General features: G+C 71.1%; 101 protein-coding genes, 4 tRNA genes, 6 pseudogenes and 1 CRISPR repeat array (2 of these 112 only partly in view). Of the genes and pseudogenes, 52 read left to right on the top strand and 59 right to left on the bottom strand.

The window, feature by feature from the left end; all coding sequences use genetic code 11:
• A protein-coding gene (locus MM438_RS01070) for an HAD family hydrolase (protein ID WP_241449689.1) crosses the window boundary here: on the top strand, window positions 1–287 show its final stretch. It extends 547 nt beyond the left edge of the window; only the last 287 of its 834 coding nucleotides appear in the window; the start codon falls outside the window, past its left edge; the stop codon is at window positions 285–287.
• On the opposite strand, the gene MM438_RS01065 is transcribed toward MM438_RS01070, so the two are convergent.
• Window positions 244–1,131 (bottom strand): LysR family transcriptional regulator ArgP, encoded by an 888-nt coding sequence (locus tag MM438_RS01065; protein WP_241449688.1) that lies wholly within the window; start codon window positions 1,129–1,131, stop codon window positions 244–246. The genes MM438_RS01070 and MM438_RS01065 overlap by 44 nt on opposite strands.
• A gap of 52 nt (window positions 1,132–1,183) precedes the next feature.
• Between MM438_RS01065 and MM438_RS01060 the strand changes: the two are divergent.
• Together MM438_RS01060 and MM438_RS01055 are read left to right on the top strand one after the other, a co-directional pair.
• Window positions 1,184–1,782, top strand: a pseudogene (locus MM438_RS01060) (LysE/ArgO family amino acid transporter).
• A gap of 73 nt (window positions 1,783–1,855) precedes the next feature.
• Window positions 1,856–2,941 carry a threonine aldolase family protein gene (locus MM438_RS01055; protein WP_241449687.1) on the top strand — a complete coding sequence of 362 codons (1,086 nt, stop codon included), beginning with the start codon at window positions 1,856–1,858 and terminating at the stop codon, window positions 2,939–2,941.
• Window positions 2,942–3,056: 115 nt separating this feature from the next.
• On the opposite strand, the gene efeB is transcribed toward MM438_RS01055, so the two are convergent.
• The 6 genes and pseudogenes from efeB to ligD (MM438_RS01030) form a co-directional block, all read right to left on the bottom strand.
• A complete protein-coding gene (gene efeB, locus MM438_RS01050) occupies window positions 3,057–4,325 on the bottom strand; it encodes an iron uptake transporter deferrochelatase/peroxidase subunit (protein WP_241449686.1) in 1,269 nt (422 codons plus the stop codon).
• Window positions 4,325–5,500 carry an iron uptake system protein EfeO gene (efeO, locus tag MM438_RS01045; protein ID WP_241449684.1) on the bottom strand — a complete coding sequence of 392 codons (1,176 nt, stop codon included), beginning with the start codon at window positions 5,498–5,500 and terminating at the stop codon, window positions 4,325–4,327. Before efeO ends, efeB begins: the two co-directional genes overlap by 1 nt.
• Window positions 5,497–6,345 (bottom strand): iron uptake transporter permease EfeU, encoded by an 849-nt coding sequence (efeU, locus tag MM438_RS01040; protein WP_241449683.1) that lies wholly within the window; start codon window positions 6,343–6,345, stop codon window positions 5,497–5,499. Before efeU ends, efeO begins: the two co-directional genes overlap by 4 nt.
• A 141-nt stretch (window positions 6,346–6,486) precedes the next feature.
• Window positions 6,487–6,813, bottom strand: a complete 327-nt coding sequence (gene ligD / locus MM438_RS01035) for a non-homologous end-joining DNA ligase LigD (RefSeq protein ID WP_241449681.1) — start codon at window positions 6,811–6,813, stop codon at window positions 6,487–6,489.
• A gap of 73 nt (window positions 6,814–6,886) precedes the next feature.
• Window positions 6,887–7,240: pseudogene (ligD, locus tag MM438_RS16575) on the bottom strand (non-homologous end-joining DNA ligase LigD); the annotation flags it as partial.
• A gap of 124 nt (window positions 7,241–7,364) precedes the next feature.
• Window positions 7,365–8,306 (bottom strand): non-homologous end-joining DNA ligase, encoded by a 942-nt coding sequence (gene ligD / locus MM438_RS01030; RefSeq protein WP_241449676.1) that lies wholly within the window; start codon window positions 8,304–8,306, stop codon window positions 7,365–7,367.
• Window positions 8,307–8,374: 68 nt separating this feature from the next.
• On the opposite strand from ligD (MM438_RS01030), the gene ku reads away from it, so the two are divergent.
• The 3 genes from ku to MM438_RS16895 all read left to right on the top strand — a co-directional run bounded on the left by ku (window position 8,375) and on the right by MM438_RS16895 (window position 11,183).
• A complete protein-coding gene (gene ku, locus MM438_RS01025; protein ID WP_241449663.1) occupies window positions 8,375–9,343 on the top strand; it encodes a non-homologous end joining protein Ku in 969 nt (322 codons plus the stop codon).
• A 1-nt stretch (window position 9,344) separates the two neighbouring features.
• Window positions 9,345–10,208, top strand: a complete 864-nt coding sequence (locus MM438_RS01020) for an Fpg/Nei family DNA glycosylase (protein ID WP_241449648.1) — start codon at window positions 9,345–9,347, stop codon at window positions 10,206–10,208.
• 468 nt (window positions 10,209–10,676) lie between these two features.
• A complete protein-coding gene (locus tag MM438_RS16895) occupies window positions 10,677–11,183 on the top strand; it encodes an alpha/beta hydrolase (protein ID WP_407568237.1) in 507 nt (168 codons plus the stop codon).
• A gap of 12 nt (window positions 11,184–11,195) precedes the next feature.
• On the opposite strand, the gene MM438_RS01010 is transcribed toward MM438_RS16895, so the two are convergent.
• The 10 genes from MM438_RS01010 to MM438_RS00965 all read right to left on the bottom strand — a co-directional run bounded on the left by MM438_RS01010 (window position 11,196) and on the right by MM438_RS00965 (window position 22,610).
• Window positions 11,196–12,020 carry a hypothetical protein gene (locus MM438_RS01010; RefSeq protein ID WP_241449646.1) on the bottom strand — a complete coding sequence of 275 codons (825 nt, stop codon included), beginning with the start codon at window positions 12,018–12,020 and terminating at the stop codon, window positions 11,196–11,198.
• 55 nt (window positions 12,021–12,075) lie between these two features.
• Window positions 12,076–13,518 carry a DUF1501 domain-containing protein gene (locus MM438_RS01005; protein ID WP_241449644.1) on the bottom strand — a complete coding sequence of 481 codons (1,443 nt, stop codon included), beginning with the start codon at window positions 13,516–13,518 and terminating at the stop codon, window positions 12,076–12,078.
• A 9-nt stretch (window positions 13,519–13,527) separates the two neighbouring features.
• Window positions 13,528–15,078: a DUF1800 family protein gene (locus MM438_RS01000; protein ID WP_241453231.1), complete on the bottom strand. Its 1,551-nt coding sequence runs from the start codon at window positions 15,076–15,078 to the stop codon at window positions 13,528–13,530.
• 201 nt (window positions 15,079–15,279) lie between these two features.
• Complete coding sequence (locus MM438_RS00995; protein ID WP_241449637.1) at window positions 15,280–15,780, bottom strand: YdcF family protein; 501 nt, start codon at window positions 15,778–15,780, stop codon at window positions 15,280–15,282.
• 41 nt (window positions 15,781–15,821) lie between these two features.
• Window positions 15,822–17,360 (bottom strand): alpha/beta hydrolase family protein, encoded by a 1,539-nt coding sequence (locus MM438_RS00990; protein ID WP_241449623.1) that lies wholly within the window; start codon window positions 17,358–17,360, stop codon window positions 15,822–15,824.
• Window positions 17,361–17,602: 242 nt separating this feature from the next.
• Window positions 17,603–18,583, bottom strand: a complete 981-nt coding sequence (locus MM438_RS00985; protein WP_241449621.1) for a GDP-L-fucose synthase family protein — start codon at window positions 18,581–18,583, stop codon at window positions 17,603–17,605.
• Window positions 18,583–19,632 (bottom strand): GDP-mannose 4,6-dehydratase, encoded by a 1,050-nt coding sequence (gmd, locus tag MM438_RS00980; protein ID WP_241449615.1) that lies wholly within the window; start codon window positions 19,630–19,632, stop codon window positions 18,583–18,585. The genes MM438_RS00985 and gmd overlap by 1 nt, the downstream gene beginning before the upstream one ends.
• Before the next feature lie 31 nt (window positions 19,633–19,663).
• A complete protein-coding gene (locus tag MM438_RS00975) occupies window positions 19,664–20,935 on the bottom strand; it encodes a glycosyltransferase (protein WP_241449606.1) in 1,272 nt (423 codons plus the stop codon).
• Entirely contained in the window at window positions 20,932–22,080 is a 1,149-nt protein-coding gene (locus MM438_RS00970; protein WP_241449604.1) for a glycosyltransferase, read from the bottom strand. Before MM438_RS00970 ends, MM438_RS00975 begins: the two co-directional genes overlap by 4 nt.
• Window positions 22,077–22,610, bottom strand: a complete 534-nt coding sequence (locus tag MM438_RS00965) for a DapH/DapD/GlmU-related protein (protein ID WP_241449602.1) — start codon at window positions 22,608–22,610, stop codon at window positions 22,077–22,079. The genes MM438_RS00970 and MM438_RS00965 overlap by 4 nt, the downstream gene beginning before the upstream one ends.
• 269 nt (window positions 22,611–22,879) lie before the next feature.
• Here MM438_RS00965 and MM438_RS00960 point away from each other — a divergent pair, with 269 nt between their 5' ends.
• Window positions 22,880–24,403: a hypothetical protein gene (locus MM438_RS00960; protein ID WP_241449600.1), complete on the top strand. Its 1,524-nt coding sequence runs from the start codon at window positions 22,880–22,882 to the stop codon at window positions 24,401–24,403.
• 79 nt (window positions 24,404–24,482) lie between these two features.
• Window positions 24,483–25,631 carry a hypothetical protein gene (locus MM438_RS00955; protein WP_241449598.1) on the top strand — a complete coding sequence of 383 codons (1,149 nt, stop codon included), beginning with the start codon at window positions 24,483–24,485 and terminating at the stop codon, window positions 25,629–25,631.
• A gap of 216 nt (window positions 25,632–25,847) precedes the next feature.
• Here MM438_RS00955 and MM438_RS00950 read toward each other — a convergent pair whose 3' ends face one another.
• The 5 genes from MM438_RS00950 to MM438_RS00930 all read right to left on the bottom strand — a co-directional run bounded on the left by MM438_RS00950 (window position 25,848) and on the right by MM438_RS00930 (window position 31,032).
• On the bottom strand, window positions 25,848–27,155 hold the full coding sequence (locus tag MM438_RS00950) for a hypothetical protein (protein ID WP_241449593.1): 1,308 nt from the start codon (window positions 27,153–27,155) through the stop codon (window positions 25,848–25,850).
• Between the two features lie 61 nt (window positions 27,156–27,216).
• Entirely contained in the window at window positions 27,217–28,686 is a 1,470-nt protein-coding gene (locus MM438_RS00945; RefSeq protein WP_241449585.1) for a sugar transferase, read from the bottom strand.
• A gap of 324 nt (window positions 28,687–29,010) precedes the next feature.
• On the bottom strand, window positions 29,011–29,985 hold the full coding sequence (locus tag MM438_RS00940; RefSeq protein WP_241449583.1) for a WcbI family polysaccharide biosynthesis putative acetyltransferase: 975 nt from the start codon (window positions 29,983–29,985) through the stop codon (window positions 29,011–29,013).
• Window positions 29,986–30,113: 128 nt separating this feature from the next.
• Window positions 30,114–30,186, bottom strand: a tRNA-Arg gene (locus tag MM438_RS00935).
• Between the two features lie 87 nt (window positions 30,187–30,273).
• The gene (locus tag MM438_RS00930) at window positions 30,274–31,032 is read right to left on the bottom strand and encodes a WecB/TagA/CpsF family glycosyltransferase (RefSeq protein ID WP_241449581.1); all 759 of its coding nucleotides are present in this window, start codon (window positions 31,030–31,032) and stop codon (window positions 30,274–30,276) included.
• A 185-nt stretch (window positions 31,033–31,217) separates the two neighbouring features.
• Here MM438_RS00930 and MM438_RS00925 point away from each other — a divergent pair, with 185 nt between their 5' ends.
• A complete protein-coding gene (locus MM438_RS00925; protein ID WP_241449572.1) occupies window positions 31,218–33,014 on the top strand; it encodes a phosphoenolpyruvate carboxykinase (GTP) in 1,797 nt (598 codons plus the stop codon).
• A gap of 69 nt (window positions 33,015–33,083) precedes the next feature.
• Here MM438_RS00925 and MM438_RS00920 read toward each other — a convergent pair whose 3' ends face one another.
• Window positions 33,084–33,716: a hypothetical protein gene (locus MM438_RS00920; protein ID WP_241449556.1), complete on the bottom strand. Its 633-nt coding sequence runs from the start codon at window positions 33,714–33,716 to the stop codon at window positions 33,084–33,086.
• A gap of 34 nt (window positions 33,717–33,750) precedes the next feature.
• On the opposite strand from MM438_RS00920, the gene MM438_RS00915 reads away from it, so the two are divergent.
• The 4 genes from MM438_RS00915 (at window position 33,751) to MM438_RS00900 (ending at window position 36,841) form a co-directional block, all read left to right on the top strand.
• The gene (locus tag MM438_RS00915) at window positions 33,751–33,960 is read left to right on the top strand and encodes a hypothetical protein (protein WP_241449554.1); all 210 of its coding nucleotides are present in this window, start codon (window positions 33,751–33,753) and stop codon (window positions 33,958–33,960) included.
• A 160-nt stretch (window positions 33,961–34,120) separates the two neighbouring features.
• The gene (locus MM438_RS00910; protein ID WP_277627899.1) at window positions 34,121–34,855 is read left to right on the top strand and encodes a response regulator transcription factor; all 735 of its coding nucleotides are present in this window, start codon (window positions 34,121–34,123) and stop codon (window positions 34,853–34,855) included.
• A complete protein-coding gene (locus MM438_RS00905) occupies window positions 34,855–36,294 on the top strand; it encodes a sensor histidine kinase (RefSeq protein WP_241449552.1) in 1,440 nt (479 codons plus the stop codon). The genes MM438_RS00910 and MM438_RS00905 overlap by 1 nt, the downstream gene beginning before the upstream one ends.
• A gap of 70 nt (window positions 36,295–36,364) precedes the next feature.
• Window positions 36,365–36,841 (top strand): cupin domain-containing protein, encoded by a 477-nt coding sequence (locus MM438_RS00900; RefSeq protein WP_241449550.1) that lies wholly within the window; start codon window positions 36,365–36,367, stop codon window positions 36,839–36,841.
• Window positions 36,842–36,963: 122 nt separating this feature from the next.
• On the opposite strand, the gene MM438_RS16570 is transcribed toward MM438_RS00900, so the two are convergent.
• The 6 genes and pseudogenes from MM438_RS16570 to MM438_RS00870 form a co-directional block, all read right to left on the bottom strand.
• A complete protein-coding gene (locus tag MM438_RS16570; protein WP_241449548.1) occupies window positions 36,964–38,187 on the bottom strand; it encodes an acyl-CoA dehydrogenase family protein in 1,224 nt (407 codons plus the stop codon).
• 114 nt (window positions 38,188–38,301) lie between these two features.
• A tRNA-Ser gene (locus MM438_RS00890) sits at window positions 38,302–38,389 on the bottom strand.
• A gap of 115 nt (window positions 38,390–38,504) precedes the next feature.
• Window positions 38,505–39,320 (bottom strand): LCP family protein, encoded by an 816-nt coding sequence (locus tag MM438_RS00885; protein WP_241449546.1) that lies wholly within the window; start codon window positions 39,318–39,320, stop codon window positions 38,505–38,507.
• A 12-nt stretch (window positions 39,321–39,332) separates the two neighbouring features.
• Window positions 39,333–39,802 (bottom strand): annotated as a pseudogene (locus MM438_RS16890) (LCP family protein); the annotation flags it as partial.
• Between the two features lie 548 nt (window positions 39,803–40,350).
• Window positions 40,351–40,554: a cold-shock protein gene (locus MM438_RS00875; protein ID WP_013491183.1), complete on the bottom strand. Its 204-nt coding sequence runs from the start codon at window positions 40,552–40,554 to the stop codon at window positions 40,351–40,353.
• Window positions 40,555–40,841: 287 nt separating this feature from the next.
• Window positions 40,842–40,931: transfer RNA gene (locus tag MM438_RS00870), tRNA-Ser, on the bottom strand.
• A gap of 202 nt (window positions 40,932–41,133) precedes the next feature.
• Here MM438_RS00870 and MM438_RS00865 point away from each other — a divergent pair.
• On the top strand, window positions 41,134–41,529 hold the full coding sequence (locus MM438_RS00865; protein ID WP_241449529.1) for a hypothetical protein: 396 nt from the start codon (window positions 41,134–41,136) through the stop codon (window positions 41,527–41,529).
• A gap of 53 nt (window positions 41,530–41,582) precedes the next feature.
• Window positions 41,583–42,002 carry a YtxH domain-containing protein gene (locus MM438_RS00860; protein WP_241449527.1) on the top strand — a complete coding sequence of 140 codons (420 nt, stop codon included), beginning with the start codon at window positions 41,583–41,585 and terminating at the stop codon, window positions 42,000–42,002.
• 112 nt (window positions 42,003–42,114) lie between these two features.
• On the opposite strand, the gene epsC is transcribed toward MM438_RS00860, so the two are convergent.
• Together epsC and cysK are read right to left on the bottom strand one after the other, a co-directional pair.
• On the bottom strand, window positions 42,115–42,774 hold the full coding sequence (gene epsC, locus MM438_RS00855; protein WP_241449525.1) for a serine O-acetyltransferase EpsC: 660 nt from the start codon (window positions 42,772–42,774) through the stop codon (window positions 42,115–42,117).
• A gap of 3 nt (window positions 42,775–42,777) precedes the next feature.
• Entirely contained in the window at window positions 42,778–43,713 is a 936-nt protein-coding gene (gene cysK / locus MM438_RS00850) for a cysteine synthase A (RefSeq protein WP_241449523.1), read from the bottom strand.
• Window positions 43,714–43,928: 215 nt separating this feature from the next.
• Between cysK and MM438_RS00845 the strand changes: the two are divergent.
• Both MM438_RS00845 and MM438_RS00840 read left to right on the top strand, forming a co-directional pair.
• Window positions 43,929–46,825: pseudogene (locus tag MM438_RS00845) on the top strand ((Fe-S)-binding protein).
• 66 nt (window positions 46,826–46,891) lie between these two features.
• Window positions 46,892–47,299, top strand: a complete 408-nt coding sequence (locus MM438_RS00840; protein WP_241449521.1) for a universal stress protein — start codon at window positions 46,892–46,894, stop codon at window positions 47,297–47,299.
• 49 nt (window positions 47,300–47,348) lie between these two features.
• On the opposite strand, the gene dcd is transcribed toward MM438_RS00840, so the two are convergent.
• A complete protein-coding gene (dcd, locus tag MM438_RS00835) occupies window positions 47,349–47,930 on the bottom strand; it encodes a dCTP deaminase (protein WP_241449513.1) in 582 nt (193 codons plus the stop codon).
• Between the two features lie 95 nt (window positions 47,931–48,025).
• Between dcd and MM438_RS00830 the strand changes: the two genes are divergently transcribed.
• The 3 genes from MM438_RS00830 to MM438_RS00820 all read left to right on the top strand — a co-directional run bounded on the left by MM438_RS00830 (window position 48,026) and on the right by MM438_RS00820 (window position 52,819).
• Window positions 48,026–48,099 (top strand) — tRNA-Gly (locus MM438_RS00830).
• 98 nt (window positions 48,100–48,197) lie between these two features.
• Window positions 48,198–50,801 carry a putative bifunctional diguanylate cyclase/phosphodiesterase gene (locus MM438_RS00825; RefSeq protein ID WP_241449511.1) on the top strand — a complete coding sequence of 868 codons (2,604 nt, stop codon included), beginning with the start codon at window positions 48,198–48,200 and terminating at the stop codon, window positions 50,799–50,801.
• A gap of 152 nt (window positions 50,802–50,953) precedes the next feature.
• Complete coding sequence (locus MM438_RS00820) at window positions 50,954–52,819, top strand: acyl-CoA dehydrogenase (RefSeq protein WP_241449508.1); 1,866 nt, start codon at window positions 50,954–50,956, stop codon at window positions 52,817–52,819.
• A gap of 71 nt (window positions 52,820–52,890) precedes the next feature.
• Here the strand turns inward: MM438_RS00820 and MM438_RS00815 are convergent, their stop codons facing one another.
• A complete protein-coding gene (locus MM438_RS00815) occupies window positions 52,891–53,319 on the bottom strand; it encodes a PH domain-containing protein (protein ID WP_241449506.1) in 429 nt (142 codons plus the stop codon).
• A 70-nt stretch (window positions 53,320–53,389) separates the two neighbouring features.
• Complete coding sequence (locus MM438_RS00810; RefSeq protein ID WP_241449504.1) at window positions 53,390–53,725, bottom strand: ArsR/SmtB family transcription factor; 336 nt, start codon at window positions 53,723–53,725, stop codon at window positions 53,390–53,392.
• A 313-nt stretch (window positions 53,726–54,038) separates the two neighbouring features.
• Here MM438_RS00810 and MM438_RS00805 point away from each other — a divergent pair, with 313 nt between their 5' ends.
• A complete protein-coding gene (locus MM438_RS00805; protein WP_241449490.1) occupies window positions 54,039–54,596 on the top strand; it encodes a DUF2231 domain-containing protein in 558 nt (185 codons plus the stop codon).
• A 109-nt stretch (window positions 54,597–54,705) separates the two neighbouring features.
• Here MM438_RS00805 and MM438_RS00800 read toward each other — a convergent pair whose 3' ends face one another.
• Genes MM438_RS00800 through MM438_RS00785 form a run of 4 tightly spaced genes read right to left on the bottom strand, consistent with a single transcriptional unit; the run spans window position 54,706 to window position 58,182 of the window.
• On the bottom strand, window positions 54,706–55,638 hold the full coding sequence (locus MM438_RS00800; protein ID WP_241449488.1) for an ABC transporter substrate-binding protein: 933 nt from the start codon (window positions 55,636–55,638) through the stop codon (window positions 54,706–54,708).
• Window positions 55,639–55,658: 20 nt separating this feature from the next.
• Complete coding sequence (locus MM438_RS00795; RefSeq protein WP_241449486.1) at window positions 55,659–56,441, bottom strand: ABC transporter permease; 783 nt, start codon at window positions 56,439–56,441, stop codon at window positions 55,659–55,661.
• Entirely contained in the window at window positions 56,438–57,085 is a 648-nt protein-coding gene (locus MM438_RS00790) for an ABC transporter permease (protein ID WP_241449484.1), read from the bottom strand. Before MM438_RS00790 ends, MM438_RS00795 begins: the two co-directional genes overlap by 4 nt.
• Window positions 57,082–58,182: an ABC transporter ATP-binding protein gene (locus tag MM438_RS00785; protein ID WP_241449482.1), complete on the bottom strand. Its 1,101-nt coding sequence runs from the start codon at window positions 58,180–58,182 to the stop codon at window positions 57,082–57,084. The genes MM438_RS00790 and MM438_RS00785 overlap by 4 nt, the downstream gene beginning before the upstream one ends.
• Window positions 58,183–58,377: 195 nt before the next feature.
• On the opposite strand from MM438_RS00785, the gene MM438_RS00780 reads away from it, so the two are divergent.
• Window positions 58,378–58,770 (top strand): hypothetical protein, encoded by a 393-nt coding sequence (locus MM438_RS00780; RefSeq protein WP_241449469.1) that lies wholly within the window; start codon window positions 58,378–58,380, stop codon window positions 58,768–58,770.
• A gap of 250 nt (window positions 58,771–59,020) precedes the next feature.
• On the opposite strand, the gene MM438_RS00775 is transcribed toward MM438_RS00780, so the two are convergent.
• From MM438_RS00775 to MM438_RS00760, 5 genes and pseudogenes are all read right to left on the bottom strand, one after another.
• A complete protein-coding gene (locus MM438_RS00775; RefSeq protein ID WP_241449467.1) occupies window positions 59,021–59,248 on the bottom strand; it encodes a DUF6458 family protein in 228 nt (75 codons plus the stop codon).
• Between the two features lie 110 nt (window positions 59,249–59,358).
• Window positions 59,359–59,831 (bottom strand): annotated as a pseudogene (locus tag MM438_RS16885) (transposase).
• Between the two features lie 28 nt (window positions 59,832–59,859).
• Complete coding sequence (locus MM438_RS16880) at window positions 59,860–60,255, bottom strand: IS5 family transposase (RefSeq protein WP_277627934.1); 396 nt, start codon at window positions 60,253–60,255, stop codon at window positions 59,860–59,862.
• A gap of 47 nt (window positions 60,256–60,302) precedes the next feature.
• Window positions 60,303–62,168, bottom strand: a complete 1,866-nt coding sequence (locus tag MM438_RS00765) for an NHL domain-containing thioredoxin family protein (protein WP_241449458.1) — start codon at window positions 62,166–62,168, stop codon at window positions 60,303–60,305.
• Window positions 62,165–64,165, bottom strand: a complete 2,001-nt coding sequence (locus MM438_RS00760) for a bifunctional copper resistance protein CopD/cytochrome c oxidase assembly protein (protein WP_241449456.1) — start codon at window positions 64,163–64,165, stop codon at window positions 62,165–62,167. Before MM438_RS00760 ends, MM438_RS00765 begins: the two co-directional genes overlap by 4 nt.
• 212 nt (window positions 64,166–64,377) lie before the next feature.
• Between MM438_RS00760 and MM438_RS00755 the strand changes: the two genes are divergently transcribed.
• The 4 genes from MM438_RS00755 (at window position 64,378) to MM438_RS00740 (ending at window position 68,593) form a co-directional block, all read left to right on the top strand.
• The gene (locus MM438_RS00755; RefSeq protein WP_241449450.1) at window positions 64,378–65,280 is read left to right on the top strand and encodes a maleylpyruvate isomerase family mycothiol-dependent enzyme; all 903 of its coding nucleotides are present in this window, start codon (window positions 64,378–64,380) and stop codon (window positions 65,278–65,280) included.
• 162 nt (window positions 65,281–65,442) lie between these two features.
• On the top strand, window positions 65,443–65,922 hold the full coding sequence (locus tag MM438_RS00750) for a MarR family winged helix-turn-helix transcriptional regulator (protein ID WP_241449448.1): 480 nt from the start codon (window positions 65,443–65,445) through the stop codon (window positions 65,920–65,922).
• Window positions 65,922–67,769, top strand: coding sequence for an MDR family MFS transporter (locus MM438_RS00745; RefSeq protein ID WP_241449446.1), 1,848 nt, complete (start codon window positions 65,922–65,924; stop codon window positions 67,767–67,769). Before MM438_RS00750 ends, MM438_RS00745 begins: the two co-directional genes overlap by 1 nt.
• Before the next feature lie 152 nt (window positions 67,770–67,921).
• A complete protein-coding gene (locus MM438_RS00740) occupies window positions 67,922–68,593 on the top strand; it encodes a class I SAM-dependent methyltransferase (protein ID WP_277627998.1) in 672 nt (223 codons plus the stop codon).
• A gap of 110 nt (window positions 68,594–68,703) precedes the next feature.
• Here the strand turns inward: MM438_RS00740 and MM438_RS00735 are convergent, their stop codons facing one another.
• The 5 genes from MM438_RS00735 to hisC form a co-directional block, all read right to left on the bottom strand.
• On the bottom strand, window positions 68,704–70,206 hold the full coding sequence (locus MM438_RS00735; protein ID WP_241449436.1) for a dihydrolipoamide acetyltransferase family protein: 1,503 nt from the start codon (window positions 70,204–70,206) through the stop codon (window positions 68,704–68,706).
• Between the two features lie 21 nt (window positions 70,207–70,227).
• Entirely contained in the window at window positions 70,228–71,208 is a 981-nt protein-coding gene (locus MM438_RS00730) for an alpha-ketoacid dehydrogenase subunit beta (protein WP_241449434.1), read from the bottom strand.
• Window positions 71,209–71,214: 6 nt separating this feature from the next.
• On the bottom strand, window positions 71,215–72,354 hold the full coding sequence (gene pdhA, locus MM438_RS00725) for a pyruvate dehydrogenase (acetyl-transferring) E1 component subunit alpha (RefSeq protein ID WP_241449432.1): 1,140 nt from the start codon (window positions 72,352–72,354) through the stop codon (window positions 71,215–71,217).
• 271 nt (window positions 72,355–72,625) lie between these two features.
• Window positions 72,626–73,762, bottom strand: a complete 1,137-nt coding sequence (locus tag MM438_RS00720; protein WP_241453512.1) for a hypothetical protein — start codon at window positions 73,760–73,762, stop codon at window positions 72,626–72,628.
• Between the two features lie 92 nt (window positions 73,763–73,854).
• On the bottom strand, window positions 73,855–74,982 hold the full coding sequence (gene hisC / locus MM438_RS00715; protein ID WP_241449430.1) for a histidinol-phosphate transaminase: 1,128 nt from the start codon (window positions 74,980–74,982) through the stop codon (window positions 73,855–73,857).
• Between the two features lie 58 nt (window positions 74,983–75,040).
• Between hisC and MM438_RS00710 the strand changes: the two genes are divergently transcribed.
• The gene (locus MM438_RS00710) at window positions 75,041–75,433 is read left to right on the top strand and encodes a phage holin family protein (RefSeq protein WP_241449415.1); all 393 of its coding nucleotides are present in this window, start codon (window positions 75,041–75,043) and stop codon (window positions 75,431–75,433) included.
• Between the two features lie 2 nt (window positions 75,434–75,435).
• Here MM438_RS00710 and MM438_RS00705 read toward each other — a convergent pair whose 3' ends face one another.
• From MM438_RS00705 to MM438_RS00690, 4 genes are read right to left on the bottom strand one after another with little or no spacing between them, the layout of a single operon-like run.
• Window positions 75,436–76,185 (bottom strand): NUDIX domain-containing protein, encoded by a 750-nt coding sequence (locus MM438_RS00705; RefSeq protein ID WP_241449399.1) that lies wholly within the window; start codon window positions 76,183–76,185, stop codon window positions 75,436–75,438.
• Window positions 76,186–76,222: 37 nt separating this feature from the next.
• Complete coding sequence (locus MM438_RS00700) at window positions 76,223–77,284, bottom strand: alpha/beta hydrolase (RefSeq protein WP_241449391.1); 1,062 nt, start codon at window positions 77,282–77,284, stop codon at window positions 76,223–76,225.
• A gap of 7 nt (window positions 77,285–77,291) precedes the next feature.
• Complete coding sequence (locus tag MM438_RS00695) at window positions 77,292–78,353, bottom strand: EamA family transporter (protein WP_241449389.1); 1,062 nt, start codon at window positions 78,351–78,353, stop codon at window positions 77,292–77,294.
• On the bottom strand, window positions 78,350–78,601 hold the full coding sequence (locus MM438_RS00690) for a hypothetical protein (protein ID WP_241449387.1): 252 nt from the start codon (window positions 78,599–78,601) through the stop codon (window positions 78,350–78,352). Before MM438_RS00690 ends, MM438_RS00695 begins: the two co-directional genes overlap by 4 nt.
• Before the next feature lie 115 nt (window positions 78,602–78,716).
• Between MM438_RS00690 and MM438_RS00685 the strand changes: the two genes are divergently transcribed.
• The 6 genes from MM438_RS00685 (at window position 78,717) to MM438_RS00660 (ending at window position 84,481) form a co-directional block, all read left to right on the top strand.
• Window positions 78,717–79,253, top strand: coding sequence for a CGNR zinc finger domain-containing protein (locus MM438_RS00685; RefSeq protein WP_241449386.1), 537 nt, complete (start codon window positions 78,717–78,719; stop codon window positions 79,251–79,253).
• A 728-nt stretch (window positions 79,254–79,981) separates the two neighbouring features.
• Window positions 79,982–81,262 carry an IS256 family transposase gene (locus MM438_RS00680; RefSeq protein WP_241449384.1) on the top strand — a complete coding sequence of 427 codons (1,281 nt, stop codon included), beginning with the start codon at window positions 79,982–79,984 and terminating at the stop codon, window positions 81,260–81,262.
• Between the two features lie 77 nt (window positions 81,263–81,339).
• Window positions 81,340–82,183, top strand: a protein-coding gene (locus MM438_RS00675) for an IS5 family transposase (protein ID WP_407568233.1) whose coding sequence is annotated in 2 segments (ribosomal slippage) — window positions 81,340–81,645 and window positions 81,647–82,183 — 843 coding nt in all. Because the reading frame shifts where the segments join, the coding sequence is not laid out codon by codon here.
• A gap of 315 nt (window positions 82,184–82,498) precedes the next feature.
• The gene (locus MM438_RS00670) at window positions 82,499–82,852 is read left to right on the top strand and encodes a hypothetical protein (RefSeq protein ID WP_241449382.1); all 354 of its coding nucleotides are present in this window, start codon (window positions 82,499–82,501) and stop codon (window positions 82,850–82,852) included.
• A 109-nt stretch (window positions 82,853–82,961) separates the two neighbouring features.
• Window positions 82,962–83,282, top strand: coding sequence for a DUF2853 family protein (locus MM438_RS00665; RefSeq protein ID WP_241449380.1), 321 nt, complete (start codon window positions 82,962–82,964; stop codon window positions 83,280–83,282).
• A 155-nt stretch (window positions 83,283–83,437) separates the two neighbouring features.
• Window positions 83,438–84,481, top strand: a complete 1,044-nt coding sequence (locus tag MM438_RS00660) for a zinc-binding dehydrogenase (protein WP_241449378.1) — start codon at window positions 83,438–83,440, stop codon at window positions 84,479–84,481.
• 152 nt (window positions 84,482–84,633) lie between these two features.
• On the opposite strand, the gene paaN is transcribed toward MM438_RS00660, so the two are convergent.
• Window positions 84,634–86,343, bottom strand: a complete 1,710-nt coding sequence (gene paaN, locus MM438_RS00655) for a phenylacetic acid degradation protein PaaN (protein ID WP_241449369.1) — start codon at window positions 86,341–86,343, stop codon at window positions 84,634–84,636.
• A gap of 73 nt (window positions 86,344–86,416) precedes the next feature.
• Between paaN and MM438_RS00650 the strand changes: the two genes are divergently transcribed.
• The 6 genes from MM438_RS00650 to pabB all read left to right on the top strand — a co-directional run bounded on the left by MM438_RS00650 (window position 86,417) and on the right by pabB (window position 92,169).
• Window positions 86,417–87,619 carry an FAD-dependent oxidoreductase gene (locus MM438_RS00650; protein WP_241449367.1) on the top strand — a complete coding sequence of 401 codons (1,203 nt, stop codon included), beginning with the start codon at window positions 86,417–86,419 and terminating at the stop codon, window positions 87,617–87,619.
• A gap of 77 nt (window positions 87,620–87,696) precedes the next feature.
• Entirely contained in the window at window positions 87,697–88,059 is a 363-nt protein-coding gene (locus MM438_RS00645; protein WP_241449365.1) for a hotdog fold thioesterase, read from the top strand.
• A complete protein-coding gene (locus MM438_RS00640; protein ID WP_241449363.1) occupies window positions 88,056–88,271 on the top strand; it encodes a hypothetical protein in 216 nt (71 codons plus the stop codon). Before MM438_RS00645 ends, MM438_RS00640 begins: the two co-directional genes overlap by 4 nt.
• A 12-nt stretch (window positions 88,272–88,283) precedes the next feature.
• A complete protein-coding gene (paaK, locus tag MM438_RS00635; protein WP_241453227.1) occupies window positions 88,284–89,531 on the top strand; it encodes a phenylacetate--CoA ligase PaaK in 1,248 nt (415 codons plus the stop codon).
• 155 nt (window positions 89,532–89,686) lie between these two features.
• Complete coding sequence (locus tag MM438_RS00630; RefSeq protein WP_241449361.1) at window positions 89,687–90,496, top strand: aminotransferase class IV; 810 nt, start codon at window positions 89,687–89,689, stop codon at window positions 90,494–90,496.
• The gene (gene pabB / locus MM438_RS00625) at window positions 90,493–92,169 is read left to right on the top strand and encodes an aminodeoxychorismate synthase component I (RefSeq protein ID WP_241449359.1); all 1,677 of its coding nucleotides are present in this window, start codon (window positions 90,493–90,495) and stop codon (window positions 92,167–92,169) included. Before MM438_RS00630 ends, pabB begins: the two co-directional genes overlap by 4 nt.
• A gap of 16 nt (window positions 92,170–92,185) precedes the next feature.
• On the opposite strand, the gene MM438_RS00620 is transcribed toward pabB, so the two are convergent.
• A complete protein-coding gene (locus MM438_RS00620; protein WP_241449351.1) occupies window positions 92,186–92,545 on the bottom strand; it encodes an ArsR/SmtB family transcription factor in 360 nt (119 codons plus the stop codon).
• 71 nt (window positions 92,546–92,616) lie between these two features.
• Between MM438_RS00620 and arsB the strand changes: the two genes are divergently transcribed.
• Window positions 92,617–93,669, top strand: coding sequence for an ACR3 family arsenite efflux transporter (gene arsB, locus MM438_RS00615; protein WP_338155485.1), 1,053 nt, complete (start codon window positions 92,617–92,619; stop codon window positions 93,667–93,669).
• Between the two features lie 114 nt (window positions 93,670–93,783).
• Here the strand turns inward: arsB and MM438_RS16565 are convergent, their stop codons facing one another.
• The 5 genes and pseudogenes from MM438_RS16565 to MM438_RS00590 form a co-directional block, all read right to left on the bottom strand.
• Complete coding sequence (locus MM438_RS16565; RefSeq protein WP_241453511.1) at window positions 93,784–94,005, bottom strand: hypothetical protein; 222 nt, start codon at window positions 94,003–94,005, stop codon at window positions 93,784–93,786.
• 190 nt (window positions 94,006–94,195) lie between these two features.
• Window positions 94,196–94,363: pseudogene (locus MM438_RS16560) on the bottom strand (class I SAM-dependent methyltransferase); the annotation flags it as partial.
• Between the two features lie 128 nt (window positions 94,364–94,491).
• On the bottom strand, window positions 94,492–94,776 hold the full coding sequence (locus MM438_RS00600) for a YciI family protein (RefSeq protein WP_241449342.1): 285 nt from the start codon (window positions 94,774–94,776) through the stop codon (window positions 94,492–94,494).
• Window positions 94,777–94,845: 69 nt separating this feature from the next.
• Entirely contained in the window at window positions 94,846–95,466 is a 621-nt protein-coding gene (locus MM438_RS00595) for an MBL fold metallo-hydrolase (protein WP_241449340.1), read from the bottom strand.
• Entirely contained in the window at window positions 95,466–96,551 is a 1,086-nt protein-coding gene (locus MM438_RS00590) for an S-(hydroxymethyl)mycothiol dehydrogenase (protein WP_241449338.1), read from the bottom strand. The genes MM438_RS00595 and MM438_RS00590 overlap by 1 nt, the downstream gene beginning before the upstream one ends.
• Window positions 96,552–96,679: 128 nt before the next feature.
• Between MM438_RS00590 and MM438_RS00585 the strand changes: the two genes are divergently transcribed.
• The 12 genes from MM438_RS00585 (at window position 96,680) to cas2e (ending at window position 111,555) form a co-directional block, all read left to right on the top strand.
• Window positions 96,680–98,599, top strand: coding sequence for a potassium transporter Kup (locus tag MM438_RS00585; RefSeq protein ID WP_241449330.1), 1,920 nt, complete (start codon window positions 96,680–96,682; stop codon window positions 98,597–98,599).
• 176 nt (window positions 98,600–98,775) lie between these two features.
• Window positions 98,776–99,789 (top strand): UDP-glucose 4-epimerase GalE, encoded by a 1,014-nt coding sequence (galE, locus tag MM438_RS00580; RefSeq protein WP_241449327.1) that lies wholly within the window; start codon window positions 98,776–98,778, stop codon window positions 99,787–99,789.
• Between the two features lie 301 nt (window positions 99,790–100,090).
• Window positions 100,091–101,314 (top strand): hypothetical protein, encoded by a 1,224-nt coding sequence (locus MM438_RS00575; protein WP_241449325.1) that lies wholly within the window; start codon window positions 100,091–100,093, stop codon window positions 101,312–101,314.
• A gap of 45 nt (window positions 101,315–101,359) precedes the next feature.
• Complete coding sequence (locus MM438_RS00570; RefSeq protein WP_241449323.1) at window positions 101,360–102,430, top strand: endonuclease NucS domain-containing protein; 1,071 nt, start codon at window positions 101,360–101,362, stop codon at window positions 102,428–102,430.
• 207 nt (window positions 102,431–102,637) lie between these two features.
• Entirely contained in the window at window positions 102,638–105,469 is a 2,832-nt protein-coding gene (gene cas3, locus MM438_RS00565; protein ID WP_338155484.1) for a CRISPR-associated helicase Cas3', read from the top strand.
• Window positions 105,466–107,034 carry a type I-E CRISPR-associated protein Cse1/CasA gene (locus MM438_RS00560; RefSeq protein ID WP_241449319.1) on the top strand — a complete coding sequence of 523 codons (1,569 nt, stop codon included), beginning with the start codon at window positions 105,466–105,468 and terminating at the stop codon, window positions 107,032–107,034. Before cas3 ends, MM438_RS00560 begins: the two co-directional genes overlap by 4 nt.
• Complete coding sequence (gene casB, locus MM438_RS00555) at window positions 107,031–107,636, top strand: type I-E CRISPR-associated protein Cse2/CasB (protein ID WP_241449317.1); 606 nt, start codon at window positions 107,031–107,033, stop codon at window positions 107,634–107,636. The genes MM438_RS00560 and casB overlap by 4 nt, the downstream gene beginning before the upstream one ends.
• Window positions 107,636–108,865 (top strand): type I-E CRISPR-associated protein Cas7/Cse4/CasC, encoded by a 1,230-nt coding sequence (locus tag MM438_RS00550; RefSeq protein WP_241449315.1) that lies wholly within the window; start codon window positions 107,636–107,638, stop codon window positions 108,863–108,865. The genes casB and MM438_RS00550 overlap by 1 nt, the downstream gene beginning before the upstream one ends.
• A complete protein-coding gene (gene cas5, locus MM438_RS00545; protein ID WP_241449307.1) occupies window positions 108,865–109,605 on the top strand; it encodes a CRISPR-associated protein Cas5 in 741 nt (246 codons plus the stop codon). Before MM438_RS00550 ends, cas5 begins: the two co-directional genes overlap by 1 nt.
• Complete coding sequence (gene cas6e / locus MM438_RS00540) at window positions 109,602–110,234, top strand: type I-E CRISPR-associated protein Cas6/Cse3/CasE (RefSeq protein WP_241449299.1); 633 nt, start codon at window positions 109,602–109,604, stop codon at window positions 110,232–110,234. Before cas5 ends, cas6e begins: the two co-directional genes overlap by 4 nt.
• Window positions 110,231–111,220, top strand: a complete 990-nt coding sequence (gene cas1e / locus MM438_RS00535; RefSeq protein ID WP_241449298.1) for a type I-E CRISPR-associated endonuclease Cas1e — start codon at window positions 110,231–110,233, stop codon at window positions 111,218–111,220. Before cas6e ends, cas1e begins: the two co-directional genes overlap by 4 nt.
• Window positions 111,217–111,555 (top strand): type I-E CRISPR-associated endoribonuclease Cas2e, encoded by a 339-nt coding sequence (gene cas2e, locus MM438_RS00530; RefSeq protein WP_241449297.1) that lies wholly within the window; start codon window positions 111,217–111,219, stop codon window positions 111,553–111,555. The genes cas1e and cas2e overlap by 4 nt, the downstream gene beginning before the upstream one ends.
• A 30-nt stretch (window positions 111,556–111,585) precedes the next feature.
• Window positions 111,586–114,535: a CRISPR direct-repeat array (repeat unit 29 nt; unit sequence CTCCGTCCCGCGTCCGCGGGAGTGCTTCC); it runs 620 nt beyond the window's last position.

Raw genomic sequence — 114,535 nt, 5'->3', positions numbered from 1 at the left:
CCGGGGCGCCCGGCCTCGCCGAGATGACCGCCCGCGGGGTCACCAAGGCCGTTGCGCTGCAGCGCTGGTGCGCCGAGCACGGGATCCAGGCCGGGGACGTGTGGGCCTTCGGCGACATGCCCAACGACATCCCCATGCTCGCCTGGGCAGGGCGCGGCTATGCCGTCGGCAACGCCCACCCGCAGGCCGTCGCCGCGGCGTCGCACCGGTGCGGGCGCAACGACGAGGACGGCGTCGCGCAGGTCATCGAGGAGGCGCTGCGGCAGCGGACCGCACCCACCCGCTGAGCCGGTCCAGCACGGGCGAGTCGATCCGCCAGCGCTGCCAGTGCAGGGGCACGCGCACGTCGTGCCCGGGGGCGACGGCGACGAGACCCTGGTCCGCCAGGGCGTCCGGGCCGCGGCCCAGCTGCTGCACCGGGAGGGCGCCCCACCCGAGGCCGAGCCGCACCGCCTGGGCGAAGTCCTCGGTCGACGGGACCTGGTGGACCAGCGGCGGGTCCGCGAGCCCGAGCCGTCGCAGCACGTCGTGCTGCAGCCGGTCCTTGTCGTTGAAGGTGACCATCGGCAGCCCCGACAGGCTGCGGCCGTGGCGCTCCCACAGGCCGATGGCCGCCACGGGGACATAGCGCGCAGCGGGCAGCGGCTCCACCGAGCAGCCCTGCACGGCCACCGGATCCGCGGTCACCGCCGCGAGCACCCGCCCGGCGCGCAACAGCTCGGCGCTGTGCCCCTGGTCCTCGACGCGCAGCTCCAGGGCCACGTCGCCCGCCTCCGCCACCAGCCGCAGCAGGTCACGCCCCCAGGTGGCGAGGGAGTCGGCGTTGATCGCGACCGGCAGGGTGGGCGTCCGGCCGTGGGGCTCCAGGGCGGCGCGGGTCTCGGCCTCGAGCAGCTCCAGCTGTCGGGCGTGCCGCAGCAGGACCTCCCCGGTGGGGGTGGCCCGGCAGGGGCGGGTGCGCTGCACGACCACCTGCCCGATCCGGGACTCCAGCGCCTTGATGCGCTGGCTCACCGCGGACGGCGACACGCCGAGCACGTCCGCGGCGCCCTCGAAGGAGCCCTCGGTCACCACCGCGAGCAGTGCTGACAGCTGGGCCGGATCGCCATACATGAAGGACCCCTTGGTCAACCGAAGAAATCATCGTTGGACTTCATCATGGTGCCTCCCTAGCGTTCTCGTCATGCTCAGCCCCGCGCTCACCGGCCTGCTCACGGGTCTCGGCCTCATCGTCGCCATCGGCGCGCAGAACGCCTTCGTGCTGCGCCAGGGGATCGTCCGGCGGTATGTCGGCGTCGTCGTCACGATCTGCGCGCTGTCCGACGCGGTGCTCATCCTGGCCGGCGTGGCGGGGGTGGGCGCCCTGATCACGGCGCACCCCACATCGTCACGGTGGCGCGATGGGCGGGCGCGATCTACCTGGTGCAGTTCGGGATCCGCACCGCGCTGGCCGCCCGGCACCCGCAGGCGCTGACCGCGGACGAGCGCGGGGTGGGGTCGCTGCGCGCGGCGGTGCTCACGACGCTGGCCTTCACCTGGCTCAACCCGCACGTCTACCTGGACACGGTGGTCATGCTCGGGTCGCTGTCGGCGACGCACGGGGCGCAGGGCCGGTGGTGGTTCGGGCTGGGCGCGACGTGCGCGTCGATCCTGTGGTTCACCGGGCTGGGCCACGGCGCGCGGTGGCTGCGGCCCGTCTTCGCCCGCCCGCGGTCCTGGCAGGTGCTGGACCTGGTCATCGCCGCGGTCATGATCACCCTCGGCCTGTCCCTCCTGCTGTGACCTGCCGCCGGTCGTCGGACCAGCCTGCCCGACCAGGCCCGGCGAGACCGACCGCCGCCGGTAGGTTGGCGGCATGGACAGGCTGCACGACACCGGACGGCGCGGGTTCGCGAGCGACAACTACGCGGGGGTCCACCCCGAGGTGCTCGACGCGCTGGCCACGGTCAACGGCGGGCACGTCGGGGCCTACGGCGCCGACCCCTACACCGCGCACCTGCAGACCGTCGTGCAGCGCCACTTCGGCGAGCAGGCCTCGTGCTGGCCGGTGTTCAACGGCACCGGCGCCAACGTCGTCGCCCTCTCGGCGATGACCGACCGCTGGGACGCGGTCATCGCCACCGGGCACGCCCACATCCACACCGACGAGTGCGGCGCCCCCGAGAAGGTCGCGGGCATCAAGGTCGTCACCGTCCCCACCGCCGACGCGATCATGACGCCGGCGCTGCTGGACCGCGAGGCCTACGGCTTCGGCTTCGAGCACCACGCCCAGCCCCGCGTGGTCAGCCTCACCCAGTCCACCGAGGTCGGCACGGTCCACTCCCCCGACCAGGTCCGGGCGCTCGCCGACCACGCGCACGCGCTCGGGATGCTCGTCCACCTCGACGGCGCCCGGATCGCCAACGCCGCTGCGGCGCTGGGCGTCTCGCTGCGAGAGATGACCACCGACTGCGGCGTCGACGTGCTCTCCCTCGGCGGCACCAAGGCCGGCCTGATGGGCGCCGAGGCGGTCGTCGTGCTCGACCCCGACGCGGTGCGCCGCATGGACTTCGTGCGCAAGCTGTCGATGCAGCTCGGATCCAAGATGAGATTCCTGTCCGCCCAGCTCGTCTCGTTGTACGACGGCGACCTCTGGCTGCGGTCCGGGGAGCGCGCCAACGCGATGGCCCGCCGGCTCGGGGACGCCCTCGACGGGGTCGCCGGGGTGCGGGTGACCCAGCAGGTCGCGGCCAACGCGGTCTTCGTGATGATCCCGCCCGAGGTGACCGTGCGGCTGCAGGCCCGCTATCCCTTCTACGTCTGGGACGAGGCGACCGGCGAGGTGCGGCTGATGTGCTCGTGGGACACCACCGAGGCCGACGTCGACGGTTTCGTGGCGGCGCTGCGGGAGGAGCTGGCCCGGTCCGAGCCCGACCAGGAGTTCTCCACCAGCCTCGGGTGAGCCTGCGCGGGACGCCCTGGGCTCGAGCCGACGTCGCTCGGACCGGGCAGACGTCGTATGCCGATCGGCGGCCGTGGTCGTCCGCGGTCGCCGACCGGCCTGGCCCCCTGATCGGTCAGGACGCGAAGAGCGCCTGGCCGACGTGCTCGCCCGGGCGGATGCCGGGCGGGACGGCGAACAACGCGGACCCGCGGTGCTGGAGGTACTCCTGCAGGGCGTCCTCACGGGCCATGCGGGTCTGCATCGGGACGTACTGCTTCAGCGGGTCGCGGACGTAGGCGATGAAGAACAGGCCGGCGTCGATGCGCCCGAGGTCGTCCGAGCCGTCGGTGTAGTTGTATCCGCGCCGCAGCATCTGCACCCCGCCGTTGCGGCTCGGGTGGGCGAGGGCGACGTGGGAGTCCGCCGGCACCAGGGGCTTTCCGCCGCGACCGGCCAGGGCGAAGTCGGGCTGCGAGTGCTCCTTGCCGCCGGACAGCGGCGCCCCCTCGCGGCGGTCCCGGCCGATGATCTGCTCCTGCTCGCGCAGCGAGGTGCGGTCCCAGGTCTCGAGGTTCATGGCGATGCGGCGGGCGACGAGGTAGGACCCGCCGGTCAACCACGCGGCGCGCGGGTCGTCCCCGGCCCCCACCCACAGGTGGGCGTCCAGGGCAGCGGGCTCCTCGGCCTTGAGGTTGGCCGTGCCGTCCTTGAAGCCGAAGAGGTTTCGCGGCGTGGACTGGCTGGTGGAGGTGGCCGAGGTGCGGCCGTAGCCGAGCTGGGACCAGCGCAGCGAGACCACGCCCATGCCGATGCGGGCAAGGTTGCGGATGGCGTGCACGGCCACCTGCGGGTCGTCGGCGCAGGCCTGCACGCACAGGTCGCCGTCGCTGCGGCGGGGGTCGAGCGCGTCCCCGGGGAAGTGCGGGAGACGGCGCAGCGCGGCGGGCTGCCGGGCGGCGATCCCGAAGCGGTCGCGCCCGGCCGCGTCGCGGAACAACGTCGGCCCGAGGCCGAAGGTCAGCGTCAGCCGGGAGGCGTGCAGGTCCTGGGCCTCGCCGGAGTCGTTGGGAGGTGCATCGTAGGACGTCGGGTCGCCGCCGACCGGCCGCCCCGCGGTCAGCTCGGCCGCCGCCGCGGTCCACGCGGTGAGCAGCGCCACCAGGTCCGCGCGGTCGGTCGTGACCACGTCGAAGGCCGCGAAGTGGAGCCGGTCCTGGGCGGGCGTGACGATGCCTGCCTGGTGAGCCCCGTGGAAGGGATAGGAGTCCGGCGCCGCGGGGCCCGCGGCCGGGTCCTGGGCGCCGGAGGCGCTCGCCATACCCCCGGCGAAGCCCGCGGCCCCGACCGCTGCCGAGGCCGCACCCCACCCGAGCAGCCCGCGGCGAGAGAGCTTCTCGGCCATCAGACCACCGCCGCCGTCAGCCGCGACAGCGGCTCGGAGAGCGCGTTGACCGCGTCGGACAGAGCCTTGACCTGGGGCTTGGTGAGCTGGTCGTAGCCGCGGAAGCCGGCCCCGACCTTGTGCTCGTCCAGCTCGGCCTGCAGGGCCTTGAAGCGCAGCTGCAGCTGGGCATCCAGGCCCGGGTCCTTGCGCTTCAGCAGCGGGCGCAGGCCCTCCCAGGCGACGCGGGCGCCGTCGACGTTGGCCTGGAAGTCCCACAGGTCGGTGCGGGACCAGATCTCCTCCTCGCCGGTGACCTTGCCCGTGGCCACCTCCTCGAGCAGGCCCTTGGCGCCGTTGGCGATCTGGTCGGCGGTGAAGGTCATGGAGCGGGTGCGCCTGTGCAGGGTCTCGGTGTCCTTGACCAGCTGCGCCGCGACCTGGGCCCGGCGGGCGGGGGTGAGCGGGGTGTAGCCGGTGCGCGGCGGCCACAGGTCCTTCTCGGCGACGTGCCAGCCGGTCCACTGCTGTCCGGGCTCGAGGTCGGCCTCGCGGGCATCCATCCGCGGGTCGAGGTCGCCGAAGGACTCGGCGACGGTCTCGATCCGCTCCCAGTGGGTGCGGGTGGGGGCGTAGAGCGCGCGAGCCGTGGCCACGTCGCCCTTGGCGAAGGCCGCGGCGAAGGCGCGGGTGCCCTCGAGCAGCTGGTCGGTCTGGTCCTTGACGTAGCCGGCGTACTGCTTGTCGGCGGCGGCGACGAGCTCCTTGTCGGCCCCCTGCGCGCCGAGGTCGGCGCCGGAGTCGGTGACCGTGAAGGCCGACCGGATGCCCTGGCCGACCATGCCCGGCTTGCAGGCGGTGGAATAGCTCCCGGCCGGGACCTTGGCGACCAGGTCGCGGGTCAGGCCGGGACCGATGTTCTCCACCTCGGCGACGATGCGCAGGCCGTCCGACCCGAGCAGGTAGAACTCGGTGACCTTGGTCCCGGCGTTGGTCACGGTGAACCGCAGCGTCCCGCTGGGGGCCTGGGCCGCCGAGACGCGGCACTCGGTGTCCGTGGAGGTGACGGTGAGGGTGCCCGGTGCCGCACCGCCGGAGGTGCCGGCGGCCTGGCTCGTGCCGGGGTTGTCGGTGCACGCGGTGAGGGCGAGCGCGGACAGCGCGAGGACGGTGCCGGTGGCGGCGAGGCGGGTCATGCGCAGGCTCCCTGACCTATGGCGGACGGCGCGGGCTCGCGCAGCCGCAGGACGAACATCGCCATCACGGGCAGGACGTAGGCCAGCCACGCGGCCACCTCCAGCACGGTCATGGCGGGCGAGAGGTTGAGGACGCCCTTGATCACGGTGGCGGCCCAGCCGGACGGCTCCAGGACGTGGCTCACGTCGAAGGCGAGGGTGTGCAGCCCGGGCAGGATGCGGGCCTCCTGCAGGTCGTGGACGGCATACGCCAGCACGCCGCCGGCCACGAGCACGAGGAAGGCTCCGGTCCAGCGGAAGAACGCGCCGAGGTCCAGGCGCAGGGTCCCGCGGTAGACCCCGACGGCCAGCGCCACGGCGGTCAGCAGCCCCAGCAGGGCGCCGAGCAGCGGGGCGGTCGTGGAGGCGTCGTCGCGGGCGGCGGCCTGGGTGGCGGCCCACAGGAACAGCGCGGTCTCCAGGCCTTCACGGCCGACGGCCAGCATGGCGACGAGCACCAGCCCGCCCCGGGCCCCCTCGGTGGCCCGGTCGACGGCGCCCTTGAGCTCGCCGGACAGCGCCCGGCTGTGGGCCGCCATCCAGAAGATCATCCAGGTCACGAAGGCCACCGCGACGATCGACAGACCCCCGCCGATGGCCTCCTGGGCCTCGAAGGTCAGCCCCTTGGGGCCATAGGTCAGCAGGGCCCCGAAGGCCAGGGAGATACCCACGGCCGCAGCGACACCCGCCCAGACGCGAGCGAGCAGGTGCCGGCGTCCGGACCGCACGAGGTAGGCAGCGAGGATGACCACGACGAGCGAGGCCTCCAGCCCCTCACGCAGTCCGATGAGGTAGTTGGCGAGCATGACATCCCCTCGGTAAGGCCGACCTAATCAAGGGAAGGCTAACCTACAGTGACCATGGTGGCGACTCGGAGGAGCCGCGCCCGTGGCGTCCTCGGGACGCCGGCACCGCGGCCACGTCGAGCCCCGGGCGGGCCCGCGCCCTCAGGGCAGCCGGGACAGCGCCTCGGCCAGCCCCACCTGCTCCAGGGCCGCCTCCCCCGCGGCCGCCGCCTCGACCTCCGGCCACTCCCGCGGCGCCGCCACGGTGGGCCACCGGTGCCTGCCGCGCAGCGACCACGGGCAGATGGTCGTCCTGGCCGCGGTGTTCTGGCTCCAGTCGAGGAGGACCTTGCCGAGCCGCCTGGCCTTGGCCGTCGAGGACACCACCAGGTCGGCGTGCGACTCCTCCAGCGCGAGCGCCAGGCCGTGCGCCAGCTCGCGCACCTGCTCGGCGGGGTGGGTCCCCGGCAGGGCGGCATACAGCTGCATCCCCCCTGGACCCGGACGTGACCGGTCGCACCTCGCGAAGCCCCATGCCCGCCAGCAGCTCTCGCACCGCGAGCGCGACGACCGAGCACTCACGCAGGCCGGTCCCGGGGCCGGGGTCGAGGTCGACGACGAGCCGGTCCGGCGGCAGGATCGCGCCGGCCTCGTCGACCCGCCACTGCGGGACGTGCAGCTCCAGCGCCGCCACCTGCCCCAGCCAGGTGAGCCCGGCGACCGAGTCGACGAGCGGACAGGTCACCCGCTCGCGGCCGCGCGAGGAGCCCGGCGTGTCCACGACGACGGTGCGGATCCAGTCCGGCATCCCGCGGGGCGCGTTCTTCTCGTAGAAGGACTCCCCGCCCGTCCCCGACGGCCACCGCAGCCGCGTCAGCGGACGCCCCGCCAGCTCGGGCAGCAGCAGCGGCGCCACGGCGTAGTAGTAGCCCAGCACCTCGGCCTTGGTCGTGCCGGTCTCGGGATAGAGCACCTTGTCCAGCGAGGTCAGGCGCAGGCTGCGGCCCTCGACCTCCACGGTCACGTCGGCGGCGGGCACCTCAGCCCTCCTGTGCCGTCAGGTCGTCCGGGCCCAGGTCGGTGCGGACCCCGAGGTATGCCGGCTGCCGCAACCGCCCGCCGGCCCCCCGCCCGAGCGAGCGCACCTCGACGACCACCTCGGGTCGCACCCAGCGCGCCCCGACCGCGTCCTCGCGCGCCAGCGGCTCGGCGAAGGGTGGCTCGTCCGCCGCCAGCGGCCCGAGGAGCGCGCGGAGCGTGTCGCCCGCGGCACCCGCGAGCCCCGACCCGACCCGCCCGTCGAAGCGCAGGCCGCCCGCTCCCGGGGTCCCCACGAGCACGGCGCCGAGCCGGTCCCGGGTCCCCGTCTCCGGGCGCCACCCGCCCACGACCACCGAGCGGGTGGCACGGTGCGGGAGCTTGAGCCAGTCGCGGCTGAGCGTCCCCGGCCGGTAGGTCGAGGAGCAGCGCTTGGAGACCACACCCTCCAGGCCCTGGACGCGCGTGGCCTCGTGCAGGGCCGCGCCGTCGGCATACACCTCGGGGACGAGCCAGGGGCCGGCGACGGCGGGCAGGTCGAGCCGCTCCAACAGCTCGCGACGCACCGACCAGGGCTGGTCGACGATCTCGTGACCCGCGACCCGCAGGACGTCGAAGACGACGTAGGTGATCGGCCGGTCCGCCGCGAGCGCCGCCGCCGTGACGGCCGAGGCGACGTGAATCCGCTCGGCCAGCAGTCCGAACGACGGGCGTCCCCCGTCGAGCGCCACGACCTCGCCGTCAAGGAGCACGTCCGTGCCCAGCCCGCCGAGAGCCGCCAGCTCGGGGAATCGGACCGTGGCGTCCGCACCCGAGCGGGCGCTCAGCCGGACGGCACCGTCCGCCACGGACGCGAGCACCCTCATGCCGTCCCACTTGACCTCGTGCACCCATGCGGGGCCCACCAGCACGTGGGTCGCAGCGGTGGCGAGCATCGGACGCATACCTCATCGTGACGGCTGGGTATGCGTCACGCTAGGTAGACACCCCATCACGTTGCGAGGAGACCGCCATGCGGGCGATCTGGAAGGGGGCCGTGTCCTTCGGGCTGGTCACCGTGCCGGTGCGGCTCTACACCGCCACCGAGAACCACGACCTGAAGTTCCACCAGGTGCGCAGGCCCGACGGCAGCCGGGTCCGCTACAAGAAGGTCGCCGAGGCCGACGGCGAGGAGGTGCCCTCCTGCGAGATCGTCAAGGGATACGACACCGCCGACGGCAGGACGGTGATCATCACCGACGAGGAGCTCGCCGCGCTGGACTCCAGGAGCGCCAAGGAGATCTCGGTCGAGAAGTTCGTCCCTGCCGACCAGATCGACCCGCTGCTGCTGGACAGGTCCTACTACCTCGAGCCGGACAAGACCGCGGTCAAGCCCTATACCCTGCTGCGCGAGGCGCTCGCGACCACCGACCGGATGGCCGTGGTCACGGTGTCGGTGCGCGCCCGACTGTCGATGGCGGTGCTGCGGGTCCGCGAGGATGTCATCGTGATGCAGACGATGCTGTGGCCGGACGAGGTCCGCGAGCCGGCCTTCGACGAGATCCCCGAGCCCACCCAGCGCGAGGTCGCCATGACCGACCTGCTCATCGAGTCGATGGTCGACGACTTCGAGCCCAACGGCTACGAGGACGACTACCACGCGGCCGTGCAGGCCCTCGTGGAGCGCAAGCTCGCGGGCGGTGAGGTCCAGGCGGCGCCCGCAGCCAAGGACGGGAACGACGGCGAGGTCGTGGACCTGCTTGCGGCGCTGCAGCGCTCGGTCGACCGGGCCAAGGCTGCCCGGGGCGAGCAGCCCGACGCGCAGGACGCCGGGGCGCAGGGCTCCGGGTCGGACTCCGAGTCAGGCTCCGGGGACGACGCGGCGTCCGCCCGGACCTCGACGCGGAAGTCCGCCAAGGCAGCCACCGCCAAGAAGGCTCAGGCCGCCAAGACCCCGGCCAAGAAGGCCGCGGCCAAGCGGGCCCCCCGCAAGGCCGGCTGAGATGCCCGAGGGTCACACCATCCATGCGCTGGCCGGGCGGCTGTCCCGGACGTATGCCGGAAAGCCGGTGCGGGTCACCAGCCCCCAGGGCCGGTTCGCCGAGTCGGCGGCCCTGCTCGACGGCGCCACCGTCGTGGGCGCCCAGGCGGCCGGCAAGCACCTGCTCGTCGAGCTCACCGGTGACCGCTGGCTGCACGTCCACCTCGGCCTCATCGGCAACTTCGCGGTGGAGGCGGTCGCTCCCGGCATACCTCCGCAGGAGCACCCGGTGCAGGGCGAGGTGCGACTGCGGCTGACCTCGGACACGCACGTCGCCGACCTGCGTGGGCCCATGGTGTGCGCCCTGGTCACCCCCGAGGAAGCCGCCGCCGTGGTCGCCCGCCTCGGACCCGACCCGCTGCGTCCCGACGCCGACCCCGAGCCCGCCTGGGCGCGGATCACCCGCTCCCGCAAGACGATCGCCGAGCTGCTCATGGACCAGGCAGTCGTCGCCGGGGTCGGGAACGTCTATCGCTGCGAGGTGCTGTGGCGGCTGCGGCTCGACCCCTTCCGCCCGGGCCGCGAGCTGCGCCGCAGTTCCTGGGACGCCATCTGGGCCGACCTGGTGCGGCTGCTGCCGCTCGGCGTGGCCTACGGCCAGATCCTCACCCTGGAGGAGCAGGTGCTCGACGCCGAGGCCCGCCTGGCCGCGGGCGAGGTCCCGCCCGACCTGACCGGCCGCCACCTCGGCACGAGCTTCCCGCGGGAGTTCGCGACCTACAAGCGCACGGGTCTGCCCTGCCTGCAGTGCGGCTCGCGGATCCGGCAGCAGCGGGTGGGTGGGCGCGAGCTGTACTGGTGCGGCCGCTGCCAGCGCCGCCGCTGACCCGCTCGGGCCCCGCCCAGCCACCGTGCGCGGGTGCGTTGTCGCCCGACATAGGCTGCACGCATGAATCGGCGCTTCCTCCTGCAGCTTGCTGCCGTGGCGGGCATGGGAACCGCGCTCCAGGCTTGTGACTCTGGACCTCATCACCCGGGATCCACGTCCTTGGACCGATCTACCGATCAGCCGGCACCGACCGCCAAGGGCATGACCACGGTGTCCAGAGGCGGACATTCCTCGACCAGGGCCCACACCGGCGTCGAACAGGGCGTGTCCTATGCCGACGGAGCGTTTCCCTCGAAGCACATGCGTGGAGCCCAGGTCCCGTGGTTGGTCCTTTACCCACCTGGTCATGGACCTGGAGATCACCTCCCTGTCCTCATCACCTTGCACGGGACCGGGGGCAACCAGGGCACTCCATGGTTGCTCCGGTGGCCCGAGACATCGCGGCTTCTTCTGCAGGAGGGGCAGATGCCCTTCGCCTGCGCCGGGGTCAAAGGTGGAGATACGTGGTGGCGCCCGCATCCCGACGGCCTCGACAGTGCCGCCATGGTCTCGGACGAGCTGACTGCCGAGCTCGAGCGCCTCAACCTCGACGTCTCTCGTCCCGCCCTCTACGGATATTCCATGGGCGGTGTGGGGGCCATCTACCTGGCCGAGAACACCTGGCGGGGTCGTCTTTCCAGTGTCGTGATCGCCAGCACACCCTTCTTCTCGTCCTACGACGAGAGCATGGGGGCATACGGCTCGGCCGCCGAGTTTGCTGCCTACGAGATCCGATCACGGTGGGGAAACCTGCAGGGTACGCCGGTGCGTGTCGACATCGGGGATCGCGATCCGTTTCTTCAGCAAAACACGAGCTTCTTGGCTCCAGCTCGTCCCTCTCCTGAGCTGCACATCCGGCCAGGAGGCCATGACCCGGCATTCTGGTCGGGCGTAGCCCTCGAACAGCTGCGGTTCGTCGCTGCTCACCTCTGACACCCGACGATGTCAGAGGTGGGCGTCCTGCGCGTCGAGCTGATCCGCCTCATCCTCACCGCGGAGCAACCACAAGGCACCTGTGAGCGCCATCGCGAGCCCCACGAAGACCTGCACCAGCGACCCGGGCCTGGTTCGCTCCCCCAGCAGCAGCACCCCGAAGGCCGCAGGAAACACCGTCGCCATGCCGTAGTTGCAGCCCAGCACCGGCGCTGCGTGGCCCCGCGCCAGGCCCTTGGTGAGGTGTGCCTGACCCAGGGCCATGCCCGCCAGCACGAGGACCCCGGCCACCCAGCTGGCCAAGGGCAGCTCCCAAAACTTCCAGAGGGGATGCGCGGAATCACCGATGAGCAGCCGCGCGCAGATGGCGGAGAAAGAGAACCCAAAGCCCGAGAGCAACCCGTTGACCACAGGTCCGCCCGACAGCCGGAGGGCTGCCGCACACCCGATGGCACAACCAACCAGCACCCAGAGGTGTCCGGGCTCGATCGATGGCGGGGGCCCCGGAACGGTGACGAGTCCCAGGACGGCAGTCCCGATCACCACTCCAGCCACCGCCAGCACGTCTGTCCGGCGAAGACGCCGCGTGCCCTGAACATGCTGTATGAGGGCAGTCACCGCCAGCGCGGCAGTCACACAGGTCTGAACCAGCAGCAAGGGCAGGAAACGCCGCGCAAAAATTGTGAACAGAAAGCCCGCACCCTGGAGACCGGTACCGATCCACCAGCTAGACGACCGGAGGGCGCCTCCCTCGGCACGAGACCCTCTGTGCAGGCGCGCCCCGGACCACCCGTACGAGAGGACTCCAAGCACCAGCATGGCGACGGCGATGATCACCCCGCCACGCTACCTTGCCCCGACCATGCTGCCTGACCTCGCGGGTAGCGCGAGGTCAGGCGATTCCGAGCGCCTCGCCGGGCGTGAACCCAGGGAACACCGTGCCAAGATTTCTGGCGTTGCCGAGCTGGTTCCCGACGATCTCACTCAGCACCTGGCGGTAATCGGTGGTGACGGGCAAATCCCCTAGTGGAAGGTGATCGGGAGCAAGGCTCGGCATCGCTCCGTAGACCCGGCCACCGTGGATGCCCCCACCGAGCACCATCATGAGTCCCCCATGACCGTGATCGAATCCGAGCGAACCGTTCTCCTGGACGCGGCGGCCAAACTCGCTCATGGCGATCACCGTAGTTCGGGACCAGAGGTCGCCGAGAGCAGCTCGGAAAGCCACCAACGAGCCAGCCAGAACTCGGCTCTTGCGCGCGAACCAGTGGTCCGACTGATCGGCTCGACCAGCGTCATGGTGCATGTCCCAGTCGTTGAAGTCCACGCATGCGACCTCCAGGCCCTTGCCGGCGCGGGCCACCCGCGCTATGTCGCGCAGGCCTGCCATGAAGGCATCGTCATGCCGGTCGGCGCGAACAGGGAAACTCGCGGCGCTCACCGGAGGGGTGGAGGTACGCGCCTGCCGCAAGGACTCCAGCGCACCGAACATGGTGGAACCCTTGGCTGCAGCGGGGCCACCAGCGCGGGAATACATTCCGGCAAGCGCTTCCGTGACGCCTCCCATTCGCTTGTGAAGATCGTCCGTCGCGAGGTCGAACGAGCCAAGATCTGCCATGGCCACCGTGTCGAACGCGGTGGTCGTCAACGACATCGCCACCCGGGGGCCACGCGTGATGGCCCGCAACGTACCAGTGGAGGAGCTGGACGTCTGCAGATGCCGGGCCAGCCACCCAGAGCGCATGCTCGCCGGCGCGGCATGTTCCACGAGGGCCTGATCCTCGAAGTGGGAGCGACTCACCTGGGGGTGCCCCGCGCCCACGACGATCGCAAGTTCACGAGCGTCGTACATCGGCTTGAGCGCTCGCAGGTTGGGGTTCATGCCATAGGTGGCATCCAGCATCACAGCCTGTTCGGGACGCAGAGCGAGGACGGGGCGGTTCTTCCCCAGCATCGGGTCATGAACCGGGGCCACGGCGGAGAGCCCGTCTACGCCACCCCGGAGGAAGATCACCACGAGCAACTGGCCTGAACCACCCGCCGCAAAGGAATACCGCGGGGTCGCGGCCGGGGAGACCAAGGCTCCGAGGCCCGCTACCGCGCCCTGCAGAACGGCACGGCGGCGAATTCTCGGCCCGTCACGCAACTGGTCCGATTCCGCGAGGGACGCGACAGGGCGATGACGTGCGACATAGGCATCGGCCTCTGCCGGGCCCGCCACCCGCGACCCCTGCGCCGTGTGCAGGACCAGGCCATCGAGGCGACCGTCATGGTGGTGGAGCGGAGTTACCAAGTCTTCGTGGAGGAGGTACTCAAAGCGTCCGGGCGTCGTCATGGAGAGACCTCATCGCAAGAAGGAGTAGGGGCTGGCGAGAACCAGATGGACGGCCTCAGGAAGATCCCAGGTCAGGTTTCCGTCACTGACCCGGTCCTGTGGAGTCGCGGGTCGTTTCAGCCCCGACCCCAGAAGGGAAGCGATCGGAGCGAGGTCCCGGTCCGGCCAGGAATACCCCGTCAGGCTCAGCGTGATCTTTCGAGCGGTGTCGATCACCGGCGCCCCCGGAGTAAGCCCGAGAGTCGCACGCCAGTCCGGATCGGCGGATCGGCGGTCCCACCGCCAGGCCACGCCGGCGAGCGCGTTGGAGACGGCGAGCAGCGTAGAAGTCCCGGCCCATGACGGCTGGTCGTCCGCGTAGCCATCGACGAATGCTGCGTCGCGGGGCAGTTCGCCTGCATCCTCGTACCATCCAGCCAGCGATCCCATGTCCCAGGAATTCACCTCCATGGGCACCGGGGGGACATATTCGCACGAGTTCCCTGAGCGAAGCGCTCGGCCGATGACCTCACGTGGCCGAGCCCACTTCTGCCCGACGCTCCCCCAGAACTCAGGATGAGCAAACAGAGCCCGCACCACGGGGGTCAGTGCCGTGTCGTTGTCGAGATACACCTTGGCCAAGGCCTGAACCAGGGACTCGGACGGCGCGTCACTGACGAACCTGACAGCGAGACGGAGGGCGATGCGTCGAGCAGTCATGGGATGACGCGCGAGATGCTCCAGATAGGCCTCGACCACGGGCGGGGCGACGGCCGAACGTCCCGCGACGCGGGGATTGGGGTGCGTGAAGGTCATCACCTTGACCGGGCCCGCAGCATGCTGCTCGCCCACGAACGCGAACGTTCCGGACGCGTCGTCCACGCCCAGACCGGTCAAGATGCGGCTGGAGGACTGCACGTCCTGCTCGGTGAATTGCCCCCGCCCCACCGAGTACAGTTCGAGGATTTCGCGTCCGAGATTCTCGTTGGGATTTCCTGCGATATTGACATTGTTGTCCAGGAAGACGAGCAGAGCCGGACTGGTCACCGCGGCCCGGAGCATGTCGGCATACCGCCCAAGGGCGTGCTTGCGGATGACATCACGATCATAGCCGAGCACATGAGCTGCCGCCTTGGACCGCCACGGAACAAAGAGGAAATCACCCCAGAAGTCGCACATGCTGTCGAAGAGCACACGATTCGTAAGCACGGGTCGCCGGAGCAAGCTCTGAGCCAGCACGCCACCGGCGTAGTAACTCCGGTTTCCTGAGGCACGGATAACCTGAGGATAGGAATAGTCGAGCCATGAGTAGTGGGCGGCCCTCACCCTCTCCCACTCCGAGTCCGAGATAGCAGTGTGATTCAGTTGAGCCTCCAGCCAAGCCTGTGGTCCAAGCCTCTTGATCTCCGCAGCCAGACGGAAGGTCGGCGCCTGGGCCACCCGCCGCGCCAGGTGCCATTCAGGCGTGGTCACCAGAGGCAGCCCGGGAGCGAACGGCGAGGTCGTGGTGGCTGGAACCGTATACGGGGCAGACGTTCGGACCTGGCGCCCCGGGGTGGCCGACGGCACGACAGGCGTCATCGCGGGGGCAGGGCTCATCCGCCGCACGGGCCAGATACGCAGCGACTTCAGCCATCGGTCGGGGAGGTGGGAGCTAGGCACGGGTGACCTCAAGATGGTGGGGGGCAACTGGGCCCACCCTCTCCCGGGGCCCCCGAAGGTACTAGTAGCTTTCACTCATAGGGCCCCCACCGCGGACTCCATCTCACTCTAAATATATGGTCAGCAACTCGGAGTGACCAGTAATTTGAGTAGTCCCGCGGTATGACGCGCAAACATCGAGGTGGGATCGTATCCCTCCTCGTGCGCAAGCACCATTACCCTACCTGGGAAGCACCTGGAGATCAGGACCCTCGCCCTCAGGACCTGAGGACGGAAGGTGATCACCTGGAGCGTGGACCAGCCGCGTCGTCGCGCCAGCGCCGCCACTCCACGGGCCTCTCCCTGGGTGTTGGCCGGGTCCGGATCGAAGCAGATGACCTCGTACGGCCGAGAGACTTCCTTCTGGCAGAGGTCCGGAAGGCGATTCAGATCAGCTTCGTGCGCCGAGATCACGAGGGTGCGGGCGGCTCCACTTCGCATCAATGACTCCGCGTGAGACGTACGCTCCATGACGGATGGGCCCAGCACGACCAGCGCATCTGACCGACCAGCCTCGTCCGTCTTGGGGCAGAAGATCACCACCAGGTCGACGATCAGCAGCACCACCGAGATCGCTGCCACCCATCGGAGCATCACGCGAGCGAACGGCGGGAGCCCTCCCGTCATGGCACCACATGGGCCAGGGTGTCAAGCACCCTCATCCTGGCGCTGTGCGCGAGCAGTGAGTGGTCGAGATCTGCCCACCTCGAGACGTGCACCTGCCGACGCCCGGCTCGTAGACGGTCAAGCGACTCCATCCCGTGCACGTCGTTGAAGTGGGCGTCGGCCTGCAGTCCGAAGTGCAGATCCACCACGGTTCCCGGGGGGAGTGCGTGCAACATCTGATACGGATACTCCGCCTGGCCACACCTAGCCAGCAGACGCCGTGCCCGGAGTGGGCGCCGACGAGCTACCTCGCGCATCCTCTTCAACCGCTCCTTGACCGCGGTGCGGATCCCCGGCCTGGCCACCGCCGCTCCTTCTTCCGGACTGGCGGGGCTGGCCGGTCGTTCCGCGAGGAACCTCTTGAGCATCGGGTCGCGGAAGAACCTGCCGATGAAGTCGAGATTCTCTACCCATATGACGTTGTCGAATGCCACCAGGCGGTCGAGGAACTCGATCGTACCCGCTCGCAGGAATAGCCAGGCACCCACGCACAGCCCTACCCCTGCTACGGGCGCGGAGGTTATCGATCGCAGATAGCGGATCGATTCGACGACATCGTCCACAGCCTCCTGGGAGTAGGGGATCGGTTCGACGGGCGCCCGGTGGTCCAGGTGAACTCCCAGAGAGCGCCGTTCTGCGCGCAGGCAAATCGCTCCAGATGCAGCAGCGCGGTGTGCCGCCTCCGTCCAGAGACCTGAGGGTCCGTCGAGAGGCTCACCTCCAGCGCTGGTGAAGTCGAGGGCGATGACAGGTTCCCGGAGAGGCTGGGACAAGATCGCATGCAGACCGTGCGGTCCGACACGGACGAAGCGGTCCAGGACGCGCGTTCCAGAAACGTCCACGAAGGCCTCCGCCACAGGAGACCAGTTCGCCAGAGGCTTCACAGGGCCCTCACCGAGCGCATCGATGAGTTCGTCGATGGCACTCAGCGGCACGCGAGCGTACCGCGGCGCCGAGAAGTAGAGCCGCTCCGCCTCATCGCGGTCCTGTTCGGTCCGGATGAGGGTGCCAGGTCGCAGGTCGTCGGGGCGAGGAGCCTTCACCGTCGCCAGAGACCGGGCCTGGGCAGGGGTGAAGAAGGAGCCGCTGAGCTCTACTCCTTCGTCGAGACCGGCGACCGGAATCCCGATGCTCAATGCGCGTAGTTTCTGGTGGAGCCGAAGATATGCCTTACCCCCGACGGGCTCCCACAAGATCGTCTTCCCTGACACGGGCGCACCGTGGTGATGGACCAGGGAGGCTCCCAGACGAAGGCCGATGGTGGATACGGGCAGTCCACCGGACAGCTGGAGGGCGAGGTCCTGCGCCTGCTGCAGGTCCTCCGACCAGACTTCGACGGGCGAGACATCCTTCCCCAACGGGGCGGAGTCGCCGGTGCCCCGCCAGTCGAAGCGGACGCTGGCAAAGCCTCGTTCGGCAAGGCGAAGACCGAGAATGTGCAGCGCCCGCCACGACGTCACCGCCTCTCGTCCGAGGCTCGGCGCCAGAACAACCACCCCACGTGCCTCACCCGCGGGGCGCTGGACCCAGGCAGCTACCGGGTGGCCTGGTGCTCCGATCCACGTCGGGTCCCCTCTGCCTGCCATAGAACTCCTCCTTGTGAACGCCAAGCACATGCGTGGCCTGCCCCGTTGCTGTTTCCGTTCCTCACCTGAACGGGTCTCGGGGAGTCTCGCGGACCAGGTGAGGTTCCGTGAGGGCGCCTGGGATCGACATCGGCATCGGCGATGATGGCACCTCAGGATCGGCGGTCCCCCGCGTGCTCGCGGTACCACTCGACGGTGGACCGCACACCTTCCTCGAGCGGCACCCGGGGCGCCCAGCCGGAGGCCTGGAGGGTGGAGACGTCGAGCAGCTTTTGCGGCGTCCCGTCGGGCTTGGAGGTGTCCCAGGTGATCTCGCCCTGGTAGCCCACCGCAGCCGCGACGAGGCCGGCCAGCTCCTTGATCGTCACGTCCTCCCCGGTGCCGACGTTGACCTGGCCGGGCCCGTCGTAGTGCTCCATCAGGTGCAGACAGGCGGCGGCCATGTCGTCCACGTGCAGGAACTCGCGCCGCGGGGACCCAGAGCCCCAGTTCGTGACGCTGGGGGCGCCGGCCGCGGCAGCCTCGTCATACCGCCGGATCATGGCGGGCATGACGTGGGAACCCTGGGGGTCGAAGTTGTCCCCCGGTCCGTAGAGATTCGTCGGCATGGCCGAGATCCAAGCCTTGCCGTACTGCCGCCGGACCGCTTGCACATGCAGGATGCCGGCGATCTTGGCGATCGCGTAGGCATCGTTGGTCGGCTCCAGGTGGCCGGTCAGCAGCGAGTCCTCCCGGATGGGCTGCTCGGCGAGCTTCGGATAGATGCAGGAGGAGCCGAGGAAGAGCACCCGCTCAACGTCGTGCTCCAGAGCAGCATCGAGGACGTTGACCTGGATCCGGATGTTCTCGGAGAGGAAGTCGACGGGGTAGGTGTTGTTGGCCATGATCCCGCCGACCTTGGCCGCCGCCAGGAAGACGTAGCGCGGCTTGTTCTCGGCGAAGAACGCAAAGGTGGCCTCACGATCCTTGAGGTCGAGCTCCGAGGAGGCCCGTCCTGCGAGGTGGGTGAAACCTTCCGCCTCCAGGTGCCGCCAGATGCCGGAGCCCACCAGCCCTCGGTGGCCGGCGACATAGGTGACTGCCTCGCGGTCGAGGGGGCCTGGGGTGTACTCCACCCCGTCCGACGCGCGCATCAGGCGGTCACCCCCGGGATCGGGGCGCCGGTGCCACGGGTGGTCGGGGTGTCGATCCACGGGCGGCCAGCAGCCTCGAGGGCCTGGATGTCGGCGTCGACCATGATCCGGGCCAGCTCAGGGGTGTGAACCTGCGCTTCCCAGCCGAGCTTGGCCTTGGCCTTGGACGCGTCGCCGATGAGGGCGTCGACCTCGGTGGGGCGCAGATAGCGCTCGTCGAAGCGGACGTACTTCTCCCAGTCGAGGCCGACGTGCTGGAAAGCCATGGCGAGGAAGTCCTTGACGGTGTAGTCCTTGCCGGTGGCCAGAACGAAGTCCTCTGGCTCGTCGACCTGCAGCATGCGCCACATGCCTTCGACGTACTCCGGGGCATAGCCCCAGTCGCGGATCGAGTCGATGTTGCCCATGTAGAGGTAGTCCTGCGTGCCCGCCTTGATGGCAGCGACCGCGCGGGTGATCTTGCGGGTCACGAAGGTCTCTCCGCGACGCGGGGACTCATGGTTGAAGAGGATCCCGTTGACCGCGAACATGTCGTACGCCTCGCGGTAGTTCTTGGTGATCCAGTACGAGTACAGCTTGGCGGCGCCGTACGGCGAGCGGGGGTAGAAGGGCGTCTCCTCGCCCTGCGGAGGCGGGGTGGCGCCGAAGAGCTCGGAGGTGGATGCCTGGTAGAAGCGCGGCCGCACGCCGGCCACACGGATGGCCTCGAGCAGGCGGATGGTGCCCACACCGGTCGTGTCGGCGGTGTGCTCGGGCTCGTCGAACGACACCCGGACATGGGACTGCGCAGCGAGGTTGTAGACCTCGTCCGGGTTGATCTCGCCGACCAGCGTCACCAGGCGGGCACCATCACTGAGGTCGCCGTAGTGGAGGAAGAGCTTGGCCTTGTCCTCGTGGGGGTCCACGTAGAGGTGGTCGATGCGGTGGGTGTTGAAGGTAGAGGCGCGACGGATCAGGCCATGCACCTCATAGCCCTTCTCGAGGAGGAGCTCGGCGAGGTAAGAGCCGTCCTGGCCCGTGATCCCCGTGATGAGAGCCTTCTTGGTCATGTCTTGCCTTCCGGATGGGTGATGCTGCACGTCAGCTGGATCGAGGACGAAGGAGGGAGGTGATGTGGTGCCGGCCGCCGATGGTCAGGCCCTGCAGCCATCGTGAGAACCCGGCGATGGCGGCGTCGGCGGCGAGGTTCGCCGCTGCGAAAGCGGCCGCCGAGCGGCCGTGCTCCGCGGCGCGGTCCGGGTCCGCGACGACGGACTCGACAGTCTCCAGCAGCAGGGCGGGGTCTCCGGCCGGAATGATCGGCCCGGCGCCGGCTGCGGTGACCTCGTCGGCGCACGAACCCTCGACCGAGGTGGCAGCCACGACGGGACGACCCACCCGGAAGTACGACGTCAGCTTGCTCGGGACCGCCATCTCCTTGACGCCGGCCTTCTCGTTGACGAGGAGGACGTCCGCAGCCTCGAGCGCTGCCCGGAACTCGCCGTCGGGCAGCGCCGGCGCGAATCGCAGATTGGCGCAGCCCCGGCCGAGCTCCTCGAGTCTGCTGCGCTGGTTGCCGTCGCCGACGAGGACGAAGATCACGTCCGAGCCGCGTCTCTCGGCCTCCCGAGCTGCTTCGACGACGTTCTCGAGGCCCTGCTTTGCCCCCATGTTGCCGGCGTGGAGAGCGATGGGACAGTCCCCGTCACCCGTGAGCTGCGTGCGCATCTGCGCCACGTCCACCCCATGCGGATCCGTCCGCAGGTGGGCCCAGTTGCGGTTGACCGCGACCCTGGCAGGGTCCACGCCCACCTGGTCGACGACATAGCGCCGGAAACGCTCGTGGATCACCGAGACTCCGTCCGCCAGGCCGAGGACGCCCCGCTCGAGCAGGGTGAAGGCTCGCGCCGCGAGCTTGGCCTTGCCTCCCAGCTCGTTGAGGCCGGTGGAGTACATGTCCTGCACCCACACCGCGCCTCGGGGCCGGGCGGGCGTCAGACGCACCCGAGCCATCGCCAGGCCCGAGGAGATGAGGGCAGGGCTGACGGTCAGCACGACGTCGGGCCGGCCCCAGCCGACGAGTACCGAGTGGATCCCGAAGGTCAGCTCCATGACGGCGCGACCAAGGCCGGGGCCCCCGCTGGTGCTCGGAATGGTGTGCCAGAGGCGGGTGACGGGCACACCGTCCACGATCTCGTCGCGGCGGCGGCCCGTGAAGCCGGTGTAGTTGGTCCACTGCGGATAGTGCGGAATACCCGTGATCACCCGCACCTGGTGCCCCTCCGCGAGGAGCCCTTGGGCAAGGCCGGCTGTGTATGGCGCCGTCCCCGACGGCTCGGGTGCGTAGTTGAGGCAGACGACGAGGATCTTCATCGGGCGCTGTCCTTGATGGCTGGAGGGGTGCTGATGACGTCGGCGTATACTCGCTCGAGCTGCGCTACGACCGGCGCCATCCCCAGCTCGTCGACGATGGCCTGACGCGCCGACCGCCCCGCTGCGACCCGTCGAGCCGGATCGGTCAGGAGGGCGTCCACGGCCTCGGCGACGGAAGCGCCACCGGCCGCGCAGACCGCACCCGCGCGATGGCGCTCGACGATCGGCGCGAGACCGCAGGTATCGGTGATGACGGTAGGGCGCCCCAGAGACATCGCCTCGAGGGCAGACATGGGATAGGGCTCGTCCACCGAGGGCAGGACGTAGACGTCCGCGGCTCGCATGGCGGCACCAGTCTCCTCGGGAGGGAGTGGCCCCTCCCAGACCAGGCGGTCGCCGAGCCCGCTCGCGGCGATCGCCGCGCGGAGCTCGGCACCCTGCCCCTCGTCGGGACCGATCATGCGGAAGGTCGTGTCCGGGTGACGCGGAGCGAGGCGGCGCGCCATCTCCACGAAGTCCAGCGGGTGCTTGCGAGCCTGCACGCGGGCAAGGAACAGGATCTGGGGACCACGTCCCGGACCGGCCGGCAACGCGCTCGGCTCCGGAACGGAGATGCCGTTGCGGAGGAACTCCAGCCGGAGCGGGCTCGCCACCTCCTGGAGGCCGGCTCGTTCGGCGTCGGTGAGGTAGAGGACCCGACCGGCGCCACGGAGGATCCGGCGGGTCATGAGCAGGTCCAGCGCAGGCGCGAGGGGATTGCCCGAGGGAACGACCATGCCATGCGTCTGCACCACGTAGGGGCGGTGTCGCACCAGTGCAGCAGCCCCGGCAGGGAGGGTGACCAGGTCGCGGGCCAGGTGCACGTGCACCACGTCGGCGGTGGGAGCCGTCCGGGCCACGAACGCGGCCAGACCAGGGCTGGCGAGGCCGTGGAAGCTGCCCCGCACCGGGGCGTATGCCGGGAAGAGCCGCACCCTGACTCCCTCGACCTCGTCGGGGACGGGGTCATAACCCCAGCTGCCGGCCGCGAGAACCACCTCGTGCCCTGCCTCGCGCAGCGCCTGGCAGTGGGCGAGTGCCACCCGGGTGGGGCCGCCGTACTCTCCTTGGGGGCTGATCAGGGAGACGACCTGCAGGATCCTCACCGGGCCAGCACCTGTGCGCGAGGGGCGAGCACCCGATCGCCCGGGGGCACGTCCTTCGTGACCAGCGCCGTGGCCCCGACGACCGCGCCCGCTCCGACGGTCACGCCACGCAGCACCGTGGCCCGTGCCGCCACCCATGCTCCGTCCTCGATGCGGATGGGAGCGTTGTCGAACTCGAACGCCGGGTCGTCGGCCTGGTGGCTTCCCGTGCACAGCATCACAGCCTGCGAGATGCAGACGTCGTTCCCGAGGGTGATCGGCTCGAGGTTGAGCAGCCAGGCCCCCACGCCGATCCAACAGTCGTTCCCGATCGCCAGCTTCCAGGGCCAGTGGATCCTGACGTCATGGCGAACGAGGACTCCCTTGCCGATCTGAGCGCCGAAGGCCCTGAGAACCTTGACCCGCAGGCCTGCAGGGACCAGTACCGAACGCAGCAGCGGCTCGGTGACCACCCAGGCGGCGCAGACGGGCAGTGACCGCCCCTTGTCGTACCCGAAGCCGGTGAAGGTGGCCAGGCGGCGGACAGCCATGCATCTCTCCTCGTGGTGTGGGCTCTATCGCGCCGGGTCACCCACTCCCAACGCCCTGTAAGGAGAGTAGACGGACACCGCACCGGCGTTCCGGGGTTCGGACGTGTCACGCGCCATTCGAAACGCTTGACTGCTCTTGGTAGTGGAACCTAACTGGCAGTAGTCATCTTACGAGTGAGCGACAAGTTGTCTTCGGGGCCAGATGTCCATCCGCGGCAACTACCCTGGTGCCGTTGCTAGCCTGCTTCAGAGATTCCGGATGGAGGTCCATGGGCACCCAGCAGACGCGGCGAGCCCCCCTGCTGGGCATCGCCATGAGCGTGACGCTGTGCGTGGGCGTCCCCTTCATGTTGACGCTGAACACGGCGGTCCCGACCTGGAGCCCCATCCCATGGCCCGCTGTTGGCGTGATGGTCGTGTCCGGTGCACGTTATGCGTGGCTTGTGGCATCCTCTCGTCGCCATCTCTACGAGATGGTCCTATGGCTGTTCACCTATGTGTTCATGGGATATGCCCCTTTCGTCCAGCAGAGGCTGGGGGGTGACATCGACACCACGCCCCGCCTTGACCCCCGCTACGTCGGAGCCGCCTGGACGCTGGTCTACCTAGGTATAGGCGCAGCCCTGATCGGCAGCAGCTGCGCAAGAGCTGTCCCCTTGAGGGAGCGAAACCATCTGCCCCACGTGAGCCCGGCACGCACCACCTTCCTCACCGGGTTTTCTCTCCTGCTCGCCATCTATTACGTCTCGAAGGTGGGAGCAGCCAACCTCTTTCTCAATCGGTACGCCTACGCAGAGGTTCTCAAGCGAGCCTTTCCAGACCAGGTCATGGCGGCCCTGGTAGCCGGATGGGCCTCGATGGGGATGCTCGTGGCACTCATTGCCCAGATCCAGCTGGTGCGGTCGAACCGGCAAGGGAAATTATGGCGGTGGCAGCTCGCAGCAGCGATACTCACGGGCCTTGTCGTGGCCGTCATCGTGAACCCCTTCAGCAATCCGCGATTCATGGTGGGAACTGTGCTCATGGCGGCGCTGGCGTCCCTCGGCGTCTACGCGACACCCCGACGCTATCGCCTCGTGGCCGTGGTTGCGCTCCTGGGGCTCGTCTTCGTCTTCCCTCTCCTGAACGTCTTCAGGGGCTCCAACCCCACCACCGGGAACAGCAATGTCCTCAGCGCCATGCAGTCCGGAGACTTCGACGCCTTCGCTCAGATCGTCAACACGCTCGACTACGTCGACCATCGCGGAAGCACCAACGGTCGGCAACTGGCCGGCGTGTTGATGTTCTGGGTCCCCCGAAGCCTTTGGCCCGACAAACCCGTGGACACCGGGATCCTTCTCGCCAACTACAAGTCCTACGGCTTCGACAACCTCTCCGCTCCCCTCTGGTCGGAGCTCTACATCAACGCCGAGATCGCGGGAGTAATTCTGGGTTTCCTGGTGGTCGGTTTCTTCACCCGCTTGCTCGACCGCGTCCACGAGCTCGAGCTGCAACACCACCCTGCGCCCGCGATCGCGGGATGCGTCTTTCCCTTCTACTCCCTGCTTCTTATACGCGGCTCACTTCTGCAGGCCGCCTCCGTCTTCACGGTGGCTGCCGTCGCCATCCTCATCGTCTCTTTTCGGGTCCCGGAGCCTCTCCGTCGGCTCGTTACTGCGCCCCCTCGCCGCACGACTGGCTCCGCCGGAAAGCGAGAGGCCTCACCGAGCCACTCGCGACCGCTGACGACACGAGCAGCGCATGCCGCACCCGTGGCCGCTGCCCAGAAGCCTTTAAGGAGATCGCATGGCTAGTTCCACCTCCAGCGCTGTCGAGGGTGGGCTCACCCCCCGCCTGGTGACTAATGCGCTACGCACGGGGAGCATATGGCTCGTGCTTGCCGCGCTCCTCGGGGGTTTGCTGGGTCGCGTGGCGGCATCGGCTCAGGCCACAACTTATCGCTCCGAGGTTCGCACGTCGGTGCGATTCATCGCTGCCAAGGATGCAGGCCAGCCCAGCCCCGAGGTCATTCAGTCCCGGGTCTTGTCCTACAAGGACCTAGCTGGTACGGAAGCCGTTGCCCGCCGCGTGCACGATCGCCTGCGAACGACGCGGTCGGAGCGTGAGCTTCTGGGCTCGATGCTCTTCGATGCCCCCACGGGGACGTCGGACATCATCATCGCAGCACTTTCCCCTGACGCCCAGGACGCCCAGAGCCTCGCGCAGGTGTGGACAGACATGCTCTCCCAAAAGGTGGCTCAGGTGGAGGAACTGGCGCCGTCCCCCACCGGATCCGTGAAACTGGTGCAGATTACCCCCGCCTCGACGCCTTCGAAGACGGAGCCCATCGCCGCGAGCATGGCGACGGGGATTGGTTCAGTCCTCGGGCTCCTCCTTGCCGCTGTTCTCCTGGTCGCCAACGCATTGGTGCGTCCCCGCATCTACACATCGCAACAGCTCGTGACGGCGCTCGGCGTTCCCGTCGTCACCGCGCTCCCTCATGTTCCGAGGTTTGCCGACCCAGGGGCCCAGGCGGCCGTGGTCACTGATCCACAGTTCCTGGAGGCCATCACGATCCTCAGCAGTCACCTGCACGGGTCTACCAACACGCCGTCCCTCATCGTGGTTCCCGGCCGGGAAGGTGCCGGGGCCACCACGGTTTCTGAATGGGTAGCACGCACTTTCGCGGACGAGGGGCGGGAAGTGGTTCTCTACCATCTCCCTCAGGATGCCCCCGTGCACGTGGTGCTGGAGGATGTTGCTCGGAGGGATCGGGTCGTGGTCATCGACTGTCCTCCCGTCATCTCCTCAGCAACGGCGCAGGCCATTGCCCAGCACGTCGACGCCGCCCTGCTCGTGCTGGATGCGCGCGACTCTCGCATGTCGGACGCACAGACCGCGCTGGCCCGCCTCGCCGACTCCGGGGCCCACGGACTGGGAATCGTCGTCAACCACATCGGCCGCACACGTCAGGCTGCAGCCAGGTACGACATGCCCTGGCCTGGCGCCAGCCCTGCGGACAGCGGGGGTGGACGGCGCTGATTCGCCGCCCCCGTCGACAAGGTGGCTTTGCGTCGGGCAAAGGCTCGTGTCACGGGGATACGTCACGTCGATGGCAGCCGTGGGGCTATGAACCCCATCTGCGATTTCTGCACCAGGTTCTTCACTACCATCGAGGCCGAGACGGTCCAGGACAATGCGCACCGCGCGGTCCCTCACCTCGGGATCGAAACTTCTTCGGCATGAACAACATCGTGCCTACAGCGGCCCGTCCATACGATGACGCCCGAGATAGGTACCACGCTTGGGGCGCAGGGAAGGCACCTCGCCAGCAAGGGCGTGCTCTTCGCGACGAGTGGCTGAGGAGTAGCTGATCAACCAACCGATCAGGGTGAGGCCGGAGGACGCCAGCATCGCAGTGCCGATCTGGTCGTTCCAGGGCACCCACTGGGCCCCCGCGATGGGAAGGCTGACCACCACGCACACCACGAGCGAGACGCATCTGATGACCGCACCGAACTTCTGGTAGCCGAGGGCGAACGCGGCGGCGAGAAAGGGGGTGGTCACGGCCGTCATGGTGCCGTGGGCTGCCACGATGAGGCCGATCCGCCACAGGTCGGCGTCGCGCAGGTGGGTGATCAGCACCATGAGGGGAAGACCGGCCGCGGAACATCCTGCAGCCAGGACCAGGAGCGCGACGGCGAGGACCTTCACCTTCCGCTGCAGGCTTCGTAGCCCCTCGATGGACGTCGTCTGCCAGGCGTCGAGCCCGAAAACGGTCACGACCGTGGTCTGGATGATGTTGAGGGGCCCCAGGGCTGTCTGGAGCACACGATAGGTGCCGGCGGCGGTGGACTGGACGTAGATCGTGGCCACGAACATGGGCAGGAGGTAGGCGACCACGGCGAACGTCGCGTCCAGGGTGGCCCATCGCCCCAGCTTCCATGCTGCCACGATGGATTGCCGCACGTAGTTGCCCTTGCGAGCGCGGGCCAGACCCACCAGGGACACCACGACCCCTAGCGCGACCGCCGCAGCCCAGGACTCCAGGACGCCCAGGGCGGCGCGGGGAAGCAGCCCCAGAACCAGCGGGATCGACAGCGCGCAGAAAGACAGCGTGTCGCCTGCGAGCGCCCAGGCCGGCAGCTCTCGGGACAGCAGCGCCGAGCGAAGCCCGTCCTGCAGGAGCACGACGGCGGCGACCGCCCAGAGCGCGGCAAAGGTCGTCACCCCTCCTCCCCCGAGGCCAGGAACGATCCCGACGATCAGTCCGGCGAGAGCCAGTGCCATCGGAAGGGAAACGCTGAAGGCCCAGTCCACGGGGACGACTGCGCGCCCGGTCGAGCGCTGGGCAGCCATCGCCGGCCCGTAGACCGCGCTGCGCAGGATCCCCACCATCATGGTGATGACCAGCTGGGCGAGCGAGAAGGCTGCCAGCTCTCGCCCCCCCAGATGACGGGCTGCACCGGCGACGAGCAAGACTCCGGTCAGTGCGTTGACGGCCGTGTCGGCGAACATCAGGCCGTTGCGCCGGGAGCCGGATAGGAGCCGACGAAGATCAGGCATAGAGGTGCGGCTCCTGGTCCGTTGCGGCGGTCTCGTTCAGATTAGCTGGCAAGGCTGCTGGTCATCCGCCAGCTCCGGTGATGACGGCACCGACCGTGCGCAGGATGATCTTCACGTCCAGCCACAGCGACCAGTTCTGGATGTAGTAGTTGTCGAACCGGGCCCGGTCGGCGATAGAGGTGTCGCCGCGCAGCCCGTTCACCGCCGCCCAGCCGGTCAGACCGCAGGGAACCCGGTGGCGTGCCCCGTACGACGGGTACATCTCCTGGAACTGGCTGACGAAGTAGGGCCGCTCGGGTCGGGGGCCGACGACGCTCATCTCGCCCCGCAGGATGTTGATCAGCTGGGGCAGCTCGTCGAGGGACGTCTTGCGGATGAGCTTCCCGAACCTGCTGACGCGCTTGTCGTTGGAGATGTTCCAGTTCGTCTGCGACTCGGCCTCGTTCACCGGCCGCATCGACCGGAACTTCATCACCTGGACCGGCCGGCCGTCCACGCCGACCCGCTCCTGGCGGAAGATGATGCCCGGGCCGCCGTCGAGCCGCACGCCAAGGGCGAGCAGGGCCATGACCGGTGAGAGGACCAGCAGCGCGAAGCCGGACATGACGATGTCGGCCAGCCGCTTCACGCGCCACATCGGGGAGCGGTAGGCCGCCCGGCGCAGCCGCACCAGGGGGACGCCCCACACCGTGTCCATGTCGCCCTCGACGTGATGGAGTTCGAAGAGGCGCGGCACCACGAACAGCTCGGCCTCGAGTCGGTCGCAGGTGCGGATCAGGGGCACCATCTCCGATTCCTTCATGGCAGAGAAGGCGACGATCACGACGTGGATCCGGTGCTCGACCAGAGTCTGCTCCAGCAGCTCGGGATCCCCCAGGACGGGCAGGGCGTTCACCGAGTCGGTGATCTTGGGATCGGAGTCGAGGAAGCAGTAGGGGCGCAGACCGTACTGGGGGTGGTCCTGCAGCAGACGGGCGAGCTCGTGGCCGACGACGCCGGCACCGAGGATGAGGGCACGGTGCCCGACCCGCCCGGACCGGCGTGCCCAGCGGATGATCGCGTAGGTCACGGCACGGCCGAGGACGATCAGGACCAGGACGAGCCCCGGCAGGAGGAGCAGCTGGGGCTCAGAGGTGACGTCGGAGATGGGCCGGTCGTCCAGAGCCGCTCCGGTCATGGCGACGAGAGAGCAGGCGATGATCCACCGACCCGCGATCGCCGGCAGGTCGTCCAGGACCGCCATGTGCAGCCGCGAGTCGTACAGCCTGGACCCGAGGAAGAGACCGACGATCAACAGGAGCAGGAGCAGGGCCGGGCGGGGGGCTGCGCCGCTGAGGAGCCACCCGAGCAGGCACGCCGCCACGTCGGCGGCGAAGGTGAGTGCACCAACGCCGCGCACCCGCGTCCACAGGGTGGGGCGGTAGGCGTTGAGCTCCGGATCACTGAGGATCCGGGGTCGTGGGCGGATTTGAGGCTGAGGGTCGTCGGGGGACGCATCACGTCGCCCGCGGCCGTCCACAAGGTCGGTCATGAGTATCTCTTCTGGCCTGTCGTAGCCTTCCGGACGCCGAGCCGCGCCGGATGTGAGTCCCCTCCCCGGTCCTCACTCTTAGCGTTGCGTAGGTAGGCATACAGGGGGTGACGTTGCGTAGAACTATGCCTACACACCGCCCTTTTGGGTGCATTTAATCACTCTATGCAGTTAATAACTCACACATCAATCTCGAGGTGGCGGCTGCGTCGCGATCGTCATCTCCAGCCATGCCCGCGTGCGCAGGCACACCGGGCCGCGGGACATGCACGGACGTATGACGAGGAGTCGGACGGGGGCCGCAGCCGGAGCGGAGCTCGCGAGTCAGACCAGGCCGAGGGACTGCAGGGTCGCCTGGTGACGGTCCATCGTGGCGTCCACCACGTCGGGGTGCTCCCGCAGCCACGCCAGGTGAGCCTCGTGCACCACCTCGGGGGCGAGCGGCTCACCCCGGTGGGTCCACGTCGGCCGGGGCTCTGCGTCCATCCCCAGCGCCGCGAGGACCTCCTCGTCGAGCGGGGCGAAGATCTCGCGCAGCAGCGTCCGTCCCGGGTCGCCGGCGTCCACGGGCAAGCCGATGGCCTGCTGGAGGCGACGTGCGATGCCGACGAGCACCGTGTTGCCGGGGTGGTTGACGACGTGGGCGGCGTCCACGCCCGCGCCCTCGATCAGGTCGCTGGCGACGACGGTGTCGTGCTCCTGCTCCTTGGACCGCAGGAGCTCCACGGAGGCGCGGGCGATCTCGCGCACCCCCTCGGCGGGCACCAGGTGCCCGGGCCGCTCCCCCGTCGCGGCGGTGACCAGGGTGCGCAGGTCGAGATAGGGAACGACGGGCGGGTCGCCGTAGGGCGAGCGCGCCTCGACCTGCCACGGATACAGCCCGTTGTAGCGGTAGGACGGAAACAGGACCACCTGGGCACCTCCCGGCACCCAGGACGCGAGCTGGGCCGTCCCGAGCGGCATTCCGCGATAGTCGTCCCGCACCGGCTGCGCCACGAGGACGTCCGCACGGGCGAGCAGGGAGCGCAGGTGGGGCAGGTCGTCCTGCTCGAGCTCGAAGATCGGCGGCACCCGCACGGCCTGCACCGCCTGGGAGGGCGCCTCGGCGAGCAGCACGCGGATCGACTCGGCCTGGCAGTTGCCCACGACGGCGACGACGGGTCGGTCGTTGGCCACGAGCTCCCGCTCGCCGTAGAACTCGCCGTAGTGCAGGCGCCGCCCGTCGACGGCGTCGACCGGGCGGGCCGAACCAGGAGCCGGCTGATCGGTCAGGGGGGCCTGGGCTGAGTCGTCGCTCACGCGGCCAGGGTAGGGGCGTGGACCGACATACCGTCGCGTAGCCAGGAGGCTGAGCGGTTCGGGGCATGCGAAAGGCCCCGGTTCGCGTTTCCGCTGGCCGGGGCCTTTGCTTCTGTCTCAACACAGAGCGCACCCGAAGGGATTCGAACCCCTAACCTTCTGATCCGTAGTCAGATGCTCTATCCGTTGAGCTACGGGTGCAGTTCGTGCACTTCCCGGAGGGCCGTGCAACGAGGTACGACTCTACCGCAGGACCGGCGAACCCACGAAATCGGTGGGCCGCGTCGGCTAGCGGGCGGGTCGGTCGGTGTGCCGCACGAGCCGCAGCAGCGACGGCGGGCCCTGCAGGAGATAGCGGCGCGCGAGGCGACGCGGCTCCCGCGAGAGGCGGTAGGCCCACTCCAGGTGGTAGTCCTGCCACACCGTGGGGGCGCGCTCGACGGTGCCGGCGATGAAGTCCGCCGCCGCGCCGAAGGCCAGCAGCGCCCGGGCGCCCGACTCGACCCCGTGCTCGCGGATCCAGTCCTCCTGGCGCGGCTTGCCGAGGGCCACGACCACCACGTCGGTGCCCGCGTCCTTGACGATCCGGGCCCAGCGGGCGGCCCCCTCCGGGGTGGTGATCTCGGCCCGCTCCGGGGCCCAGGTGCCGGCGATCCGCAGGGTGGGGATGCGGGTGGCGAGCTGCTCGCGGAGCTTGAGGTGCATGGCCGGCATACCGCCGAGGAAACCGACCGAGGCGCCTTCCTCGGCGGCCACCCGCAGCATCGGCTCGAGCAGGTCGGCGCCGGTGAGGCGCTCGTGGCTGCGACCCGTCACCCGCCGCGCCGTGATGACGAAGGGCGCACCGTCCATGAGGGTCAGCCAGTGCAGGCCGCCGCCGGCGGCCCGGTCGTGCGATCCCGACGGGAACCAGTGCAGGTGATCGAGGTTCGCCGACTCGACGGCCAACGGCTCCCCCTCGCCGCGCAGCGCCCGGCGATAGCGGTCCATCGTCTCCTGCTCGGTCGCGAGGTCCACCTGGACCCCGCCCATCCGCAGCTGCTGCACGTCCCGCACTCCCCTGCTCGTCGGTCGGCCCGGCAGACCACGGGCCGCTCTCACTCTAGGTGCCAGGGGGCCTGGTGTGAGGTTGCCCGCACCAGGCCGTCGCCGCATGGCCGGTGCCGGAGGCAGCGGATACGGTGACTGCACAATCTTGCCAACGACGGCATAGAAGGGATGGCCGGATCACTATGTCCACCACTCACCAGAAGCTTGCGGCCTGGGTCGACGAGATCGCCGCGCTCACCACCCCGGACGAGATCCACTGGGTCACCGGCACCGACGAGGAGTCCGACCGGCTCAACCAGTCCCTCGTCGAGTCCGGCACCTTCGTCAAGCTGGACGACGCCAAGAAGCCCAACAGCTACTACGCCGCCTCGGACCCGGACGACGTCGCCCGCGTGGAGGACCGCACCTACATCTGCTCCAAGGACGAGAAGGACGCGGGGTTCACCAACAACTGGATGGACCCCGAGCAGATGAAGGGCATCATGCGCGACCTCTACAAGGGGTGCATGAAGGGCCGGACGATGTACGTCATCCCCTTCGTCATGGGCCACCTCGAGGCCGACCAGCCCATGTATGGCGTGGAGATCACCGACTCGGCGTACGTCGTCGCCTCCATGCGCATCATGGCCCGCATCGGCTCGGACGTGCTGAAGCAGATGGAGCAGACGCAGGCCGGCTTCGTCGAGTGCCTCCACTCGGTCGGCGCCCCGATCGCCGACGGCGAGAAGGACGTGCCGTGGCCGTGCAACGACACGAAGTACATCGTGCACTTCCCCGAGGAGCGCGCGATCTGGTCCTTCGGCTCCGGCTACGGCGGCAACGCCCTGCTCGGCAAGAAGTGCTACGCCCTGCGCATCGCCTCCGCCATCGCTCGCGACGAGGGCTGGATGGCCGAGCACATGCTGATCCTCAAGCTCACCAACCCCGAGGGCAAGACGCACTTCATCGCCGCGGCCTTCCCGTCGGCCTGCGGCAAGACCAACCTCGCCATGCTCGCGCCCACCATCCCCGGCTGGAAGGCCGAGATGGTCGGCGACGACATCGCCTGGATGCGGTTCGGCGAGGACGGCCGGCTGTATGCCGTCAACCCCGAGTTCGGCCTCTTCGGCGTGGCGCCGGGCACCGGCTGGAGCACCAACAAGTCCGCCATGGAGACCATCGAGCGCGGCCACTCGGTGTTCACCAACGTCGCGCGCACCCCGGACGGCGACGTCTGGTGGGAGGGCATGACCGACAAGAAGCCGGCCAGGCTCATCGACTGGAAGGGCAACGACTGGACGTCCGAGTCCACCGCCAAGGCGGCCCACCCCAACGCCCGCTTCTGCACGCCGATCTCGCAGTGCCCGATCGCCGCCGCGGAGTACGACTCCCCCAACGGTGTCCCGATCTCGGCGATCCTCTTCGGCGGTCGTCGTCCCTCGACGATCCCGCTGGTCGCCCAGTCGCACGACTGGAACCACGGCACCTACATGGGCGCCACCCTCTCCTCGGAGACCACGGCGGCCCAGGCCGGCGCGGTGGGCGTGGTGCGTCGCGACCCGATGGCCATGTTGCCGTTCATCGGCTACGCCGCCGGTGACTACGTCAAGCACTGGGTGGAGATGGGCAAGAAGGGCGACGCGGACAAGCTGCCCAAGATCTTCCAGGTCAACTGGTTCCGCAAGGACGACGAGGGCAACTTCGTCTGGCCCGGTTTCGGCGAGAACTCCCGCGTCATGGCGTGGATCGTCGACCGTCTCGAGGGCAAGGCCGAGGGCACCGAGTCGCCGATCGGCGTCCTGCCGAAGCCCGAGGAGATCGACACCGACGGCCTGGACCTGACCGACGAGCAGCTCAGGACCGCTCTTGCCTTCGACAAGGCCGGCTGGGAGGCCGAGATCCCGATGATCGAGGAGTGGTTCGCGCAGTTCGGCGACACCCTCCCCGCCGAGATGCGCACGCAGCTCGACGGCCTCAAGGAGCGCATCGCCCAGGCGTGACGCCAGGAACGGCCCGTGACGAGGGCTCCCTTCCTGCGGGAAGGGAGCCCTCGTCACGCCATACCGCGATCAGACGACGACCTCGATCTCGGCTCCGAGCGCCCACCCCGCCGCCATCGGCAGCTCGTCCCCGGACCAGAAGCGCCCGGGGTCGTACCAGCTCAGCGGGCGCCCCGGCTCGAGCAGCCCCATGGCCTCGTAGGTCACCGCGACCACCTCGGCGCAGTAGGCCAGCGCGGGGCGGGCGTTGACCGGTCGCGGCTCCGTGCGCCAGGGCAGGTAGCCCCGGCGCCCCCGCAGCCACCGGCCCGCCAGCGCCGCCGTCCGTGGGAAGCTCGTGCCGTCCCAGCGCGCGATCACCCGCAGGAGCTCGTCCTCGTGCCGGCGCCCCACCTCCGGCGTGAGCTGCCGCATCCACCCTCGCTGCCCGTAGTCGTCGTGCCACCGGGTCACCGCGTCGTGCAGGTCGTGCAGCTGGACGCCTCGTTGGTGCTGCCCGGACCAGACGTCGACGAGCGCCTTGCCCAGCTCGGCGTGCCACATCAGCGGGGGCAGGTCGTCGAGGACCACGGTCATCCCGACGTGGTTGACCGGAGCGTTGGTCATCAGCTGGATCGCGCGGTCGGCTCCCGTGCCCCCGCGGAAGATCCAGATGTCCCCGGTGCGGGCGCTGTCCACGGCCTGGTCGAGCGTGATCGCCATGTCCCGAGTCTGGCACGGCGCTATCGTCACGCCCATGAGCAGGCGCACCTCCTGGTGGAAGGTCCTCGGCGCGGCCGGTCTCGCCGGCGTGGCGGCGACGGGCGTGCTGGCGGCGCGGGGCGAGCGCTCCCGGCGCGCGATGACGGCCGAGGAGGTCCGGACCAGGCTGCACCAGCGGTATGCCGAGCTGGGTGACCCGGTCGCCCGCGGCGCGGATCCCCGCCCGGCCCCCGACTGGAGCTGACTCGGCCGCGCCGCGCGCCTGGAGCAGCCCGGCCGGCACCCGGGGCCCCTGACCCCGTGTCCTCGCTCTGCGTGACCGACGAGTGCGTCATAGTGGTCGCACAGGACCACCACAGGATCGCCCTGTGGCCCCCACAGGGAGGGCTCGCACGATGAGACCCATGAGCACGCACACCGCCACCGCCCCGGCCCTGCGCCGCCTGGACGGCTCCCCCGTCCGCGTCCTCGTCGTCGACGACGAGGCCAACATCGCCGAGCTGCTGGGCATGGCGCTGCGCTACGAGGGGTGGGAGGTCCGCACGGCGGGCACCGGGCTCGAGGCCGTCCGGGCGGCGCGCGAGCTCAAGCCCGACGCGGTGGCGCTCGACATGATGCTCCCGGACCTGGACGGGCTGGAGGTCCTGCGCAAGATGCGGCAGGAGGACCCCAACATCCCGGTGCTCTTCCTCACCGCCAAGGACGCCGTCGAGGACCGGGTGGCCGGCCTGACGGCGGGCGGCGACGACTACGTCACCAAGCCCTTCTCGCTGGAGGAGGTCGTGGCCCGCCTGCGCGCCCTCATGCGCCGCACCGCCGTGGCCGAGGAGGAGAGCGACTCGGTGCTGACGGTGGGTGACCTGGTCATGGACGAGGACGCCCACGAGGTGCGTCGAGGTGGCGACGAGATCAGGCTGACGGCGACGGAGTTCGAGCTGCTGCGCTATCTCATGCGCAACCCGCGGCGGGTGCTGTCCAAGGCCCAGATCCTGGACCGGGTGTGGAACTACGACTTCGGCGGGCAGGCCAACGTCGTCGAGCTCTACATCTCCTACCTGCGCAAGAAGGTCGACCACGGCCGCGCGCCCATGATCCACACCATGCGGGGCGTGGGCTACGTGCTGAAGCCTGCCGAGTGATGCACCTGCGCGACTGGTCGCTGGCGGCCAAGCTGGTCGCCGGTGTCCTGGCGCTCTTCCTCGCCGTCACCCTGGCGATCGGGACGGCGACGGTGCTGGTGATGGAGCGTCGGCTGACGGCGCAGCTCGACGGGCAGCTGGTCCAGCAGGCCCGGATGATCGACCACGGTCCGCGGGGCGGTCACGACGACGTCTATCGCCAGTGCACCGACCGGCCGCCCGGGACGGGCGAGGGGATGTTGCGGGTGTGCCTGCAGGACGGGGTGGCCCGGCCCGCCTACGTCATCAGCGAGGGCGGCTACGCGAGCCTGTCGTCCGACCAGGTGGCGGCCGTGAGCCAGGCGGGGGCCGACGAGGCGCCCCGCACCGTCTCCGTCGGCGCCCTCGGCGACTACCGCGTCGTCTCGGCATACCGCATGGACTCGACCGGCGCCGGCACCACCATCGTCACCGGGGTCCCGATGACCGGGGTGCGGCATGCCCTCGGCGAGCTGCTGCGCACGATCACCCTCGCCTCGGTGACCGGGCTGGTGCTGACCGGGCTGCTGGGGACCTGGCTGGTCCGGCGCAACCTCTGGCCGCTGCGCCGGGTGGCCGAGACCGCCACCGGGGTCTCCCGGATGGACCTGTCCCAGGGCGAGGTGGCCCTCGCGGACCGGGTGCCCGCGGAGCTCACCAGTCAGCGCACCGAGGTCGGCCAGGTCGGCCACGCCCTCAACACCCTGCTCGACAACGTCGACGAGGCCCTGCAGGCGCGGCACCGGTCGGAGACCCGGGTGCGTCAGTTCGTCGCGGACGCCTCCCACGAGCTGCGGACCCCGCTCGCCTCGATCCAGGGGTATGCCGAGCTGTCCCGCCGGGAGCGCGAGCCCGTTCCGGCGGGGGTGCGGCACGCCCTGGATCGGATCGAGTCCGAGGCCCGCCGGATGACCGGGCTCGTCGAGGACCTGCTGCTCCTGGCCCGCCTCGACGCGGGCCGCCCGCTCGAGCACGCCCCCGTGGACCTCACCCTGCTCGTCATGGAGTGCGTGAGCGACGCCCAGGTGACCGCACCGGGTCACCGCTGGGAGCTGGCCCTGCCCGACGAGGCGGTCGAGACCGAGGGGGACGAGGCCCGGCTGCGACAGGTGCTGGTCAACCTGCTCGCCAACGCGCACAAGTACACCCCGGAGGGCACCCGCGTGCTCACCTCCGTGACGACCGGGGACGACGAGGTCCTGCTCCGCGTCCACGACGACGGTCCGGGCATCGCCCCGGAGCTGCAGCCCGACCTCTTCCAGCGGTTCGTCCGGGGCGACTCCGCCCGCAACCGCGCCGCCGGCTCCAGCGGCCTGGGACTGTCCATCGTCGACGCCGTCGTCCGCGCCCACGGCGGGGACGTCCGTGTGGCCTCGCGCCCCGGCTCGACGACCTTCACCGTGCGGCTGCCGCGCCGTTGACGGGGCCCGGTCGGTGCCCGGGGCGACGATGCGATAGGACTGGAGGACCACCGACCCTCCAGGAGGACACATGGACATCGTCGACAACGGCCCCCGGCCCAACGCCTTCGACATCGAGACCGCCACCACCGAGAACGACACCTACCGCACCGTCGCCTGGACCGGGAAGTACCTCCAGGTCACCCTCATGTCCATCCCCGTGGGCCAGTCCATCGGGCTGGAGGCGCACCCCGAGACCGACCAGTTCCTGCGCGTCGACGCCGGACGGGGCCGCTGCGTCATGGGCCCGGCCGAGGACGACCTGTCCTTCGAGCAGGAGGTCGAGGACGGCTGGTCGATCCAGGTCCCGGCCGGCACCTGGCACGACGTGATCAACACCGGTGACGAACCGCTGCGGCTGTATGCCGTCTATGCCCCCACCCACCACGCGCAGGGGATCGTCCAGGCCACCGCCGCCGACGCCGAGCGGGACGAGGAGTCCGGCAAGGACGAGCCGCCGACGTGGACCGTGCAGCCGGGCTCCGGCGCGGAGGACCAGCACGCCTGACCGCCCAGCCGGGCGGGGGCCGCGGACGGTGAGGGTGTGCCGGCAAGACCGAGGAGGGCTCGACCGAGCCACCCTCACCGCGCCACCCTCACCGCCCCGCGGTCGAGCCCCGGAGCGGCGGGTCAGTCGCTGTAGCGGCTCAGCTCGTGCCGAGCCACGGCCATGAGGTGGACCTCGTCGGGGCCGTCGGCGATGTGCATCTGTCGGCAGTAGGCGTTGAGCTCGCCGAGGGGCAGGTCCTCGGACAGCCCCATGGCGCCATACGCCTGGATCGCGCGGTCGACGACCGCCGTCGCCATGCGGGGCGCGACCACCTTGAGGGCGGACACCGCGGCTGCCGCTTCCTGCTCGTCGGTGCGGTCGAGCGCCCAGGCCGCGCGGTAGCCGAGCAACCGGGCCTGGTCGATCGCGACCCGCGACTCGGCGATCCACTGCTGGACCAGGCCCTGCTGGGCGAGCGGCCGGCCGAAGACGATGCGGCTCGGCACGCGCAACGCCATCAGGTCGTAGGCCCGCTCGGCCACGCCGATCAGCTTGAGGCAGTGCATGAGCCGGGTCGGGGCCATCCGCGCCTGGGCGAGAGCAAAACCTCGGTGCAGCCCGCCCACGAGGTTGGTCATGGGCACCCGCACGTCGGTGAAGGTGATCTGCGCGTGCCCCCCTGTCATGGCGTCCGGGTAACCCAGGACGCCGGTGGAGCGCACCACCTCGACGCCCGGGGTGTCCTTGGGGACGATCACCAGGGAGTGCTGCTGGTGACGCTGGCCGCGGGGGTTGGAGCGGCCCATGACGAGCAGCAGGCGGCAGTCGGGGGCCATGGCGCCGCTCGACCACCACTTGGTGCCGTCGACGACGAGCTCCTGCGAGCTCTGGTCCACCGTGATGGCCGTGGCGATGTTGCCGGCGTCGGAGGAGGCGACCGACGGCTCGGTCATCGCGAAGGAGGAGCGCAGGTCCCCGGCCACCAGGGGTTCCAGCCACTGCTCACGCTGCTGCGGGGTGCCGTGGCGCAGGAGCAGCTCGATGTTGCCGATGTCGGGGCTGCTCAGGTTGATCGCCTCGGGTGCCAGGTGGGGGGACCGACCGGACAGCTCCACGACCGGAGCCACGTCGAGCAGGCTCAGACCCGCGCCGTGGGGCTCGGGAAGCGAGAGGTTCCACAGCCCGACGCCACGGGCCGTGGCGGCGAGCCGGGCCACCGCCGACGGCCGCTCCCAGCTGCCCTCCTGGGCGTTGCGCGCCGCCTCGGCTCGGGCCTCGTCCTCGACCGGGTAGACCTCCGCCTCGAGGAACTCCGCCATGCGCGTGTGCCACTGCTCCTGGGCAGGAGAAAAAGAAAAGTCCACCCCATCACGCTAGGTCATCGCTGATCCGTCTCAGCAACCGGGGTGCCGCTAACGCGCGACAGCCCCCGACCCGCAGGTCGAGGGCTGTCGCGCACCGCAGGCAGACGGTGGCTGCGGAGGTGGCGGGATTTGAACCCGCGAGAGGTTTTCAACCTCAACCCGCTTAGCAGGCGGGCGCACTAGGCCACTATGCGACACCTCCAGTGCAACCCGCACAGGCTACCGGTCAGCAGCACGCCCGGGCAAAACGACTGTCCACGGGCGAGCCGCGGCCCGAGACGGCGAGGTGAGCCGGCCGGGGAGCACCCATGGCCAGGTCAGCCCGCACCACCCTTGGAGGTGTCGCTGCAGACGTCGTCCGCGGCCGACTTGGCCTGCAGGGTGGGCACTCCTGCCGGAGCGGTGGGGGTCCCGGTGCCCGAGCCCGTGGCCGGGGGAGCCTCGATCGGCTGCGCGGGCAGCGGGCCGGTGCCGAGCCGGTTCGGGACGGCGAGCACCGGCCGGGCGCCCCGGCCGACGACGACCCGCAGGGCCGCTCCGGGCGCCCCGTCGCCCTTCAGGGTCGCGCCGGGCAGCGCGAGGGCGAGCTCCTTGGCCTGTGCCACCTGGCCGGGCGCGTGGTGGATGGTGTAACCGTTCGCCACCCGCCCGGCCGGGCCGGTCGCGGTGATCACGAAGCCCTGGGCCCGCAGCGCCTTGGCCACCTGGGTCGCGAGCCCGTCCGCGCCCGAGGCGTTCTCGACCGACAGCGACACCGTGCTCGGGGACAACGTCGGTATGGCGGACGGCGTCGGGGTCGCCGACGGGGCGGCGCCGCCCGGAGTCCCCGGCCAGGGAGCGTCGTTGCGCAGCAGCGTCCACAGCTGGGTGGCGGCGGGGCTCAGCTGCAGGCGGTTGGGGTCGCGCGGGTAGGCCTCGGTAGGGGCGGTGAGGAAGCGGATGTCCGCGGGCTTCATCTCCCGCAGCTCCAGGGCCAGGCTCGACAGCGCGCGGCCGCCCGCCAGCTCGGGGTCGGTGGACAGCGCCTTGGTGGCCGCGTCCATCACGCCATACATCTTGGCGGGGTTGAGGAGCACGCCGGTCGAGGTGGCCTTGCGCACCACCGCCGCGGCGAAGTCCTGCTGCAGGCGCATCCGGCCGATGTCGCTGCCGTCACCCACACCGTGCCGGGTGCGGACGAAGGCCAGCGAATCCTCCCGTTCAGCTCGTGCCAGCCGGCAGCGAGCTTGAGCCCCGACAAGGGGTCGTTCACCGGCTTGGTCACGCAGATGGGCACCGAGCCCATGGCGTTGACGATCTGCTTGAAGCCCGAGAAGTCCACGGTCGCGACGTGGTCGATGCTCAGACCGGTGTTCTGCATCACCGTGGCCACCACGCAGTCGATGCCGCCCAGGGTGATGTTCTCGTTGAACATCCGTCGGGTGTCCCACGTGGCGACCGGCGCATGGATGTCGCAGCCCGGAGGCGCGGACGGGGTGGTGGACGTGGCCTTCACCCCGGTGGCGGTGCGGAGCAGCGGGGGACCCGGCATCACCGTGTCGCGGGGGATGGAGACCACGACGGCCGAGCGACGGTCCGCCGCGAGGTGCACCAGCATCGTGGTGTCCGACCGCATGCCCGACCTGGCGTCCGAGGCGTCGCCATACACCGCGTTGCTGCCAGCCCGGCTGTCCACGCCCATCAGCAGGATGTTGGCGGCGGACTTGCCCGAGGTGGGGTCGGTGGAGACCTGGGCCTTCGGCCTGAGCAGGCCCGAGCTGATCTCCAGGGACTTGATGTTGCCGTTGAGCTTGAACAGCGCGACCACGCTGCCGCCCGCCACGACCGACAGGACGCAGACCAGGGCGATGACGATGCCGCGCAGGATCGGGTGGCGGCGCCGCTCCGGCCCGATCGCGCGCATCTCACGGCGCGTCAGGGAGTGCACACCCTTGCCCTCGGCTCGGGGGTGCCCCCCTGCGGGAGCACGGATTTCGTCCGACACGAGGGCGCCTTTCATCCATGCCAACGGCCCGGTCAGGCCACCGGGGTTTCTCCCGAGTGTATCGAGGCGACCCTGAGAAATCGGTCCGGGCGCGCGCGAGACCCCCGACAGGACACCTGTCGGGGGTCTCGCGGCTCGGCACTACCGGCCCGGGGGCCGGGTCGTCCGATCAGCTCAGATCAGAGCGGGCGAACGGCGTCGGCCTGGGGGCCCTTGGGGCCCTGGGTGACCTCGAACTCGACGCGCTGCGCCTCGTCGAGGGAACGGTAGCCGTTGCTCTGGATGGCGGAGTAGTGGACGAAGACGTCCGGGCCGCCACCGTCCTGCGCGATGAAGCCGAAGCCCTTCTCGGCGTTGAACCACTTCACGGTGCCCTGTGCCATGGGTATAACTACTTTCGTCTAACTGGCGGTGGACCGGCCAGCAGGGTGCCCGCCGGTCTGATTGCCTTACGCCCCACTGCACGGGACATGCCCGTCCTTCGTGAACGCCCAGGCCCGCCCGCCGGGCGAGGCTGGGTGACATCTACGTCTTGCGAGGAACTGCTTCAGCAACCAGCAGCAACCTATCACCGGGACCACGGGGCGCAGGCTCCGGCAGGTGAACTCTTGGTGACCCGCGTGGCAACCGTGCCGGCCTGCGGCCGAGGCACCCGAGACCGGGGCCCTCCTGGCGGAGGGCGTGGGATTCGAACCCACGATGACGTTGCCGCCATAGCGGTTTTCAAGACCGCCGCACTAGGCCTCTATGCGAGCCCTCCCGAACCCACGCGCCGGGCCGACCTGGTCGCCGACCCGCCACGGGTGCAAGGTCCACCTTAACGGCCCGTCCAGGTGGGGTCCGGGGACGAAAGCACCAAGTCGTTCGTTCGCACGGTCATAAGAACGCCCGTCGCGGGGCATGACTGCCAGCAGAGCGGGTCCGCGACGGGCCCTCGACCCCTATCGGAAGGACCTCCGATCATGATGAACAAGCTCAGCTTCCTCGCCGGCGTCGGCGCCGGCTACGTGCTCGGTGCCCGCGGCGGCAGCGGCCAGCTCGACCAGCTCAAGGCCCAGTCGGCCAAGGCGCTGCAGAGCGACGCGGTCCAGGCCAAGATCGCCCAGGCCGCCGACACGGTCAAGGCGAAGGCCCCGGCCCCCGCCCACAAGATCGTCGACAAGGCCGTCGGCGCCGTCTCCGGCGGCAGCCGCCCCGGCACCACGCAGACGGGCACCGGTTACGGCTCGGGCTACACCACCCCGGCGACCACGTCCATGACGGCGGGCTCCGCCACCGACGGTCGCATCGACGCCGACTACGCCGGCAACCCCGTCGGCATGCCCGGCATGCCTGCCGCAGGCGACAAGAACCTCTGATCGGGGCCACGCCCCACCACCGACCCCCGCGGGTCCGCACCCCAAGGAGCATCATGCAGAACCGTCTCATGTTCGTCGCCGGCGCCGGTCTCGGTTATGTCCTCGGCGCGAGCGCCGGTCGCAGCCGCTACCAGCAGATCAAGGCCCAGGCCGACCAGGCCTGGCACGACCCTCGCGTCCAGGAGAAGGTCGCGCTCGCGCAGACCAAGGTGCAGGAGAAGGCCCCGGTCGTCCAGGCCAAGGCCCAGGGTCTCGCCGCCACGGCAGGCGCGAAGCTGCAGGAGAAGGCCCCCGCGGTCCAGGAGCGCGCCCAGCAGCTCGCGGCCACCGCCTCGGCCAAGGCCTCCGGCGCGGCCTCCACGGTCAAGGCCAAGCTGCCCGGCACCGGCGCCGACCACACCGGCAACCAGATCGGTGTCGAGCGCACGAGCGACGTGGACACCCACGACGTGAAGTTCACGTCCGGCTCCTGACCCGAGCCTCGCCCCCGGATGTTCCGGGCCGTATGCCGAAGGGCGCCCACCCCCGAGCGGGGTGGGCGCCCTTCGCGCTGCGCGGGCCGCAACCGGTCGGGCTCTGACGGGGTCAGATCCAGACGGCCGGGTCGGCATACATCGCCTCGGTGGGGCTGACGCCGGGCTGCGGCACCCGCACCTGGGCGGGGATCCCGACGGCGACGGCCCCTGCCGGCACGTCCTTGACCACCACGGCGTTGGCCCCGACCTGGGCGCCGTCCCCGAGGGTAATGTCTCCGAGGACCCGGGCGCCCGAGCCGACGGTGACGCCGTTGCCCAGGGTGGGGTGGCGCTTGCCCCTGGCGAGCGAGCGGCCGCCGAGGTTGACGGAGTTGTAGAGCATGCAGTCGTCGCCGATCTCGGCGGTCTCGCCGATGACGACGCCCATGCCGTGGTCGATGAAGAAGCGGCGGCCGATGGTGGCGCCCGGGTGGATCTCCACCCCGGTGGCGGCACGTGCGGCGTTGGAGAGCAGGCGCGCCGGCAGCCGCATCCCGGGCCGTTGCCACAGGCGGTGCGCCACGCGATGCACCCAGATCGCGTGCAGGCCCGGCGAGACCAGGGCCATCTGCACGCGCCCGGTCGCGGCGGGGTCGCGCTCGATCGCGGCGTCCACGTCCTCGAGAACGCCCTGGACCAGGCCGACGGGCCCCTCGCGACGGGTCACCAGAGGAGGCAGGGGAGGCTCCCCCGTGAGGCGGTGCGCCTCGGCCGTGGTGAAGGTGGTCATGACTCAGACCTCGATGCCCTCGAAGAGGATGGTGGACAGGTACCGCTCGCCGAAGTCGGGCAGGACGACGACGATGGTCTTGCCCGCGCTCTCCGGGCGGGCGGCGACCTGGGCGGCGGCGGCGAGCGCCGTGCCGGACGAGATCCCGACGAACAGCCCCTCCTGGGTGGCGGCCTTGCGTGCCCACTCCACGGAGGTGGCAGCGTCGACGTCGACGAACTCGTCGTAGACCGAGCGGTCGAGCACGGCGGGGACGAAGTTCGCGCCGATGCCCTGGATCTTGTGCGGGGCCGCCTGACCGCCGTTGAGGATCGGTGACTCCGCGGGCTCCACGCCGATGACCTGCAGGCCCGGCTTGCGCTCCTTGAGCACCTGCCCGACGCCCGTCGTGGTGCCGCCGGTGCCGATCCCGCCCACGACGACGTCCACCGCGCCGTCGGTGTCGGCCCAGATCTCCTCGGCGGTGTGGGTGCGGTGGGTGCGCGGGTTGGCCTCGTTGGCGAACTGGCTGGCCAGGATGCCGCCGCGCTCGCGGGCGATCTCCTCGGCCTTGGCGACCGCGCCCCGCATGCCCTCGGACCCGGGTGTGAGGACGAGCTCGGCGCCATACGCCTGGAGCAGCATCCGCCGCTCTCGCGACATCGAGTCGGGCATGGTGAGGACGACCTGGTAGCCGCGGGCGGCACCGACCATCGCCAGGGCGATCCCGGTGTTGCCGGAGGTGGCCTCCACGACGGTGCCGCCGGGGCGCAGCTCGCCGGACTCCTCCGCGGCGTCGACGATGGCCACGCCCACGCGGTCCTTGACCGAGCTCGCGGGGTTGTAGAACTCGAGCTTCGCCGCCACGGTGACACCCTCGGCCGCGGACGCCATGATCCGGTTGAGGCGGACGAGGGGGGTGTGCCCGACGAGGGCGGTGACGTCGTCGTGGATGGGCATGCGAACGGCTCCGATCGATGAGGGTGCTGCGTCGAGGGGGTCAACACCGACAGCGACCCAGGCATTCCCGACGTTATCAGTGTTGCAACATCAGGTTATGGATAGAGCCGGGGCGGCGCCAGCGATCCGGCCGAACTGGCGCACGTCCAGCGATCCCGGTCACACCCTGTGGCCGATACTCCCGGCCGACGCATACCCACCCGTAGGATCTGCCCATGTCCGCGCTGCAGATCACGGCCCTCGTGCTGTGCTTCGTGATCCCCACCATCGGGTGGATCCTGCTCTTCCGGCAGGTCTTCCGGTTCGTGAAGCTCTTCAGGACCGGCCAGCCGGACCCCACCCGCACCGACCAGCCGGCCCGGCGCACCATGACGCTGGTGCGCGAGTTCCTCGGGCACACCCGCATGGCCCGGCTGCCGTGGGTGTCCATCGCCCACTGGTTCACGGCGTTGTCCTTCCTCATCCTGTTCGCCACGCTGGTCAACGCGTTCTTCCAGCTGGTCTGGCCGGACTTCCGGCTGCCGGTCATCGGCACCTTCCCGCCCTTCGAGTGGCTCATCGAGATCTTCAGCTGGGGCGGCTTCCTCGGCATCCTGCTGCTCATCGCGGTGCGCCAGCGCCAGCATCCCCGCAACGCCACCGGGGCCCACGGCCGTCGCAGCCGCTTCTACGGATCCACCTGGTGGCAGGCCTACTACGTCGAGTTCACCATCCTCGCGGTCACCATCTGCATCGCCCTGCTGCGCACCCTCGAGGCCGCGCACGTCGAGCACACCCACCCCGGCACCAACATCGCCCTCCACTTCCCGCTGACCGGGTGGATGCGCGGCATGTGGGGCGGCCTGTCCCTCGGCGCGATCGAGCAGACGATCTACCTCGTCGCCATGATCAAGATCCTGGTGTCCTTCGCCTGGATGATCACCATCTCCCTGCAGCCGACGATGGGAGTGGCCTGGCACCGCTTCCTCGCGTTCTTCAACATCTGGTTCAAGCGCCACGCCGACGGCCGCACCTCGCTCGGCGCCCTGCAGCCGATGACGATCGACGGGCAGCCCTTCTCCATGGAGGCCATGGAGGAGATGGACGAGGACTCATCGCTCGGTGTCGCCAAGGCCGAGGACTTCACCTGGAAGCAGCTGATGGACTTCACCACCTGCACCGAGTGCGGGCGATGCCAGTCCCAGTGCCCTGCGTGGAACACCGACAAGCCCCTCTCCCCCAAGATGCTCGTCATGACCATGCGCGACCACGCGCACGCCAAGGCTCCGTGGATGCAGGCCTCCGAGGAGGCCCGACACGGCCTGCCCGAGCACACCAAGGCCCTCGCGACCGTCCCCCTCGTCGGCGAGACGGGGTATGACGAGGAGCACCCCCTCACGGCATACGACGCCCTCGGGCCGGAGGCCGTGATCGACAACGACGTGCTGTGGTCGTGCACGACCTGCGGCGCCTGCGTCGAGCAGTGCCCCGTGGACATCGAGCACGTGGACGCCATCGTCGACCTGCGCCGCAACCAGGTGCTCATCGAGTCGGCCTTCCCCGCCGAGCTCGGTGGCCTGTTCAAGAACATGGAGTCCAAGGGCAACCCCTGGGGCATGGCGCAGCGCGCCCGCCTCGACTGGGCCAAGGACCTGCCCTTCCCCGTCCGCCAGGTCGGCAAGGACGTCGAGACCTGTCCGAGGTCGACTACCTCTTCTGGGTCGGCTGCGCCGGCGCCTTCGAGGACCGCGCCAAGAAGACCTCCCGCGCCGTGGCCGAGCTGCTCGACACCGCGGGCGTGTCCTTCGCCGTCCTCGGCGACGGCGAGACCTGCACCGGCGACTCCGCCCGCCGCGCGGGCAACGAGGTGCTCTTCCAGATGCTCGCCCAGCAGAACGTCGAGCAGCTCAACGAGGCCGGCGCCGCCAGGATCGTGGTGACCTGCGCCCACTGCTTCAACACCATCAAGAACGAGTACCCGCAGGTCGGCGGTAGCTACGAGGTGCTCCACCACACGCAGCTGCTCAACCGCCTGGTCCGCGAGAAGCGCCTGGTCCCGGTGACCCGCCCCGCCGACGCGACCGGCAGGTCGACCAACAAGAACCCCGCCTCCAGCGCTCCGGTGGTGACCTATCACGACCCCTGCTACCTGGGTCGGCACAACAACGTCTATGCCCCGCCACGCGAGCTCATCGGGTCGCTGCCCGGCGTCGAGCTGCGCGAGATGCCTCGCCACGGGGAGAAGTCCTTCTGCTGCGGCGCCGGCGGCGCGCGCATGTGGATGGAGGAGAGGCTCGGCTCCCGCATCAACCTCAACCGCACCGAGGAGGCCCTCGCCACGGGCGCCGACCGGATCGCGGTGGGTTGCCCCTTCTGCCGCGTCATGCTCTCCGACGGCGTGACCGCCAAGGAGGCCGACGACTCGCGCCTCGAGTCCGTCGAGGTCGTCGACGTCGCCCAGATGCTCCTCGCGGCGGTCCGGCGCGGCGACGACGCCGACGTCGACGTCGACGAGACCGATGGCGGCCGGTCGGGCACCGCCGGCGCCGCGGCCACGACCCCTCCCGACGAGCCGTCGGTCGCCGAGCCCGGCCACGAGACCCGGGCGAGCACCCCGGAGGACGCCACCGCCGCGGCCCAGGAGGAGACCCGCGTCCCCGAGGCGGGCGCGAACCCCGAGTCCGTCCACGCGGCCAACGTCGCCGACCCCTGGGACGAGGACGCCCCCGCTGCTCCAGCCGCGGCGACCACCCCCGCCCCGCAGACGACCACCCCCGCCCCGCAGACGACCACCGCACCCGCAGGCGAGGTCGCGGACCCCTGGGACGACGAGGACGACACCCCCACCACCCCGGCCCTGACCGCGAACACGACCCAGGCTCCGGCTCCGACCCCGAGCCCCGAGGTCGCGGACCCCTGGGACGACGAGGACGACACCCCCACCACCCCAGCCACGACCGCGAACACGACCCAGGCCCCGGCCGCCGAGGTCAAAGACCCCTGGGACGAGGACGACACCCCCGCCGCCCCGGCGCCCGCCCCGGCGCCAGAGCCGACGGCCGAGCCCCCCGCCCCGAAGCCGCAGGCCGCCATACCGCCTGGTCACGAGGTTCCCGACCCCTGGGACGAGTGACCCGGACGGCCCACCCGGAGGGCTGCCCCGCGCATCCGCGCGGGGCAGCCCTCTATCGTTGCCCTCATGACCATCTGCCTCGCCTACGCACCGACGGCGCCCGGACGGGCGGCGCTGGCCTACTGCGCGGCCGAGGCTGCAGCCCGCGGCAGCGAGGTCCTCGTCGTCAACGTCACCCGGGATCGCAGCGACGGCGCACCCCTGCCGCTGTCGCCGGACGAGGCGCAGGAGCTGGCAGCGGGGCTGGGCGACCTGACCTGGCGGTTGTACGACGGACCCCACGGGCTCTCGGGCGCCGACGAGGTGCTCACGGCCGTGGAGGAGGAGAACGCCGAGCTGGTCGTCATCGGGGTCACGGGCCGCTCCCACGTCCAGAAGCGGATCGTCAGCAGCACCACGCGTCAGGTGCTCCTCGACGCGCCGTGCGACGTGCTCGCGGTACGCGCCGACCACCCGCTCCCCCGGTCTGCCTGAGGGGGCCGCACGGGTCCGATCCGCCGATCGGCGCCCGGACATCAGGGCCTCAGACGTCGGTCGGCGCCCGGTGGAATCCCTGGAAGGAGCGGCTGGCCGTCGGGCCGCGCTGCCCCTGGTAGTGCGAGCCGTAGACGGCGCTGCCGTAGGGATGCTCGGCCGCGCAGGTGAGCCGCATGAAGCACAGCTGCCCGATCTTCATGCCCGGCCAGAGCACGATCGGCAGCGTCGCGACGTTGGACAGCTCCAGGGTCACGTGGCCGGAGAAGCCGGGGTCGACGAAACCCGCCGTGGCGTGGGTGAGCAGCCCCAGTCGGCCGAGCGAGGACTTGCCCTCGACGCGCGCGGCAAGGTCGTCGGGGAGGGTGACCGCCTCGAGGGTGGAGCCGAGCACGAACTCACCGGGGTGCAGGACGAAGTGCTCCCCCTCCTCCACCTCGACCAGACGGGTCAGGTCCGGCTGCTCCTGCGCAGGATCGATGACGGGATACTTGTGGTTGTCGAAGAGCCGGAAGTACCGGTCGAGCCGCACGTCGATGCTGGACGGCTGCACCATCGCCTCGTCATACGGCTCGAGGACGACACGTCCCTCGCTGATCTGGGAGCGGATGTCACGGTCAGAGAGGAGCACGCCGTCACGCTATCGTGCGACGGCGCCAGGGACCGGATGATGGAGGCGGGCCCAGGATTGGGTATGCTGGTTCGTACGCGGAGCCGATCCGACCCGCGGGTGTAGTTCAATGGCAGAACAGCAGCTTCCCAAGCTGCCAGTGCGAGTTCGATTCTCGTCACCCGCTCCAAAGATGTCCGACCTTGTGGTCGGACATCTTTCGTTGATGCGCCGGCCAATCTCGGGGTTCGTCTGGCCCCCGGACGGGTGATGGCCCACCATGGGCCTATGCATCCACGGACGGGAGTCAACGTCGGCCTCGCCACCCTCGCCGTCCTGGCCCCTCTGGCCACCGCGTGGCTTCGCCCCGACCTCGTCACCGCCCTCACGTGGATCGTGGCCGCCGTCGCGGCGCTGGTCGCCGTGGTCGCCGCCCTGCGCAGCACCGGCTCTCTGCGCGCCGGGTGGTTCTGCATGGCGCTGGCGATGCTCGGGGACGCCTACGGCAACCTCATGTTCGCCCAGGGCGGGGGGCCCGCGCCGGTCGTGGCGTCCGCCGCGTATGCCGTCTCGGCGCAGCTGCTGGTGCTGGGGCTGCTCACCTTCGGCGTCACGCGCCGACGCGAGCTGCCGACCACCACGCTGCAGGCTTCCCTTGCCGGGTGCGCCCTGTGGCTGCTGCTGTGGCACCTGGACCCGCAGGCCATGCTCACGGGGCACGCGACCCCCGGCACCCCTGCGGCCCTCATGGTGACGGCAGGGCTGGGCGGCACCGTGATCGCGGCCTTCGTGTCGTGGCTCGTGGTCGTTCCCGCCCACCTCGGGCGGTCCCGAGCCATCCAGGCTCTCCTCGGGCTGTCCATCCTGGCGGCCCTGGTCGGCGACGTCCTGACGCTGGCCGCCCACTCGGACAGCACCTGGACGCTGTGCCAGGTGCTGTGGGTGCTGCAGCCGGCGCTCGCCCTGGGGGCTGCCGCACTGGTGGCCCTGCACCCGGCGGAGCCCCCGACCCGGACCCTGCTCGCGCCCTACCGCGATCTCGTCGTCGTGAGCCTCTTCGTCGTCACCGTGGTCCTGCTCGTGATGGCGACCATGCGCCCCGCCGGCCTGGACACTCACGCCTCGCAGGCCCTGTGCGTCACCCTGCTCATGCTGGTCGGCCTGCACGTGCACGAGCGGCGGCGCGGCCGTCAGCTGGCCTCCGAGGCGGAGGAGCAGGCCCGGCACATGAAGCTCCTGGTGAGCGAGACCCGCGACATCATCATCGAGCTGGACCGCGAGGGGCGGGTGCTGTTCGCCTCCGCGGCGCTGAGCACGATCCTCGGCCTGCGGGGCAGCGAGCTGGCCGGCAAGCACATCAGCGACGTCCTGCCCGACGTGTCCCCCGACGTGCTCTCCCACCTGACCTACGCCCCCAGCGCGCGGATGCAGTCCACGCTGCGCCTGGAGTCGGCGATCACCACGGCGACGGCCGCGGTGGTGCACGTGGAGTCGGTCATCACCCCGATGGCGAGCGGTTTCCTGGTGGCCGTCCGCGACGTCACCGAGCGGGTGGGCCTGCAGTCCCGCCTGCAGCAGGTCACCTACCGCGACGTCGTCACCGGGCTGCCCAACCGCACGAGCCTGGACCGCCAGGTCCGGCACCGGCTCTACGAGGCGGCGAGCGGCGAGATCTTCCTGCTCCTGGTGGACATCGCACCTGCCGGGCTGGCCGACAACACGATCGGCGACGACTCGCGCGAGGAGCTGCTCCGCACCGTCGCCCGCACGATGCGCGCGTCGCTGCGACCGGACGACCTGCTGGCGAGGTTCAGCGACCAGCGGTTCGCGGTGCTCCTGGCCGAGGGGACCCCCGGGCACGAGGCGCTCGCCCAGTCCCATCGCCTGGTCGACGCCGTCAACCGGCCGGACCTCGTCCCCGACGTCACGCTGCGGGCGTCCGGCGGCCTGACCCTGGGCGGACACACCGGCCTGGAGCTGGTCCGCAACGCGGAGCTGGCGCTGCGGCAGGCCTCGCGCGAGGGGCCGGGCGTCGTCCAGATCTTCGAGCCCACCATGCTGGCGCAGTTCGCCCGCACCCGGAACCTGCGCCGTCGCCTCGCTCACACGCCCGGCACCGACCGGTGGACCGTGCTCTACCAGCCCATCGTCAACCTGCGGCTCGAGCAGGTCACCGGCGTCGAGGCGCTGCTGCGCTGGACCGACCCCGAGGGCGACTTCATCGGCATCGAGGAGGTCATCGGGTTCATCGGCATCGAGGAGGTCATCGGGCTCGCCGAGGAGTTCGGCTCGATCATCCCCATCGGCACCTGGGTGCTCGAGCAGGCGGTGGCTCAGGCGCGCGAGTGGAACGACGGCGGCCGGCGGCTCACCGTGGCGGTCAACATCAGCGTCCACCAGCTCGTGGCGCCCGGCTTCGCGGCCACCGTCCAGGAGATCCTCGACGCCTCCCAGCTGCCGCCCGAGCTGCTGATCCTGGAGATCACCGAGACCGTGGTCCTGGAGCAGACCGAGGAGACCATCGCCACCCTGGAGGAGCTGCGCACCCTCGGCATCCGGGTCGCGATCGACGACTTCGGCACGGGCTACTCCGGCCTGGCCAACCTGCGGTCCTTGCCGCTGGACATCCTCAAGATCGACCGGACCTTCGTGCAGGGGCTGGGCGAATCCGGCGGCGACGAGGCCGTCGTCGCGGCGGTTTCCCGGCTGGGCCGCGAGCTGGGCCTGACCATCACCGCCGAGGGCATCGAGACCCGGGCGCAGGAGGCCAGGGCACGGATGCTCGGCATCACGGCGGCGCAAGGTTATCTCTACGCCCGACCGCTGCCGCCGGGCCAGATCGGCCCGCTCGCGGACCAGCTCGCCGGAGGCGGTGTGGCGTTGGAGCTCTGAGCTGCCGGTGTGACCAGTCACTCCGGGTCAGATCCGGACGATCCCTTGCGGGGCTTTACTCACGAGTAGCATCATGGGCATACCCGTGGGTAACCACGGCACGTCATACCTGCCATCGCCGACAGGCGAGACGTCACGGAAGGGGACCCCGGGTGGGCCACTACAAGAGCAACGTGCGGGACATCGAGTTCAACCTCTTCGAGGTCTTCGGCCGTCAGGACATCCTGGGTCAAGGGTTGTACGAGGACGTCGACACCGACACGGCCAAGGAGATCCTCCACGAGGTCGCCCGCCTGGCCGAGAACGAGCTGGCCGACAGCCTGCTCGACTCCGACCGCAACCCGCCGGTCTACGACCCGAAGACCTGCTCGGTCACCATGCCCGAGTCCTTCAAGAAGTCCTACCAGGCCTACGTCGACGCCGACTGGGGCAACCTCGACGCTCCCGCCGAGCTGGGGGGCATGGTCATCCCGCCGTCGTTGCGCTGGTCGATCGCCGAGCTCGTGTGCGGCGCCAACCCCGCGGTCCACATGTTCGCGGCCAGCTATGCCTTCGCCAACCTGCTGTACTACCTGGGCAACGACGACCAGAAGAAGCTCGCCAAGCTCATCGTGGACAGGGGCTGGCACACCACCATGGTGCTGACCGAGCCCGACGCGGGCTCCGACGTCGGCGCCGGCCGCACCAAGGCCACCGACAACGGCGACGGCACCTGGAACATCGACGGCGTCAAGCGGTTCATCACCTCGGCCGAGTCCGACATGACCGACAACGTGGTGCACTTCGTCCTGGCCCGTCCCGAGGGCGCCGGCGCCGGGACCAAGGGGCTGTCGCTGTTCGTCGTCCCCAAGTTCCACGTCGACCTGGAGACCGGGGAGCTGGGCGAGCGCAACGGCGCCTATGTCACCAACGTCGAGCACAAGATGGGCCTCAAGGTCTCCACGACCTGCGAGGTGACCTTCGGGCAGAACGGCACGCCCGCGGTCGGCACCCTCCTCGGCGACGTCCACGACGGCATCGCCCAGATGTTCAAGGTCATCGAGAACGCCCGCATGTTCGTGGGCACCAAGGCCATCGCCACCCTCTCGACCGGTTATCTCAACGCGCTGGAGTACGCCAAGGAGCGCGTCCAGGGCGCCGACATGACCACGCCCGCCAAGGACGCCCCGCGCGTCACGATCACCCACCACCCCGACGTGCGCCGCTCGCTCATGCTGCAGAAGGCCTACGCCGAGGGCCTGCGAGCACTCGTGATCTACACCGCCACCCAGCAGGACGTCGTGGCCCAGGCACAGAAGGGCAATCCTGGCGCCTCGATCCCGGAGGACGACCGTGAGGCCCGGATGGCCGTGCGGATCAACGACCTGCTGCTGCCGATCGTCAAGGGCGTCGGCTCCGAGCGTGCCTGGGTGCTGCTCGGGACCGAGTCGCTGCAGACCTTCGGCGGGTCCGGCTTCCTCCAGGACTACCCCGTGGAGCAGTACGTCCGGGACGCCAAGATCGACACGCTCTACGAGGGCACCACGGCGATCCAGGGCCTGGACTTCTTCTTCCGCAAGATCGTCCGCGACAAGGGCAAGGCGCTGCAGGTCGTCGCCGAGCAGATCCAGCAGCTGGTCGACGACGGCCCCGAGTCCCTGGCGGACGAGCGGGCCCAGCTCGGCAAGGCCATGGAGGCCGTGCAGGGGATCGGCGGCTACATGATCGGCGAGCTCATGGAGTCCGACCCGCGCCAGGACGGCGACGTCCGCAACCTCTACAAGGTGGGTCTCAACTCCACCCGGCTGCTCATGGCCGCGGGCGACCTCGTGATCGGGTGGCTGCTGCTGCGTCAGGCCGAGGTCGCGACCAAGGCCCTCGAGGCCGGGGCCACCGGCAAGGACAAGGACTTCTACACCGGCAAGGTCGCCGCGGCGTCCTTCTTCGCCAAGAACGTCCTGCCTCGCCTGCGCTCCGAGATGGCCATGACGCAGATGACCGACCTGGCGCTGATGGATCTGCCCGAGTCGGCCTTCTGACCCTTGCGGTATGACGAAAGGCCCCCGCACCGCCCGTCGGCGGTGCGGGGGCCTTTCGTCATACCGCCCGCTCAGTCCCTGTTGAGCGCGGCGACGTTGTTGGTCGCCACCTGTTGGAAGTAGCGGTAGAGGGCCGCGACGTCGAAGGACTTGGGAAACTCGAAGGTGTACGTGCCGTAGGCGACCGTGTGCGCCCGTCGTCGCGGCGTGGTGATGAAGGTGATCGTGATCTCCGAGTCGTCGAAGCCGGCGCCTGCGGTCTCGGCCGTCACCGCGACGATGGCGTCGAGCGAGATGGAGTAGACGCGCGTCTTCTTGCCCGTGGCGCCCTGGCGGTCCAGGGTGATGACCCGCGTGCTCGTGATGCAGAACCCATCGCGAATCGTCTTGTAGGCGCTGAAGATCTGCTCCCCCTCCAGCAGCCACGGCCCGTAGGTCTGGTGGGCCTCCTGCTCACCCACCAGCTCCATGTTGCCGGCCAGTCCTTGCCAGAAACCCATGTGCTTCTCCCCCGTGTCGAACGCTGTGAACCCCCAGTTTCCCGCAGCCAGGCCGCCCGCGCGCGCCGGGTCAGGGGTGCCGGCGCAGGTCCGCGACGTGGTCGACCCCCTCACTGACGAGCTGGACGAGGTGGGGGTCCTGCAGCGAGTAGACCTGGCGACGCCCGTCGGCGCGGTGCTCCACGACTCCCGCCATACGTAGTCGTCCCAGGTGATGGCTCGCCGTGGCGAGGGGAACCTGCGCGGCCTCCGCGAGGGTGGTGACGTCCTGCTCGTGCTCCACCAGGTGCCACAGCAGCCGGACCCGCACGGGGGATCCGAGGAGCGCGAAGAGCTCGGCCGCCCGCTCGAAGTCGACCGGTCGGACGTCGTCGCGGTCAGGCAGGGTGGCGCGCCGGGGATCCATGTCGAAAGACTAACCTTTCAATAATCTTAGAAGTGTTTGACTGTTGCCACGGCACTTGCGACGCTGTCCTGCGTCCCGCTGTCCCGACCCCACCTCGTCCCCGGCAGGAGCCCCGTATGGCGCAGGTCTCGGGCTGCCGACGACCGGCTGGACCAGCGCCGCCCTGTCCGGCTCGCCTGCGCTCCCGCCGGTCCAGCGCAACGTCGTGGAAGGCTGCCTCGCGATGGCGCCCACCTGGTCCATCGGTCATCTCTTCGGCGTCACCGCCGCCTGATCCTCCCTGCCCCCACCCACACCTCCTGGAGGACCCACCATGTTCGACCTCTTCGACGGCCTGCCCGTCCACGTCCTCGTCGTCCACGCGGTCGTGGTGCTCGCACCCCTCACCGCGCTCCTCGCCGTGGCCTACGCGCTCGCACCCCGCACCCGCCTCGGCCTGCGCCGGCCGCTCGCGGCCCTCGCGGTCCTGACCGGCGTCACCGGCTTCGTCGCCGGCGAGTCCGGCGAAAAGCTCGAGCACCGGCTCGGCAACGGTGGCGAGGCCGCCGTCCACGCGCACGCCGAGGCCGGCGACCTCCTCAAGGTCCTGTGCGTGCTGTTCATGCTGCTGGTGCTGGCCTCGGTCCTCGCGCTGCTCAAGCCGCACCGTCCCGAGCCTCTGGCCGGCGGCCACGACGGTGGGCGCCGCGGCGTCGACGGCAGCACCCGGGCCGACACCCGCAGAGCGGGCCACGCCAAGCAGGGACCGCTCGCGCTGATCACCGCCGCGGTGCTGACGCTGGCGTCGCTGGGTGTGGTCTACCAGACGCTCGCCACCGGCCACAGCGGCGCCAGGGCCGTCTGGAGCGACCGGGTCACGCCCACCCCCTGACCACCGCTCCACCGCTCCGCCGCTCCACGATCGTGTGCGTATGTCCGCCGGTCTCCGGCCGGCATACGCACACGATCCTGCACGAGGCGGAGGGAGGGGAAGGGGCGGGTCAGCCCAGCGCGCTCGTCTTGAGCCAGTCGGCGGCCACGTCGGCAGGCTTGCGGTGGTCCACGGTCACCTGCTTCAGCAGCGTCGTGAGCGCGGCGGTGTCGAGCTTGGCCGAGACCGCGTCGAGCGCGGCCTTGCCCTTGGCGTCCACCCGACCCGTCACGACGAGCGGCGCGATCTGCTGGGCGGGGAAGAAGTTCTTGGGGTCCTCCAGCACCACGAAGTCGTTGACCTGGATCGCCGGGTCGGTGGTGAAGATGTTGGCCAGGTCGACCTGGCCGTTCTTCAGGCCCTGGACGGCCAGCGGCCCGCCGGCGTCGAGCTTCCGGAAATCCTTGAAGGTCAGGCCGTAGGTCCGCTCGAGCCCGGGGATGCCGTAGGAGCGGGACTGCCACTCCGCGGGACCGCCGATGGTGAGGTCCTGGGACTTGCCCGCAAGGTCGGCGATGGACTTCACGCCGAGCGCGGAGGCCCGGGCCCGGGTCATCACCACGGCGTCCTTGTCCTCGGCCTTGGCCGGCGTGAGGACCTCGAGCTGCTGGGGCAGGCCCGCGCGGAGCTCGGCGAGGATGCCGGCGGGGTCGGCAGCCTTGGCGTCCTTGGTGAGGTAGCGGTCCAGCGCCCCGGTGTACTCCGGGATCACGTCGATCGAGCCGTCCTTGAGGGCCGGGATGTAGGTCTCCCGCGAGCCGATCCCGAGCTTGGTGTCGACGGCGACGCCCTTGGCGCGCAGGGCCCCGGCATACACCTCCGCCAGGAGCTTGGACTCGGGGAAGTCCGCGGATCCGACGACGACCTTGGCGCCACCGGTGGCGGAGCCGGAGCCCGATCCGGCGCCCGCGGAGGTGGTGGCCAGGGGATCGCTGCCGCCGCCGCACGCCGTCAGGCCGAGGGCGAGGACGACTCCGGTCGCGAGGGTCAGGGTCGTGCGCATGTGCTCTCCTCCAAGGGTTCTCACGCCGCGGACGCGGACGTGCGGTCGGGGCGCGTGGGGTCGGCAGCAGGTATGCCGTCAGGGGCATCCGGAGCCGGCCGCCGACGAGGACGCCGCGGGCCGGAACCGCCGGTGAGTCCGCGGGAGACCACGAGGCGCTGGACGACGCCGAGGAGCAGGTCGACCACCAGGGCCAGGACGGCGACCAGGACGCCGCCGCCCGCCATCCGGGCATAGTCGTGAGCGGCCTGGCCGTCGATGAGGTAGCGCCCCAGGCCCCCGATGGACACGGTGGCCGCCACGGTTGCCGTGGCGACGACCTGCATCGTCGCGGACCGCAGCCCGGACACGAGCAGCGGCATGGCGCAGGGGATCTCGACGTGGCGCAGGACCTGCGAGCCGGTCATCCCCATCCCCTTGGCGGCGTCGCGGGCGGCGGGGTCGACCTGCTCGACGCCGCTGACGGTGCCCGCGAGGATCGGGGGGACGGCGAGCACGACCAGCACGAGCACCACGGGCACGAGGAAGGCCGCGTCGCCGCTCAGGTGCGGCCCGAGGAGCAGGATCGCCAGGAAGAGCAGCCCGAGCGTGGGGATGGAGCGGGCGCCGTTGAGCAGGTTGACGACCAGTCGCTTGCCGCGGCCGGTGTGGCCGACCCACAGTCCTGCGGGCACGGCGATCAGCGCGGCGAGGGCGACCGTCAGCGCCGTGCAGGCCAGGTGCTCGACGATGCGCGTCGGGATGCCCTCGGGACCGGACCAGCTGGCCGGGTCGGACAGCCAGTGCATCAGGGAGGAGATCATGCCTCCGCTCCCGTCCCGCGACGCCAGGGGGTGAGGGCCCGCTCGGCGAGGGTGATGGCGGCGTCGAAGGCCACCGCGAGCAGCACGCACGCGACGATGCCGACCACGATCGGGGTCAGGAAGCCCACGGCGAAGCCGTCGGTGAACAGCACGCCCAGCTGGGGCTGCCCGATGAGGGCGGCGACGCTGAGGACCGACACGTTGGAGACGGCGGCGACGCGCAGCCCGGAGGCGATCACGGGTATGGCGAGCGGCAGCTCGACGGTGAGCAGCCTGCGGACCCGACCGATGCCCATCGCGGTCGCGGACTGCCGGGTGTCCTCGGGCACCGAGCCGAGCCCGTCGACGACGGTCCGGACGAGGAGGGCGACGGTGTAGACCGTCATCGCCACAACGACGTTGAGGGGGTCGACGATCCGGGTGCCCAGGATCAGCGGCATGAGGATGAACAACGCCAGCGAGGGAATCGTGTAGAGCAGCCCGGACCCGAGCACCAGCGGCTGGCGCAGCCAGGGCAGGCGGGTGGCGATCCAGCCGAGGGGCAGGGCGATCAGCAGCCCGACGACCAGCGGGACGGCCGCGAGCCAGGCGTGGGTGAGCAGCAGGTGCAGGACGTCGGGCAGGTTGTCCTGGAGCCAGGTCACGCGGACTCCCCGGGGGCTCGCTCGATCTCGGCGAGGATCTCCGGGCCACGGACGGTGCCGACGAACCTGCCGTCCTCGTCGACGAGCACGCCCTTGCGGGTGGGTGATGACAGCGCGGCGTCGAGGGCCGCCCGCAGCGACCCGTCGGCCCGGGCCACGGTGCCGCCGCGGTGCAGCAGGCTCGGCTCGACCCGGTCGTCGAGCGCGGCCACCCGCGCCCAGCCCTGTGGGCGCCCGGCCTCGTCCAGCGCGAGCACCCACGCGGCGTCCCCGGCGACCCGCCGCACCTCGTCCAGGCCGTCGCCGAGCCGCACGGTGGGCTCGGGGTGCAGCGGCATCCGGCCGGCGTGGGTGAAGGCGAGACCGCGATAGCCGCGGTCCCGGCCGACGAAGTCCGCGACGAAGTCGTCGTGCGGGTCGCGCAGCAGCCGCTCGGGGGTGCCCACCTGCGAGAGCTGCCCGCCGACGCGCATGACCGCGATCCGGTCGCCGAGCTTGACGGCCTCGTCGATGTCATGGGTGACCATCACGATGGTCTTGCCGAGCTCGCCCTGCAGGCGCAGGAACTCGTCCTGCAGCTGGTCGCGCACCACCGGGTCGACGGCCGAGAAGGGCTCGTCCATGAGCATCACCGGCGGGTCGGCCGCGAGCGCCCGGGCCACGCCGACCCGCTGCTGCTGACCGCCGGACAGCTGCGCCGGATAGCGCCGGGCGAGCGCGGGGTCCAGGCCGACGATCTCGAGAAGCTCCATCGCGCGGGCGCGGGCCCGGGCCTTGTCCTGCCCCAGCAGCCGCGGCACGGTGGTGACGTTGTCCAGGATGGTGCGGTGCGGGAAGAGCCCGGCGTGCTGGATGACGTAGCCGATGCCGCGGCGCAGCTCGTCCGGGTCCATCGAGGCCGAGTCGACCCCGTCGATGGTGATCGTGCCGCTGGTGGGCTCGATCATCCGGTTGATCATCCGCAGGCTGGTCGTCTTGCCGCAGCCGGAGGGGCCGACGAAGACCGTGATCTGCCCGGTGGGGCACTCCAGGGTGAGTCCACCGACGGCGGTCGTGCCGTCCGGATAGGTCTTGGTCACGTCGTCGAAACGGATCATCCCGTGCGGTCTCCTGGGCCTGGCGGTGGTCACGCCCGTGGGCGCCGGCTCGTACCCGAGCCACCGTACCTACCAACCGACCGACGGTGGCGATTGCGCAACGGCCCGTCACCGATCAGTCCCCTTCGGGGGACGGGTCCCGAGCCGGTGGGCGACGGACGGCCCTGGGCGGCGGCCCGGCATACGCTCTGGGGCATGACTGCTCGTGTGATCGCCTTTGCCCTGGACGTGCTCGTGGAGCCGGGGACGAGCCGCCCGTATGCCGACAGCCAGGGTGTCCTGGACCGGGTCCTGTCCGCCGGCTCCCGTCCGGTCGTGGTGGCGGACGCCACGGGCCGGGGACGCGCGGACGAGGCGCTGCACGCGCTCGGGGTGGACACCGCTCGCGTGGCCGTCGTGGACCCGGCCGAGCTGCCCGGCGTCGACGGACTCACCCTGGTGACGGACCTCCCCGGTGCTGCGACCGCGGCCGTGCGGGAGGGCGCGGCCAGCCGGGCCGTGTGGGTCAACCGCCGCGACCGGCGCGAGCTGGAGGACGTGCTCACCCTGTCCACGCTGGACGGGGTGCCGGAGGCGCTACTCTGCTGAGAGCCCTGGCTGCCGGAGCGCCGCGAGCGCACCCGTCGGTCAGGCCCGGGCGGCGACCTGAGTGCGGCACGGCTCGGCCACGGCGGTGTCCTGGGGAGCCCGGCCAGGCGGACGTGCTCGGCCACGGGGCGGGGTGCGTGGATCGGGCCACCGTGCCTGCCCGGGCACGGTGCGGCCCCGGCATGCCGATCGCGCGCCAACCGCGGAGGCTGACGCGCGATCGGGGCCGAGGGGGGGTGGTGCGGCGGCCTCAGTAGCGCTCGCGGTGCAGGCCGGTGTCCCGGTGCTCGACGAGCGCCTCGTGGGTGGTGTGGCGGCGGGCGTTCTGCATGATCAGGGCGAGGGCCAGCGACAGCGCACCGGCGACCATGAGGATCATGCCGATCATCTGCAGGTCGACACCCTGGATCGGGTCGGCCACCGCGAACTTGAGGATGGCACCCACGACGAGCAGGAAGATGCCGAGTCCGATACCCATGGGTCTCTCCGTTCGGTCGTGCCCGCGAGTTGACGGGCTACTGCCTCAAGTGATACCCATCGTTGTTCCTTGAGCCAACTTTGGTGATGATCTTCACCCACTCAGCGCAACTAGGGCGTGTCTCTTAATGCTGGTAGCCAGAGGGTGATGGCGCGTAGGAGGATGCCGGCGCGGTAGGTGATGGCGAGCTTGTCGTAGCGGGTCGCGATGGCGCGCCATTGCTTGAAGCGTTCGAAACCGTTCTCGACGACGTGGCGTTTGGCGTACAGGCCAGGGTCGGTCTTCGGGGGCGCCCACCGGCAGAGCCGCGGCGTTTGCGGTTGGCGCGTTGGTCGCGGGGCTCGGCGATCGCGGTGGTGATCCCGCGCCGCCGGAGCAGCGCGCGGTGGGCTCGACTGGAGCAGGCCTTGTCGGCCATGACCGCGTCCGGGGTCGTGCGTGGGCGGCCCGGGCCTGGGCGCGGGACCCGTACGGCGTCGAGCAGGTTGGTGAACATCCGGCTGTCGCTGCCCTGACCAGGACCGAGCAGCACCGCGATCGGTCGCCCCTGGCCGTCGCACAGCTGGTGGACCTTCGTGGACAACCCGCCGCGTGACCTGCCGATGGCGTGGTCAGCCGGCTCGGACAGCAGATTCTTGTGATTCGACAGATCCCCCCGCGAGGCGGGTGGTGTTCGTCGCGTGCTGGTGGGCGCGGTTGATCGTGGAGTCGACAGCGACGTCCCAGTCGATGACCCCCGCCGCGTCCGCACGGGCCAGCAGAGCCGTCAGCACCCGGTCCCAGGTCCCGTCACCGGCGAACCGGCGGTGTCGCTTCCACACGGTCTGCCAGGGCCCGAACTCGCCCGGCAGGTCCCGCCACGCGATCCCGGTCCGGTACCGGTAGATGATCGGCTCGACCACGGTCCGGTGGTCACGAAATCGCCTGCCCCGCTTGCCATCCGCGCACGGCATGAACGGCTCGATCAGCACCCACTCGCTATCCGAGAGCACCTGCATCCGCGACATGACACCGACAATCGCGTGTCACCACGCTCACCTTTGGGAGACACGCCCTAGACCCCGCGCAGGTCCAAGGGAAGGACAGCCGGGGCTCCCTCTACCAGCACCACGGGGATGCCCCAGTCCTGCTGGTAGAGGTGGCAGGCCGCGTGCTCCGGGATCTCCCCGGTCACGGGATCGCCGTCGCAGGCGGCCGCCCGCACGCTGACGTGCAGGATCCCGTCACCCACCCGGTCGTCGAGCACCAGCCGTCGCGTCAGCCCCCGGGCGGTGCCGGCACCCTCGCGCAGCAGCGCGGGCGGCGAGGCCGAGACCATGAGCTGGGTGGGGTCGCCCCAGCGGGTGTCGAGCTTCTGACCGGTGGGTGGCACGAAGCTCACCTGCAGCGCCACCTCGCCCGCAGCCAGCTCGGTCGGCGGGCGGCGGGTGGTGTGCGACAGCCCGGTGACCTGCTGACCGTCCAGCCGTATGCCGAGCCGGCGCACCTCGTGGCCCGCGGACTCCACGACGGTCACCACCAGGACGCCGTCCTGCGGCGCCGCGGCCGGATCACCCGCCACCGTCACGTCGCTCGGCTCCCGCAGCCCGGTCGCGACGGTCGAGACCATCCGCGTGACCGGGTCGTAGCGCCGCAGCGCGCCGTTGTAGGTGTCGGCGACCAGGACGCTGCCGTCGGCCAGCGCGCAGAGCCCCAGCGGATGCTGCAGCAGGGCCTGCTCGGCAGGGCCGTCCACGTGCCCGAAGTCGAAGAGCCCCTGCCCGACCGGCGTCCGGAGCACGACGCCACCCGCGAGCCCGGCGGTCTCGTCGGCCAGGGTGACCTGCCGGATCGCGGAGGTCTCGGCGTCGGCGACCCACAGGGTGCGGCCGTCCACGGCGGCGGCCAGCCCGCTGGGCTGGGCCAGCCAGGCCTCCTCGCCGCGTCCGTCCCGGATGCCCTCGGCGGAGGTGCCTGCCAGCACACGGATCTCGTTGTCGGCCGGGTCGGCCCGCAGCTCCAGGGCCCACAGCTGGTGGGTGCCTGCCATCGCGACGACGAGGACGTCCTGCCACCAGGCGACGTCCCAGGGGGTCGACAGCTCCTGCTCCAGGGCCGGGCCCTCGCCGGAGCGCTCGCGCAGCTGGGTCCCGGTGCCGGCGAGGGTGACCCAGCGGCCGCTGCCCGTGTCCAGCCCCCGCACCCGGTGGCCCACGCTGTCGGCCACGACGAGGTCGTAGCCCACCCGCTCGGCCACCTCGCGCGGCAGCCGGCAGATCCCCTGCGGTTCGACGAGCGCAGGCTCCGCCGCCCAGCGGGCGACCTCGGTCGTCAGGTCCTCGGCCAGCCGGACCACCTCGTGGTGCGCGGTGTCGGTGACCACGACCCCGCCGTCGTCGGTCTCGACCGCCTTGCCGGGGAAGCGCAGGGTGGTGGCCGGGGCGGTCGGTGCGACATACGGCCCGTCGCCGCGACGCAGGGTGCCCTTGGCCTCGTGCTCCTCGAGGAGCTCGCGCACCAGGCAGGTGAGCCCCGGCCCGTGTCCCTCCCCCGACAGCGAGGCGACGACATAGCCCTCGGGGTCGACGACGACCAGGGTGGGCCAGGCGCGGGCGGTGTAGGCCTGCCAGGTGACCAGCTCGGGGTCGTCGAGGACGGGGTGGTGGACGGCATACCGCTCCACCGCGGCCGCGAGCGCCTCCGGGTCGGCCTCGTGGACGAACTTGGGCGAGTGGACGCCGATCAGCACCAGGGAGTCCGCGAACTCCTCCTCCAGCGGCCGCAGCTCGTCCAGGACGTGCAGGCAGTTGACGCAGCAGAAGGTCCAGAAGTCGAGCACCACGACCTTGCCGCGCAGCTCGGCCAGGGTGACCTCGTGGCCGCCGGTGTTGAGCCAGCCACGGCCGGCCAGCTCGGGGGCGCGCAGCCGCGGTCGCCTCATCGCCGTGCCTCCAGGTCCTTGTCGTGGGCGGCCATCCGGGCCAGCCGCTCGTTGTAGGCCCGCAGCTGGGCGTCGTCGTCGCGGTCGGCCTCGCGGTCGTAGCGTCGGGTCTCGCGCGAGTCCGAGCGCACCCAGTCCAGGACGACGAGCAGCGACAACAGCATGGTCGGGAACTCCCCGACGCCCCAGGCGATCCCGCCGCCGTCCTGCTGGTCCTGCAGCAGCTTCCAGCCCCAGCCCAGGTGCAGCGTCTCGTAGAACTCCCGGGCCAGGACGCCGGTGCCGGTCATCAGCGAGATGCCGAACCACGTGTGGAAGCCGATCGTGCCGAGCAGCAGCACGAGTCGCATCGGCGGGGTCCACTTGCGGGGGCCGGGGTCGATGCCGATGAGCACCCAGGCGAAGCCGTAGCCGGCCAGGATGAAGTGCACGACCATGAGCACGTGCCCGGTGTGGGTGCGCAGCGCCAGCTCGAACAACGGCGAGTAGTAGAAGACGATCAGGCTGAAGAAGAAGTTGACCGCGGCCACGATCGGGTTGGCCATGAAGCCCAGCCACCGCGAGTGCAGGGAGGCCAGCAGCAGCTCGCGCAGCCCGAAGGAGCCGTCCCGGCGCGGCTGCAGCACCCGCAGCGCCAGCGTGGACGGCGCCGCCATGACGAGGAACATCGGCACCGCCATCGACAGGGCCATGTGCATCGACATGTGCCAGGAGAAGGACACCTTGCCGTAGACCCCGGGCGCGCCCTGGGTGGTGTGCAGGAAGATCAGGTGGCCGACCAGCCAGGCGACGGTGCGCAGGACCGGCCACCGGTCGCCGCGACGGCGCAGGATCCGCACCCCGTGCAGGTAGAGCCCCACGGCGACGAGCGACAGGGACAGCCACAGCCAGTCCACGCGCCAGGTCGTCAGCCAGGACCAGGCGTGCGGCTCGGGCGGGGCGGGATAACCGGTCAGCGACTCGACCGGGGAGATGCCCGGGCGGGACTGGGGCACCGGCGGGGCCGACCGGGACAGCGCCACGCCGAGCCCGACGGCCAGGCCCATGACCGCCGTCTCGATCGCGGCGAACCTTGCGAAGCCCCTGCCGACCTCGGGGTGCTCGCGCAGCCTGGCGACATACGCCCGACGCTGCTGCAGCCCGATCAGGGCCAGAGCCACGAGCAGGGCCACCTTGACCAGCAGCACCAGGCCGTATGCCGAGCCGAGAGCGCCGAGGGAGCCCACCCGGAGGGTGGCGTTGAGCACTCCCGAGAGGGCGACGAAGGCCAGCGACCAGGTCGCGACCGTGCTGTAGCGCTCGACGGTCGTCGCCAGGGCGGGCGCGTCCAGGCGCGGGCGCAGCACGAGGATGCCGATCAGCCCGCCGAGCCACAGGACCGCGCCGACGAGGTGGTACTGCAGGGAGGTGACGGCCGTGTCGTGGGCGGTGCCGCCCGCGGCGTGCCCGGCCAGACCGAGGGGGAAGCACGCGACCAGGCCCAGCACCAGCATCCAGGCCAGCGTGAAGCGTGACCGGCCGACCGCCGCGCCCGTGGTCACCGCGATGGCGAGCAGGGACGCGAAGACCATCGCCTTGAGGGCGTCGAAGGTCATCGCGACTGCGCCGAACTGGTCCCCGAAGCCCGGGTCCAGCGGCGACATGCCGGCCGCCCCGGCGAAGGTCAGCACCACGCCCAGCAGCCCGGTGACCGCCCACACCATCCCGGTGGCGCCGGCTGCGCGGGCCGCGGCGACCCGCCGGCTGCCCTCGGCGTCGTCGGGCACCAGCATCGTGCCCACGAGCAGCAGCCCCACCGTGGCGGCGAAGGCCACGTCGTGCAGCGCCCGGACCAGCGGCAAGCCCCAGCGCACGAGGGCACCCGGGTCCGCCAGCCGGTCCACGGCGAAGGCGCCGCCCGCGAGCCCACCCAGCACCACGGCGACCAGGGCGGCCAGCAGGGGGATCGTCGGGACGGAGCGCCGCAGCGCGGGGGCGGGGTGGGCGAGACCGGTCACCGCTCCAGGCTAGTCCTCGACGGCCGGGGTGCTCGGGCGTGGCCCGCACCGCAGCCGTGCCCGCCATACCGCCGCCCCGCTCCCCACCCCCGAGCCCGCGCGGCGGGCACCGACCGACCGCGCAGGGGTCACCGCCCGCTCCGCGGCCGTCCCCCACCCGACCGCGTCAGGCTGCGCGGGCCCCCGTCGCCGTGCGCCCCTAGGGTGGGGACATGCCCATCCACCCGGCGCCCCCGACCGATCTCCCCGGCCTCGTCGCGGCCTTCACCCACACGGTGCAGGCGGTGATCGACCTCGGCCGGCGGCTCACCGACGAGCAGCTCGAGCTCCCGACCGACTGCCCCGGCTGGACGGTCAAGGACCAGATCAGCCACGTGGTCGCCCTGGAGGCTCACCTGGAGGGTCTGCCCGAGGCGGAGGTCGAGGTCCCCGAGCGGGACCATGTGCGCAACGAGCTGGGCCGCTTCACCGAGCGGGGCGTCGAGGCCCGTCGCTCGCGGCCGGGGCAGGACGTGGTGCGTGAGCTGGAGTACGTCCTCGGCCGGCGGGTGGCCGCTCTCGGCTCCCCCGGCCTCGAGCTCGACTCCGTGGTCCCCACGCTGCGCCCCGAGGGCGGACCGGTCGGCGACCTGCTGCGGCAGCGGTGCCTGGACGTGTGGGTCCACGAGCAGGACATCCGCACCGCCATCGACGAGCCCGGCAACCTCGACTCCCCCGCGTCCGCGATCTTCGTCGACGAGGCGGTCCGGACCCTCCCGTCCGCCATCGCCCGCCGCGCCCAGGTGCCCGTGGGCGACACCGTGATGCTCGAGCTGACCGGCCCGGTGACCACCCGGATCGGCGTCCGTGTCGACCCGGGCACCGAGGAGGACCCGCGTCCCGTGGGCACGGTGCTGTTCGGCGGCGGCGCGGAGGCCTCGGGCACCGGCACCACCACGACCTCGCTGCGCGCCATCGACCCGACGACGCAGGTCACCGTCATCAAGCTGTCGACCCGGGCGTTCGAGCGGCTCGCGGCCGGGCGGCGCGACGTCGACGACGTGACCTACACCGTCGCCGGAGGTGACCAGGACCTGGCCCGGCGGGTGCTGGGTCAGCTGTCCTTCGTGCCCTGACCGGCGGGGCGGCCGACCGCGGGCAATGCCTGGGGCGACGCCCGTTCCTGCCCGATCCGCCACACCTTGTCGACACACGGACAGCAATCAGGCCCGGGCAAACCTGAGCGGACGTTGAGATTCAGGTCTTGACGGATCTTTTTAGTTGTATGCTGCAAGCAAATGAATTACTCCGACCCTCGACACGAGGCCGCCTCCCGGCTCGCCACCGCCCTCAGCGGTGTCATCCGAGCCGGCTTCCTGGTCAAGCAGGCCGTCCCCACCACGAGCACGGGCGTCGACCACGGCGCCCTCCCGGTGCTCTTCACCGTCCACGAGCAGGAGCGGCGGGTCTCCGACATCGCCGGGATCTGCCACACCGACGTCTCGACCACCAGCCGCTACGTCACCGCCCTCGCCCAGCAGGGGCTGGTCAGCAAGGAGCCCGACGAGCACGACCGTCGGGTCTCGGTCATCCGGATCACCGACGCCGGCCGCGAGGCCGTCGACGTGCTCCGGCGCGGCCGCTCCCAGCTGTTCGCCCAGATCCTGCACGACTGGGAGCTGGACGAGATCGAGTCGCTCACCCGGTCGCTGGACCGCCTCGTCGCCAGCGTCGACACCTACCTCCAGACCATCCGCACCACCACCAAGGGAGCCTGATGGCCACCGCCACCACCCCCACCGCACCCGCCCGGCACGACGGGGAGCTGTCCCACCAGCAGATCCTCACCATCATCCTGGGCCTGATGGCCGGGATGTTCCTCGCCGCCCTCGACCAGAACGTCGTCGGCACCGCCATCAAGACCATCGCCGACGACCTGCACGGGCTCGACCAGCAGGTCTGGGTCACCACGGCCTACCTCATCACGTCGACGATCTCGACGCCGATCTACGGCAAGCTGTCCGACATCTACGGCCGCAAGAAGTTCTACCTGGCAGCCATCACGATCTTCATCGTCGGCTCCGCCCTGTGCGCCTTCGCCGGCTCCATGTACCAGCTCGCCGGCTTCCGAGCCATCCAGGGCCTCGGCGCCGGTGGTCTGATGTCCCTCGCTCTCGCCATCATCGGCGACATCGTCCCGCCCCGGGAGCGCGCGAAGTACCAGGGCTACTTCCTCGCGGTCTTCGGCACCTCGTCGGTCATCGGGCCGGTCCTCGGTGGCTTCTTCTCCGAGCGGGCCGACATCCTGGGCCTCAAGGGCTGGCAGTGGATCTTCTTCATGAACGTCCCGATCGGCCTGATCGCCTTCGCCGCAGTCACCGCGACGCTGCACCTGCACCACGTGCCGCGCAAGGCCCGCATCGACTGGGCCGGCGCCACGACGATCGTCGTGGGCCTGGTGCCGCTGCTCCTGGTCGCCGAGCAGGGCCGCATCTGGGGCTGGACCTCGCGCAGCTCGCTGCTGTGCGTCGGCATCGGGCTGCTCGGCCTGGCGGCCTTCGTCTGGTCCGAGGCCCGCGCCGGTGACGACGCGCTCATCCCGTTGCGCATCTTCCGCAACCGCACCATCGTCATCGCCCTGTCCGGCGGCTTCGTGATCGGCGCCGGGATGTTCGGCGGCATGATGACCATCCCGCTCTACCTGCAGATCGTCCACGGCTCGCGGCCGATGGAGTCGGGCCTGCAGATGCTGCCGATGGTCCTGGGGATGATGATCTCCTCGATCGTCTCCGGGCAGCTGATGACCCGCACCGGCAAGGTCCGCATCTACCCGATCATCGGCGTCACCCTGATGACGATCGTGCTCTTCCTGCTCTCCCGCATCGGAGCGGACACCAGCCTCACCCTGGTCATGGCCTACATGTTCTTCTTCGGCCTCGGCCTGGGTCTGACCATGCAGCCGCTCACCCTCGCGGTGCAGGCAGCGGTCGACCCCCGCGAGATCGGCATGGCGACCAGCTCGGCGACCTTCTTCCGCCAGATCGGTGGCACGCTGGGCGTGGCGATCTTCCTGTCGGTGCTGTTCAACTCGCTGCAGGGCAAGATCGGTGACGCCTTCAAGGCTGCGGCCAAGGACCCCTCCTTCGGCACGGCGCTGCGCGACCCGGCCGTGGCGGCCTACTCCCCCGAGTCGGCGGCCCTCGTCAAGGCCATGACCACGGGCAAGACCAGTGGCGCGCTCGGGAACGTCGGCAGCGACTCCTCCGTCATCGGCGCGCTGCACCCGACCCTGTCGCACCCGATCAAGGTGGGCTTCTCCGAGTCCATGGACACCGTCTTCCTGCTCGGCGCCGTCGTCTGCGCGCTCGGCGCCGTCGTCCTGCTCTTCCTGCCCGACCTGACCCTCTCCGACCGGTCGGCCATGGCCACGGCGGCGGACGAGCGGGCCCGGTCCATGGACCCTCTCCCCGCGGACGCCTCGACCGAGGACCGCGAGCTGCACGCCGGCCTGCAGAAGTTCCTGCTCGACGCAGCGGCCGCGGAGACCGGCGGCCACACCCTGGAGGAGATCCCCTCCCGGGAGTGGCAGGAGGACACGGCGCGCGCCGCCACCCGTCGCTCCTGACCCCTCGACGGGTCCGGCCCGGCGTGCGCTGTCGTCGCAGCGCAGGCCGGGCCGGGCCCGTCGGCCTGCCTGCTGACGGTCCTGGGCGGGGCCCGCGCACCGCGGGATAGGTTGGCCGTCATGAGCGACGACAGCACGACTCCCCGGACCCGCTGGGCCGAGCTGGTCGGGGACGACGGCGGCGCGGACTACGAGCGCCGGATCCGCGAGTCCCTCGGCCAGAAGATGGCCGACCGGGGCGAGAACCCGCACGGCGAGGCCGATCTCGTCCTCTCCCTGCTCCCCGACGAGGGGGCCGCGTGCTCGACGCGGGCTGCGGCACCGGGCGGGTCGCGCTTCGCCTGGCCGAGCTGGGCGTCCCCGTCGTGGGGGTCGACGCCGACCTGTCCATGCTGCGGGTGGCGGCCGAGCACGATCCGCGGATCCCCTTCTGGCTCACCGATCTCGCCGACCTGGACCTGCCGCAGGGCATCGTCGGTGCGGGCTTCGACGTGGTGCTGATGGCGGGCAACGTGGTCCCGCTGCTCGCCCCCGGCACCCTGGAGCAGGTCGTGCGCCACCTGGCCGGCGTCCTCAAGCCGGACGGCGTGCTCGTCGCGGGCTTCGGCCTGGACCGGGACCACCTGCCCGGGGCCTTCGAGCCCACCTCGCTGGCCGACTACGACCACGCCTGCGAGGCCGCCGGGCTCGTGCCGGTCGAGCGCTATGCCACCTGGCAGCGGGACGCGTTCACCGGCGAGGGCTACGCCGTGAGCCTGCACCGGCACGCGCCCGCCCCCGCGCCGGGCGTCACCTCGCGGCTGCGCGGCCTGCTGCGCCGCTGACCTCGGCCCGAGGGCGCGTCGTCCTCCGTGAGGGCGCCGCCGTCGGCACGGACAGGCGGGGCCGGTGCGTCAGCACCGGCCCCGCCTGCGTCATACCTCGTGGAAGAGTCTCAGCCCCAGACCAGCCCGCGGGACGGGTCCTCGAGCACCTTGGCGATGTCCGACAGGAACTTCGAGCCCAGCTCGCCGTCGATCAGGCGGTGGTCGAAGGACAGCGCCAGGCGGGTGATCCACCGCGGCTCGATCGTCTCGGTGCCGTCGGCGCCCTTGACCACCCACGGCTCGCGGCGCACCGCACCGAAGCACAGGATCGCGGACTCGCCGGGGTTGATGATCGGGGTGCCGCTGTCGACGCCGAAGACGCCGACGTTGGTGATGGTGATGGTGCCCTGAGACATGTCGGCCGGCTGGGTCTTGCCGGACCGGGCCGTCTCGACGAGCTGCCCCATGGCCTGGGCCAGCTCGAGCATCGTCATCCGGTCGGCGTCCTTGATGTTGGGGACGATCAGACCGCGCGGGGTGGCCGCGGCGATGCCGAGGTTGACGTAGTGCTTGTGCACGATCTCCTGGGCCTGCTCGTCCCAGGTGGCGTTGACGCCGGGGTTGCGACGGCAGGCGACCATGAGGGCCTTGGCGACGACGAGCAGCGGGGAGACCCGCACGTCCTTGAACTCGCGGTCGGCCTTGAGCCGGTCGACGAGCGCCATGGTCTCGGTGACGTCCACGGTGATGAACTCCGTGACGTGGGGCGCCGTGAACGCCGAGCCGACCATCGCCTGGGCCGTCATCTTGCGGACGCCCTTGATCGGGATGCGCGTCTCGCGCTCACCGGTCCGGCCGTATGCCGCGGCCGCCGCAGGGGCGTCCTGGCCGTCGGCCCCGCCGTGCCCGCCCGCGAGGTAGGCGTCCACGTCGGCCCGGCTGATGATGCCGGTGTCGGCGGACGGACGCACCTGGTCGAGGTCGACGCCGTGGTCCTTGGCGTACTTGCGCACCGGAGGCTTGGCCAGGACCTTGCCGCCGCCCTGGCGAGCGACCGGCTCGGCCGGGGCGTCCGCCACCTCGATGTCCACGCCGGACGGGTCGACGACCGTGGGGTGGGTCATCTTGGTGACCGCCGCGACCTGCGCGTGGCCGCCCCAGGACTCGGGGTTCTTGGTCTCCTCGGGCGTCGGCAGCGGGCCGTGCTGGTGCTTGCGCGGACGGCGCTTGGCGTCGGTGACCTTGGGGCCGTAGCCGACGAGCACGGCGACGCGCTCCTCCTTGGCGCCCTCGGGCGCGGCGCCACCGGCACCGGAGGCCTCGGCGAGCTGCTGCTGCGCGCCGGCGGCGGAGGCGTCCTCGGGGACGGCCGCCGCGTCGTCGCCGCCCTGGCCGTCGTCGATCGCGACGATCGGGGTGCCCACGTCCACGGTCTCGCCCTCGGGCACGAGGATCTGCGCGACGGTGCCCGCCCACGGGATGGGCAGCTCGACGAGCGACTTGGCGGTCTCGATCTCGACGACGATGTCGTTGACCTTGACCTCGTCGCCCTCCTTGACCTTCCAGGTGACGATCTCGGCCTCGAGCAGGCCCTCACCAGGGTCCGGGAGGTTGAACTTCTTGATGGCCATGTGAATTCAGCTCCTCTCGGGTCAGTGGGACCGGACGCGGTCGACGCCGTCGAGCACGCGGTCCAGGTCGGGCAGGAAGTGCTCCTCGTACTTCGACGGCGGGTAGGGCAGGTAGTAGCCCGTCACCCGCTGCACCGGAGCCTCGAGGTGGTAGAAGCAGCGCTCCTGGACCTGGGCGGCGATCTCGGCGCCAAGGCCCAGGAAGCTCACGGCCTCGTGCACGACGACGAGTCGGCCGGTCTTGCGGACCGACTCGCAGACCGTGTCGATGTCCAGGGGGCTGGTGCCGCGCAGGTCGATGACCTCCAGGGAGATGCCCTCCTCGGCGGCTGCGGCGGCGGCCTGGATGCAGGTCTTGACCATCGGGCCGTAGCACACCACGGTCACGTCGGCGCCGGGCACGATCACGTTGGCCTCGAAGAGCCCTCGCGGCGCCTCGGGGGCCTCGAGGTCGACCTCGCCCTTCTCGTGGTAGCGCCGCTTGGGCTCGTAGAAGATGACCGGGTCGTCGGAGGCGATGGCCTGCTGGATGCCCCAGTAGGCGTCCTCGGGGTTGGAGACGAAGACGGTGCGCAGGCCCGAGGTGTGCGCGAAGTAGGCCTCGTTGGACTCCGAGTGGTGCTCGACCGCGCCGATGCCGCCGCCCATGGGGATGCGGATGACCATGGGCAGTCGCAGCTTGCCGCGCGAGCGGTAGTGCATCTTGGAGACCTGGCTGATGATCTGGTCGAAGGCCGGGTAGACGAAGCCGTCGAACTGGATCTCGGCGACGGGGCGGTAGCCGCGCAGGGCCAGCCCCACGCTGGTGCCGACGATGCCCGACTCCGCGAGGGCCGAGTCCATGACCCGGTGCTCGCCGAAGTCCTTCTGCAGGTGCTCGGTGATGCGGAAGACGCCACCCAGCTTGCCGATGTCCTCGCCGCACAGGACGACCTTGGGGTCGCGCTCCATGGCGGCGCGCAGGCCGGCGTTGATGGCCTTGGCGATGGTGATCTTGGTCATGGGTGATCAGTCCTCGAAGCTCGCGGCGTAGGCAGCGAACTCCTGGCGCTGCTCCTCGACCAGGGGGAAGTCGTCGACGTAGAGGTGGTCGAACATGCCGTGCGGGTCCGGGTCGGGCATGCCGATGGTCCCGGTGCGGACCTCCTCGGCCAGCGCGTCGGCCTCGGCGTCGATCGCGTCGAAGAACGCCTGGTCCGCGGCCCCGGTGCGGGTGAGGTAGGCACGCAGGCGCTGGATCGGGTCGCGGTGCTTCCAGACCTCGACCTCGGCGTCCACGCGGTACTTCGTCGGGTCGTCGGACGTGGTGTGGGCCGACATGCGGTAGGTGTAGGCCTCGATGAAGGAGGGGCCCTGACCGTCGCGGGCCCGGTCCAGCATCGCCTTGGAGACGGCGTAGGACGCGAGGACGTCGTTGCCGTCGACCCGGACGCCGGGGAAGCCGAAGCCGTTGGCGCGCTGGTAGAGCGGACCGCGCGTCTGGCGCTCGTTGGGCTCGGAGATGGCCCACTGGTTGTTCTGGCAGAAGAACACGATCGGCGCGTTGTTGACGCCGGCGAAGACGAAGGACTCGTTGACGTCGCCCTGCGCGGTCGCCCCGTCACCGAAGAACGCGACCACCGCGGCGTCGCGGTCCGGGTCGCCCGTGCCCACGTCACCGTCGAGGGTGATGCCCATCGCGTAGCCGGTGCCCATGAGCACCTGGTTGCCGATGACGATGGTGTAGAGGTGCATGCCGACCTCGGCCGGGTCCCAGCCGCCGTGGTCGACGCCGCGGAACTGCGACATCACCTGCAGGGGCTTGACGCCGCGGCACCAGCCGACGCCGTGCTCGCGGTAGCCGGGGAAGGCGTGGTCCTGCTTGCGCATGGCGCGGCCGACGCCGATCTGGGCGGCTTCCTGACCGAGCAGCGACACCCACAGGCCGAGCTGGCCCTGACGCTGCAGCGCGGTGCCCTCGGTGTCGACGCGGCGGATGAGCACCATGTCGCGGTAGAACCCGCGCAGGTCCTCGTCGGTGAGGTGCTCGATGTAGCGGGAGTACTCCGGGTGATCGATGCGCTCGCCCTCGGGCGTGAGCAGCTGGATCATCTCCGGCCCGCCATACGCACCGCCGCCGGACGGCGGGGCGACGACGTTGTCGCTCATGTCAGATCTCCTTCGATCCGTCGTGGCGTGCAGGGTCGCTGCTCGTCACGGCTCGGGCCACGCGGGGCAGGGTCACCACCCAGGCGGGACGGGTGCGGGTCACGCACGGGAGTCCCACCGCTCGATCGCGGCGGTCGACGCGCCCTGGTGGACGCTTGGGGCCTAGCGATGTGCAGCGTACCCGCCGGGTGGGGGCGCGTCTGCAGGCACCGTCCCCTCAGCGCTCGGTCAGGGTCCTGACCTGCGGGTATGACGGTCGCGTCGCTCCGGTTCAGCGGGCCGACGTGGCTGCGGCGGTGGCGAACGACGAGCTGCCCGCGCCCCCGTCGTCGGGTGCGGAGAAGCCGGATCCGGTCCTCGGCGAGGCCGCGGTGCGGACCGAGACGGGGCGGGCCGAGGAGGCACGAGGCGCGTCGGCGACCGAGCGGGGCGCGGAGACCCGCGGGTCGGGGTCGGCGGTGTTGGGGCGGGGCGTGGCCGGCGGCGGTGCGGGCCGGGGCGCGGAGCCGGCCGGGGTCGGCCTCGGTGCGGGGCTCGTGGTGCGGGGTGCGGGCGGTGGGTCCGCGGGCGGGCCGGTCGACGGGGCGCCGCCGGGGACGGAGGGGCCGGACGGCGGGGCCTGCGCGGTCGGCGCCGCGGCCGGGCCGCCCGCGGACCCGGACGAGCCGGGCGGCGGGGAGGACGCCACCGATCCGTCGTCGACCGTCGCCCCGCCGTCGGTCGGGTCGGACGGCGCCTCGGTGGCGGTGCCGAGGGTCACGCCTGTGTCGGTGCCGGATCCGGCCTCGGTGGGCGGCTCGCCGTGGTGGGGGGGCGCGCCGGCGGCGAGGGCCTCGCCCGTGTCGGCGGGTGGCGTGGCTGCCGGGGCCACCATCGCCAGCGTCGGGACGCCGGAGGGGTCCACGGGCACCCCGGCGCCGGCCTGGGCGATGGCCTGGACCAGCTCGGTGCCGTCGACCCCCAGCAGGGGCCCGGCGACCTGGAGCACGGGCGCCGCGGCCCGCATGAGCAGCAGCTGGCGCTCGGCGGGCGCGACGACGGTCTGCTCCAGCACCTGGCCGCGGGGCGCGGCCAGGAGGATGGCGGGCAGGCCCAGGTCGACCTTGCTCCGCAGGCCCGGCTCGGACCGGATCGGCATCTGCGTCAGGACGGGCTGCTGGGCGAGCCGGCCACCGACGCGTCCGGTCACGGTGGCGCTGACGGGCGTCATGCCGCCCTCCAGCACCGCGGGGGAGTCCGAGGCCAGGCCCGCGGTGCGGGTGGCGCCGGGCTGGGAGGACGGGAGCGAGCTGAGGCTCAGGCCGGTCAGCGCAGCGGTGCTGAGGATGCCGAGCGCGGCGAGCGCGAGGGTCGGCCGCCAGGCCGACCCCTCGACGCTCGTGTCGCCCCGGCCCGTAGGCACCGTCATCCCCATGGGTCCATGGTCGGTCACGGGCGGGTCACCAACAAGTGACGCGATGACAAACCGCCCTGCCTGACTAGTCAGGCGGCCCATGCCCCTCAGGGCTGCAGGCGCTGTCGCAGTCCGGCGGTGACCTCCAGCAGCCGGGTGCTGGCCTCGTCCTCGCCGATGGTCACGCGGACCCCGTCGTCGCCGTACTGCCGCACCACCAGGCCGGCGTCGCGGCAGGCGTCCGCGAAGGCCGTGCAGTGCTCGCCCAAGGGGAAGTAGACGAAGTTGGCCTGCGTCTCGGGCAGCCGCCAGCCCTGCTCGGCCAGTCCGGTGGTGACCCTGTCCCGCTCCTCGACCAGGGCCGCCACGCGCTCGTCGAGCTCGGCGAACAGGCCCAGGGAGGCGACGGCCGCGTCCTCGGCGATCGTGCTGACGCCGAAGGGGATGGCGGTCTTGCGCAGGGCGGCGGCGATCTCGGAGGGGGCGACGGCGTAGCCGACGCGCAGGCCGGCGAGGCCGTAGGCCTTGGAGAAGGTCCGCAGCACAGCGACGTTGTCGTGCGCGCGGTAGACCTCCAGCGCGTCGGGGGCCTGCGGGTCCCGCACGAACTCGAGGTAGGCCTCGTCGAGGACCACGAGGACGTCCTTGGGCACCTTGTCGAGGAAGGCCTCCAGCTCCTCGCGGTGCACGACGGTGCCCGTGGGGTTGTTGGGCGAGCACACGATGACCAGGCGGGTCCTGTCGGTGATGGCGGCGGCCATGGCGTCCAGGTCGTGGCGCTGGTCGACCGTGAGCGGCACCTGCACGGAGACCGCGCCCGCGAGGGCGACCGCGATCGGGTAGAGCTCGAACGACCGCCAGGCGTAGACGACCTCGTCGCCCGCGTCGCACGTGGCGTTGATCAGCTGGGACAGCACGGCCGAGGACCCGGTGCCGGTGGCGATGTGGTCGTTGGGGACGCCCAGGAAGTCGGCGAGCGCCTGGGTCAGCTCGGTCACCGCCATGTCGGGATAGCGGTTGACCTGTCCGGCCGCCTCGTGGATGACCTCGACGACGCCGGGCAGCGGCGGGTAGGGGTTCTCGTTGCTGGAGACCTTGTAGGTCTGCAGACCCTCGACGGCGGGAGCCGGCTTGCCCGGGACGTAGGCGGGCACCCGCCCGAGGGCCTCGCGCAGGCGGACGGTGAGCGCGAGCGGGGTGGCGGGGGTGCTGTTGGCGTCGTCGGCAGCAGTCATGGCGCACAGCCTATGCGGCTGCGGGCGGGGCGCCTCTCGGCGTGGCAGAGTGATGACCGTGAAGCACTTCGCGATCAAGACGCTCGTCAACGGCATCGCGCTGTGGGTGGCCGCGCTCGTGGTCTCCGGCATACACCTGGGGGAGGACAAGCCCGCCCTCGCCACCCGGCTGGTGTCGATCGTGCTGGTGGCCGTGGTCTTCGGGCTGGTCAACGCCGTGATCAAGCCGATCGTCAAGCTGCTCAGCATGCCGGCGATCATCGTGACGCTGGGGCTGTTCACCTGGATCGTGAACGCCCTGATGCTGCAGCTGACCTCGTGGCTGGCGGGCTCGCTGGGCCTGGACTTCCGGGTGGAGCACTTCTTCTGGGACGCGGTGCTGGGCGCGCTCGTGGTGGCCTTCGTGTCGCTGCTGCTCACCCTCCTGCTGCCGGACGCCGACGAGCTCTGACCTCAGGTCGTCCTCGGGCGACCGTCCACGAGGTATGTCGTGCCGCTGCGCGGCTCCCGCGCGGCCAGGTGGGCCAGGAGCTCCTGGACGTAGGGCGCGGTGCGGGCGGCGATCGCGTCGGGCCCGGCCCAGTGCACGGCGCGGATCTCGTGCGGCTGCAGGACCATCCGCTCGACGACGGCCGGGTCGTGGACGCCGGCGTCGAAGACGAAGAGCGTCGCGTCGGCCCACCCGAGGTAGGGCGGCAGCCAGGCGACGGTCGCGAGCTCGCCCACGGGCAGGGTGAGTCCGAGCTCCTCCTCGATCTCGCGCTCCGCGGTCCGCGAGGGCGGCTCCCCCGGGTCGACCACGCCGCCGGGCAGGTCCCACTCCCGCTTGTAGGTCGTCTCGCACAGCAGCACCCGCCCGGCCGGATCGCGCACGAGGGCCTGGGCGATGTTGCGCTTGAGCGGGAGCGTGGTGTTGAGGACCGCCGAGAAGCCGTCGCGCGAGTCCGGAGCGGGGTCCCCGGCGAGGCGGGCCATCAGCGCGACGTCACCGCCGTCGGGAGCCGCCCCGCGCAGCAGGCCCTCCAGGCGCAGGCCCGCGCGGGCCGCTGCGCGGCGGGCAGCGGGATCGCCGGCGGCGACGCGGGTCTCCACCCGGCGCGACCCCCGGGCGAGGGTCTGCTCGACGGCCACGCGCAGGGCCTGGGGGTCCGCTCCCCCGTCGACGACCTGCGCCACCCCGGGCGCGATCTCGTCGATCCTCACGCGGTCCTCCTCGGCGCCGTGCCCGGCGGCCGGCGGGTCACGACGACAGACCCAGCTGGCTGCGGACGGTCTCGCACAGCTCGACCAGCAGGTCGCGACTCGCGGGCGAGATCCCCATCGCGCTCACGTCGCCGTGGATGCCGCCCTCGTCGAGCCGGACGGTGACCGGCACGTCCGCGTCCTTGAGCGCCGCGGCATAGGCCAGGCCCTCGTCCCGCAGCACGGAGAAGCCGGACACCAGGACGTAGGCGGGCGGCAGGCCCCCGAAGTGGCGCGCGAGCAGGGGCGAGGCGTCGGGCTCGGCGGCCCGCTCGGGCTCGCGCAGGTAGTGGCGCAGGTACCAGTCCATGGTGGCCTCGGTGAGCAGGTAACCGCTGGAGAACTGCTCGTAGGAGCGGGTCTTGCGGCTGAGGTCCACCATAGGGGTGATCAGGACCTGCAGGTCGGGGCCGCCGCGCTCGTCCTCGACGGTGCGGTGGCTGACCACCGCCGCGAGGGTGGCACCCGCGCCCTGACCCATGACGGCCACCCGCGCGCGCGGCCCGGCCAGCTCCTCCCGGTGGTCACGGACCCACCGGAAGGCCGCGATCGCGTCCTCGACCGCGCAGGGATAGGGGTCCTCCGGCGCCAGCCGGTAGGCGACGGACACGACCGGGCAGCCGACGTAGCGCGCGACGAAGCGGCACACCGGGTCGCTGCTCTCCAGCGACCCGGCCACGAAGCCGCCCCCGTGGAACATCGTGACGACCGCGCCCTTGGGCTCCCCCGGCCGGGGGTCGTAGATCCGGGCCGCGAGCGGACCGGCCGGGCCCGGGATCGTGGTGTCACGGACCAGCGCGACGTAGGGCCGGTGCCCGAACATCCAGGCCTCGGTCTCGATCTCGTCCCGCCACTGGACCGGCGTCAGCTCGGTCGCGTCGTCCCCCGGCGCGGCTTCCAGGAGCCGCAGGACGAGCTGCACGTCGGGGCGCAGGGTGCGCCCGTCGACCCGGTGCGGGCGGCCCGCCAGGAATCGTCGCAGCGGGTCGGGCAGGTGCACGAGGCCGCGCACGAGCATCCGCGTGGCGCGCAGGGTCAGCGGAGGGCGGTGGGAGGACACGAGGCCATCATGCCCGCGACTCGCCGATCTTCACGGTCGCGACACCGGCCAGGATCAGCGCACCGCCGGCCAGCTGCATCGGACCGGGGAGCTCGCCGAGCAGCAACCAGGCGAAGGCGATCGCGAAGACCACCTCGGTGAGCCCCACGAACGACGCCACGGTCGAGCCCAGCCGGCGCGTCGCGGCGACCCCGAAGCCGTAGGCCACGGCGGCCGCGATCAGGGCGACCCCCGCGACGGCGGCCCACCACGGGACCGCGTGGCCGGCGAGGACGGCGTCGGCCATGGAGGCGGCCATCGGGACCAGGCCGAGCAGACCCGCCAGGCCCAGCACCAGGCCGCCGACCGTCATACCGCCGGCTGCCAGCGCGATCGGGGGCAGGCCCTCGGTGTCGCGCGCGGCGAGCAGGAAGTAGGCCGCGTTGCAGCACGCGGCGGCCAGGCCCCAGGCCAGACCGACCGGGTCGATGCCGATCCCGCCGAAGAGGTCGATGACCAGGGCGAGGCCGAGCATCGAGAAGGTCGCGCCCGCCAGCGTCGCGGGGCTGGGCATGGTGCGCGAGCGCGCCCAGACGTAGCCGACGATCAGGACGGGGGCGAGGTACTCCAGCAGGAGCGCGACGCCGACCGACAGGTGCGTGACCGCGTTGAAGTAGAACAGCTGGCTGCCCGCCACCGCGACGGCGCCGTAGCCGAGGACGACCTTCCAGTGGCGCAGGAAGGGCCGCAGGTCGCCCCGCAGCACCCACAGGGCAGGTATGGCGAGCGCCAGCGCCGCTCCGGCGATGCGGGCGGTGACGGCGGCGCCGGGGGTCCACCCGCTGCCGAGCAGCGCCTTGGCGAAGGACCCGCTCGTGGCGAAGGCCGCCGCGGAGATCAGCGCGAGGACCAGGCCGGTGCGCGATCCGGCGCGGCCGGTGGCCTCGGTGTCGTCGACGTGGGGCAGGGGGTAGACCTCGACCTCGCGGAGGTCGACGTCGCCCTGACCCGACGGCGCCGGCGCGAGGAAGGCCTCGGCCGGCGCGGACGGGGTGCGGACGCTCGTGGCGTCGGTGCGGACGGGGCTCATCCGATGCGCTCCAGCCGGTGCAGGACCACGGGCAGCTCGGGGTGGGCCACCATGTCGTGCAGGTTGCCACCCGCCCGGGTGCGCCCGCCGCCCGAGGCCCGGACCTGGGCCTGGATCTGCTGATGCGCCTCGAGATGGCGCAGGGCGGCCGGTGTCGTGGCGCGACCCGAGGGCATCGCGCTCGCGACCCACGAGCGAAGGGCCTGGGCCTTGGAGGTGGTGTAGGTGGCGGCAGTCATGGTGGTCATGAGGGCTCTCCTCTCGATGGTTCAGGGCACCGCTGTCCTGACGCACGACAGCGGACGTCATCAGCAAAGTGGGGTTACGCTGATGACACTACGACCTTCTCCGTAAGGAGTCAAGATGACTTTTGCCCATGACACCCGCGAGGGTCTGCTGTCGACCGCCGCGCTCGTCAACACCGGCGTGGCCCCGGCGACGCTGAGCACGACCGAGGACCTGGACGCCTTCGTCGAGCGGTTCGGCTACACCGGCCGGCGCACCCACGACCAGGCCGAGCTCAAGAAGGTCGTCTCCCTGCGCAAGGAGCTGCACCGCCTCTGGGAGCTCGACGAGGAGGGGACGGTCGAGCTGGTCAACTCGCTGCTCACGCGCTACCAGGCGCAGCCGCGGCTCGTGCGCCACGAGGGCTGGTGGGACTGGCACCTGCACGCGACCTCCGAGGACGCACCCCTCGCGGACCGCATGGCCGTGGAGGCCGCCATGTCCATGGTCGACGTGATCCGCTCCGGCGAGCTCGACCGGCTGCGCATCTGCGAGGCCGAGGACTGCGACGGCGTGATCGTCGACCTGTCCAAGAACCGCTCGCGCCGATACTGCGAGCGCGGCTGCGGCAACCGTATGGCGGTGCAGGCCTACCGCGAGCGCCGCCGCACCTGATCTCGCTCCTGGCCTCGCGGCCGTCGTCGACTCCGGGACACCGCCCGGGACCGATCCCCATACGCGCCGGCGCATCCGGACTCTGGACGCGGCGATCTTCCTCAACCGACCCGGCGTGACCTCGTCTACGATCCGCCAGACCGTCGGCGCGGACGCCACCGGGCCCAGCACGACCTCCTGGTGGCGCAGCACCTTGATGTCGTCGATCGCCCCCACCGTCGAGGAGCATCGTGGCGACGTCCACGAGGACCCGCCCCCCGTCGTGCAGCGGGACGAAGTCCCGTCGGGCCATCGACACCGACAGACCTCCCGTCAGACCGAGCCTGTCCGCCACCATGCGTGCCGCCGCTGCGCCGGCGTGCCCGACCATCCCGACACCAACACCCGTGACTGCCAACCCCGCGGACCACGACGCGCTCTTCACCGACCAAGCGCTTCCTGCTGCACGACCTGGGACCTTGGACAAGCCCAAGCCTGCCCTGGCCAGGAGGCGCCCGGTGCGTCAGAACCCCATCACGACCAGGCCCTCAACCCCGAGGCCGCCTGAACCATCACAACCCTCCGACGAACCCAGGGCGGTTCAGGCTGCAGCCGCACCCGCCCGCCCCGCTACCCAACATGGAAAAGGCTCACGGTCCCGGACGGGACGGACTGGGGAGTGTCAGAACAACGGTGGGTGGGGGTTCGGCCTGACGCGCTGAGCGGTGCTCGGCGGGAGAGCAGGCAGCATGACGAACACGATTGGGGTCGTGGACCTCAACGATGACGACAAGCAGGCGCTGGCGCAGCGTCTGGTGGACCAGGCCCGCGCTGAAGGAGTCGACCTGGTCGGCCCCGACGGTGTGCTGACGGGCCTGACCAAGCAGGTGCTGGAGACCGCTCTGGAGGAAGAGCTGACCGAGCACCTCGGCTACGAGCACTCGGATCGGCACGCGAAGCCGGCGCCGGTCGACGGGGGCGGGAACGAGCGGAACGGCACCCGATCCAAGACGGTGCTCACGCAGATCGGGCCGGTCACGATCGACGTTCCGCGGGACCGGGACGGCACATTCGACCCGAAGATCGTCCGGAAGCGGCAACGCCGTCTGGACGGCGTCGACCAGCTCGTCCTGTCCTTGTCGGCGCGCGGGTTGACCACCGGTGAGATCGCGGCGCACTTCGCCGAGGTGTATGGCGCGTCGGTGTCCAAGGACACGATCAGTCGGATCACCGAGAAGGTCGCCGCGGAGATGTCTGAGTGGCAGCACCGGCCCCTGGACCGCGTGTACCCGGTGATCTTCATCGACGCGCTCGTGGTGAAGGTCCGTGACGGGCAGGTCACCAACAAGCCCTTCTACATCGTCATCGGCGTGACGACCGCCGGGGAACGCGACATCCTCGGGATCTGGGCCGGCGACGGTGGGGAGGGCGCAAAGTTCTGGCTGGGCGTGCTCACCGAGATCAAGAACCGCGGTGTCGAGGACGTGTGCATCGCCGTGTGCGACGGGCTGAAAGGACTGCCCGAGGCGATCACCACGACATGGGAGCTCGCCGCCGTACAGACGTGCGTCGTGCACTTGATCCGGAACACGTTCCGGTACGCGGCCCGCCAGCACTGGGACGCGATGGCCAAGGACCTGCGGCCCGTGTACACGGCCGTCAACGCCGAGCAGGCCGCCGCACGGTTCGAGGACTTCGCCGCCACGTGGGAGCCCGTCTGTCCCGCCGCGATCCGCATGTGGCGAGGCGCGTGGAACGAGTTCGTGCCCTTCCTCGACTACGACGTCGAGATCCGCAAGGTCATCTGCACGACCAACGCGATCGAGTCGTTGAACGCCCGCTACCGGCGCGCCGTCCGTGCGCGAGGGCACTTCCCGAACGACGCCGCCGCGTTGAAGTGTCTCTACCTGGTGACCCGTTCCCTGGACCCCACCGGGAGAGGCAGGGCACGATGGGTCATCCGGTGGAAGGCACCCCTGAACGCCTTCGCCATCACCTTCGAGGGACGCATCACCCCCTCGACCACCTAAGAACGCTGGGCACCCCGCCCACCGATAATCCGACAGTCCCGCTCTCGGATAGCGAGTGGGTGCTGATCGAGCCGTTCATGCCGTGCGCGGATGGCAAGCGGGGCAGGCGATTTCGTGACCACCGGACCGTGGTCGAGCCGATCATCTACCGGTACCGGACCGGGATCGCGTGGCGGGACCTGCCGGGCGAGTTCGGGCCCTGGCAGACCGTGTGGAAGCGACACCGCCGGTTCGCCGGTGACGGGACCTGGGACCGGGTGCTGACGGCTCTGCTGGCCCGTGCGGACGCGGCGGGGGTCATCGACTGGGACGTCGCTGTCGACTCCACGATCAACCGCGCCCACCAGCACGCGACGAACACCACCCGCCTCGCGGGGGGATCTGTCGAATCACAAGAATCTGCTGTCCGAGCCGGCTGACCACGCCATCGGCAGGTCACGCGGCGGGTTGTCCACGAAGGTCCACCAGCTGTGCGACGGCCAGGGGCGACCGATCGTGGTGCTGCTCGGTCCTGGTCAGGGCAGCGACAGCCGGATGTTCACCAACCTGCTCGACGCCGTACGGGTCCCGCGCCCAGGCCCGGGCCGCCCACGCACGACCCCGGACGCGGTCATGGCCGACAAGGCCTGCTCCAGTCGAGCCCACCGCGCGCTGCTCCGGCGGCGCGGGATCACCACCGCGATCGCCGAGCCCCGCGACCAACGCGCCAACCGCAAACGCCGCGGCTCTGCCGGTGGGCGCCCCCCGAAGACCGACCCTGGCCTGTACGCCAAACGCCACGTCGTCGAGAACGGTTTCGAACGCTTCAAGCAATGGCGCGCCATCGCGACCCGCTACGACAAGCTCGCCATCACCTACCGCGCCGGCATCCTCCTACGCGCCATCACCCTCTGGCTACCAGCATTAAGAGACACGCCCTAGTCGCCGACGGTGCGCGACTGCGTCGAACGATGCGTCACTTCGCCGCAAGGCCTTGTGTGCCATCTCTCCCGCTGGCGTAACGTCTGCCATGTGTCGTCGGGAGCGGCGACGCGTCAACACATCTCGGGGGTCTCGTCATGCTCGTCCGCACCATCACCACCCTGGCCGCCGCTGCGGCCCTGATCGTCCCGGCGTCCGCCCGCCCAGGCCGCGGCGCCCACCACCCACCAGGCCTCGGTCAGCGTCGTCGCCAAGGCCAAGCCCAAGCACAAGGCCACCAAGCGCAAGGCGACCAAGCGCCGGGCCAAGGCCCGCGTGCGGACGATCACCTACCGCGGCGGCGGCGTCCGTGTGCACGACGTCCGCCAGGTCGGTCGCCTGCGCGGCACCTCGGCCTCCTTCCAGGACTTCGTTGTCCGGGAGGCCGCCCGCCAGCGCACCGAGGTCCAGAAGGGCTGCGACGCCTCGCTCTACGTCCAGAGCTACCGGACCGACGGTTTCGCGACGGGCACCGTCTTCGCCCCCGGCTGCGGCGGCCACGTGTCGCTGTGGGCCAAGAAGGGCGGCGCGTGGGGCGAGGTCTGGGGCGGGCAGCACGTCCCCAGCTGCAAGACGCTGTCCCGTGCGGCCGGACGCACCGTCCCGCGTGGCATCCTCTCCTGCCGCTGATCGTCCCCTGATGAGGTCCTGAGAGCGCACTGGGTCCTGCCCTGGGGAGAAGGCCCCCGTGACTAGGGTGAAACCGCCACGAACAGCCCATCTCTCGAAGGAAAGCATCATGAGCGACCCGCAGCAGAGCGTCCTCGCCTATGCCCCGCACGCCGACAAGGACGTGCTGGACAAGATGGCCTCGGCCTACCGCCTGGCCCTGAGCAACCGCGACGCCGCCAACGTCTCCGCGAGCGACCCGGCCGAGCTCGAGACCGTCCGCGAGAGCTTCCTCAAGAAGAAGCTCGGCCTGTCCCAGAGCGACGCCGAGCTCGACCAGGCCATCAAGGACGTCCTGGCGCAGATGAAGGACGGCAAGACCAACCCGCGTCTGGCCGTCTACTACCTGCTGGCAGAGAAGTTCGGCAAGCTGGACGTCTTCAAGGACTGAGCGTCCGCTCGCGAGGCCCCCGCCACCCGTGGCGGGGGCCTCCGCGCTTGTCCTGGTCCTCCGGCTGGTGAGCCCGGTCCACGTCGCCCTACGGTCTGACAGGTGCCGCCGTCCAGGAGGAGAACGGCATCAGACCACCGTCGAAGGAGAGCCCCATGACCGAGACCATGCTTGCCGAGCGCTTCTACGCCGACGCCAGGGAGGTCAGGCTCGAGCAGGTGCCCGTCCCGCGCCCCGGCCCCGGCCAGGTGCGGATCAAGGTGGCCTACTGCGGGATCTGCCACTCCGACCTGTCGCTGGTCGACGGCACCTTCCGCGCGCCGCTGCCGGTCGTCACCCAGGGGCACGAGGTCAGCGGGTGGATCGACGAGCTCGGCCCAGGGGTGCAGGGCTGGGCGGTCGGCGACCCGGTGATCCCCTCGGCGGGACGCGCCTGCCTGGCCTGCCGCAACTGCCGACGCGGCAACTTCGCGGACTGTCTCGACCTGCGGCTCATGGCCTTCCACTTCGACGGCGGCTGGGCCGAGCACCTGATCGCCCCCGCGACCGGGCTGACCCGGGTGCCCGTGGGGGTGCCGATGGACCAGGCAGCGATCCTGGCGGACGCGGTGTCGACGCCCTTCGCCGCGGTCGTGCGCACCGGGCAGGTGCACCTCGGCAACGCCGTGGGCGTGTGGGGGCTCGGCGGCGTCGGCACCCACCTGCTCCAGCTCGCCAAGCTCGCCGGGGCGGTGCCGCTCATCGGCGTCGACCTGGACGACGCCGTCCTGGAGCGGGCCCTGCGGCTGGGCGCCGACCACGCCTTCCGCGCGGACGACCCGGACCTGCAGGCCAAGATCACCGACGTCACCGGGGGCCGGATGATCGACGTGGCCTTCGACGCGGTGGGCATCACGAGCGTCGCCGAGCAGGCCGTGCGCACCCTCGACGTCGGCGGCAAGCTCGTCACGGTGGGTGTGAGCGGCCAGGAGGTGCAAGTCGGCACCTTCGCCGAGCTGGCGATGCGTCGCAAGCAGGTCCTGGGCCACCTCGGCTACCAGGTGCAGGACATCGCGATCCTGTCCGAGCTGGTCGCCCGCGGGCGCCTCGACCTGTCCGGGTCCGTCTCCGCCGTCGTGCCGCTGACCGAGATCCACCGGGGCATCGAGATGCTGCAGCAGCGCACCGGCAACCCGATCCGTATCCTCGTCCAGCCCTGACCCGCGGGCGGCTCCTGCGCGACGTCCGACCCCGGGCCGTATGCCGGAGGGCGCACCGCACCGTCGCGGTGCAGGGCGCCCTCTCGTGCGGCCGGCGGGCGTGCGGGTGCCTGACCTCCGGCATACCGCCTGCCGGTCAGCTGCGCCGCAGGTCAGACGTGCCGGCGGCTGGTGATCACCCGGAAGCGGTTGGCCACGAAGGCCGAGTCCGTGTAGGCCGCGTTAGCCGCCGGGTTGGCGCCGGTGCCGTGCAGGTCCGAGAAGGCCGCGGTCTGGTTGACGAAGACCTGGCCGAGGAGATTCTCGGAGAGGGCGACGCCACCGTCCGCGGCGGCCTCGCGGGCCTGCTCGAGCACGTCCTCGCTGGTGGAGTAGACCGACGCGGTCATCGCGCCGTGCTCCTTGACGGTGTCGGCGAGCTGGGCCAGCGACTGCTCGGTCGACTCGGTGGCGATGAGGAAGGACACCGGGCCGAAGCGCTCCTCGGTGTAGACGTCCTCGTGACGCACGTCCACCGCGACGATGCCGGGCGCGTAGACCACGGCGTCCGGGAAGGCCGGGTGGGTGATCCTGCGCGGCTCGAGGACCACGCGCCCCTCGCCCTCGGCGGCGATCTCGCCGATCGCGGCGATGTTGGCGCGGACCTGGTCGTTGACCGTGGCGCCGAGGACCTCGACGGCCTTGGCGTCGTCGCCGGTGAACCGGGACACCGCGGTGGCGAGCCTGTCGGCGAGCTCGTCGAAGCTCAGTTGACCCTCGTCGGTGTCGATGCCGCCCTTGGGGGCGTAGACGTTCTGCGGGGCGGTGCACATCTGCCCGGAGTACAGCGACAGCGAGAACGCGAGGTTGCCGAGCATCGGCTTCAGCGCGTCGGTCGAGTCGAGGACGATCGTGTTGACGCCGGCCTTCTCGGTGTAGACGAGCTTGCCCGCCGCCACCGCCTCGGTCTCCAGCCAGGCACCGAAGCCCGGACCGCCGGTGTAGTCGACGATCGCGACCTCGTCGCGCAGCGCGATGTCCTTGGCCAGGGTGCCGCCGTCGCGGTCGGGGGCGAGCTGGACGAGCGCCTTGTCGAAGCCCGCCTCGGCGAGCACCTCGCGGCACACGGCCACGGTGATGGCGAGCGGCAGGATCGCGCGCGGGTGCGGCTTGACGACCACGGCGTTGCCGGTCACCAGCGAGGCGAACAGGCCCGGGTAGCCGTTCCACGTCGGGAAGGTGTTGCAGCCGATGACCAGGCCGACGCCACGGCCGATCACCGTGTAGTCCTTCTGCATCCTGATCGGGTCGCCCTTGGCGGGCTTCTCCCAGGTGACGGACGCGGGGATGCGCTCCATCTCGGCGAGGCCGGCGACGATCGCCTCGAGGGCGCGGTCCTGCGCCTCGGGCCCGCCCGCCTGGAAGCTCATCACGAAGGGCTGGCCGCTCGTGTGCATCACGGCGTTGGCGACCTCGAAGGACCGCTTGTTGAGCCGCTCGAGCATCTCGACGCAGACCGCGGCGCGGACGCGCGGGCCCGCGTCGCGCCAGGCGCGCATCGCGGCCCGGGCGGCGGGCAGGGCCACGTCCAGGTCGAGGACGGGATAGGTGACGCCGAGCGTCGGGCCGTACGGCGAGACCTCGTCGCCCACCCGCTCGCCGGTGCTCGGCTGGTCGTCCAGGGCCGTGAACGCGCGGCCCAGGTGCGCGTCGTGAGCCTGCTTGCCTGCCTCCGCGGAGCCCTCGCCGTAGACCCTCGGGCTCGGGGAGCCGGGGTAGCGCGAGTAGTAGCTGCGCGTGCGCAGCGCCTCGCTCGCCTCCTCGATCGTGGCCGCGTGGGCGTCGAGGAAGGGGTGGCCGGGCGTCGATGCCGTAGTAGTCACGCGCCGATCCTAACCAGCACGCAGCCGGGCCGCAGCGCTCGCGACGAGCCCGGATGCGTGCCAGCATGCCGTCATGCAGACCCCTGTCCCGGACCCGCAGACCGCCGCCGACCTCGCCGTCCCCCTCGGGAGGGTGGCCGTGATCGGGGCGGGGGCGATGGGCACGGGGATCGCGCAGGTGGCCGCCCAGGCCGGGCACGAGGTGGTGCTGGTCGACGCGCGGGAGGGCGCCGCGGACGAGGCCGTGCGGCGGCTCGGCGCGACCCTGGACAAGCTCGCCGCCAAGGGCAAGATCACCGCGGAGTCCGCTGCGGCGACGCGGGATCGGCTGTCGACGGTGGTGTCGGCCGCGGACCTGCCACCGTGCCACCTGGTCATCGAGGCGATCGTCGAGGACCTGGCGGTCAAGCGGGAGCTCTTCGCGACGCTGGCGCAGCGGCAGAGCGGCGACACGATCCTGGCGTCCAACACCTCCTCGCTGTCGATCACGGCGATCGCCGAGGGCATCGACCGCCCCGAGCGGGTCGTCGGGCTGCACTTCTTCAACCCCCCGCCGCTGATGCGTCTCGTGGAGGTGGTGCGCGGCGATGCCTCGGGTCCCGAGGTCCTCGAGGACGCCGCCGAGCTGATGCGCTCCTGGGGCAAGACGCCCGTGCAGTGCACGAGCACACCGGGATTCATCGTCAACCGGGTGGCGCGGCCGTTCTACGGCGAGGCGCAGCGAATGGTCGCCGAGGGACTGTGCGACGCGGCGACCGTGGACGCGGCGCTGCGCGGCGCGGGCTTCAGGATGGGCCCGATGGAGCTCACCGACCTGATCGGCCAGGACGTCAACCTCGCCGTCGGCACCAGCGTGTGGGAGCAGACCGACCACGACCCGCGCTACGAGCCGACCGACCTGCAGCGCGACCTGGTGGCGCGAGGAGCCCTGGGGCGCAAGGCCGGTCACGGCGTCTTCCGGTATGCCGAGGACGGCTCCCCCCTCGACGCCGACGTGGACGCCGCAGCCCTGGCCCGGCTCGTCGGCGGGCCCGTCCGCACCGACCCGGTCGCCCGCACCCTGGCGATGCTCGTCAACGAGGCGGTCGACCTGGTCGCCCGCGGCGAGGCCACCGCCGAGGACGTCGACACCGCCATGCGGCTCGGCACCAACTATCCGCGCGGCCCCATCGAGTGGGGTCGCGAGATCGGCCTCGACGTGGTCGCGCAGCAGCTGCGCGAGCTCGACGCGGCCTACCCGGGTGGCCGCTACCGCCCCTCCCCCGCCCTGACCTGAGACCTGCCGGCGGTGGTCGGACCCGTCCGTTCGCGTCGCCCGGTCGGATCCGACCACCGCCGGCAGGAAGGAGAAGCGTGCTCGACCCCAAGCTTGCCCACGTCCGCACCATGTGGGACGACGACGGCGCCTCCCGCCACCTCGGCATCGAGCTCGTCGAGGTCCACCACGAGGACGGCCTCGGCCGCGCCCGCACCCGGATGGCCGTCACCGAGACCATGGTCAACGGGCACGACATCATGCACGGCGGCCTGATCTTCACCCTCGCCGACTCGACCTTCGCCCTGGCGTGCAACGCCGGCGGCCAGACCACCGTCGCGGCCGGCTTCGACATCGACTTCGTCGCCCCCGCGCGCCGAGGTGACATCCTGCTCGGCCACGCCGTCGAGCGGGCTCGCTACGGCCGCAACGGGATCGACCGACGTCACCATCACCCGTGAGGCCGACGGCGCGCTCGTCGCCGAGCTCCGCGGCCGGTCTCGCGCCATACGGCCTCGGGGCTGACGTCGGCCCTCACCCCTCCCGGGACACCGGCAGCGCCCTGCACCACCGCCCGACCCAGCACCGCTCCACCCTCGACGAAGGAGTCGACATGAGCACCCTGCCCACCATCGACGAGCGACCGGACCTCTTCGACGACGCGGAGCGCTAGTCGGTCGACGAGCTGCGCGCCCACCAGCTCGAGCGGCTGCAGAGCACCGTCCGCGCGGCGTACGACCACGTGCCGCACTACCGCTCGCAGCTGGAGGAGCGCGGCGTCCACCCGGACGACGTCAAGGCCCTGGAGGACGTGCGACTGCTGCCCTTCACCTCCAAGAAGGACCTGCGCGACACCTATCCCTTCGGCCTGTTCGCCGTGCCGCGCGAGCAGGTCGTCCGCGTGCACGCCTCCTCGGGGACCACCGGCAAGCCGACGGTCGTGGGCTACACCCAGCAGGACATCGACACCTGGGCCGGGCTCGTCGCCCGCTGCATCCGCGCCGCCGGCGGCCGACCCGGCGACATGCTCCACAACTCCTACGGCTACGGCCTGTTCACCGGTGGCATCGGCGCGCACTACGGCGCCGAAAGGCTCGGCTGCACCGTCGTGCCGGCGTCGGGCGGCAACACCGAGAAGCAGATCCAGCTCGTCCAGGACTTCCGGCCGCGGATCATCACGGTCACCCCGTCCTACTTCCTGTCGATGCTCGACGCGATGGAGGGCTACGGCCTCGACCCGCGCGAGACCTCCCTGCAGATCGGGCTCTTCGGCGCGGAGCCGTGGACCGAGGCGATGCGCCAGCAGATCCAGGAGCGGGCCGGGATGCACGCCACCGACATCTTCGGTCTGTCCGAGCTCATGGGTCCCGGCGTCGCGCAGGAGTGCGTCGAGACCAAGGACGGCCTGACCCTGTGGGAGGACCACTTCCTCGCCGAGATCATCGACCCGATCACCGAGGAGCCGGTCGCCGACGGCGAGGAGGGCGAGCTCGTCGTCACCTCCCTGACCAAGCAGGCGATGCCCGTGCTGCGCTATCGCACCAGGGATCTCACGCGGCTGCTGCCCGGCACCGCGCGCCCCGCGATGAGGCGCCTGCAGAAGATCACCGGCCGCACCGACGACCTGATGATCGTCCGCGGCGTCAACGTCTTCCCCACGCAGATCGAGGAGATCGTCCTGGGGATCGACGGCCTGTCGGCGTACTTCCAGTGCCTGCTCACCCGCCCCGGCCGGATGGACGAGCTGACCGTCCGGGTCGAGGCGCTGCCCGGCGTGGACGACGCCCGCAAGCAGACGATCACCCGCGAGCTGCAGCACCAGATCAAGTCGCGCATCGGCACCTCCGCGAGGATCGACCTGCGCGACGAGGGCGGCGTGGAGCGGTCGGTCGGCAAGGCGCGGCGGATCGTGGATGAGCGCGACCTGCGCTGACGCCCCGGGGGTATGCCGAGGCGCGCGGCTGCGGGCTCCCTGCCGGCGCGCGGGCGGGTGGCCTGGTCGCGCGCCGGCAGGGAGCGGGGGCGCCGTTCGGTCGGCACACGGTCCCCACGGTCCGACCACAGCGTAGGACGTGACACCATGCGGCGGTGAGGACGACGACGGCCGTGCGCGACGGCGACCGCTGCTGGTGGGGGCCGCACCCCCCTGGCGACCAGCTGCGGCCGATAGTGATCGACTCGTGGCTGGTGCAGGAGGGACGCTCGCGCCGACCGGTGCGGCACCTGCGGCGCTTCGCCGCGGCAGCGGACCACCTCATGCTGCGCCAGGACCTCGAGGTGATCCTCGACGAGGTGCTCGCCCTCATCCCGCGGGAGGGTCGCTGGTGGCCGCGGGTCGAGGCCTACAACGACGCGGTGGCCCTGTGGCTGCGCCCGGCGACCGATGCTCCCCAGGACATCACCGTCTGGGTCGCGGATGCCCCCGACCCGCGAAACTGGCCGCACGTCAAGGGATCTGACCTCGCCGTCCAGACCAGGGTGCAGGAGCGCGCCCGACGCCACGGCGCGTCCGACGCCCTCCTGTGGCGCCCCGATGGACGGCTGCCCGAGGCGCTGGAGACCACCTGGTCCTCGCTGGTGTGGTGGGACGGCGAGCGTCTCGTCGCCCGACCCGTCGACGACCACGCGCTGCCCTCGATCACGGTGGAGTGCCTGGAGATCGGGCTCGCGGACACCCCGCACCCGCTCGCGCGCGGGCGGCTCTCCGTCGACGCCCTGCTCGACAAGCCGGTGTGGGCGGTCAACGCGGCCCGGGGCGTGCAGTTCGTCCGGGAGTGGGTGCTGCCGGGGGGCGAGCGCCGCGGCACCCCGCACGGCCCCACCGAGGTCGGGCTGGGCGCGTTGCTGCGCGACGCCCTGGAGAGGACGACCGGGCCGCTGCCCGAGCACGTCTCGTGATCGTCTCGCTCCTGCCGGGTCCGGTGAGCGCGCCGGAGGCCTACCGGGCGCTCTTCGGCGCCGAGCCCGTGGCCGCGTGGCTGGACTCGGCGCGCTGCGAGGGCGGGCTGGCCCGGTGGTCCTACCTCGGGGCGCCGGGGCCGACCGGCGAGGTGCTGAGCTACCGCGTCGGGTCCGGACGGGTGCTGGTCTCGTCGGACGGCCGTATGCCGGAAGGCGGCACGCACGATCTCGCGGCGGGCGACGCCGACGTCCGCGGTGGCGTGACCTGCGAGGGGGGAACGATCGTCGACGCGCTGCGCCGGCGCCTCGCGCCCGCTGTCGGGGCCGCGTCCTCGTCGCCCCCGGCGCCCGCATCGCCCGCGAAGCCCTCGGCACTCACGTCGCCGGAGTCCGCCGTGGCGACGGGCCTGGCGACGCGGACGGCTCGCGCGGCGGAGGCGGGGTGCCCGACCGGGGACGGTCCCTGCGCGGCGCACGGTCCGGGTGCGGAGCTGCCGTTCGACCTGGTGGACGGGTGGATCGGCTATCTCGGGTACGAGCTCAAGGGTGACCTGGGCGCCGTCAACCGGCATACCTCCCGCCGACCGGACGCGGTGTGGCTGCGCTGCGAGCGCCTGCTCGTCCTCGACCACGAGACCGGTCGCGCCTGGCTGGTCGGGCACGGGACGGGCGCCGGGCAGTGGGTGGCCCACGCCCGAGAGCTGCTGCGCGACCTGGCCGCCCACGGTCCGACGTGCCCCGCCCCCCGCCCGCAGGACGCCGCCGACGTGCGGACGGCGGGTGTGGGGCCGCAAGGTGTGGGGCCGCAGGGCGGCCGGCGCGGCGCGGGCCCGCGGCACGACGCGCCGGGGGACGTGCGGCTGGCGCGGGACCCGGACACCTACCGCGCCGACGTGGCCGCCTGCCTGGAGGCGCTGCGACGGGGCGAGTCCTACGAGATCTGCCTGACCGACACGGTGCTCACGTCGTGCGCCGGTGATCCCTTCGCGGCCTACCTGCGGCTGCGGGAGCTCAACCCGGCGCCGCACGCGGCCTACCTGCGGCTGGGTGACACCCATGTGCTCAGCGCCAGCCCGGAGCTCTTCCTGCGGGTGGGCCGGGACGGCTGGGTCGAGACCAAGCCGATCAAGGGGACGGCGCCTCGGCACCCCGATCCCGACGAGGATGCCCGCGCCGCAACCGATCTCGCGGCCGATGCCAAGACGCGCGCCGAGAACCTGATGATCGCCGACCTGCTGCGCAACGACCTGTCCCGTGTCTGCGACCCCGGGACCGTGCAGGTGCCGGCGCTGATGGCGGTCGAGTCCTACGCGACCGTCCACCAGCTCGTGACCACCGTGCGCGGCCGGATCGCGCCGGGGCACACCGGGATCGACGCGGTCGAGGCGTGCTTCCCCGGCGGGTCGATGACCGGCGCGCCCAAGCACCGCACGATGGAGATCATCGACGAGCTGGAGAAACGGGCCCGCGGGATCTACTCGGGGGCGCTGGGATTCGTGGATCGGTCAGGGGCCCTTGACCTGTCGGTGGTGATCCGCACCGCCGTCGTCGAGGACGGCGAGGCCGAGATCGGGGCGGGCGGCGCGATCGTGCTGGACTCCGACCCGGACGCGGAGACCGAGGAGATGCTGCTCAAGGCCCGGTCGGTGCTGCCGGCCTTGCCCGGCTGACCTGGCCTCGGGCGGGTCAGCCCGACGGCAGCTGCTGCAGGGTCCCCCAGAGGATCCGACCGGCCCCGGTGGGCGAGTAGTGCACCCAGGTGCCGCGACGCTCGGACCGGACCAGCCCGGCCTCGCGCAGCCGACGCAGGTGGTGCGAGACCGTCGACGGGGAGACGCCCAGATCGGGCAGGGCGCAGACGCACAGGGACCCGTCGGCCGTGGCGATCGCGGCGAGCAGCCCCAGCCGCACCGGGTCGGCGACCGCACGCAGCGAGGCCGCGACCTCCTCGCACCGATCGGTCGGCCACCCGGCTGCGGCGAGATCCCCGAGCTCGGTCCTGGGGTCGGCGGGCTCGGCGGCGGCTCCGGGGCAGGCATCCGTCATACCACCATGTTGACAATCCGCGCGGCGCAGCGCCACCCTAGATCGACATCCATCAAATCAGGAGCGCACCCGTGGACGACCACAGCGTGGCTGGCAGGCTGTCGACCCTCGACCGGTTCCTGCCGGTGTGGATCCTGGCGGCGATGGTCGTCGGCCTCCTGGTGGGACGGCTCGTCCCGGGCCTGTCCGGCGTCCTGTCCACCGTCGAGGTGCAGGGAGTCTCGCTGCCGATCGCGCTCGGCCTGCTGGTGATGATGTATCCGGTGCTGGCCAAGGTGAGGTACGACCGGCTCGACACGGTCACCGGCGACCGCCGCATGCTGGTCGCCTCGCTGCTGCTCAACTGGGTGGTGGGGCCGGCGCTGATGTTCGCCCTGGCCTGGACCTTCCTGCCCGACCTGCCCGCCTACCGCACCGGTCTGATCGTCGTCGGCCTCGCCCGATGCATCGCGATGGTCATCATCTGGAACGACCTGGCGTGCGGTGACCGGGAGGCCGCCGCCGTGCTCGTGGCGCTGAACTCGGTCTTCCAGGTCGTCGCCTTCGCCGGGCTCGGGTGGTTCTACCTGTCCGTGCTGCCGGGATGGCTGGGGCTCGACCAGGCCTCGCTCCACGTGTCCCCCTGGCAGATCGCCGCATCCGTGCTCGTCTTCCTCGGGATCCCGCTGCTGGCGGGCTATCTCACCCGGCTGCTGGGTGAGCGACGCTGGGGGCGCGAGCGGTACGAGCGCGAGTTCCTCCCACGCGTCGGCCCGTTCGCGCTCTACGGTCTGCTGTTCACCATCGTGGTGCTGTTCGCGCTGCAGGGACGCCAGATCACGGACCGACCCCTGGACGTCGCCCGCATCGCCCTGCCGCTGCTCGCCTACTTCGCGCTGATGTGGGGCGGCGGTTATCTCCTCGGGCGGGCGCTCGGGATGGGCTACGCCCGGACCACGACGCTCGCGTTCACCGCGGCCGGCAACAACTTCGAGCTGGCGATCGCGGTGGCCATCGCGACCTTCGGCGTCACCTCCGGGCAGGCGCTCGCCGGGGTCGTCGGCCCGCTGATCGAGGTGCCCGTGCTGGTCGGACTGGTCTACGTGTCGCTGGCGCTGCGACCCCGGTTCGCCGCCCGCACCTGAGAGCGTCGCGGACCTGAGCGCTCGAGAGCTGCTGACCCGGGCAGGATCAGGGGCGTATGTCGGCAGGTGCGTCGGTGGTCGCCTGCAGGTCCGATGCGCGGCCAGGTCCGCTGGTCACCGCCGCCGGGCGACGACGGTGAAGGTGCACGGCACGAGGTCGCGCTCTCCCTCCGGGAAGGCATACCGGCCAGGCGCGACCTCCGTCATACGAGGCATGAGACGCAAGGGCAGGGTGCGGCCCTCGTCGAGACGCTCCAGCGCGAGCCCGGCGTCGAGGAGGGCGCCCACGACCTCGGAGAGCGGGTGCGGCCACTCGTAGGTCGTCGGATGCGCCACCCGCCCCTCTCCGACGTAGGTGCCGTCGTCGTCCCAGCGTGTCGCCCGCCCGGAAAGTAGCGGTAGCGCAGGCGCATGTCGGGCTGGTGCTCGCGAGGGCGAGGAGCATCGGGTGGCCGTCGCGGAGGTGGAAGACGCCACCCGGGCGCAGCAGCCCCGCGACCTGTCGGGCCCATCGGTGCAGGTCACCCACCCAGCAGATGGTCCCGATCGAGGTGCAGACCACGTCGACGTCGCCCTGGACCGCGGCGCGCGCGTCGAGGACGTCCGACTCGACCCAGGTGACCTCGCTGGCGGTGCGGGCTGCGAGACGGCGGGCGACCTCGAGGGAGCCGGGCGACAGGTCCACGCCTGTCATCCGCCCGCCCGCCCGGGCCAGCGAGACGGTGTCGGTGCCGATGTGGCACTGCAGGTGGCAGACGTCGAGCCCACCCAGGTCGTCGACGCAGGCGGATCCGACCGCCCCCGCTCGGTCTGCGGGGTCGCTCAGGAGGCGAAGACGCCGATGACCGGGTTCCACTCGGTGACGTCGACGCCCGTGACCAGACCGGCCTGCTGGAAGGGGTCCTGCTCCAGCGTCGAGCGCACCTCGTCGGCCGACCCGGCCTCGAAGATCAGCAGCGCGGACGCGGGCGTCGTGCCGACGTACGGCCCGGACGCCTTGAGCAGGCCGCGCTCCACCAGGGAGCCCAGGAAGTGTCGGTGCTCGGGGCGGACCTCGTCGAGGCGCGGGTCGTCGGCATAGGTGTAGCGGACTGCGTAGAAAGCCATGGTGACAACCTACCGGGGGCGGTCCGATCCGCCTGGGCGACCAATGCGGATCGGACCGCCCCCGGTAGGTCACCAGTCGGAGGAGGACTCCTGCTCGGCGCCGATGGTCGTGTCGGCCCCGTGGCCGGTGTGCACGATCGTCTCGGCGGGCAGGGCGAAGAGCTTCTCCCGGATCGACGCGACGAGGGTGTCCCGGTCGGAGAAGGACCGCCCGGTCGCCCCCGGCCCGCCCTGGAAGAGCGTGTCCCCGGAGAAGACGCACCCGAGCGACGCGGCGTGGTAGCACGTCCCGCCCGGCGTGTGCCCCGGCGTCGCCAGCGCGCGCAGCGTCACCCCGGCCACCTCGATCTCTTGCCCGTCGACGACGTCCTCGTCGGGCTGGCGGGTGTCGTAGGTCTGCTGCCACAGCTCCAGGTCGTGGAAGCTCATCAGGATCGGCGCGCCCGTCGCGTCGGCGAGCTCGGCGGCGCGGTTGACGTGGTCGTCGTGGGCGTGGGTGCACAGGATCGCCTTGAGGGTGCGGTCGCCCACGACATCGAGGATCGGCTGCAGGTCGTGCGGGGCGTCGAGCACCACGCACTCGTCGTCGTCGCCGAGCACCCACACGTTGTTGTCCACGTCCCAGGTGCCGCCGTCGAGGGTGAAGGTCCCCGACGTGATCACCTGCTGGACCTGCACGTCACCGGCCATCAGAGCTTCACCACCGATCGCAGCACGTCGCCGTTCTTCATGGTCGCGAAGGCCTCCTCGACCTGCCCCAGCGAGATCGTCTCGGACACGAAGGCGTCCAGGTCCAGACGCCCCTGCAGGTAGAGGTCGGTGAACATCGGGAAGTCCCGCGAGGGCAGGCAGTCGCCGTACCAGCTGGACTTCAGGGATCCGCCCCGCCCGAAGACGTCGAGCAGCGGCAGCTCGATCCGCATGTCGGGGGTCGGCACCCCGACGAGCACCACGGTGCCGGCGAGATCGCGGGCGTGGAAAGCCTGCTCGTAGGTCTCCGGGCGGCCCACGGCCTCGATGACCACGTCCGCGCCGTTGCCACCGGTCAGCGCCCGCACGGCCTCGACCACGTCGCCGTCGGCCGGGTCGATCGTGTGCGTCGCCCCCAGGTCGCGAGCGCGGTCCAGCTTGCGGGGGTCGGTGTCGATGCCGACGATCGTGGCCGCGCCGGCGAGGCGGGAGCCCATGACCGCCGCCATGCCGACCCCGCCCAGACCGATCACCGCCACCGAGTCGCCGCGACCGACCTGACCGGTGTTGATCGCCGCGCCCAGCCCGGCCATGACGCCGCAGCCCAGCAGGCCCACGGCTTCGGGACGCGCCGCGGGGTCGACCTTGGTGCACTGCCCGGCGGCGACCAGCGTCTTCTCCGCGAAGGCGCCGATCCCCAGCGCCGGCGTCAGCTCGGTGCCGTCGGTCAGCGTCATCCGCTGCGTGGCGTTGTGCGTCGCGAAGCAGTACCACGGCCGACCGCGCCGACATGCCCGGCACTGGCCGCACACCGCGCGCCAGTTGAGCACCACGAAGTCCCCGACCTCGACCTCGGTGACGCCCTCGCCGACCGCGGACACCCGCCCGGCGGCCTCGTGCCCGAGCAGGAAGGGGAACTCGTCGTTGATCCCGCCCTGCTGGTAGTGGTAGTCGGTGTGGCAGACGCCGCAGGCCTGGACGTCGACGACCGCCTCACCCGGACCCGGGTCGGGGATCACGACGTCGACGAGCTCGACCGGCTCGCCCTTGGCGCGGGAGACGACTCCCTTGACGGTGGTGGGCATGCGCGCTCCTGTCCGGGCCGGCGGCGCAGCGGCCGCGGCCCACTCGGGGGATTCCTCGTCATCATCCCAGGTGTGGCTCCCCCCGGGTCCTTGCACGCCCTCAGGATCGGGGGTGCACGATGGCCGGTGTGAACTCCACCGACCACGCCCGCGCCCACGCCGGGCATCCCGCCCGCGGGGGCCTGGCCCTCGCGGCCCTCGGTGTCGTCTTCGGCGACATCGGCACCAGCCCGCTGTACTCCCTGCAGACCGTCTTCAGCATCAACCACAACGAGGTCAAGCCCACGCCGACCGACGTCTACGGCGTGATCTCGTTCGTCTTCTGGTCGATCACCATGGTCGTGTCGGTCAAGTACGTCGCCTTCGTCATGCGCGCCGACAACGACGGCGAGGGCGGGATCCTCGCGCTCGCGGCCCTGCTGCGCGGACGGCTCGAGCAGCGCAAGCGCCTCACCGGCATCGCCATGATGCTCGGGATCGTCGGCGCGGCGCTGTTCTACGGCGACTCGATGATCACCCCGGCCATCTCGGTCATGTCCGCGATCGAGGGCATCTCGGTCGTCAGCGACGGGTTCGCCGACCTCGTGCTGCCCATCGCCGCCGTCGTCCTGACCGGGCTCTTCGCGGCCCAGCGCTGGGGCACCGAGAAGGTCGGCAAGACCTTCGGCCCGATCATGGTGCTCTGGTTCGTCACGATCGCCCTCCTCGGCATACCCCACATCGTCGCCAACCCGGCCGTGCTCCTGGCGGTCCTGCCTTGGTATGCCGTGAGGTTCGCCGTCGAGGCGCCGCTGGTGGCCTTCGTGGCGATGGGCGCGATCGTGCTGTCGATCACCGGCGCCGAGGCGCTGTACGCCGACATGGGGCACTTCGGGGCGCCGCCGATCCGGATGGCGTGGTTCGGGCTCGTGTTCCCGGCGCTGGTGCTGTGCTACATGGGGCAGGGCGCGATGATCCTCGAGCACCCCGAGAAGGCCACCAACCCGTTCTTCTCGATGATGCCGCACTGGCTGGTGCTGCCCATGGTGGCGCTGGCGACGATCGCCACGGTGATCGCCTCGCAGTCGGTCATCTCGGGGGCCTTCTCGGTGTCGCGGCAGGCCACCCGCCTCGGGCTGCTCCCCCGCCTGACCGTGCACCACACCTCCAAGGAGGAGGGCGGTCAGGTCTACGTCCCGGCGATCAACTGGATGCTCTACATCGGGGTGCTCGCGCTGGTCTTCGTCTTCCGCAGCTCGGAGCACCTGGCCACGGCATACGGCCTGGCGGTGACCGGGACGCTGCTGCTGACGACGGCGCTGTTCCTCATGCTGGCCCACCGGGTGTGGGGCTGGAATGCCTGGCAGCTGTGGGCCTTCGCGATCCTCGTGGGCGGGGCCGAGGTCACCTTCTTCGTCGCCAACCTCGCCAAGGTCGTCAAGGGCGGCTGGCTGCCGCTGCTCATCGCCGGCGTCGTCGTGGTCGTCATGACCACCTGGCGCGCGGGCGCCGCCCTGGTCGCCGAGCGCCGCACCGACCTGGAGGGCTCGCTGGCGGAGTTCCTCGACGAGGTGCGGGCGCGCGGCGTGCAGCGGGTCCCCGGCGTCGCCGTGTATCCCCACGTCAACGGCGTCACCACCCCCCTCGCCCTCAAGACCAACGTGCGGCTCAACCGGGTGCTCCACGAGCACGTGGTGATCCTGTCGATCGTCAACGAGAACGTCCCCCACATCCGCCACGTCGACCGCATCTGCGTGTCCGACCTGGGCGACCCGGACGACGGGGTCTGGCACGTCACCTGCCGTGTCGGCTTCAACGACAGCCAGGACATCCCCCGCGCCCTGCAGCTCGCGGTGCACTCCAGCCCGCCGGAGGTGCTGCGCTTCGACCCGCTCGCAGCCAACTACTTCCTGTCGGTCATGGACGTGCACCAGGGCGGGACGGCGCCCATGCCCCGCTGGCGCAAGCTGCTCTTCATCACCCTGGCGTCCAACGCCGCCCACCGCACCGGCGTCTTCCACCTGCCGCCCGACCGCACCGTGCTGATGGGGGCGCGCGTCAACCTCTGACGCGGCCCCTGGCCGGCAGCGGGACCGAGGCGACGGCATGCCGGGGAGGCGGTGGGCCACCAGGCCCCTCCCCGGCATACCGGGGAGGGGCCTGGTCCGGAGCGCCGCTCCCGGCATACGGGACGAACCGGGCGAACCCCCAGCGGGACCCGAGCCGGGACCCCTAGGCTGACGACATGCGCGTTCTCGTCAGCGGTGGGGCCGGATACATCGGCTCGCACACCGTCCTCCAGGTCCTTGCTGCCGGTCACGACGTCGTCGTGGTCGACAACTTCTCCAACGCCAAGCCGGCGGTCATGGCCCGGCTCGAAGCCCTCGCGGGGCAGCCGATCGAGGTGCACGGCTTCGACCTGACCGACCGGGACAAGACCGAGCACCTCTTCGCCAACGAGCAGTTCGACGCGGTCATCCACTTCGCGGGCTTCAAGGCCATCGGCGAGTCCGTGGAGAAGCCGCTGGAGTACTACGAGAACAACCTCGGCTCGACGTTCTCCCTCGTGCGGGCCATGCAGCGCCACGGCGTCAAGAAGCTCGTCTTCTCCTCCTCCGCCACGGTCTACGGCACCCACCAGGAGGCCGCCACCGAGGACCGCGACACCTTCGCCACCAACCCCTACGGCTGGACCAAGGTGATGATCGAGCAGATCCTGCGCGACGTCGCCGCCGCCGACCCCTCGCTGCGGATCGCGCTGCTGCGCTACTTCAACCCCGTCGGCGCGCACGCCTCGGGGACCATCGGCGAGGACCCGCAGGGCATCCCCAACAACCTCGTGCCGTTCATCGCCCAGGTCGCCGTCGGCCGCCGCGAGGCGCTGTCGATCTTCGGCGACGACTACGACACCCCCGACGGCACCGGTCAACGCGACTACATCCACGTCGAGGACCTCGCCGCCGGCCACGTCGCGGCGCTGCGCCGCCTCGGCGAGATCGACGACCCGGTGTCCACGTGGAACCTCGGCACCGGCCAGCCCGCCTCCGTCAAGGAGATGCTGGCGGCGTTCTCGCGCGCCGTGGGCCGCGAGCTGCCCGCCAAGGTCGCTCCCCGCCGCCCCGGCGACGTGGCCGTGTCCTACGCCGACCCCACCAAGGCCAACCGCGAGCTCGGCTGGCACGCCACGAAGTCCATCGACGAGATGTGCGCCGACACCTGGCGGTGGCAGTCCGCCAACCCCGAGGGCTACCCCAGCTGACCCAGCCCGTGACTCGTATGGCGAGCGCCCACTCGCCATACGAGTCAGCCCGAGCACGCCACTGCCCAGGAGTCGGTATGGCGGCCCGCCCGCCCGCGACCTGGCCTGCTGATCGCTGCGGGGTTCTCCATGGTTGCTGCCACGTGAGGGGCTACCGGGGAATCGACCCCGTCCGTCCGCTGCCATAGCGGCAAGCCATCGAATCGTCACCCTTCGGGACGCCACGCTCCAGGATTCGCGAGATCGGAGGGCGTCCGGGACTTAGGGTGCTGGTGACAGCCCACCATGTCGAGGGGGTCATGTGGACGGCGAGATCCAGGTCATCAGCGACGGCGACGGCGTGCTGCTGCTCGGCGACCCAGCAACCCTCGACCTGTTCGTCGAGCGGGAATCGTTGGCCGCGCGCCCACTGCCGACGACCTCCATGCGCCGGGCCACCAACGTCGCGGGCGCAGCGGCAGAGGCGGCGGCCGTGATCGCCGAGAGCTCAGGCCGGTGGGTGAAGCTCACGGAACAGTCGGCGAAGTACGCTCAGGCTGGCGCGTTGCGCGTCAGCAAGACCAGCGGCAACGCGACGGGCGTCATCGCAGGCAAGGACGGGCAGGTGGCGACCTTCGTCGAGTTCGTCCGCACGCCGGCAGGAGTCGTGACGAACCCGGCGGCATTGGCCGGCATCGGCGGCCTGATGTCACAGATCGCGCTGCAGCAGGCGATGGACGAGATCGGCGACTACCTCGCCGTCATCGACGCGAAGGTCGAGGACGTTCTGAGGGCGCAGAAGGACACCGCCGTCGCGGAGCTGCTCGGGGTCGGCCTCGTCCTGGACGAGGCACTGGCGGTGCGCGAGTCGGTGGGTCGGGTGTCGGACGTGACCTGGTCGAAGGTCGACCAGGCACCCCTCGTCATCGCGAGCGCGCAGTCGTACGCGCTGCGGCGCCTGGAGGCGCTGGCGGACAAGATCGAGAAGGAGTCCAAGGTCGGCGACCTCGCCACCCTGATGCGTCACGCCGAGTCCGAGGCGCACGAGTGGCTCGGGGTCCTGGCACGCAGCTTCCAGCTCGCCGACGCCGTGGCGATCCTCGAGCTCGACCGGGTGCTCGATTCGGACGCCGACTCGGTCGACGCTCACCGCGCAGGTATGACGACCGCCCGACGAAGGCGACTCACCGCCATCGACACGGCCACGCATAGCCTGCTGGAGCGCATCGAGGCGGCCGCGACCCTCGCGAACGACAGGGTGTTGTTCAACCCGCTCAAGGCACCGGCTGTCGTGGCCTCGGCCAACTGCGCCTCCTCTGCGGTCGCCGGCTTGCAAGAGACTCTCGGCCTGGCGCCAGCGGCGCGGGAAGTGGAGGCACGTTCCTGGAAGTCCGCGGCGGGCGAGACGCACGAGCACCTCGTCCGCACCGGGCGGGCCAAGGCCCAAGCGGCTCGTGAGCTCGGTGGCCTCTCGCTGAACGGCGCGAAGACTGCTGCCAGCGACGCTGCTGGCCGCATCAGGTCCCTCCGCCACCGGCGCGATTGAATACGTAGGGTAGTTACCAGCAACGACAACCGACAGGGGCGACCGATGACGCTCAAGACGGGCCTGTGGCGTGTGAGCGAGGGAATTCCCGTCAGGGTGCCGCCAAGTCCGCTCCCCATGGAGTCTTGGCTGGAGAACTACCTCGTCGCCGACCCTGACCTGATCGACCCGCCACTCCTCATCATCGGGCGGCAGGTGCGGACCGCTCACGGTAAGTTCATCGACCTACTGGGCATCGACAACGAGGGGGACGTCCATGTCTTGGAGCTGAAGCGGAACCGCACCCCCCGCGAGGTGGTTGCCCAGGTGCTGGACTACGGCCAGTGGGTCGGACAGCTGAGCCGGGACGACATCCTGGAGATCGCTCAGGGGTTCTTGGACAAGCCGTTCGAGACGGCGTTCTCGGAACGCTTCGGCGCTACCCCACCCGACGACCTCAACACCGCTCATCACCTGGTTGTCCTGGCATCGGACCTCGACCCGGCCTCCGAAAGGATCATCACCTACCTTCGCGAGTACGGCGTCCCTATCAACGCTGCCTTCTTCACCCACCTGGAAGACGACGGTCGTCGCTACCTCGCTCGGAGCTGGCTCACGACGCAGGGGGACGAAGCCAGCACGGGACCACGCAACCGCCCGGGCAAGCAGGCCGACTGGAACGGCACCGACTGGTTCGTGTCCTTCGGCGACGCCCCCGGCAGCCGCGCCTGGTCCGACGGCCTGCGATATGGGTTCGTCTCAGCGGGCGGGGGCAAGTGGTACTCCCAGTCCCTGCGCAACGTGCCACCCGGCGCGCGTGTCAACGTACACCTGCCGCAGCGCGGATATGTCGCCGTCGGTACGACGCTTGCGGCGGCATCGCTCCTACGAGAGACCACGGTGACGGTGGACGGCGACCCCAAACTCTTGGCGTCGTGCGCGCTGGAGGGTACGTACACCGACAGCGACGACCCGGATCAGGCCGAGTGGTTCATTCCGGTGCGCTGGAACGACGCCCGCCCCGCCTCTGAAGCTGTCTGGGAGACAGGTATGTTCGCCAACACGAACAGCGCCTGCAAGCTCCGCCAGGAGTTCACACTCGACAAGATTGCCCACCACTTCGACGTGGAGGGCTGAGCGACGGTTCTGCTTACTACCCTGAGTTAGGGTCAGCACCGTCCCGCTCGCGCGGGAGTGCTTCTTTGCACCCAGGGGAGCGATCGCACCACGCCCCACCCCGTCCCGCGGCAGCGGGAGTAGCTGCATGACGGCACGTTCGTCGGCCACTGAGATAGAGACTTGCAACCAGGGGAGTTTGGAGGGGATAGACAAAGTTGCTGAATCATGGGATGCTCATCCCCGGGGGGCACCCCAACGGTCAACAAGGATCGTTGGGGTGCAGCAGATCTCACGTCTGCCGTCACGCTAGGGGACGCCTCAGGAGACGTCTCCACATGCAACGGTGGCGACGGGGACGGGGGAATCATGGGGGCCGGTCATCCCGCGCTGTGGGCGAAGAGACCCGAGCGGCTGCTGTCAGGCGAAGCGCCATACCCGGTCTCGGCCCACCTGCTCGACACGACCGTCATCGCCGGGGTGGTGTGGGACACCGTCCTGACTGGTCGAGTCCGTCGACTCCTCGCCCGCGAGCTCGAGGGGGGCACCTCGCCACATGAGCAGGCAACAGCGCGCGCGTGGGTCACGCTGGCAGCGGGCGCGCACGACCTGTTCAAGATCTCGGCGGGATTCCAGCTACGCCCGTGGCGCAGGGATCCGACTGTGCCTTGGCGGCAGGACCTGAGCGCAGCCCTGATGGCCGATGGGTACTCCCCGATGAGCGTCGACGCCGCCGCGGCCGCGGAGACACGTGAGGATCTGCGCCGCCACGACTTCCTCGGCATGTGTCTGCTGTCGGCGCGAGACAGAGGCATTCCCGCCATGAGCGCCGAGACCTCCTGGCTGGCGCTGGCTGTCGGTGGGCATCACGGAGCTTGGCTCGAATCACCGCCTGCCGCCACGGCCACCGTCCTGGCCGACGCCACGGCCGGTCGCTGGGGCGAGGCGCAGACCGAGCACCTCGAGCTGGTCGCCCAGGTGTGCGGTGTGCATCCGTCCGAGTCTCCGAGGGTGGGGCCCGAGCTGGCCGGCGTCGTGACGATGCTCATCACCGGGATCGTGCAGCTGTCCGACTGGCTGGCCTCGGAGGCGGCCGTCGTCGATGCCGGGCTCGCCCTGATCGAGCAAGGCCTCGACCCCATGTCTCCCACCTGGGCGCAGACTCGCGCCGCCGAGCTCGCGACACACGTGACCACGTCTTTGGGCTCCTACTCCGCACCGACCGACCGTCACCGCACCGCCGTCGGTCTGGACGGGGACGGTCGCGTCCGCAGCCTCCGCCCCCTGCAGGAGGACGCCGAGCAGGTCGGTGACGGCCTGTGGTTCGTGGCCTACCCGACGAGCGAGGGCAAGACCGGCGCAGCGCTGCTGCGCCACCAGGTCGAGCAGGACGAAGGGCTGATCTTCGCCCTGCCCACGCGAGCGACCACGGACGCCATGCAGCGACGACTGCAGCGGGCCTTCTCCGGCACCGGCAACGGCGTGCTCCTCTCCCACCAGTTCGCCTCGCTCTACCGCTGCCCCGCCACCGAGGGCCACGGCTTCGAGTGGTTCAGCACCAGCACCCGCCGGCTGCTCGCTCCCGTCGTCGCGGCGACCTGCGACCAGGTGCTGGCCGGGTCGCTCCCCCAGCGCCACCTGCCACTGCGCCTGCTCGCGCTCACCAACCACCACGTCGTCCTCGACGAGGTGCACACCTACGACCGTTACCAGACCACGCTGCTGGCCGCGCTGATGGCGTGGTGGGGCCGCACCGGCACCCGCGTCACGGTCCTGTCCGCCACCATGCCGACCTGGCAACGTCGCGCCCTAGAGGACGCCTACACGGGACGAGAGGCGAGCGGCGAGCAGGCGACGGCCTATCCAGCGCACTGGCTGGCCGGGCACGACGCCCCGAGCAGCCCGGCGCTGCAGACGGCCGTCCCCGATCTGCGCCTGCCCATCACCCACACCGACGACGCCACGCAGCTCCACCGAGAGTGGGTGGTCGCGACGTACGACCGCTATCCCCGGTGCAGCCTCGCCGTGGTGCGCTCCCGCGTCGACGACGCCGTCGCCACGGCCCGCCTGCTCGGCGCGGACCTCGCCGGCCGCGACGTGGACGTGCTGGTGCTGCACTCTCGGATGACGCTCGCTCATCGCGCCGAGATCGAGCGTGAGCTGGAGGCGCGCCTGGGGCCCGGTACGCCGAGGGGCCGACGCCCGCTCGTCGTGTGCGCCACCCAGGTGCTGGACGTGAGCCTCGACGTGTCCTTCTGGTCGATGGCCTGCGACATCGCCCCCGCGGCCTCGCTGGTGCAGCGCGCCGGGCGCCTGTGGCGCTTCCTGCCCGGCATGCAGCGACTGCTCGACGAGAGCGATGCCCGACCCGCCGAGCGTGCCCTTCACGTAGTCGTCCCCGACGGCGCCGGCCCCCTGACCGAGCAGGTGGCGCTTCCCTACTTCGCCGACGAGCTCGCTGCGGTGGCCCGATCGCTGGAGGAGCACCCCACCCTGCGCATCCCCGAGGACGTGCAGGACTTCGTGGACCGCACCACCTACGACCTGGCACGCAGCAGTCTGGCGGACCTGCGCCTCGCCGAGCTCGTCGACGCCAGCATGCGCCAGGAGGCCGCCGGCACGCTCGCCGCAGGAGTCCTGGGGCTCGTCGATCCCTTCGTCCCCGCCACCCACGCCACCCTGGCCGCAGCCACCAGTCCGCCGCCATCGATGGACGGAGTCGGCGACCTGGAGCTGACGACCCGCTACTCCACCCTGCCCTCGGCGACCTTCGTGCTGGTCGGTGGGACACGGGGCACGCCAGCGAGCCCCGCCGAGCTGGCCGCGATGACGGACGACGACCGCGTCCGCGAGGCCCTGGGCAGCCTCTTCACGGTCTCCGGAGCCAGCTGGGTCGACCGTGTCTGCGCCGTGGCCACTGCGACCTCCCCCGACTGGAAGTCCTCCCACCCCTTGCTAACCCACGCCCGTCCCGTCTCCGCCGAGGCTCTGGCCGAAGCAGGCCTTGTCTACGACGACGTGCTAGGGCTCACCACGCTCACCGACGAGGAGACCTCATGACCCTGACCACGACGACGAATGTCGTCGACCTGCCGTGCATCCCGGTGCGCCGAGGAGACTCCTCGGACCTCGTCTCCTTGCGTGAGACCTTCCTTCAGGCGCACAAGCTGACCGGGCTCGACGACTCCCTGCTGCCCGTCGAGCGGGAGGCCCTGCTGCGGTTCCTGGAGTCGCTCGCGGCAGTCATGCTGCGGGGCTCTCCCCCAGGGGGATACCGGGATCCAGCTCGCTTCCCGGCCGAGCGCGTCGACGAGGTGTTTGACCGGTACGCCGGTCTGTTCGACCTGGCCGACCGGGACAGGCCGCTGCTGCAGGAGTGGCACACCCCCGAGCCCACGGCGACGGACCTCGCCAAGGGCTACACCTCCCTGGAGACCCTGCACCTGAGGGTGCCCGGAGCATCCAGCGCGACCTGGGGCACCAGCCCTGAGCCGCGGGACGCCACCGACCCCGCCGTCCTCTTCCTGCTGCTCGTGGTCTCGTGGTTCCACGGCAAACCGAGCAACGGCGCGGGTGCGTCCTTCTACGTCCCCACCTCCGGCCCGAAGTGCTCGCCGATCTCCGGGGCACCGGCGGGCGGGCCGCATGACACCGTCTTCCACCTGCTGGGCGAGACCCTGGCCGAGACCCTGATGCTCAACGTTCGCGCGGCCTGGCTGCGGGAGAAGGCCCTGCCGGCCTGGCTGGACCAGGACCGCGGCCCGTCGGGGGAACCCTTCCAGCCCGACGAGCAGCTGGTCGGCGGCGCACGACAGGGCAGTCTGTGGCGCTGCACCTGGACCGCAAGCCGGGCGCACGTGCGCTGGCAGGACGGCATACCTGTGGCGGTCACCCGTGGGCTGACGCGTCGGCCCGTGCCGATCGTCGAGCAGGACGGACCCACAACCGGCATAGAGGGTGTCAAGGCCTTCGCCAAGGCCGTGGCGTCGGGCGACTACTGCCGGGTGGTGAACACCAAGACCAAGGGCACCAAGTACGTCCACGCCGACGCCTCCCTGCGCAGCGCCGAGGGCTACGAGCGGTGGTACCAGAACGCCCTCGAGTCCTCTCTGCAGGCATGGATCTACGAACCCCGCGCCGTCCCCTTGCCGGACGCACCCATCCGGGTCGGTTTCCACCACGAGGAGGGCGACACCTATGGGAACAGGGAGCTCTCCCAGTGGGAAGAGGTGCCCGCCGCCGAGCTCCTCGTGGAGGCCCGGATCCCGGTCGAGGCCGTGATGACCCACGTGGAGAAGATCCGCAAGGCGCTGGGCTCGGCCCTGCTCGCCGGGGGAATCGACCACCGCAGCGCCCGGCGCCACCTCGTGCGCAGCACGGTGATGTCCGCCCTGGACGAGCCCGTGCTCGACGCCGTGCATCGCCTCGCCCAGGGCGATGACGTCGACACCCTTGCCGTGCGCAGCCGGATGACCGAGCGAGCCCGGGCGGCGTTCGAGGCCGCCACGGAGCCGCTGCTCACCCTCGCGACGGCACCGCAGATCTACCAGGCTCGGGCCCGCTTCACCGCCGGCACCGCAGCCCCGCGCCACCCCGCCACCCCGACCCAGGAGACCGCCTCATGACCACCCAGCCCGAGCTCGCCCCGGACGAGAGGCCGCGCTACACCAGCCCGCTCGTCCAGGTCGTGCTCGACCGTCGCCACGACCGATCGTATGCCGGATGGACGGCGTCCGTCCGACGAGCCATCACCCCGGCGACCGAGGTCGCGGCCTACGGGGCCACCGAGCGGTTCGTCCCCGCCACGCTCCGCCCGACCCAGGCCGCCGGGCTGCGGCGCGCCGCCGCCATCTGCGCGGGAGCGACAGGAGCCCCGCAGGACGACTCGCCCTACGCGACCGTCGGGCGGGCCCTGGCCCGCCTCCACCGTGCGATCGGTGGCAACCACGTCGAGCAGCGGGTGCAGACCCTGCCGCTGCTCGACACCGAGAACGCCGCGATCTCCTTGGGCCATCTCGTGGACCTGTGCTCGCAGCACCACGTGCCGGTCAACTTCCACGACCTGGCGCGCACCCTCACCTCCTGGGGGGACGGCCTCAGCCAGAGGTCCCAGGACATCCGGCGTGCCGTCGTGCACGACTTCTACACCACCCGACCCGACCCGGAGCCCGGCACGACCGCCGAGGCCCCTGAAACCACCCGGACCACCACGGAAGGCACCCGCTGATGACCACCCGTTTCGTCACCTGCCATGTCATCGTCACGCTCCCGCTGCACAACCTCAACCGCGACTCCAACGGCCTGCCCAAGAGCCAGTTCGACGGGGGTGTCCAGCGTGCCCGGCTCTCCAGCCAGTCCCTGAAGCGTGCCGCGCGTCAGGCCTATCGCCAGGCGGGCCACGAGGACTCGACCCGCACCCGCCTCGCGGCCTTCGAGATCACCCGACGGGTGCTCGACCAGGCCGACGCCGACGGCACCCAGGTGGACGTCGATGCCGTGATCAAGACCGCGGTCACGGCCGTTCGTGCGCTCTACACCGAGAAGACCGACGCCAAGGCGCTCGCCAAGCAGACCGCGAAGGTCCGGGACCTGCTGAAGCGTACCCAGGGCAGGAGCCTGGAGGAGGCCGTCGCCACCGCCGCGGCCGAGACCGCCGAGGAGACGACCGAGGACAAGGGCGCGAAGAAGGAGCAGGAGGCCGAGACCAAGGACACGATCGTCTACCTGTCCACCTCGGAGATCGTGGCCTTCGCCGCCGCCGTCCACGCCGCCCACACCGGTCGAGGGGAGGAGCCGACCGAGCTGGTCCGCAGCGCTCGGTCGGATGCCTTGGACATCGCCGCCTTCGGCCGCATGTTCGCCGCGCAGGCCGGCCTGGCCACCCATGCCGCCGTCGCCGTCTCGCACGCCACGACGGTCCACCGCATGCAGCTCGTCACCGACTACTTCACGGCCGTGGAGGACCTGGAGACGGGGCACGCCGGCGCGGCACACATCGACGAGAGCTACTTCACCTCCGGCACCTACTACCGCACCTTCACGATCGACGTCGATCAGCTGGCCGCGTCCTGGACGGCCTTCGGCGAGCCGGGGGCCAAGGAGGCGCTCAAGGACCTGGTGCGCGCCCTGGTGCTCGCACTGCCCAAGGGAAAGGTCAACGCCACCAACTCCGGCACGCTCCCCGCACTCGTCCTCGCCGAGGTCCAGAACTTCCGCGTCACCTACGACTTCGAGCAGGCGCTGGCCACCCGCGACGACCGCGGTGGCTACACCGCCCAGGCCGTCGCCGAGCTCGCCCGCCGCCAGAAGGAGGCGAGGGACTTCGACCCCACCCTCTTCGGCGACTCCGTCGTCGCGGGTCGCGTCGGCGACGCGACCTTTGCGGAGACCACCACCGTCCCCGACCTGGAGGCACTCCTCGACTTCGTGGTCGAGCAGGTCTACGCGGGTCGCTGATGCGGCACGTCATCCGCCTGGCGGCCCCGATCCAGAGCTGGGCCGGCTACAGCGCCTCCCACCGCACCGTCCGGACGCTCCCGCTGCCTACCGCGTCCGGCGTCGCCGGCCTCCTCGGCGCCTGCCTCGGGGTCAGCGATCACCTCACCCTCCTGGATCGGTTCACCCTGCACGTGCGTGTGGACCGCACCAACCCGGCAGAGGTGGACCTGCAGGTGGCGGTGCCGCCTCCCCCCGGACGCGCCACCGAGGTCTGGCACCGCTCGGTGGCCCTGCACGAGGTCACCTCGGCCGTCCGGCGCGGGGACAAGGTGAAGCCCTACCGCGTGAAGGACATCAACCTCACCGGCGGGACCAACAAGGTGCAGTTCTCCGAGGGCCGCACCTTCCTGCCGCACGCCGAGTTCCTCTGCGTCGTCGACGCGCTGGACGACGAGCTCGACGAACGGCTGCAGGAGGGTTTCCGGCGGCCCACCTTCATGCCCTACCTGGGGCGTATGGCGAACGGCCCCTCCTACCCCTTCCACCTGGGGCGCGGGCCCCAGGACGTGGGCGATCTGATGTCGCAGATCCCCCTGGTCGCCATGGACGGCCACCCGACGCCGGAGCGGCTGCGCGTCTACGAGGCCACGGGAGGGCACGCCGCGCCCCGACACCGGGAGTGCGGCCTCGTCTCTCCCCCGACAGCCGCACGGCGGGCCGAGCAGCTCGCGTGGGCGAAGGAGCACCTGACCCGATGACCGAGGCACCCTTCTGGACGGTCTTTCCCACCCACGCGGTCAAGACCGACTGGACCGATCACGGCGAGTCCCACCGTGCCGTGATGCGGCTCTTCGAGCGCGAGCTGCCCGGCGCAGCGCACGAGCGGCGGGCCACCGGTCAGATCCTCTATCGCGTGGACCATCACCTGGACGGCAGCTCCACCGTGCTCGTCCAGTCGCGACATGCGCTGGAGACCGCCCCGCCTCAGGCCCGGGCCACCACGATCCCTCGGGGCGGCTGGGACCTGGCGGCGGGCACCCCGGTGCTCTTCCGCGTCGCGGTCAACGCCGTGCGTCGGCGCACCGAGCGCGACGACGCGGGGCGGCGGCGGGAGAGCCTGTCGACCCTCGCTCCGGACGAGGTCCCGGAGTGGGTGTCGGCCAAGGTGTCCGACGCCCTGACCCTCGACGAGGTCTTCGGGCACACGCGACGCACCCATCACCACCGGCGCCACCGTGACCGCACCCCGCCCCGCTTCGTCGTAGACACCGTGGACGGTCTGGCCACGGTCGCCGACGCCGCTGCTCTGCAGCAGCTGCGGCTCGACGGGGTGGGGCGTGGAAAGGCTTATGGCGCAGGACTGCTCACCGTCCGGCCGCTGGGATGACTGCCCCAGGGAGCACGGCCGGGGGTGGCGACCGCTCGACGCCGCTGACGCTCGCCAAGCCTCGGGCGCTGCTGCTGACCCGCACCGACGACCGGTTGTCCTTCCTCTACCTCGATCGCTGTGCCATCCACCAGTCCGACAACGGCACGGTGGCGGTGATCGAGGTGGAGGGCGGCACCCGCTCCACGCAGATCCCCGTCGCCACGCTGTCGTGCCTCATGCTCGGGCCGGGGACGTCCATCACCCAGCAGGCGGCGGCCCACCTGGCGGGGGCAGGGTGCGCCGCGAGCTTCGTCGGCGGTGGGGCCGTGAGGTCCTACGGCGCCTTCCTGTCGCCATACGCCCCGACGGACCGCCTGCAACGGCAGGCCGTCGTCAGCACCGACCCCGAGCTGCGCGCGGAGGCGGCCCGGCGGATGTACCTCAAACGCTTCCCCGGGACCTCCTCCGCAACCTTCGCGGGCGCGACGATCGAGCAGATGAGAGGGGTGGAGGGCCTGCGGATGCGGGCCGTCTACGAGCAGCATGCCCGCAAGCACCGGCTGCGATCCTGGCGGCGCAACACGGGAACCCGCCCGGAGATGGGACCTCCTGACTCGGTCAACCTGGCTCTCAACGCGGGCAACTCGGCGCTCTACGGGATCGTCAACAGCGTCGTGATCGCTCTCGGTCTGAGCCCCGGGCTCGGGATCATCCACACGGGCAACAGGCAGTCGTTCACGCTCGACATCGCGGACATGTACAAGACGAGGGTCACGATCCCGCTCGCGTTCTCCCTCAAGGGGCACGCCGATCCCTCCAACGCCGCCCTGCGGGCGCTGCGTGACGAGGTGCGGATGCTCCGCCTGCTGCCCGAGATCGTGTCCGACATCGACATGGTCCTCGGGGTCGAGGTCGACGACGGCTGGACGATCGACGCCCTGCAGCTGTGGGGCCCGGCCGGCGAGGTGGAGGCGACCTGGTCGCACGCGGAGTGGTCGACGTGAGTCTGCAGGTGCTGGTGACCGAGCGGCTGTCGCCGGGACTGCGCGGGGCCCTGTCGCAGTGGTACGTCGAGATCAATCCCGGTGTCTTCGTCGGGACCGTGTCTGCCCGGATCCGGGACGAGCTGTGGTCCCAGGTCGAGGACTGGGTGCGGGGAGACGAGATCGGCTACGCGCTGGCGGTCTATCCGGCCGCGACCGAGCAGGGATTTGAGCTGCGCAGCGTCGGGTCCAGCAGGTATGCCGTCGTGGACCACCACGGGCTCGCCCTGATCTCCAGGCAGCACGACGAGAGCCAGGTCAGCGCCACGGGCGAGGAGATCGACCCAGGATGGTGACGGCTCTGACAAACTAGCAGGTGAGGCGGGCTCCGTCCCGCGTCCGCGGGAGTGCTTCCTGCACCGTCTTCCTCCCAACCGACCATGTAGCCTCCGTCCCGCGTCCGCGGGAGTGCTTCCCGGCGCACACCGCCGTCACAGGATGACCCCGGCTCCGTCCCGCGTCCGCGGGAGTGCTTCCACCCCCAGGAGCTCGACCTCGACCGCGACTCTCCGTCCCGCGTCCGCGGGAGTGCTTCCCCTCTCTTCGTCTTCCTCGTGCAGATGAAGGACTCCGTCCCGCGTCCGCGGGAGTGCTTCCTGTGGGCTGAGCTGTGGGCGACCCCGCAGGCCCTCCGTCCCGCGTCCGCGGGAGTGCTTCCATGGCCTCGCTGGCTGAGCGGATCGAAGCCATCTCCGTCCCGCGTCCGCGGGAGTGCTTCCACTGACGGCTGGGTGTCGTTCAAGCACCTCCACTCCGTCCCGCGTCCGCGGGAGTGCTTCCACAGTTCGCCGCGCCGACGGCCCGCCCGGGCCTCTCCGTCCCGCGTCCGCGGGAGTGCTTCCGTGCCCTTCCAGCAGCCGGCCGTGACCGTCGCCTCCGTCCCGCGTCCGCGGGAGTGCTTCCGATCAGGGGAGGGTCACTCTCACAGCCCGCACCTCCGTCCCGCGTCCGCGGGAGTGCTTCCAACGCCGCCAAGGTCGACCAGGCCCTCACCGACTCCGTCCCGCGTCCGCGGGAGTGCTTCCGGCTCCCCCTGGTGCGCCGCCACCATCACCGCCTCCGTCCCGCGTCCGCGGGAGTGCTTCCGGTCTTGAGGCAGCTGGAGAAGGCGCGCGTGCCTCCGTCCCGCGTCCGCGGGAGTGCTTCCCGCACCATCCACCGCGGCCCCGAGCACCGCCGCTCCGTCCCGCGTCCGCGGGAGTGCTTCCCGCTTGGTGGTCGGTCTTGGTTGGGGTGGCGACTCCGTCCCGCGTCCGCGGGAGTGCTTCCGGGGGTGCGGTCGACGGCGTAGGGCTTGTCGGCTCCGTCCCGCGTCCGCGGGAGTGCTTCCCGGCAAGGACGCTCGCGCCAGGTGGGAAGACCCTCCGTCCCGCGTCCGCGGGAGTGCTTCCTGATCCGCATCGATGGGCCGCACGAGGGCCTGCTCCGTCCCGCGTCCGCGGGAGTGCTTCCATGAACACTCACTCCGCGTAACCACCCAGCAGCTCCGTCCCGCGTCCGCGGGAGTGCTTCCCACATCGAGTCGATGCTGTGGTCCGGGTCGGGCTCCGTCCCGCGTCCGCGGGAGTGCTTCCCTCGCAGCCGCCGGCGGCGGCGGTGGCGGATTCTCCGTCCCGCGTCCGCGGGAGTGCTTCCGCCGTGGGACCCGGCGCGGCGGGAGAGCTTGTCTCCGTCCCGCGTCCGCGGGAGTGCTTCCGCGCAGAGGTGAGTTCTTGAATTGCCCGACGGCTCCGTCCCGCGTCCGCGGGAGTGCTTCCGGGCCGGGATCTACTTCTCGGGGAAGATCGACCTCCGTCCCGCGTCCGCGGGAGTGCTTCCGAGCTCCTCCTTCTTCAGCGCCGACGCGATGACTCCGTCCCGCGTCCGCGGGAGTGCTTCCTGGGCCGAGCACCTGCGCCTGGCGCTGCTGATCTCCGTCCCGCGTCCGCGGGAGTGCTTCCGCCGCCGCGGCCGGCTTCTCCATCCCCAACCCCTCCGTCCCGCGTCCGCGGGAGTGCTTCCGACCTCGACGCCGCCACCCGACGCACCGCAGCCTCCGTCCCGCGTCCGCGGGAGTGCTTCCCTGGGTCCAGGCAACATAGGGCTGGGGGACGACTCCGTCCCGCGTCCGCGGGAGTGCTTCCAGGCCCGGGAACGCGATGCGCCACCCCGCGGCCTCCGTCCCGCGTCCGCGGGAGTGCTTCCTCCCCCGCCGCGCGCGGCGGGGCCCCCTCTGACTCCGTCCCGCGTCCGCGGGAGTGCTTCCATGGGCGCGGCCGGTGAGCTGCGGCTCGTGCCCTCCGTCCCGCGTCCGCGGGAGTGCTTCCCAACCGACCTGACAACGGGTCTCGTCATCGGTGACTCCGTCCCGCGTCCGCGGGAGTGCTTCCCGCATCAACGACGGCCTGTTCATGCGCGTCACCTCCGTCCCGCGTCCGCGGGAGTGCTTCCCCACAGTTTCCCGGACAACCCGCCCCCGCCAGCTCCGTCCCGCGTCCGCGGGAGTGCTTCCATCCTGTTCATCGACTGGCAGCGCACCCGCCGCTCCGTCCCGCGTCCGCGGGAGTGCTTCCAAGGTGACGCAGGGCATGACCTACACGTTCACCTCCGTCCCGCGTCCGCGGGAGTGCTTCCCAGCCCAGCCCGCCGCAACCGCGCGACCGCGTCTCCGTCCCGCGTCCGCGGGAGTGCTTCCCTCTCCAGCATGTTCGGGGGGACCACGAAGGACTCCGTCCCGCGTCCGCGGGAGTGCTTCCCAGACGCAGTCGTGGTGGCGTGGCCAGCGGGACTCCGTCCCGCGTCCGCGGGAGTGCTTCCGCTCGTAGGCCTCGTTGATCTGGCTCGCCTCGCTCCGTCCCGCGTCCGCGGGAGTGCTTCCTACGCCGGGGTCTTCACGGCGGATCCTGGAGCCTCCGTCCCGCGTCCGCGGGAGTGCTTCCCGGCTGATGGGCGCCCGCCTCAAGACTTTCTCCTCCGTCCCGCGTCCGCGGGAGTGCTTCCCCTCACCATCGACGGCACCCCGTTCCCCTACTCTCCGTCCCGCGTCCGCGGGAGTGCTTCCCTCGGCCCGCTGCGCCTCGCCATCCGTGACGACTCCGTCCCGCGTCCGCGGGAGTGCTTCCCTCAACGCGCCCGATGGAAACACCGCCGAGGACTCCGTCCCGCGTCCGCGGGAGTGCTTCCGATGGCTTTGGAGCGGGGGTGGTCGTACTCGACTCCGTCCCGCGTCAGCGGGAGTGCTTCCCACCGTGGGGCGTAGCGCCACCCTGTCCGTGCCTCCGTCCCGCGTCCGCGGGA

It is taken from the genome of Arsenicicoccus dermatophilus, from assembly GCF_022568795.1.
In the GTDB taxonomy this organism is placed as follows: domain Bacteria; phylum Actinomycetota; class Actinomycetes; order Actinomycetales; family Dermatophilaceae; genus Arsenicicoccus; species Arsenicicoccus dermatophilus.
This window is presented reverse-complemented; position numbering and strand designations above follow the sequence as displayed.

Coding starts and splice junctions, on each gene's coding strand:
- MM438_RS00920 (WP_241449556.1), bottom strand. CDS start 33,716: ATGGCGATCACGCTCGACCAGGCCGTGGACAGCGCCCGCACCGGGGAC.
- MM438_RS00805 (WP_241449490.1), top strand. CDS start 54,039: ATGTTCGACCTCTTCGACGGCCTGCCCGTCCACGTCCTCGTCGTCCAC.
- MM438_RS00720 (WP_241453512.1), bottom strand. CDS start 73,762: ATGACGGTGCCTACGGGCCGGGGCGACACGAGCGTCGAGGGGTCGGCC.
- MM438_RS00885 (WP_241449546.1), bottom strand. CDS start 39,320: ATGCGCCTGCAGCAGGACTTCGCCGCGGCGGTGGTGCGCAAGGCCACC.
- MM438_RS00865 (WP_241449529.1), top strand. CDS start 41,134: ATGATGAACAAGCTCAGCTTCCTCGCCGGCGTCGGCGCCGGCTACGTG.
- ligD (WP_241449681.1), bottom strand. CDS start 6,813: ATGCAGCTGTATGCCGCCCTGCCGGGGACCCACCCCGCCGAGCAGGTG.
- MM438_RS00840 (WP_241449521.1), top strand. CDS start 46,892: ATGACCATCTGCCTCGCCTACGCACCGACGGCGCCCGGACGGGCGGCG.
- MM438_RS00620 (WP_241449351.1), bottom strand. CDS start 92,545: ATGACGGATGCCTGCCCCGGAGCCGCCGCCGAGCCCGCCGACCCCAGG.
- MM438_RS16880 (WP_277627934.1), bottom strand. CDS start 60,255: ATGTCGCGGATGCAGGTGCTCTCGGATAGCGAGTGGGTGCTGATCGAG.
- MM438_RS00810 (WP_241449504.1), bottom strand. CDS start 53,725: ATGGATCCCCGGCGCGCCACCCTGCCTGACCGCGACGACGTCCGACCG.
- MM438_RS00775 (WP_241449467.1), bottom strand. CDS start 59,248: ATGGGTATCGGACTCGGCATCTTCCTGCTCGTCGTGGGTGCCATCCTC.
- MM438_RS00965 (WP_241449602.1), bottom strand. CDS start 22,610: ATGGCTGTCCGCCGCCTGGCCACCTTCACCGGCTTCGGGTACGACAAG.
- MM438_RS00875 (WP_013491183.1), bottom strand. CDS start 40,554: ATGGCACAGGGCACCGTGAAGTGGTTCAACGCCGAGAAGGGCTTCGGC.
- MM438_RS00695 (WP_241449389.1), bottom strand. CDS start 78,353: ATGAGCCCCGTCCGCACCGACGCCACGAGCGTCCGCACCCCGTCCGCG.
- MM438_RS00815 (WP_241449506.1), bottom strand. CDS start 53,319: ATGGGTTTCTGGCAAGGACTGGCCGGCAACATGGAGCTGGTGGGTGAG.
- MM438_RS00595 (WP_241449340.1), bottom strand. CDS start 95,466: ATGGCCGGTGACGTGCAGGTCCAGCAGGTGATCACGTCGGGGACCTTC.
- MM438_RS00690 (WP_241449387.1), bottom strand. CDS start 78,601: ATGACCACCATGACTGCCGCCACCTACACCACCTCCAAGGCCCAGGCC.
- MM438_RS16895 (WP_407568237.1), top strand. CDS start 10,677: ATGCCCTTCGCCTGCGCCGGGGTCAAAGGTGGAGATACGTGGTGGCGC.
- MM438_RS00600 (WP_241449342.1), bottom strand. CDS start 94,776: ATGGCTTTCTACGCAGTCCGCTACACCTATGCCGACGACCCGCGCCTC.
- efeU (WP_241449683.1), bottom strand. CDS start 6,345: ATGCTCGCCAACTACCTCATCGGACTGCGTGAGGGGCTGGAGGCCTCG.
- efeB (WP_241449686.1), bottom strand. CDS start 4,325: ATGGCCGAGAAGCTCTCTCGCCGCGGGCTGCTCGGGTGGGGTGCGGCC.
- gmd (WP_241449615.1), bottom strand. CDS start 19,632: ATGACCAAGAAGGCTCTCATCACGGGGATCACGGGCCAGGACGGCTCT.
- MM438_RS00825 (WP_241449511.1), top strand. CDS start 48,198: ATGCATCCACGGACGGGAGTCAACGTCGGCCTCGCCACCCTCGCCGTC.
- MM438_RS00665 (WP_241449380.1), top strand. CDS start 82,962: ATGAGCGACCCGCAGCAGAGCGTCCTCGCCTATGCCCCGCACGCCGAC.
- MM438_RS00800 (WP_241449488.1), bottom strand. CDS start 55,638: ATGCGCACGACCCTGACCCTCGCGACCGGAGTCGTCCTCGCCCTCGGC.
- MM438_RS00960 (WP_241449600.1), top strand. CDS start 22,880: ATGGGCACCCAGCAGACGCGGCGAGCCCCCCTGCTGGGCATCGCCATG.
- MM438_RS00985 (WP_241449621.1), bottom strand. CDS start 18,583: ATGCGCGCGTCGGACGGGGTGGAGTACACCCCAGGCCCCCTCGACCGC.
- MM438_RS00755 (WP_241449450.1), top strand. CDS start 64,378: ATGCCCATCCACCCGGCGCCCCCGACCGATCTCCCCGGCCTCGTCGCG.
- MM438_RS00765 (WP_241449458.1), bottom strand. CDS start 62,168: ATGAGGCGACCGCGGCTGCGCGCCCCCGAGCTGGCCGGCCGTGGCTGG.
- MM438_RS00650 (WP_241449367.1), top strand. CDS start 86,417: ATGCAGACCCCTGTCCCGGACCCGCAGACCGCCGCCGACCTCGCCGTC.
- ku (WP_241449663.1), top strand. CDS start 8,375: ATGCGGGCGATCTGGAAGGGGGCCGTGTCCTTCGGGCTGGTCACCGTG.
- MM438_RS00900 (WP_241449550.1), top strand. CDS start 36,365: ATGGACATCGTCGACAACGGCCCCCGGCCCAACGCCTTCGACATCGAG.
- MM438_RS00950 (WP_241449593.1), bottom strand. CDS start 27,155: ATGCCTGATCTTCGTCGGCTCCTATCCGGCTCCCGGCGCAACGGCCTG.
- efeO (WP_241449684.1), bottom strand. CDS start 5,500: ATGACCCGCCTCGCCGCCACCGGCACCGTCCTCGCGCTGTCCGCGCTC.
- MM438_RS00685 (WP_241449386.1), top strand. CDS start 78,717: ATGACTTTTGCCCATGACACCCGCGAGGGTCTGCTGTCGACCGCCGCG.
- epsC (WP_241449525.1), bottom strand. CDS start 42,774: ATGACCACCTTCACCACGGCCGAGGCGCACCGCCTCACGGGGGAGCCT.
- MM438_RS00680 (WP_241449384.1), top strand. CDS start 79,982: ATGACGAACACGATTGGGGTCGTGGACCTCAACGATGACGACAAGCAG.
- ligD (WP_241449676.1), bottom strand. CDS start 8,306: ATGCGTCCGATGCTCGCCACCGCTGCGACCCACGTGCTGGTGGGCCCC.
- MM438_RS00975 (WP_241449606.1), bottom strand. CDS start 20,935: ATGAAGATCCTCGTCGTCTGCCTCAACTACGCACCCGAGCCGTCGGGG.
- hisC (WP_241449430.1), bottom strand. CDS start 74,982: ATGACTGCTGCCGACGACGCCAACAGCACCCCCGCCACCCCGCTCGCG.
- MM438_RS01020 (WP_241449648.1), top strand. CDS start 9,345: ATGCCCGAGGGTCACACCATCCATGCGCTGGCCGGGCGGCTGTCCCGG.
- cysK (WP_241449523.1), bottom strand. CDS start 43,713: ATGCCCATCCACGACGACGTCACCGCCCTCGTCGGGCACACCCCCCTC.
- MM438_RS00780 (WP_241449469.1), top strand. CDS start 58,378: ATGACTGCTCGTGTGATCGCCTTTGCCCTGGACGTGCTCGTGGAGCCG.
- casB (WP_241449317.1), top strand. CDS start 107,031: ATGACCACCCAGCCCGAGCTCGCCCCGGACGAGAGGCCGCGCTACACC.
- galE (WP_241449327.1), top strand. CDS start 98,776: ATGCGCGTTCTCGTCAGCGGTGGGGCCGGATACATCGGCTCGCACACC.
- MM438_RS00905 (WP_241449552.1), top strand. CDS start 34,855: ATGCACCTGCGCGACTGGTCGCTGGCGGCCAAGCTGGTCGCCGGTGTC.
- pdhA (WP_241449432.1), bottom strand. CDS start 72,354: ATGAGCGACAACGTCGTCGCCCCGCCGTCCGGCGGCGGTGCGTATGGC.
- MM438_RS00860 (WP_241449527.1), top strand. CDS start 41,583: ATGCAGAACCGTCTCATGTTCGTCGCCGGCGCCGGTCTCGGTTATGTC.
- MM438_RS00745 (WP_241449446.1), top strand. CDS start 65,922: ATGGCCACCGCCACCACCCCCACCGCACCCGCCCGGCACGACGGGGAG.
- MM438_RS00785 (WP_241449482.1), bottom strand. CDS start 58,182: ATGATCCGTTTCGACGACGTGACCAAGACCTATCCGGACGGCACGACC.
- MM438_RS00750 (WP_241449448.1), top strand. CDS start 65,443: ATGAATTACTCCGACCCTCGACACGAGGCCGCCTCCCGGCTCGCCACC.
- MM438_RS01000 (WP_241453231.1), bottom strand. CDS start 15,078: ATGACGCCTGTCGTGCCGTCGGCCACCCCGGGGCGCCAGGTCCGAACG.
- MM438_RS00560 (WP_241449319.1), top strand. CDS start 105,466: ATGACCCTGACCACGACGACGAATGTCGTCGACCTGCCGTGCATCCCG.
- MM438_RS00730 (WP_241449434.1), bottom strand. CDS start 71,208: ATGACCAAGATCACCATCGCCAAGGCCATCAACGCCGGCCTGCGCGCC.
- MM438_RS01005 (WP_241449644.1), bottom strand. CDS start 13,518: ATGACGACGCCCGGACGCTTTGAGTACCTCCTCCACGAAGACTTGGTA.
- MM438_RS00735 (WP_241449436.1), bottom strand. CDS start 70,206: ATGGCCATCAAGAAGTTCAACCTCCCGGACCCTGGTGAGGGCCTGCTC.
- MM438_RS00945 (WP_241449585.1), bottom strand. CDS start 28,686: ATGACCGACCTTGTGGACGGCCGCGGGCGACGTGATGCGTCCCCCGAC.
- MM438_RS00660 (WP_241449378.1), top strand. CDS start 83,438: ATGACCGAGACCATGCTTGCCGAGCGCTTCTACGCCGACGCCAGGGAG.
- MM438_RS00925 (WP_241449572.1), top strand. CDS start 31,218: ATGTCCACCACTCACCAGAAGCTTGCGGCCTGGGTCGACGAGATCGCC.
- cas5 (WP_241449307.1), top strand. CDS start 108,865: ATGCGGCACGTCATCCGCCTGGCGGCCCCGATCCAGAGCTGGGCCGGC.
- MM438_RS01055 (WP_241449687.1), top strand. CDS start 1,856: ATGGACAGGCTGCACGACACCGGACGGCGCGGGTTCGCGAGCGACAAC.
- MM438_RS00915 (WP_241449554.1), top strand. CDS start 33,751: ATGAGCAGGCGCACCTCCTGGTGGAAGGTCCTCGGCGCGGCCGGTCTC.
- MM438_RS00590 (WP_241449338.1), bottom strand. CDS start 96,551: ATGCCCACCACCGTCAAGGGAGTCGTCTCCCGCGCCAAGGGCGAGCCG.
- MM438_RS00570 (WP_241449323.1), top strand. CDS start 101,360: ATGACGCTCAAGACGGGCCTGTGGCGTGTGAGCGAGGGAATTCCCGTC.
- cas3 (WP_338155484.1), top strand. CDS start 102,638: ATGGGATGCTCATCCCCGGGGGGCACCCCAACGGTCAACAAGGATCGT.
- cas6e (WP_241449299.1), top strand. CDS start 109,602: ATGACCGAGGCACCCTTCTGGACGGTCTTTCCCACCCACGCGGTCAAG.
- MM438_RS00550 (WP_241449315.1), top strand. CDS start 107,636: ATGACCACCCGTTTCGTCACCTGCCATGTCATCGTCACGCTCCCGCTG.
- cas1e (WP_241449298.1), top strand. CDS start 110,231: ATGACTGCCCCAGGGAGCACGGCCGGGGGTGGCGACCGCTCGACGCCG.
- MM438_RS00910 (WP_277627899.1), top strand. CDS start 34,121: ATGAGCACGCACACCGCCACCGCCCCGGCCCTGCGCCGCCTGGACGGC.
- MM438_RS00795 (WP_241449486.1), bottom strand. CDS start 56,441: ATGATCTCCTCCCTGATGCACTGGCTGTCCGACCCGGCCAGCTGGTCC.